This is a genomic window from Kribbella sp. NPDC055071 (assembly GCF_053608045.1).
In genome coordinates this window covers 293333-401971 of record NZ_JBSGUS010000003.1, presented here as the reverse complement: position 1 = coordinate 401971, position 108639 = coordinate 293333, and the positions used below count along the sequence as shown (strand labels likewise).

Here is a 108639-nt window from a genome sequence, read left to right as displayed (position 1 = left end):
CAACGCACCACCGTGACACTCAAAATCCTCCACAAACGACATGGCCGCCGCAACTCCTCAAATCGAGGTGTTGCGACGACCACGTGAACCCGCCGTCGGGAGGGGCCAGTTTCCTTTAGCGCAAGGTGTTGAAGGAATCGCCCCCCACCCCACCTTCTTTTCCTTCCTTCCTTCAGCTCAGCGCAAGGTGTTGAAGGAATCTCGGATGATGTCGAGGGCTTCTGCGGTTTCGTCTTCGGTCAGGGTCATCGGCGGGGCCATCCGTAGGACGTTGCCGTAGAGACCGCCCTTGCCGATCAGGAGGCCGCGGTTCTTGGTCTCCTGCTGGAGTTTGGCCGTCGTGGCCGGGTCGGGGCTGCGGTCGTCCGGCTTGACGATCTCCGCGGCCAGCATCAGGCCCTTGCCGCGAACGTCGCCCAGCTCAGGGAACTCCTCGGAGATGCCGCGCAGCCCGTCGGCCAGCTGGGCGCCGCGCTTGGCCGCGTTCGCCTGCAGGTCGTGATCGAGCAGATAGTCGATCGTTGCCTTCGCCGCACTGGTCGAGATCGGGTTCCCGCCGAACGTCGACAGCGAGTTCGCCTTGATGCTGTCCATCAGCTCAGGCTTGGCGACCACTCCCCCGATCGCGAACCCGTTGCCGAGCCCCTTCGCGAACGTCATCGCATCGGGGACGACGTCGTGCGCCTGGATCCCCCAGAAGTGTTCACCGGTCCGGCCCCACCCGGTCTGGACCTCGTCGGAGATGAGCAGGATCCCGAACTCGTCCAGCACCTCCTTGAAAGCGCCGTACAGACCGTCCGGCGGTGACGAGAACCCGCCGACACCCTGGATCGGCTCAGCGATCAAGCAGGCCACGTCACCGGCCGTGGTGGTCTCGATGACGTTGCGCAGGTCGTCGACGCAGACCTTGATGTAGTCGGCGTCGGGCAGGTCGCGGAACGGACTGCGGTACCGGTACGCGCCCTGCAGGTACTGCACGTTCACCGGGGAGAGGCTGCTCGCCGACCAGCCACGGTTGCCGGTGATCGCGACCGTGCCGAACGCGCGGCCGTGGTACGAGTTGCGCATGGCAAGAACCTGGTTGGACCGACGGTTCTGGGTGGCCAGCAGCAGGGCGGTCTCGTTCGCCTCGGTGCCGGAGTTGGCGAAGAAGACCTTCGCGTCCGGGATCCCGGACAGCTCGGCGATCTGCTCGGCCAGCTCGATCTGCTTGCGGATCAGGTACACCGTCGAGGTGTGCGCGATCCCGGTCCCGAGCTGCTCGCGCACCGCCTCGGAGATCTCCGCGATGTCATACCCGATCGCGTTGGTCAGGATGCCGGCGAAAAAGTCGAGATAACTGTTGCCCTCACCATCGGTGACCCGTCGGCCGGACCCCTGCACGATCTCGATCGGCTCCTCGTAGTACAACGCGAGCCAGTCCGGCATGACGGCCTTGTGACGCTCCCAGAGCTCCGCATGTGTCATGTCCAACCTTTACCTCACCTGATAGTGCACGTCTATCGCAGTTAGGGTGCTCTGCGTGACAATGCCGAGCGTTCCGCATGTGGATATCGAGTCGCTGGAGCACTTCGACCGGCTGCTGGCCGCGGGGGCCACTGCGATGGCGGGGTGGCGGGTTCAGTCGGTGGATCTGACCCGGCGGACCGCTGAGATCATCGGGCTGAAGCCGATGGGCTCCTTGTTCCTGGGCTGTGTGCTGGAGGACAAGGCTGACGCCTGGATCCGCGACGGGGGCGGACTGGTGTTCCCCGCCATTCCGGAGCTGCCGTTCGACGCGTACCGCGGACGCCTGTACGACGCCGACGAGCTGTACGCCGGTCTGGAGCACGGGTACGACGCCACCCCGGACGCCCGCATCTACGCCTGGTCCCGCCAGCAGGACGAAAAGGGCGACACCAGCCGCACCCTGGCCGCGGCCTTGCACGACCACGCCATCGCAGACGCCCTGTCCGAGCTACCGAACGGCAGGCCATGGGTGGGGGTGATGGGCGGCCACGGCGTGCGGCGTGGCAGCGACGACTACCGGTCCGCCGTACTGCTAGGCCGTGCACTCGCCCGCGCGAACCGCATGGTGGTGACCGGCGGCGGTCCAGGCGCCATGGAGGCCGCCAACCTGGGTGCGTCGCTGGCGTCGTACGACGACACCGTGGTCGACCAGGCTCTAGCCGCGTTAGCCGCCGTACCGTCGTTCCGGCCGTCTATCGGCGACTGGGCCGCGGCCGGTCTCGCCGTACGCTCGCAGTACCCCGGTGACGGCGGCCTGTCGATTCCGACCTGGTTCTACGGTCACGAGCCGCCGAACGTGTTCGCGGGCGCCATCGCGAAGTACTTCTCCAACGCACAGCGCGAGGACGTCCTGCTCGGCCAGGCACGCGGCGGCATCATCTACCTGGCCGGCGCCGCCGGAACTGTGCAGGAGGTCTTCCAAGCCGTCACGCCGAACTACTACGGCGACGCGGTCACCCAGATCCCGCTCATCCTCGTCGGCGTGGAGCACTGGACGGTTAGCCTGCCGGTCTGGCCTCTACTCCAATCCCTCGCCGCTGAGCGCCACCTGCAACTCCACCTGGTCGACACCATCGACGAGGCCGCTTCACTCGTCAGTTGACGCGCTGCGGCTTGAACTGCATCGGCGGATCGGCGTACGCGTCCTGCGACTCCACAAGCTGCAACTCGCGCTCCCCCGACGCATGGGTGCGTGTGAGCAGTTCGAACACGCTGGACGTCGTACGCGCGAGTGCCTCCGCCAGATCGCCCGCACGCCGGTAGTGCGCTGTAAAGAGCGCAGCCGTCACGTCGCCCGAGCCGTTCGCCTTCATCGGGATGTACGGCGTCTGGATCAGCCACGCACCGCTGTCGTCCACGGCCAGCATCTCGATCGTCCCGTCCTCCCGGTCCGGTCGCTCGACGCTCGTGACGAGCACCGTCCGCGGTCCCGTCGTACGCACGAGCTCAACAGAAGCCAGCGTGGACTCCAGCGTGTCCGGCTCAGTGTTGGTCAGGAAGCCCAGCTCGAACTGGTTCGGCGTGATGATGTCGGCCGCCGGAACCACCCGGTCACGCAGCAGCACCGGAATCTCCGGAGCGACGAAGCAACCGGACTTCGCGTTGCCCATCACCGGGTCACACGAGTACACCGCAGCAGGATTCGCTGCCTTCACCCGCTGCACCGCATCGAGGATCACATCCCCGATCCCCACCCCGCCCTGGTAACCGGACAGCACCACGTCGATCTGCGGAAAAACCCCACGCTCCTCGATCCCCAGCAGCACCTCACGCACATCCTCCGGGCTGATCATCGGCCCCCGCCACGCGCCGTACCCGGTGTGGTTCGAGAAGTTCACCGTATACACCGGCAACACCTCAACCCCGATCCGCTGCAACGGAAACACAGCAGCCGAGTTCCCCACATGCCCCAAAGCCACCGCCGACTGAACCGAAAGAATCTTCACCCCCCGATCATCCCATCCACCCGCTTCGTCAACTTCACGTCCTCTTCCTCGAAGCCGAGGCGCTGGTAGAAGGCACGGGCGTTGGTGTTGGCGGCACCGGTGTCGAGGGTGATCGTCGTCAAGCCCAACTGCTTGGCGTGTTCCGAAACCGCGTCGATCAACCCACGCCCAACGCCATGCCCCTCGTAGTGGGTGGAGACTGCGAGCTCACCGACGTACAGCTCGGGCTGCCCGGACCAGTGCCTGCGTTCCGCACCGGAAACGAAGCCTGCGACCACACCGTCAACTTCCGCGACGTAGACGAACCGGTCTGGCTCATCGGCTCGGTCCACGGCCTGCAGAACCCAATCCGACACAGCTACGGCCACCCCGTCGGTCGGCCGCCAGGGAGCAACCCCCTCAGCCAGCCGCGACGCCAGGTCGAGGACTGCTCGCCGGTCCCGCTCCGCATACCGCCGTACCGTGTGACGCATGACAACCAGTCTGCCGCGATGACAGGCTCGAAGGTCAGCTGGGAGACCGGTTCAGCCGGCGGTGAGCCAGGCCTCGGCCTTGTCGAGGAAGGTGTCCACCTCTTCGACGTCGTAGCCCTCGGTCAAGCGGACCGGGGTGAACTGGACGCGCCGGATCTCGCGGATCGTCACCGGACGGGTCACCGGCTGCCCGTTGACGGTGGCCAGGAGCCGGTCGATGAACTCGTCGACCTCGTACGGCGCATACCCCTCGCGCAGCCGGACCGGTGTGAACTGCGGGTTGGGCAAAGTCGTGGCGGGCCTCGCCACCTGCCGATTCGGCAACGAGCGCTCGGCCTCCATCAGGAACTCGTCGACCTCTTCGATCGGATAGCCCGGGCCGAGGAGAGGCGTCCGGAACACGGCGTTGCGGAGCTCGTCGACAGTGACCGCCGAGGTCGCCCGGCGCTCGACCGTCGCGATGATGCGGTCGACGAGGGCGTCGACCTGCCCGCAGTCGTACCGCTGCCCGAGCCGCCGGACGCGGAACTCGGGCTTCACCATCACTTGGAGGCGGCAGCGAGTTGGCCGCAGGCGCCGTCGATTTCCTGGCCGCGGGTGTCGCGGACGGTGGTGGGAATGCCGCCGGCCTCGAGGCGACGGACGAACTCGCGTTCGTCGGCCGGGTCGGAGGCGGTCCACTTCGAGCCGGGGGTCGGGTTCAGGGGGATCAGGTTCACGTGGACCCAGCCCCAGTCGCCCCGGGCGCGCAGCTTCTCGGCCAGCAGGTCCGCGCGCCAGGCGTGGTCGTTGATGTCGCGGATCATCGCGTACTCGATCGACACGCGGCGCTTCGTCTGCTGCGCGTACCCCCAGGCTGCGTCGAGGACCTCGTCGACCTTCCAGCGGTTGTTGATCGGCACGAGCTCGTCGCGCAGTTCGTCGTCCGGCGCGTGTAGCGACAGCGCCAGCGTGACCGGGATGCCCTCGGTCGCGAGCTGGTTGATCCGCGGCACCAGGCCGACCGTCGACACGGTCACCCCGCGCGCCGAGATCCCCAGGCCCTCAGGCGACGGATCGGTGAACCGCCGAACCGCGCCGATGACGGCCTTGTAGTTGGCCATCGGCTCGCCCATGCCCATGAACACGATGTTGCTGACCCGCCCGGGACCGCCCGCGATCTCGCCGCGCGACAGCGCCCGCGCACCGTCCACAACCTGCTCGACGATCTCCGCCGTGGTCATGTTGCGCGTCAACCCGGCCTGACCGGTCGCGCAGAACGGACACGCCATCCCACACCCGGCCTGGCTCGAGACACACATCGTGGTGCGGTCGGTGTAGCGCATCAGCACCGACTCGACCAACGAACCGTCGAGCAGCTTCCACAGCGTCTTACGGGTCTGCCCGTTGTCGCACTCCAGGTCCCGAACCCGGGTCAGCAGCGGCGGCATCAGCTCAGCCACCAGCTTGTCCCGGGTCGCGGCCGGCAGATCGGTCATCTCCGCGGGGTCCGAGACCAGCCGGGAGAAGTAGTGGTTCGACAGCTGCTTGGCGCGGAACGCGGGCTCCCCCAGCGCGGTAACCGCCGTACGGCGCTCCTCCCCGGTGAGGTCGGCCAGGTGCCGCGGCGGCTTTTTGGCGCGACGTGGCTCATCGAAGACAAGGGGAAGGGAGGTAGTCATAACCGACCCATTGTCGCAAGCCGGAGCAACGGTTCACAAATTCACATCCACGACGTGCCGAGGATCACTCCTCGACGTACTTCCGCAAGGCCTCGCGAACGTCGTCCGCGTTCGGGACCGCCTGCACCGTCTGCCCATCTGTGACACTCGCGGTCCCGGGACACTTCGTGGTCGAGATGTCGAGTTCGGCGATCCGCCGGCGACTACGCACGTCGTACAGCGTCACGTGGTCCACCGTCGGCCGCAACCGAAGGTCAACGGCTTTGGGGACGTTGTAGTGACACATGGTCGCGCCCGCGTCCTTCACCGTCAGCTCATCGAAACAGGCAACCGCCTGGACGACCTCCGGCGCCGGAGTCCACACCGGGTCGTTGGGGAAGGTCGGAGCCCTGTCCCCGAAGGTCAGGATGGGATGCGGTGCCGGTCCGTCGTACGGCGGCGCATCGGGCCGCGCTATGCGACGACCAGGCTCGCACAACTTCGCCAGGCTGGGCTTCGAGGCATCCGACTCCTGTGGAGCAAAGGCGGCGTAGTAGACGACTATCCCGGCCACTGCGATCGCCACGACCGCAATGAACGCCCGGTACACGATCTTTCCCCCACCTGTCATCGGCACAGCATGTCAACTGACAAGGCCATCCGGCCTACGACTCCTTGCGGTCGGAGTGGCCGAGCTTGCGATCCGGCGCGATCCGGTCCCGGACCAGTTGCTTCAACGTCGGGATCTCCGCGAACCCACCTTCGCCCTTGCGCGACCACAACGTCTCCCCGTCGAGCCGCACCTCGAACACCCCACCCGTCCCCGGAATCAGCGCCACCTCCCCCAACTCCTGTGGGAATGTGGTCAGCAGCTCCTGCGCCGTCCACGCCGCCCTGAGCAACCACCGACACTGCGTGCAGTACTCAATCTCCAACCGCGGCTCTCTCATCACCCACCCAGTATCCCGAGCCCACCCGCACCCCCGAGCCCGCCCGCACCCCCGCGGACAACCTCCCGCCCGAGCCGACTTTGTGCACCAGGTCCGTACGCCGAAGCAGTCGCGGTACGGATCTGGTGCACAAAGTGCCCGTCGGTGCTCAGGCGGAGTAGCCCTTCGGCGGGATCAGGGTGGCGAGCTGGTTGAAGGTCAGCCAGTACGTCGCGGTCGGGGCGAAGCCGGCCGGGTCCGCGATCAGGACGGTCATGTCGCTGGAGTCGTACCCGATCACTGTGAAGTAGTGGTAGATCGTGTAGTTCGGGTAGCCCGGCGGGTGGTTGTTGGCCGGGGCAACGAGGTTGGCGACGATCGGGTAGTTGTTGTCGATGTCGAGCACGACGTCGCGCCAGAGCAGGTCACGCTGTGCCTGGGTGGGCGGATCGTTCGGCATCTCCTTGGTCTCGTACCAGCCGGTGCCGACGTGGTTGTTGAGCACCCGGGTGACCTGACCGATCCAGTCGGTGCCGTTCGTGGTGGTCGGGAGCTCGTTCGCCAACTGTTGCTGGCTCGGCGGCGAAACCCTGGCCGACAAGGCGATCCGGGTCGCCGCGGGTCCACACCAGTAGCCGGTCTGCTGGTACTGGAACTGGATGTTCAGCGTCCTGAGGGTTTGGGTCGAGTAGCCCAGGGTCGGTACGGCCTTACCGATGGCAACCGTTTCAGCAGTGGGACTCGCAGTGGCCGTGGCCGCGGTGGAGGCGATCGGCAGCGCCGCGGCGGCGATCAGGGCCAGACCGCTGAGCGCGGCCTTCAACTTCGTCGTGGTGCTCGGATGACTCGTCATGTCAGCTCCTCAGCCTCACTGGACGACCGGGGCGGGCCGTCCTTGTTTGATGCTGACACACTCACCACAACTTGTGTGGAAAAATCACCAACCCTTTCGATTCAGGTCGAAAGGGTCGGTTCGATGATCTCCCGCACCAGCCACCGCACGGCCCGCTCCGGGTACGGCCGGGGTAGCGACAAGACGATGTGATCGAACCCCAGGTCCACGGCCCGGCCGACGATGGCCCGTGTGGCCGCCGGGTCGTCGTACGAAACGATCTGCTGTAGCGACCGGCTGATCGTGCTCGGGTCGCGGCCGATCCGCGCGCACTCCGCATCCAGTCGCCGGATGCGATCGGTCAGGACGTCGAAGTCGTTGTGTGGCAGCCCAGCGATGTTCCAGATGTCGGCGTACTCGGCGATCAGACGCATCATCCGGTTGCCCCAGCCGCCGATCAGGAGCGGCGGGACCTGGATCGGCTTGGGCTCGTTCCGGTTCTGCTCGAGCCGGTAGTACCGCCCGTGGAAGTCGAAGACGTCCTGGGTCCACATCCGCCGAAGGATCTCGATGGTCTCGCGGAGCCGATCCACACCCTCGCCCGGATCGACGAGCGTCAGTCCGTACGCCGCGTACTCCGCGATCGCCGGGTTCGGTCCGGGGATGCCGCTCAGGCCGGCCGGTTGATAGGTACCGCCCGCGCCGAGACCCATGATCAGCCGACCGCCCGAGATCACGTCCACCGTGCTGGCGATCTTGCCGAGCACGGCCGGCGGGCGGATGCGGTTGCTGGTCACCAGCAGACCCAACCGCAGCCGGGTCGTCTGCGCGGCGAGCGCCGTGAGCAGCGTCCAGCCCTCGTAGATCTCGCCGTTCTTGGGGCCGGCGAGCGGCAGGAAATGGTCCCACAGCCAGGCGTCGCGGATCAGCGGGACCTCGTCCGCCTCGAGCCAGACGCGCTGGATCTCGGCGTACGGGACGTGCATCGGAGTGGTCTTCAGACCGAAGGTGGGGTGCATAATCGTCAGCCTAACTGATGATCAGCTCTCCTGACGATCAGCAGGGCGGTAGATTTAACCCCATGGCGTCGTCGGACCGGCTCGGATATCTGCTCAAACACGTTCTGGCCCGGCTCACGGAGGCGCAGACGAAGGCTCTGGCTCCGCACGGGCTGAACGGTCGCGACCTGGCCGTCCTGTCCGCCGTCGCATCCGGCGAGCCCCTCTCCCAGCTCGAGGTCGCGGCCCGCCTCCGCGTGGACCGAACGTCGATTGGTGACCTCCTGGACGGCCTGGAGGACCGTGGGCTGGTCGAGCGCCGACGCAGCCCGGAGGACCGCCGCCGCAACGTCGTGGTCCTCACTCCACACGGCGAATCCACCTTCGCCGCGGCGGAGCGCATTCGGTTAGAGCTCGAACGCGAGTTCCTCGCCCCCCTGCGCGACGGCGACCGCTTCCGCTCCGACCTCCGCGACCTCCTCGGGGAATGAGGGCTGTGGAGCGGCCGTTGGACTCTGCATCATGGGTGCATTGGCTGGGGTTCCGTTGTCCGTCCTGGATCGGTCGCGGACTCGAGTAGGTGAGACCGAGGCTGAGACGCTGCGTGCGACCGTTGAGCTGGCTCAGCGGGTCGAGGAGCTCGGGTACAAGCGGTTCTGGGTGTCAGAACACCACAGCGTGCCGGGAGTGGTCGGATCTGCCCCGACTGTGCTGGCTGCGGCCGTAGCGGCACGGACCGACCACATCCGCGTCGGCACCGGCGGTGTGATGCTGCCGAACCACCGGCCTCTCGTGGTGGCCGAGCAGTTCGGAGTGTTGGAGTCGCTGTACCCAGGCCGGATCGACATGGGCCTCGGACGCTCAGTGGGCTTCACGAATGGGATCCGTCGCGCCCTGGGCGTCGAGAAGGATGCAGCTGAGGACTTCGCCGCTCAGGTCGAGGAGTTGCTCGGCTATCTGGCCGGCACTCAGCAGAACCAGGTCCACGCCCGTCCTGGTGAGGGTCTGCGGATTCCGCCGTTCATCTTGGCCGTTGGGGAAGGTGCATTGCTGGCTGCGTCGCTGGGACTGCCGCTGGTCATCGCCGGCATCCGCGGCGAGTCGGACTTGGTGCAGTTGCTGGATCGCTACCGGCAGTCGTTCCGCCCATCCGCGTGGAGTCCGCGGCCGTACGTCGTACTCGCGGTGACTGCTGCGGTTGCGCCGACCACCGAGGAGGCACGCCAACTGCTGTTGCCGGAGGCATGGGCCAGTGCGTACTCGCGAACCCGTGGTGTCTTCCCGCCTTTGGAGCCCTCGCTGCCATCAGAGCTCAGCGCCAAGGAACGGGAGATCTTCGAGCAGTCGCTGCGCGGTCAGATCTTCGGCACGCCGGCCGAGGTCGATGCGGCGCTCGGCGGACTGGTGTCACGTACCGCCGCCGACGAAGTGCTGATCACCACGAACACCTACGACCGCAAAGACCTGCACGCGTCGTACGCCGCTCTCGCGGAGCTGACATCACCTGCTGATGCGTTCCTCTAACCGCTTGCGAACATCAGGCCACTCGTCCGCCAGGATCGAGAAGACCACGGTGTCGCGGAACGAGCCGTCGGCCTGCAGCATGTGCCGCCGCAGCACGCCCTCACGCGTCGCACCGAGCTTCGCGATCGCCGCCTGAGACCTGGTGTTCTTCAGACCGGTCTGAATCTTCACCCGTCCGAATCCGCACGTCTCGAACGCGTGCTCGAGCAGCAACAACTTGGTCGCCGGATTCACCGCGGTCCCCCACACGGACGGCGTGTAGCCGGTCCAGCCCAGGTGGATCCGCTCGTTACGGACATCGACGTCGCCGAGACTCGACGTACCGACGACCGTGCCCGCCGTTCCAAGGGGGCCATCGGCAACCAAGCGGACGACGTACGCGAACCGGCCGTCCGACGACGGGATCCACTGCGCCCGCATCTGGCCGGCACTCTCCGGCGCAGCCCCGCCACCAAAGCCCCCGGCATACACCTGCTCGCTACCGATTGCGGTGTACAACTCGTCGATGTCGCTATCCTGCAAGCGATCCAGCCGTACGACGTCGCCCACCAGCGCACGTCCGTCCGGCGCGACCGTCATGCCGTCACCCCTTCACCAGAAGATGCAGCACCAGCCAGACCGCGGGCGCCGTCGCCAGCAGCGAGTCCAGCCGGTCCATCACGCCACCGTGGCCCGGCAGCAGGTTCGACATGTCCTTGATCCCGAGGTCGCGCTTGATCATCGACTCACCGAGATCGCCGACCGTCGCAGTCAGGACCGCGATCGCACCGACGATCGCACCGACCCACCAGTTGCCGTCGAGCAGCCACACCACCGAACCGATACCGGCCCCGATGCACGCGATCGCCGAACCGGTGAAGCCCTCCCAGGACTTCTTCGGGCTGATCGTCGGCGCCATCGGATGCTTGCCGAACAGCACACCGGCCACGTAGCCACCGACGTCACTCGCGACGGTGACCAGGAAGAACGTCATCACCCGGCCTGGTCCGTCGGCATCCGGCTGCGCGAGCAGGATCGCGAACCCGGCCAGCAACGGCACATAGCCGATCAGGAACACCCCGGCACTCGCGTCCCGGACGAACCCGATCGATCCGCCCGGCATCCGCCAGAAGATCGTCGCCAGCACGGTGATCGCGAGCGCGACCAGCAGCGCCATCGGGCCACCGAAGTACGCCGCAGCGAGCATCGCGGCCGTACCGGCGAACAACGGGATCCGCGGGATCACCGCTCCACCGGTGCGCAGCGCCTTGATCATTTCGTCGACCGCGACGAGCACGGCCGCCAGCACGAGGACGACGAACAGCCATTTCTGCCAGTACAGCGATCCGAGGATCAGCGCGCCGAGACCGACACCGACCGCGATCGCCGCGGGCAAGTTCCGCCCGGCGCGGCTCGGAGTGGGACTGGGCGCGGGCGTGCTCTCGACGCCCATCACACCTCGAGCAGTTCGGCTTCCTTGTGCTTGAGCAGGTCGTCGATGGAGTCGACATACTTCTTCGTCAACCCGTCGAGCCGCTTCTCAGCACTCTTGCCCTCGTCCTCGCCCGCGTCGCCGTCCTTGACGGTCTTGTGCACCTGGTCCATCGCGTGCCGGCGGATGTTGCGGACCGAGACCTTGGCGTCCTCGCCCTTGGTCTTGGCGAGCTTGATGTACTCCTTGCGCCGCTCCTCGGTCAGCTGCGGCATGACCACGCGGATCACGGAGCCGTCGTTGCCCGGGTTCACGCCCAGGTCGGAGTCGCGGATCGCCTTCTCGATCGCGGCCATCGCGCTCTTGTCGTACGGCGAGATCAGCACGGTCCGGGGCTCCGGGACCTGGAAACCGGCCAGCTGCTGCAGCGGCGTCGGGCTGCCGTAGTAGTCGGCCACGATGCCCGCGAACATCTGCGGGTGGGCGCGGCCGGTGCGGATCGCGGCGAAGTCGTCCTTCGCGACCTCCACGGCCTTCGCCATCTTCTGCTCGGCTTCGCGGAGAGCTTCGTCGATCACGACATTCCTCGCTTCCTCTGGGCCCACCCCTCGGCGCGGCCACACTGCAAACACTACGGACGCAGGTTTACCAAATAGCGGACATCCACCCGTGTCCAACGATCCTAGTGGTACGCCGGTCGACGCCGTACCGGGGTCCTACTGACCGCCCGGGGAGACAACGGTGCCGATCTTCTCGCCATGGATGACCCGGGCGATGTTGCCTTCCTCGAGGCCGAAGATCACGATCGGCAGCGCGTTGTCGCGCGCCAGGCTGATCGCGGTGGCGTCGGCCACCCGTAGGCCGCGGGCCAGGAAGTCGTCGTACGACAGCTGGTCGAACTTCACCGCGTCCGGGTTCTTCTTCGGGTCGGAGTCGTAGACCCCGTCGACGCCCTGCTTGCCCATCAGCAGCGCCTCGGCGCCGATCTCCAGCGCGCGCTGGGCGGCGACGGTGTCGGTGGAGAAGTACGGCATGCCGGAACCGGCGCCGAAGATGACCACGCGGCCCTTCTCCAGATGCCGCTCGGCCTTGCGCGGAATGTACGGCTCGGCGACCTGGCCCATCGTGATCGCGGTCTGCACCCGCGTCTCGATGCCGAGCTTCTCCAGGAAGTCCTGCAGCGCCAGGCAGTTCATCACGGTGCCGAGCATGCCCATGTAGTCGGCGCGGTTGCGCTCCATCCCGCGCTGCTGCAACTCGGCGCCGCGGAAGAAGTTGCCGCCGCCGACCACGACGGCGACCTGGACACCGGCCCGGGCCACCTCGGCGATCTGCTTGGCGATCGAGTTCACCACGTCGGGGTCAACGCCGAGCTTGCCGCCGCCGAACACCTCACCCGACAGCTTGAGCAGCACCCGGTGATAGGCCGGCGGATGCGGCGAAGAGGCCGGATTCGTCTCGGTACCCAGGGCTTCCGTCACGATTCCGGCCTCCTCGTCGTTACTTCTTGTCAGTCTCGCGTCCTGCGATCAGGCGCCGACCTCGAAGCGGGCGAACCGCTTCACGGTCACTCCGGCCTCGTCGAGTACGGCCTTCACGGACTTCTTGCTCTCCTGGACCGACGACTGCTCGAGCAGGACGACGTCCTTGAAGAAGCCGTTCACCCGGCCCTCGACGATCTTCGGCAGCGCCTGCTCCGGCTTGCCCTCTTCGCGGGCGGTCGCCTCGGCGATGCGCTTCTCGTTCTCGACCGTCTCGGCCGGGACCTCGTCGCGGGTGGTGTACAGCGGGCGCATCGCGGCGGCCTGCATGGCGGCGCCACGGGCGGCCTCGACGTTGTCACCCTCGAACTCGACCAGGACGCCGACCTGGGCCGGCAGGTCCGCGGCACGCTTGTGCATGTACGCGGTGACCTTGCCGTCGAAGACGGCGACCTTGCCCAGCTCGAGCTTCTCGCCGATGACCGCGGCCAGGGCCTCGATGTTCTCGGCGACGGACTTGCCGTCGGACAGCTTCTCGTTCAGCAGACCCTCGACGTCGCCGACCTTGCTGGCGGCGGCGTGCGCGACGATGTCGGCCGCGAGCTGCTGGAACTGCTCGTTCTTGGCGACGAAGTCGGTCTCGCAGTTCAGCTGGACCAGCGCGTTCTCCGCGGCGGCGACCAGACCGTTGGTGGCCGACCGCTCGGCGCCACGCTTGGCCGCCTTGGCCGCGCCGTGGATGCGCAGCTCCTCGATCGCCTTCTCGAAGTCGCCGTCGGTGGTCTCGAGGGCCTTCTTCGCATCCATCATGCCCGCGCCGGTGGCGTCGCGGAGCTTCTTCACGTCAGCGGCGGTGTAGTTCGCCATTCCTCGTTCTCTCGTCTTGTCGGTGCGGCTGGATGGGCAGGCTGTGCCTGGCCGGGGTGGCGCGGCACGGGGTGCCGCCCGGGATGAACCGGGCGGCAGCCGTGACTGTCAGGCCTCGTCGGCCTTCGGGGTCTCCTCGGTCGCGGCCTCGGCCTTGACCTCAGGGGTCGCCTCAGCAGCGGCCTCGGGAGTCTCCTCGGCAGCGGCCTCGGGGGTCGCGTCAGGAGTCGCCTCCGGGGTGGCCTCGACCACCGTGGCGTCGGTCGCCACCGGCTCGGTCAGCACGTCCGTCGCCGGCTCGGCGGCGGCGGCCTCGGCGGCCGGCGCAGCGTCGGCAGGCTTGGCCTCAGGAGTGCCGTTCTGGCTCTCGAGCAGCTCGCGCTCCCAGGCAGCCATCGGCTCCTCGGCACCCAGCTCCTCGCCGGCCGCGGCCGCACCCTGGCCACCGCGCGACATCAGACCGTCGGCGACGGCGTCCGCGACGACCCGCGTGAGCAGGCCGACCGAGCGGATCGCGTCGTCGTTGCCCGGGATCGGGAAGTCGACCTCGTCCGGGTCGCAGTTGGTGTCCAGGATGCCGATGATCGGCAGCTTCAGCTTGCGCGCCTCGTCGACGGCGAGGTGCTCCTTCTTGGTGTCCACGATCCACACGGCGGCCGGAACCCGGGCCATGTCGCGGATACCGCCGAGGGTCTTGAGCAGCTTGTCGTGCTCGCGCCGCTTCTGCAGCAGCTCCTTCTTGGTGACACCGGAGCCGGCCACGTCGTCGAAGTCGATCAGCTCCAGCTCCTTGAGCCGCTGGAGCCGCTTGTTGACGGTCTGGAAGTTGGTGAGCATGCCGCCCAGCCAGCGCTGGTTCACGTACGGCATGCCGACCCGGGTCGCCTGCTCGGCGATCGCTTCCTGGGCCTGCTTCTTCGTCCCGACGAACAGGATCGCTCCGCCCGACGCGACCGTGCCACGAACGAACTCGTAGGCGCGGTCGATGTAGGACAGCGACTGCTGCAGGTCGATGATGTAGATGCCGTTGCGCTCGGTCAGGATGTAGCGCTTCATCTTCGGGTTCCAGCGGCGGGTCTGGTGTCCGAAGTGCACGCCGCTCTCGAGCAGCTGCTTCATGGTCACGACGGCCATGAGGGTGTTCCTCCTGTCGCGCCCGGATGCTTGCTCGGGCGCTGTTCTCGGTTGTCTGCGGTGCACCGGGGTTGGTCCACCACTCCTGATGCCCGTCGGCGCACCGCCACCCGAGGTGTCCCGGGACCGTTGGCGATGCGCTGTTGTGCGGGCATGCGTAGTCGTCCCACTCGCATGGGACGCCACCGGAAGTGTACGGGACCAGCCCTGCCGAATGCGAACCGGAGGCCGGTTGTCCACAGGCCCCGAAGTCATCGTCCGAAACCAGGCCCGACGACGGCATGTTCTAGGCATGAACGTCCTTCTCGCGACCCTCGCCCTGACCCTCCCGTCCTCCGATGCCGGCACCTGGCCGCTCCAGCCTCGCCCCGAGGTTGTCCGCGGCTTCGAGCTCCCCGCGAAACCATGGCTCCCCGGACACCGCGGCGTCGACCTCGCCGGTGCTCCCGGCCAACCCGTTCTGGCCGCGACCGCCGGCACGATCACGTACGCCGGTGCCCTCGCAGGCCGCGGCGTGGTCACCGTCGCCACCGGCCCACGCCGTACGACGTATGAGCCCGTGGTCCCTACAGTCACCGTCGGTACGGCGGTGACTGTAGGCAGCGTGATCGGCCACTTGTCGGCCGCCGGCTCCCACTGCAGACCCCGCACCTGCCTGCATTGGGGTCTCGTTCAGGGACGCCAGTACCTGAATCCACTCACCCTGATCCCCAACCGTCCCATCCGCCTACTCCCCCTCAGCACGGCCTCACCACCACCCAACACCCAACTCACAGCCCCGCCACCACCGGGCGCCCAACTCACAGCCTCGCGACCATCGGACGTCCAGCTCATCGCCCCGCCCCCACCGCACGCCCAGCTCATCGCCCCACCACCGGAGGCCCAACTGATCGCCTCGCCGCCACCCGGCGCCCAACTCACAGCCTCGCCGGTAGCGGGCGTGGGACCTTCGCCGCCAAGCCCGCGCGCCGAGGCGCCCCGATCGGCCGCCACCGAGCGAACAGCCGCGGCGATCGTCGGCGCCACAGCAGCCCTGACGATGGCCGGCGGCCTACTCATCAGACGCCACTAGCTGCCGCGTCCCTGCCAGGCAGCTAGCTGCCGGGGACGCGCGCCTGCCAGGCATCTTCGTCGCGGGAGCGGCGTTCGACACCGGCCGGCAGCTTGTCCTTGGCGAGGTCGACCAAGGTGGTGTGCTCGAGGACGTCCCGCAGGCTGGCACGGGCAGCGATCCACACCCGCTGGAGAACCACGGCTCGTTCGTTGTAGGCCACGCTCTCGGGCCGCACTCCGGAGATGCTCACGATCGGACCGTCGACCGCGCGCATCACGTCGGCCACGGAGATGTCGTTCGGGTCGCCGGCCAGCCGCCAGCCTCCGGACTGACCGCGCTGACTGACCAGGACGCCGGCACGGCGGAGGTCGGCGAGGATGCCCTGCAGGAAGCCGTGCGGAATGCCTTGCGCGCGACTGAGTTCCTCGGCCGAAACGACCGAGGGGTCATTGGCCACCCATCGCTGGGTGATCTCGATCAGCGCTCGCAACGCATAGTCAGACTTCGCCGAAACCCGCATGATCCGCAGTCTGCCGCATCCGCCGACCACCGCGCCGCATCCACACCCCCACCCGCCCACAGATCAGGCACACAGATCCACCAGCCACCCCACCGGGAACCAGGCACATGGATGCACCCAGCCACACTCTCCCGGGAATCAGGCGCGTGGATGGGCCTGTTCGTAGGCTTTGCGGAGGCGGTCGGTCGAGACGTGGGTGTAGATCTGCGTCGTCGCCAGGGACGCATGCCCGAGCAGCTCCTGGACGCTGCGCAGATCGGCTCCGCCTTCGAGCAGGTGCGTGGCGGCTGTGTGCCGCAGGCCGTGCGGCGACAGATCCGGCGCGTCGACGACTCCGATCCGCTCGTGGACGAGCCGTCGTACCGCGCGCTGATCGATCCGGCCACCGCGGGCTCCGAGGAACACGGCAGGCCCACTCCCCGGCCGGACCAGTTGCGGGCGAGCCTCATCCAGCCACCGACCCAGCGTCTCGGCGGCGGGGACGCCGTACGGCACCGCTCGTTCCTTGCGGCCCTTCCCGAACACGCGAACGACGCGACGAGACAAGTCGATGTCGTCGATGTCGAGGGCGCAGAGTTCACCGACCCGGATACCCGTCGCGTAGAGGAGTTCCATGATCGCGAGATCACGCAGCCCGACCGGGCTGCCGTCATCGGCAGCCACGGCGGCCGCATCGAGCACCGCACGCGTGTCGGCCTCGCCGAGGACGCCAGGCAGGCTCTTGTGCGGCCGCGGGCTCACCAGCAGCGCACCCGGATCCGAGCCGATCCGGCCGGTCCGTTGCGCCCACGCGGTGAAGACCCGCGCGGCCGTTGCCCGCCGCGACATCGTGCTCCGCGCCTTGCCGAGGCTCTGCTGCTTGGCCAGCCAGGACCGTAGCCCGCGAATATCCAGATCCTCGAGATCATCGTGACCAAGAAGAATCAAATGATCGAGTAAATCCGCGACATCGCCAAGGTAGGCTCTCACCGAGTGAGTGCTGAGGTCTCTTTCCGCCGTCAGATGCCGTTCGTAGTCAGCCAGTAACGCAGCGAATCCTTCCGGCCAGGAAGGGCTCGCACTGACATCGTCCGGCGTCATCCTTCGACGATGCGGGAGCCGGCCCGGCATCGCAAGCCACCGCGCGGTGGCCGAGGAGAGGAGGGTCTGGTCGATAACCCGACGGTCGACTACTGTTCGGCCCGATTGCCCTAGTAGCAACGGAGGCACCCCTGACCATGGCCCCCTCAGCGAACGGACAGACCGTAGGCCGGCGATTGCCGGTCGAGTCGGCGTTCACTCGAGTCGAGGACGCACGACACCGTCTGCCGCGCCTGTTCAATCGTCGCGACCTGGTTGTACTCGGCCTGGGCGTGATGATCGGGTCCGGTATTTTCAGCATCAGCGGCAACCAGGCGGCCAAGGTCGCCGGGCCGGCCGTGATTCTCTCGTTCGTGATCGCGGCGATCGTGTGTGTGCTGGCCGCGGCCTGCTACGCCGAGCTGTCGTCGACGATCCCGGTGTCGGGTAGCGCGTACACCTTCAGCTACGTGACCTTCGGCGAGATGTGGGCCTGGCTGGTCGGCTGGGCACTCGTGCTCGAGCTCGTGACCGCCGCCGCCATCGTCGCCCGGGTCTGGTCGGCATACTTCCTGGCCACCTTGGACGGGTTCGGTGTGACCTTGCCCACCGGCGTGGCCAAGTACTTCGGTCCGGACGCGTCGATCAACCTTGCCGCCCCGGTGCTGCTGCTGATCCTGACCGCGATGATCGTCACCGGTACCAAGCTCTCGGCCCGCGTCCTGACGATCGTGGTGATCGCCAAGGTCGCCGTGATCCTGCTGGTCGTGGTCGTCGGCGCCACCCACATCAACATGGACAACTACCACCCGTTCGTCCCGATGGCGCGCGCCGCACCGGCGACAGCCAGTCCAACGTTGCTGGGCTGGATACTCGACTCCTCGTTCGGATCGTTCGGCATGATGGGCATCTTCACGGCCGCCAGCTCGATCGTGTTCGCCTACATCGGGTTCGACCTCATCGCGACCGCGTCCGAGGACGCGCGTAACCCGCGGAAGACGGTTCCGCAGGGCATGTTGCTCGGCGTCGGCGCCGTCACGATCCTCTACATCGCGATGGCCGTGGTCCTGGTCGGAATGCGCCCGTACGGTCAGCTGGGCGGCAGCGCACCTGTCTCGGAGGCTTTGTCCTCGGTCGGTGTCGGCTGGGCTGCAAATGTGGTCAATTTGGGCGCATTACTCGCGTTGATGACCGTCGTCATGGTGGTTCTGATAGCCCAGAGCCGCGTCCTGTTCAACATGGGCCGTGACGGTTTGCTGCCGAAGAGCCTCGGCCGGGTCAGCCGGGTGTACTCCTCTCCCGCCCGCGCCGCGGCCGTCGCCGGCGCCGCCGCGCTGCTCCTGACGCTCTATCCCAAGGTGCTGGAGCTGGAGGAGCTGCTGGTCATCGGCGCCCTGTTCTGCTTCGCGTTCTGTGCGGTCGGCGTACTCACGCTGCGCCGGTCGGAGCCCAACCTCGAGCGCGGCTTCCGGGTCCCGATGGTGCCCCTGGTACCGCTGCTCTCGCTAGGCGCGACGCTGTGGCTGATGCTCAACCTGAAGACGAGCACTTGGACGAAGTTCGGCGTCTGGATGGTCATCGGCATCGCCATCTACGGCCTGTACGGGCGTTGGCACAGCCGCCTTGCCAACGAGGACAGCTGGGACTTCGACATCGGCGACACCGACCCCGGGACCGGCGGTCTGCAGGCGATCCACCCCGACCCGGAGACCCGCTCGAACGAACTGCGTGCGATCCGCACCCCACCAGAACAGCAACAACAGAAACCCCCACGCGGCAAACACATGCGCAACTGACCGCCTGCTCGCTCCAAGGGCAAGTAACGCGGGTGCAAGCTCGGTGATACGTGCACCGCGAAGACTGTGAACGCGAAGGCTGTGGACTGCCGTGTCCCCGGCCAACCGCGCTCACCGGAGGGGTGCACGATGACTGCCGGGCTGACCTTCACGCCGTACCACCACAGCCTGGCCGAGCTGGTGATCCCACCACACACCGGCGAATTCGGCGTGGTCACCTCCAACGGCAGCGACCTCAAACAAAACCACGAGATCGGAATCTACGGTTCACCCCGCTGGCAACTGAGCATCTCCCTCGACGACGACTGGAACCTGAACACCCTCCCAACCGGCAAACTCCTCCAAGCCATCACCGGGACCCCACAGCCACTCGACACCCCGCACACACCGCACCCGCCCGGCGAACCGCCCTCCGCCGACAGCCAGGCCCCACACGCACTCGACACCCCCAGCACGCCGGACACGCCGGACACGCCGGACACGCCGAGCGAACTGCTCTCCGCGGTCCGCCCGACCCCGCAGGCACTCGACACGCCGCACACACCGGGCACGCCCCGCGAACTGCTCTCCGCCGACGGCCCGACCCCGCAGGCACTCGACACGCCGCACACACCGGGCACGCCCCGCGAACTGCTCTCCGCCGACGGCCCGACCCCGCAGGCACTGGGCACGCCGGACGCGCCGGAGTCGCTGGAGACGCCGGAGACGCTGGGGACTGAACGGTCGCTCAGCGCGGGAGGCAACGCTTCGGAGGGGCTGGAGTGGGAGTACATGACGTGGGCAGAAGGCAGCCGGGCCGAGGACGGTTTCGGGGTGCTGTGCGCGCTCCCGGCCGGTAGGTACTTCGTGGTGCGATCGGAGCTGAGTCCGCAGCGAGCAGCGCAGGTGCGACTCGGCAACGAACGTCTCCAACCACCTGACAATGTCCTGTCGATCCTGGACCAACCTCCGCGATCAGCAGCGGCAATCGGAGCACACCCAGACGGGCCACCGAATCTGGCCCAACCCCTCGTCGGCCTAGCGATCCTGAACTCCACAGGCTCCAGCAACACCCCCACCCTCCTCTTCTTCGCCCCAACCGACCGCTCCGCCGCGGGCGTCCGCCGCTACTCTGCCTCCGGCTCCGCGCCTAGGAAGCAACAGTCGGGCGACGTGAACCTGCCGCAGACACCCGTCAGTCAGCTGACCCAGCACCCACCGGTGCCCGAGCATCGCGCGGCGGCCGTCTCCCAGCCTGTCGGTGATCTGGTCCTGGTAGTTCCAGTAACCGGCGAACTCGTCATCGACACCATGACCCGCTTCACCGGCGAGAGCCCGACCGAGGATCAGCGGACCTGGAGCAAGACCGACGCGGAGAAGTTCGCCGTTCTGCTGAAAGGCAGCCCGCCTACCCGCACGATCAAGGTCGGACGGTAAGCGGCCCCGCGCGGCCAGAGCCACGGCGGCAAGGCTGCGGCCAGAGCCACGCCGACACGACTGCGGCCGGAGCCGCGGAGGCCAAGCTGCGGCCAGAGCCGCGGAGGTAAGACTGCGGCCAGGGTGCTTGGGCGCAACCCGCAGGCAGGCGGATGAGTCCGCGGGCCGAGTGCGGTTACGTACCGACGAGCCGGCGCAGGAACCGGCGGGCGCACAAGCGGGTACGGCGCGAGACGCGCTGGACGCGAACCGCTGGGCGCGCAACCGGGTACGGCGCGGGATACGCCCGGGCGCACAAGCGGGTACGGCGCGGGAAGCGCTGGACGCGCAAGATATGTACGGCGAACCGCCAGGAGCGCAACCGGGTACGGCGCGCGAAGCGCTGGGCGCGCAAGCGGGCACGGCGCCCGAAGCGCTGGGCGGTACGGCGCGGGAAGTGGCGGGGCGCGCAAGCGGGTACGGCGCGGGATGCGGCGGGACGCGCGAGCGGGTGCGGCGGTGTTGGGTGGGCGATGGTGCTGGTGGTCGGAGGCTTACGTTGGTGGGGCGTCGTCTGTTGGGGTGGTGGGGGGTAGTCGCCAGCCGGAGTTGTCGGGCTGGATGAGGCCTAGGTTGGCTAGGTTGTCCAGGCAGGTCTGGGTGGTGATGAGGTCCAAGCCTGCGGTTGTGGCGATCCGGGTGGCTGGTGCGGATTGCATGCGGGGAACGGCGTCTAAGGTGCGGCGGAGGTCGTGGTCCAGCTCGTCGACCAGGGTCCTTGACGTCTGTGGGTACGGCGTCATTTGGCTGCCCAGCGGGGAGATGGCCTCGATGATCTCGGGGACGTTGGTGACCAGCAGTGCATCGCGCTCACGGACGAGCAGATGGGTGCCCGCCGACATCTGCGAGGTGATCGGGCCTGGCACAGCAAGGACCGCGCGCCCGCATTGCGCTGCCCATCCAGCGCTGTTGAGGGCACCACTACGGATGGCGGCCTCAACCACGACCGTGCCCAGCGTGCCGGCCGCGATCAACCGATTGCGCGCCAGAAACCGCAACTTCGTCGGCGAACATCCTGGCGGCAGCTCGCTCACCACGAGTCCCTCCTCGACGATCCGACTGAACAGCGCCGAATTCTGCCGCGGGTAACTGACATCCGCGCCGCACGCCAGCACCGCAATCGTCACCCCCGACCCCGCGAGCGCACCTCGGTGAGCCGCGGCGTCGATCCCGTAGGCGCCTCCCGAGACGACGGTCACCCCGTTTTCCGCCAGGCCCGCGGACAGCTCGGCCGCCACATGGTCGCCGTACGACGAACTCGAGCGGGCGCCGACGATCGCGACAGAACGTGTGAGCGACTGCCGGAGATTCGCGGGACCGCGGACCCAGAGCCCGAATGGGACTCCGGCTCGGCGAGTCAGCTGACCGGCCTCCGCGAGTACCTCAACCTGCTCGGGCCACTCGTCATCGTCGGGAATCACGAACCGCACTCCCGCTGCGGCCGCGCGCTCGAGGTCCCGCTCCGGCTCGGCCGTGGCCAGCCGCGTCAACCACCGCTCAACTCCGGGAGCGCGCTGTTGCAGCCTGTCCCAGATCTCCAACGCGCTCAGCCCGTCGAACGCCTTCAGCGCGGCCAGGTCCCCAGGCTCCACCACCCGCGACAACCCGGCCCGGGCCAATCTCTCCTGATCGGCACCGCCACTGACTGTCCCAACTGTCGAGCCTCCCGGCCCGTCCGAACCACTGCGACCCGACGTCTCCTCCAGTTGGCCCGCGCCACCGCCGGCCAGCCCGGCCGCCGAACCTCCTGGCCGACCTGCCCCACTCCGGCCGGACGTGTCCAACAGTTGCTGATCGGTCGTTTGGTCGGGGTCCGGTCCGGCGTTGCAGTGGGGGCTCATGCGGAGATTCCTTTGAGAGGACGGGCGTCGGACAGCTCGGTCAGCGGCTCGCCGGTGCGGAGCTGGAACGCTTCGTGAGTGAGGTCGATCGTGGGCCGGTCGAGGCCCTCCAGATCGGCGAGGGTCCACGCCAGGCGAACGACGCGGTCGAGGCCGCGGGCGGTGATGCGGCCGGTGGAGTAGAGGTCTTCGAGGAGTTTGTTGCTGCGAGCATCGAGTGGATGCTCGCGACGCATCACCGGACCGGGGACCTCGCTGTTGAGGATCCACTGGGTCGCGCGGTAGCGGTGTCGCTGCCGCTCGCGAGCCGCTTTGACCCGGGCGGCGACGACTGCTGTCGTCTCCGGTCTCGTGGCGTCGCTGAAGCCGCGCGCGGCCGGAAGGATCTGACGCTGGATGTCGATCCGGTCCTTGATCGGACCGCTGATCCGTTGGCGGTACCGCGCGAGGACATGGGGTGTGCAGCTGCAGCCGTCCTGGTTCGTGCCGGACATCCCGCAGGGGCAGGGGTTGGCGGCGAGGACCATCATGAAGCGGGCCGGGAACTTGGCCATCGCCGCCGATCGATGCATCTCGACCATGCCCGACTCGAGCGGCTGGCGCAGCGTGTCGAGCGTCATCGGATGCATCTCCGGCGCCTCGTCGATGAACAGGATGCCGCGGTGTGCGCAGCTGATCGCGCCCGGCCGCGGCACCCCCGTGCCGCCGCCGACCAGGCTCGCGATCGACGCCGTGTGGTGCGGCGCGATGAACGGTGGACGGGTGACGAGCTCCGCGTCGCCGGTGAGCAATCCGGCCAGCGAATGCACGGCCGACACCTCCAGCGAGTCGTCGGTGCTGAGGTCAGGCATCAGACCCGCGAGCCGCTCGGCGAGCATCGTCTTCCCGGAGCCAGGCGGACCGTGCAAGAACAGGTGATGAGCTCCGGCCGCCGCGGCCTCGATCGCCCGCCGGCCTTCGCGTTGACCGATGACATCGTTGAGATCCACCTCAGGAACCCGGGTCAGCGACTCCGACAGCAACCGTGGCTCGGCGCGTGGCGGCGCTTCGTCCGGAATCTCGACCCCGCGCAACAGCGCGAGCACCTGTCGCAATGACCGCACCCCGAACACCTCGATGCCGGGGACCAAGCGAGCCTCACTCGCGTTCAATTCTGGTACGACGATGCGCTCGAAGCTCGCGCGGGCGACAGCCAACGTCATCGCGAGCGCGCCACGCACCTCGCGGATCCGGCCGTCGAGTCCGAGCTCGCCGATGATTGCGGTCTGCTGGAGCCGCTCGCGGTCGACCACGCCAGCGGCCGTGAGTAGCGAAACGGCGATGGCGACGTCGTAGTGCGAGCCGTGCTTCGGGAGCGTTGCCGGCGAGAGGCCGATGGTGACCTTGCGATCCGGGAAACGCTCCCCGCTGTTGACCACGGCGGCGCGGACACGCTCGCGCGCCTCGGACAACGAGGCGTCCGGCAGACCGATCAAGGTCGTCTTCGGCAAGCCCTGCGCGATGTCCGCCTCGACTTCGACCAGATGGCCCTCCAGCCCGACCAGGGCGACCGACCACGTTCGTGCGAGCGACATCAGGCCGCCCCCCGCACATGGTCGAGGCTCGGCGGAGTGTGCCGGTCGAAGAGGACGGCGATGATGTCGATCCGAATCGCCGCCGGCCGGACCTCGTGGGTCTGCAACCAACGACCGGCGAGCTTCCGGAGCGTGGTCAGCTTCCGGTAGGTGATCGATTCGAGCGGGCTTCCGTAGTTGAGGCCCCGACGCGTCTTCACCTCGCAGATGACAAGCGTGTCGCCTTCCCGCGCGACGATGTCGATCTCGCCGAGCTCGCAGCGCCAGTTGCGCTCGAGCACGACGAAACCGTTGGTGCTGAGATACCTCGCGGCAAGATCTTCGCCGTACCGCCCGACAACGTTTCTGGTCCCCATCGTTGACCACCTCCAGCACAGAACATGCCGGGATCAGGCCGAGATGTCGGACCTTACTTTTCTGCTTGTGGACAACCTGCCGGTCAGCGGCCGAAGTCGGAGTCTTTGGGGACTTCCAGGTCGGACTTGGCCAGTTCTTCGATGTTGACGTCGCGGAAGGTGACGACCTTGGCGTTCTTGACGAAGCGGGCGGAGCGGTAGACGTCCCAGACCCACGCGTCGGCCATGGTCACCTCGAAGTAGACGTCGCCGCCTTCGGTGCGGACCTTGAGGTCGACCGCGTTGCACAGGTAGAAGCGCCGTTCGGTCTCCACGACGTACTTGAAGATTCCGACGACGTCCTTGTACTCCCGATAGAGCTGCAGCTCCATATCGGTCTCGTACTTCTCAAGGTCGTCGGCACTCATTGGCTCGCTCGCTCGCTCACTGGCTGGCTCTCCACTCCGGTGGGACTGGTGACATTCTGTCCCATATCGGGCCGCAGACTGCGGCGGACATTCTCGAACCGCCGTCGATGTTGTGGACACGGGCCGTATTCGTCCAGCGCCGCTTGGTGTTCGGGTGTGCAGTAGCCCTTGTGGATCGCGAACCCGTACTGCGGGTAGACGTGATCCCAGTGCTCCATCACCCGGTCGCGTGTCACCTTGGCGATCACGGAGGCCGCGGCGATGCAGGCCGCCACGCGGTCACCCTTCCAGATCGCGAGGCCGGGTACGTCGAGGCCGTCGACTCCGAAGCCGTCCGTGAGCACGTACGACGGACGCACGTCGAGCCGGAACAAGGCCCGCCGGAGGGCTTGGACGTTCGCCACGTGCATGCCGAGGCGGTCGCACTCGGCGGCCTCGATCGAGACGACCGACCAGGCGAGGGCGCGGTTGCGGATCTCCTCGTAGCAGCGGTCGCGGGCCTTGGCGGTCAGGAGCTTGGAGTCCGCCAGCTCGGGGATCTGCCCACGCTTACCGTCCGGCAGAATCACCGCGGCAGCCACCAAAGGCCCGGCACAGGGTCCCCGACCGGCCTCGTCGACACCCGCGATCGGGTCCAGCCCGACACGACGCAGCGCACGCTCGTACCCATACAGCCCGGCATCCCGCCTGACCGTGCTCCCCCGCGGCAAAGCACTCATAGCGCCTCCCCCATCACACAACCCACCCTGAACAGAACAGCCGGGAGCGACGCGCTGGGGGCGGTGGCTGGGGACGGCGTTGTCACCCGACCGGCCGGGGGCAGGAGGAGGCGGTGTGAGCCTGGCCTCGCTGCGGGGCGGAGGCTGGTTGGTGGGACCGCTGGGTGAGCGGCTGTGACGGGCACCGGGGGTCGCTCACTTGGGGGGTGGGGTGAGGGAGATCGAGGGTTTGTCGGGTGGGGGGCCGGCGGCGGGGACGGATTTGAAGGTGTCGGGGACGCCTAGTTTGGCCCAGCGACCTGCCGGCCAGACGATCATGATGGCGCGGCCGGTGACCTTGTCCATCGGGACGAAGGCCGCATCACCTGGATTGCCGCCGCTCGCGTCGGTGTCCTGCAGGTGGACGCGGGAGTCCCCGGAGGCGGAGCGATGGTCCCCCATCACGAAGATCCGGCCGGCCGGGACAGTGACCTGGAACTCCATCTGCGACGGGGCATCGCCTGGATACAGGTAGCTGGTCTCGTCGAGCGGCTGGCCGTTCACCAGGAGCCGGCCCTTGGAGTCACAGCAGGCGACCTTGTCGCCCGGCATCCCGATCAGACGCTTGATCAGGTGCCCGTGGCTCGAGTCCGGCAGCAGACCGACGACCTCGAAGAACCGGCCGATCGAACCCCGCTTCTGACCGCTCTCCTCCGGACCGAGCCAGCCACCCGGATCCTCGAAGACGACGACGTCGCCGCGCTTCACATCCGTGAGCTTCTCGACCACGACCCGATCACCGACCAGCAGCGTGTTCTCCATCGACTCACTCGGGATGATGAACATCTGCCCGACGAACGCCCGCAGGATCGACGAGACGATCAGGGCACCGACAACGATCAACACGAACTCGCGGGTCGCTGCCGCGAAGCCCGAGCGGTGGGCGGGTTTTGGGTCCGTCTTGGTCGGCGTATCGGTCACTTCTTCAGCCCCGGCTTCTTGAAGGTTTCCGGAGGACGCAGCATCGTCATCCGGTCAGACGGCCAGATTACGCAACAGGCCCGGCCAACCACGTTCTTCACCGGGACGAATCCGCCTCCGGGGCCGCCCATATGGGCACGGGAGTCGGCAGATTGCGCCCGGTTGTCCCCCATCACCCACAGATCACCGGGAGGTACGACGACGCTGAACGGCACCTCGGACGGCTTCGCATCCTTGAGCAGGTACTCGCGTTCGTCCAGGGCGATCCCGTTCACCGTGACCTGGCCGGCCTTGTTGCAGCACACGACCTTGTCGCCGGCCACGCCGATGACCCGCTTGACCAGATGCCCCTCGCCGCTACGCGGCAGGATGCCGACGAACTCACCGATCCGGCGGAACGGCCCGGGCTCGGCCTGCGGCTCGTCCAGCCAGTTGGCCGGGTCCTTGAAGACGATGATGTCGCCACGGTCGACGTCACGGTGCAGATAGCTGATCTTCTCGGCCAGGATCCGGTCGTCCTTGGTCAGCGTGTCGTACATCGACTCCGACGGGACGTAGAAGGCCTCCGCGACGAAGAGCCGCAGCACCACCGTGATGACGAGTGCGAGCACCGTCACGGTGGTCATCTCCACGAGCAGGCTGAGCAGCGGATTCCGCTGCTTCAGCCGGCGGTGACGTCCTTTGCTGCGACGTGCCCTCCGCGATGCCGGCTGAGGGCGAGCGCGAGTCGCAGTGCTCGGCGCCATAGGTGACCGTCGTCGCTATAAAGCGCTCAGGAGGCCGGGACGTCCCGCTTCTCCTTGATCTTGGCTGCCTTACCGCGCAGCTCGCGCAGGTAGTACAGCTTGGCGCGGCGCACGTCGCCGCGGGTCACGACCTCGACCTTGTCGACGATCGGGGTGTGCAGCGGGAAGGTCCGCTCGACACCGACACCGAAGCTGACCTTGCGGACCGTGAAGGTCTCCTGCAGGCCGCCACCCTGGCGACGGATCACGACGCCCTTGAACACCTGCACGCGGGAGCGGTTGCCTTCGACGACCTTGACGTGCACGTTGACCGTGTCGCCGGGGCGGAACGAGGGGATGTCGTCACGCTTGCTCGCGTTGTCGAGCTCATTCAGGATGTTGCTCATCAGGGTGTCTCTTCCTCGCGCGTGCCACAGGTCACCCACGAATGTCGGTGGTGATGAAGTCATCGCAAGCCGTGCACATTTGCACAGCTCATCGCGTGCTGCGTATCGGTGGTCACCCCCTGTGGCAGGAGCACCGAAGGGCAGCAACGAGCAATCTTGCCACACGGCCCTAGCGGAACCGAAATCAGCGCCGCCTGCGACGCTTGGTGAGCAGGACCAACTCGATCTTCGCTGTCTGTTGTCTGCGACCTGTCTCACGGTAACCGGCCTTCTGATATAGCCCGAGGTTGCGGTCACTCTCCGCACCGGTGTCCAGCTGGTACGACGTGACCTCGGCCGGCGCGAGCTGTTCCGCCACCCGCAGCAGCCGGGCGCCCAGCCCGCGGCCCTGCCAGTCCGGTGCGACGACCAGCCGCTCGATGTGCCCTACCGGGCCGTCCACGGTCAGCTGGACCGACCCGACGATTCTGGTACCCGCCACGGCCTTGAGCGTGCCACCGCGCTTCAGACGGGCTACGACGGCGTCCACACCCTCGGTCAGCGGCGGGATGCTGAAGTCGTCGTAGATGAGCCCCTCCGACAGGAACGACGCCAACTGCAGCGTGTGGATCTCTCCCGCGTCGGCCTCCGTTGCGGGGAGCACGCGGACCTCCGACGACGCCGTATCGCCCTTCGACGCGACCACATCACCCCACGCCGCAAGCAAATCCGGCCGACGCTCGCCAGTACGGCGTACCGACTCCTCATGACGCCAGTCCGCGATCAGACGGTGGTTTCCGGACAGGAGCACCTCAGGGACGTCGTGGCCACGCCAGCTCGGGGGTTTCGTGTAGACCGGGTACTCGAGAAGGCCGTCGCCGGAGTGGGACTCCTCGGCCAGCGACTCCGGGTTGCCGATCACGCCAGGCAGGAGACGTGCCACCGCCTCGACCATCACGAGTACGGCGACCTCACCGCCGTTCAGGACGTAGTCGCCGATGGAGACCTCGTCGACGCGCATGCGCTCGCCTGCGTACGCCGCCACCCGCGCGTCGATCCCCTCATAGCGGCCACACGCAAAAGCGAGCCATGGCTCGGCCGCAAGCTCGTAGGCGAGCTCCTGGGTGAAGGGGCGGCCAGCCGGAGTCGGCACGATCAGACGGGGCTGCGTAGCGCCATCCACGGGTGCGATGGCGTCGAGGGCCTCACCCCAAGACTCTGGCTTCATCACCATGCCCGCGCCACCGCCGTACGGGGTGTCGTCGACGGTCCGGTGCCGGTCGTGGGTCCACTCGCGCAGATCGTGCAGGTGGACGTCCAGGAGACCGCTCTTGGCCGCCTTCCCGACCAGGGAGACGTCCAGCGCGGCCAGGTACTCCGGGAAGATCGTGACGACGTCCAGTCTCATCAGTTCGAGTCCGGCTCGGTGGGGGCGACCTCCGCGCCCTCGGGATCCAGCAGACCGGGCCGATCGGCGACGACGACGTACTGCTTCTCGACGTTGATCTCCGGGACCAGCTGCTCGACCAGTGGCACGAGCACCGCGTTGCCTGCGGGCCGGCGGATCTCCAGGAGGTCCTGCGACGGCAGGTGTACGACGTCGATGACCTCGCCCGCCTCGACCCCGTCGGACGTGCGGACGGCGAGGCCGATCAGCTCGCGGTCGTAGTACTCCTCCGGGTCCTCGGGACGCTCGTCCTCGTCGATCTCGGCCTGTACGACGAGGTTGCGCAACTGCTCGGCAGCGGTCCGGTCCGGGAAGCCGGCGAACTTCACCAGCAGCCGGCCACTGTGCCACCGGCTCGCCTCGACGGTCAGCGTCCGCGGCACCTTCGACTCCGTCACCACGGTCGCACCGTCCGCGAACCGCCGGTCCGGCTCGTCCGTGCGGACGTCGATCCCGACCTCGCCCTTGATCCCATGCGCCCGGCCGATCCGCCCGACAGTCACCAACACCCGCACAAACCCTTCTCTACACACACGACGATTGACCTGAGGATAAGTCGAAGGGCCGCGCCCGGGTGGGTGCGGCCCTTCGGTACTGCTTTCGGGGTACTGCTCGAGTCAGCGGCGCGGGCGCCGGTTGAGCTCGTCGACGAAGTCGATGCGCAACGAGGACTCGGAACTGATCGCGCCGACGACGGTACGAATCGCGGTGGCGGTCCGGCCGTTACGGCCGATCACCTTGCCGATGTCGTCGGGGTGCACGTGCACCTCGAGGGTGCGGCCGCGCCGCAGGTTCCGGGAGCGGACGCTGACGTCCTCGGGGTTGTCCACGATGCCACGGACCAGGTGCTCGAGCGCCTCGGTCTCCATCATGGTCAGGCCTTGGCGTCGTCGGCGGCAGGCGCAGCCTCGGCGTCAGCCGCAGGCGCGTCAGCCGCAGGGGCCTCGTCCTTGGCAGCCTCAGCCTTCGGCGCGTCGTCCTTCTTCGCGTCGTCCTTCTTCTCGGCCGTCTTCTTCGCCGCGGTCTTCTTGGCGGTGACGGCCTCGGTCTTCAGCGTGCCGTGCGCCTCGGCGAGGGCCTCGTTGAAGATCTCCTGCTTGTCGCGCTTCGGCTCCTTGACCCGCAGCGGCGCCGGGGCGTCCAGGCCCTTGAACTTCTGCCAGTCGCCGGAGGCCTTGAAGATGGCCTCGACGGCCTCGGTCGGCTGCGCGCCGACGCCCAGCCAGTACTGCGCCCGGTCCGACTCGACGTGGATGAACGACGGCTCGGTCTTCGGGTTGTACTTGCCGATCTCCTCGATCGCGCGACCGTCCCGCTTGGTGCGGGCGTCCATCACGACGATGCGGTAGTGCGGCGCACGCTTCTTGCCGATGCGCTTCAAACGGATCTTGACTGCCACGTTTGCGGGAACTCCCTCGAATACATGTCTTGGGTGAGCAGCACAGCGTCGTGGGGACAACGGGTGACAACTCGAATGGGCCGACCAGGAAGTGGAGTTAGAGGGCTGCACTGAGCCTGGACGGACTCAGCAGGCCATTCTGCCAGATGGTTGGCATGCCGACCAATTCGGTGTCAAATCCGGTACGCGGCGAGGTCGGGGAGCTCGGCGGCGTACGAGTCGAGGAGTTTCCCCGCGGCGGTGACCGAGTCGATCAGCGGATGCCAGGCGAAGGCGCGCAACGCGGCGTCCCGGGAGCCGGTACGCGCGGCCTCGATGGTCGAACGCTCGACCGCCTTGACCGCGCAGACCAGGCCGGCCTGGTGGTCGGTGAGCTGAGACACGGTGACAGGCAGGGCGCCGTTCGCATCGACGGTGCAGGGGATCTCCACCACGGCGTCGTCGTCCAGATGCCTCAACACACCCCGGTTGCGAACGTTCAGGATCAGGGACGCCCGCTCGTTGTGGGCGATCGCCCGCATCAGCGACAGCGCGACCTGCTCGTACCCACCGGCCGCCATGTCGCGTTCGTCGCGCTCCCCGGCGTCCGCGACCTCACGGCTCTCCACCATGTACGTCGATTCACGCTCGGCGCGCGTCTTCTGCCACAACTCCAGTGCCTGGTCGGGGTGCTCGGCCGTCTCCGCGTAGAAGGCGGACTGCTGCTCCAACAGGAACGTCCCCCGCGTCTGCTTCACAGCCTGTACGGCGGCCAACGTCTCGCGCGCGAAGTAGTAATAGTGCAAGTACTCATTCGGAATCGATCCCAGCGAGCGCAGCCACTCCACACCGAACAGCCGCCCCTCCTCGAACGACGCCAGCGCCTCATCCGACTGCAACACCTCTGGCAGCCGGTCCACGCCACCCGACCGCAGACCCCGCAGCCAGCCGAGGTGGTTCAGTCCCGCGTAGTCGTAGAACGCAGTAGCGGGATCCACACCGATCGCAAGCGCCGCACGGCGACCCAGACCCGAGGGTGAGTCGCAGATGCCGATCACGCGGTCGCCCAGGTACGGGATCATCGCCTCCGTCACCATCCCGGCCGGGTTGGTGAAGTTGATGACCCACGCCTCCGGTGCGATCGCAGCGACCCGCTGAGCAATCGCAGTGGCGACAGGGATGGTCCGCAGGCCATAGGCGATCCCACCGGCCCCCACAGTCTCCTGACCGAGTACGCCGAGGTCCAAGGCGACCCGCTCGTCGACAGTCCGGCCTTGGAGTCCGCCAACGCGGATGGCGGAGAAGATGAAGTCTGCGCCGCGCAGAGCCTCGTCCAGGTTGGTCGTCTCGGTCACCACAGGTGCGGAGAGGTCCCCTGCCGCTTGCTGGCGGAGCACTGCGGCGATCGACGACAGGCGGGTCTTGTCCGTGTCGTAGAGGGTGACTTCGGTGATGCGGCCGGGACCGTGGTCGCCGAGGAGCGCGTGGTAGACGAGCGGCACCCGGAACCCGCCCCCGCCAAGAATGGTCAGCCTCACGTCAGAACCACCTCTACGCCCGCTTCCGTCAGTTGGGCCCGGGTCGCCTCGTCGGCGCCGGGCTCGGTCACCACCATGGTCAGCTCGGCCGGCTCACAGACCCGGGCGACGCCGTGCCCGGGGAACTTCGTCGCGTCCGCGACAAGCACCACCCGGTCGGCCGCCTTGATCATCGCTCGCTTCACCGGCACCTCGATCATCGTGCTGTCCATCACGCGTCCGTCCGGCCGCACTCCGCTCGTCCCGAGAAACAGCCAGTCGACGTGGATCTGCCGCAGGCTCTCCTCGGTCAGATACCCCACCAACGACCGGTAGCTGCGCCGAACGAACCCACCCAGCACGATCAGCTCGATCTGGTCGTCGTTCTGCAGCTCCTCCAGTACGGCGAGGTTGCTCGTCACCACCGTCATCGAGCGGCCATGCAAATGCTGCGCGACCCGCAGTGCCGTGGTCCCGATGTCGAGGAGCACGGACTCGCCGTCGCTCACCAGTCCGGCGGCCAGGCGGGCGATCCGGTCCTTCTCCTCGGCATGTACGGCGTTCACGTCGGCGAACGGCTCGTCACCGCCATCCACGGCGAGGGCACCGCCGTACACCCGGGTCAGCCGGCCTTCGGTGTGCAACTGCTCGAGGTCGCGGCGGATCGTCGCTTCGCTCACCCCGAGCCGGGCAGCCAGCATTTTGACGCCCCCGGCCCCATCGACCCGGAGCGCACGCACGATCTCGTCCTGTCGCTGCTTCGGCAACACGCCCAGAACCGTATCACGCAAACTCCTTCATTTTCAGTCAAAGTTATGATCAGGTATTGCGGAAGCTGCGCAAGAGTTCCAAGATTCATGCACGAGTTTGATCAAAGCTGCAGGAGCGTGGGACAGCTCATGGAAGAGCTTGACGTGGTTGTGTCCGGTCTGGTCTTTCAGGACCTGGTGCTCGGCCTGCCCGGTCCGCCGCGCCCTGGCACCGAGGTGTGGGCCACGGAGTCGCACGAGAGCCCTGGCGGCATCGCCAACTTCGCCGTCGCGCTGGCTCGCCTAGGCCTGCGCACCGGCATGGCCGCGGCCTTCGGCGCGGACAGCGACGGCGACCGGGTCTGGGAGCGGCTGACCCACGAAGGCATCGATCTGACTCTCTCCCGCAAGCTCGCCGGCTGGCGGACCCCGCTGACCGTGGCCCTCGCCTATGACGGCGATCGGGCCCTGGTCACCCGGGGCACCCCTCCCCTGCTGTCGGCCGACGAGCTGATCACCGCACCGCCGGCTGCCCGAGCCGTCGCCGCCCACATCGGTCCCTGGCCGAACGAGTGGCTGGCGAAAGCGAAGGCGGCCGGCAGTGTGGTGTTCGCTGACGTCGGCTGGGACCCCTCGGAACGGTGGGACCCCGCAGTGCTCGACCAACTCGAGCACTGCGATGTATTTCTGCCGAATGCCGAAGAGGCGATGAGCTACACCCGGACCGACAGTCCCGAGCAGGCGCTGGAGCGTTTGGCCGAGCTGGTGCCTCAAGTGGTCGTGTCGAACGGCGCGCAGGGCGCCCTGGCGATCGACGCGGGATCCGGCCAGCGAATCGTCGTACCGGCGTACCAAGTCCCGGCGGCGGACACCACCGGGGCGGGTGATGTGTTCGCCGCCGGCTTCATCGCAGCCACGGTGTGGGAGCTGCCGTTCGAGCAGCGGGTGCGGTTCGCCGCCCTCACCGCAGCACTGTCGGTCATGCGGCTCGGTGGGGCGGACGCCGCGCCACGCTGGGCGGATCTGGCCGCCTGGCAGCAGTCCCACCCCGAAGACCGCTACCTCGATGCGCTGATCAGCGCACACTCAGGAAGGTAAGAACCATGGACTTGTCACGTCGGACGCTGCTGGCCGGGGGCCTCGCAACCGTGCTCGGTGGCACCGTCGTCGGGTGTTCCTCGAGCATGGACACCGGCTCGACCAAGAAGAACGCGACCGGCAACCTCGCGCTGTGGTGCTGGCCGGGCGGCCTGGGCAAGTCCGTCCTCGACGACACGATCGCGCACTTCCCGGACCAGCACATCAAGTACTCCGAGATCGGCGGCGACTTCAAGCAGAAGCTGCTGACCACGTTCAGCGGCGGTACGTCGATCCCCGACATCACCGGGATCAAGGGCGAGGACATCGCCTCCCTGCTGCCGCAGGCCACCCGCTTCGTGGACCTGAAGACGATCGGCGCCGACGACGCGTTCCTCGGTCAGTACCTGGACTGGAAGGTGAAGCAGGCCACCACGCTGGACGGCAAGGTGCTCGGCATCCCGATCGACATCGGCCCGACCGCGCTGTTCTACCGCGAGGACATCTTCGCCGCCGGCGGGCTGCCGAGCGACCCCCAGCAGGTGGCCGACCAGCTGAAGACCTGGGACGACTTCATCGCCGCCGGTGTCGAGCTGCGCGCGAAGAACCCGAAGGCCCCGATCGTCGCCGACGCGGTCGACATGTACGGCACGATCGTCAACCAGGGCACCGCGCGCTACATCGACAAGGACAACAAGTTCATCGGCGACCAGGACCACATCCGCAAGGCGTGGGACACCGCGGTCAAGGCGATGACGGCGAAGGTCGACGGCAAGACACTGGGCGGTTCGAACGACTGGAACGCCGGTCTCGACCAGGGCACCGTGCCCACGGTCGTCGGCGCGGCGTGGGTCGCCCTGGACATCAAGGCGGCCGCGAAGACCAGCGTCGGCAAGTGGCGGGTCGCGCCCACCCCGAGTGGCCCGGCGAACTTCGGTGGCTCGTTCCTGGCCGTGACCAAGAACGCCGCGGACCCGAAGACGGCGTTCGAAGTGATCAAGTACATGCTCAGCGCGGACAACGAGGCCAAGGCGTTCGCCGACGCGCAGATCTTCCCGGCCACGCCGGCCGCCTACGACAAGCCGCAGCTGAAGGCAGCCGACCCGTTCTTCGGCGGCCAGGTGCCGATCGAGGTGTTCGGGCCGGCGGCCAAGGACATCCCGATCGCCTACGAGGCTCCGCTCGACGCAGCCATCGCCGGACCGTTCACCGACGAGCTGAAGCTGGTACAGGTCGGCAAGAAGACGTCCGACGCGGCCTGGGCCGAGGCCGTCGCGAAGGCCAAGCAGATCGGCAAACGTCAGGGCGTGCAGTGACGCTGACCGCGACCGCGTCGACGAAGGCGCCTCGTACGACGAGTCCGAGGCGCCGGCGCAGCATCTGGTCGTACTGGCGGTACTACCTGGCGCTGTCGCCGTTTTACGTACTTTTCCTGGTCTTCGGGCTCTACCCGATGGCGTCCACGATCCTGCTCGCGTTCCAGAAGTGGGACGGTTTCAACCCGCGGCAGACCGTCGGCCTGCAGAACTTCTCGTTCCTGATCCAGGACAGCACGTTCTGGCTGGCGCTGAAGAACACCATCGAGCTGTTCTTCATGTCCACGGTCCCGACGCTCGCGATCGCGCTCCTGCTGGCCGTGATGCTGAACTCGGCCGTCCGGTTCTCGAGTGTCTACCGGATCGCGTACTTCATCCCGAACATCACCTCGCTGGTCGCCGCGGCGATCTTCTTCGCGGCGGTGTTCAGCACGAACTTCGGCCTCATCAACGCCGGCCTGCGGTCGCTCGGCATCCCGACCCAGGACTGGCTGGGGCAACCGTTGGGGATCAAGGTCGCGATCTCCACGATGATCGTGTGGCAATGGGCCGGGTACAACACGATCATCTACCTGGCCGGCCTGCAGGCGATCCCGCGCGAACAGTACGAGGCTGCGAAGGTGGACGGGGCCGGCGCCGTCCGGACGTTCTTCTCGATCACCCTGCCGCAGCTGCGTCCGGTGGTCCTGTTCACCGTGGTCACCTCGACGATCGGCGGTCTGCAGACCTTCACCGAGCCGCAGGTGATGGTCGGCAACAGCGGTGGTGTCGGGCAGAGCGGTCTGACCATCGTCATGTACTTCTACAGCCAGGCGTTCCTCAACAACGACTACGGGTACGCCGCGGCCATTGCCATGAGCATCTTCTTCCTCGTGCTGCTCTTCACCGCGATCAACTGGAAGCTCGTCGGCGGAAGGGGCAAGCAATGAGGTGGCGCTGGAGAGGCGTCGTACTGCACGTCGTCCTCGCGCTCGCCGGGATCGCCAGCCTGTTCCCGTTCTACTGGACCCTGGTGATGGCGACGAACACGACCGCCGACATCTACCGGTTCCCGCCGAAGTTCACGTTCGGATCGCAGTTCGACGACAACGTCCGCGAGGTGCTCCACAACGTCGCGTTCTTCCAGTCGATGGGCAACACGCTCGTGGTGGCCATTTCGACCACGCTGCTGGTGCTGTTCTTCGATTCGCTGGCCGCGTTCACGTTCGCGAAAATGCGGTTCCCCGGGCGGAACGCGTTGTTCGTCATCCTGCTGGCGACGATGCTGCTGCCGGCGCAGCTGGGGGCGATTCCCCAGTTCCAGACGATGGCGGCGTTCGGCTGGGTCGGATCGCTGAAGGCTCTGATCATCCCGGCGGCGGCCAACGCGTTCGGCATCTTCTGGCTGCGGCAGTACTTCCAGAGTTCGATCCACGACGAGCTGGTCGAGGCGGCGACGCTCGACGGGTGCGGATTCCTCGGTGTCTACCGGCACGTGGCGCTGCCGTCGGCCCGGCCGGCGCTCGCCTTCCTGGGCATCTTCACCTTCGTCGGGTCGTGGAACGACTACTTCTGGCCGCTGGTCGTGCTGACCAATCCCGACCACCTGACGCTGCAGGTCGCGCTGTCCAGCCTGAACCGGTCGCACGGCGTCGACTACAGCATGCTGATGACCGGAGCGCTGATGGCGATGGTCCCCCTCATCATCGTGTTCCTGGTCTTCGCGCGGCAGTTCATGAAGGGCGCAACGGAGGGAGCGGTTCGCGGGTAAGCTGCCGGAACCCAGAGCAGCAGCGGTACGTCGAAGGGGCGTCATGGTAGGCAAGCGGGGGCGCGTGATCGGACGGATCGCACCCGGGATCGTCGGTGAGGTGATGCTGCCGGTGCGGGGTGCCACCGAAGCCTTCTACGCTTACCCAGCGACCGACGAGGTGATCGAGGTAGGGACCCAGATAGTCGTCGTCGACTACGACCCGCCCCGGACCGTCTACGTCGCTCGCGCCATCTAACTCGTCGTTCCCTGGAGGGGAAATGCTCTGGACGTACGTGATCGTCGCCGCTGTGGCGGTGGTCGTCCTTCTCATCCTGTTCCGGACGGTCTGGCGGGTGGCAGAGCCGAACGAGGCGCTGATCATCTCCGGCCTCGGCGCACACTCGAGCCAGGAGCAGGTCAACGAGACCCTTGGCTTCAAGATCGTCGTCGGCCGCGGCACCGCGGTCCTGCCCGGCTTCCAGACCGTACGGCGGTTGCCGCTGGACATCCGCGCGACACCGTTGACGGTGACCTGCGTGTCGAGCCAGGGCATCCCGCTGCACATCAAGGGCGTGACGGCGTACAAGGTCGGTGACGACTACGGCTCGATCGCGAACGCGGCCCGGCGCTTCCTGGAGCAGAGCGACGAGCAGGTGATGAGCACGATCCACGAGTTGTTCGCGGGTCACTTGCGCGCGATCGTCGGTTCGACCACGGTCGAGGAGATGCTGCACGACCGCGAGACGCTGACCACGAACATCCGCGGCTCATTGGCCGGCGACATGGAGAAGCTCGGCCTGGTCGTCGATTCGCTGCAGATCCAGGAGATCGACGACGAGTCGGGCTACATCCGCAACCTGGGCCGGCCGCAGGCCGCGGCGGTCGAGGCGGCGGCACGGATCGCGCAGGCCGAGCGGGACCGCGAGGCCACCGAGCGCGAGCAGGTCGCCGCGGCCGCGAAGGCCGCCGCGATCCGGCAGAGCGAGATCGCCAAGGCCGGGTATCAGGCCGAGGTCGACCAGGCCACGTCGAAGTCGTTCCAGGCCGGACCGCTGGCGGCCGCGCTGGCCAAGCAGGAGGTTGTGGTCGCCGAGACGGAGACCGCGAAGCTGAATGCGTCCCTGGCCGAGAAGCAGCTCGAGTCGTCGGTGCTGAAGCCGGCCGACGCCGAGGCGTACAAGCAGCGCACGCTGGCGCAGGCTGCGCGTGACGCCCAGATCGCGGCCGCGGAAGCGAACGCCCGCGAGGTCCAGCTGCGCGGTGAGGCCCAGTCGAAGGCGACCGAGCTGAACGGTAAGGCCGAGGCGGCCGCGGTCCAGGCGAAGGCGATGGCCGAGGCGGCCGGTATCAAGGCCCGTGCCGAGGCGCTGGCCACCAACACCGAGGCGGTCGTGGCGCAGCAACTCGCCGAGGCCTACCCGGAGATCGTCAAGGCCGCGGCGAGCTCGTTCGAGAAGGTCGGCAACATGGTCGTGCTGAACGGTGCCCAGGGCATCGAGGACACCCTGGTGAAGACCATCACGATGGGCGGCTCCGGCTTCGCCCTGGCCAAGCAGCTGATCGACTCGCTCTCCACTCCGAAGGACAGCGCCGCCAACGCAGCCAAGAACGGCGCCGCGCCGGCCCTGGCGTCGGCGCCGGACGAATCGGCCTGACCTGAGCTCGGCCTGACCAGATCGAGGTGTCCCGGATCCCTTGTTGCGCGGGGGATCCGGGACATCTCTTCGTTAGGCGGTCTGCAGGGTCAGGCCGTACGCCTGCAGGATCTCGTTGACCGGCTGGAACCACGTCTCCCCGCCGCTGCTGCAGTTGCCCCAGCCGCCGGACGTGACGCCCTGCGCCTGGTCACCGGTGATGAACGACCCACCGGAATCGCCACCCTCGGCGCAGACGTTGGTCTTGGTCGCGCCGTAGAACAGTGCGCCGTTGCCGTAGTTCACGGTCTCGTTCTTGGCCAGGATCGTGCCGCAGTGCCAGTGCGACGTCGAGCCACTGCGGCAGACCGACGAGCCGATCGGCGCCTCCCACGAGCCGCGGACCAGTGAGTCGCTGACCTGACCCCACCCGAGTACGACGGGAACGGTCCACCAGCCATAACCGACCGAGACCCAGGCGTAGTCGTTACCGGGGAACGACCAGCCCTGGAACCAGCCCTGGTCCGAACCGTCCCAGCCACGCACCAGTCCGCTCCGGCCGCAGTGCCCGGCGGTGACATAACCGCCGTACACGGAGAAGCCGATCGAGCAGCGGATGTTGTCGACGTAGTACGGGTCGCCGCCAACGGTGCCGGCCGCGAACGTCCGCGGCGCCTGTGCCGTGACCTCTCGAACCGTCACCGCACCGGCCTTGGCGACCTTGGCCACGAACGCGTCGACGGCCTGGGATCGCTTACCTGCTTGGACATTGATCACGACGCTGCCCGTGCGGGGATCGGCAGACCAGCCGCTGACCGCATCCGGTACGGACTTGCCGGCCAGCTTGTCGACCGCTGCCTTGCGCTTGTCCAGTGCGGCAGCCGGCTCGGGTACGGCGGTGGTCTGAGCGCCAGTCGCCCGTACGGCGGCCGCGTGGCCGGTGCCGACCAGTCCGATCACCAGCTCGTGGCTGGTCGGGTCGAGCCATGCGCCGCCGAAGTCAACGCCGGCTGCTTTCTGAGCGGCAGGCAGGAGCTTGGCGGCCGACGTCTCGGCCGTGAGGCGTTCCCGCATCTGCTGCTCGGTCAGACCGAAGTCTCGCTGCATCGCAGTGGCCTGGCCGGGGACTGTGATCGGCTTCGGCGGTGGCTGCGTCGCTATGGCCTGACTGGGGACGGACACCGCACTCACCGCAAGCACGGCGGCTAGTAGGACTTTCATGGGGACTCTCCTTCACCTAGGGGCGGTTCGGTGGGTGAGAGCGCTCTCAACATGAGAGGGTGGCCTACGTTGTCAGAGCCGTCAAGGGCTCACAGACCAAGGTGCGCGAGTACGGCGAGCACCCGGCGGTGACCGGAATCGGTCGGGGGCAGGTCGAGCTTGAGGAAGACGTTGCCGACGTGCTTGTGCACTGCGCCTTCGGAGATCACCAGTTTGTCGGCGATCGAGGTGTTGCCCAGGCCTTCGGCCATCAGTGCGAGCACCTCGCGTTCACGGGGTGTCAGCCGGTCCAGCGGGCTGCTGCGCTTGACCATCAGCTGGCTGACGACCTCCGGGTCGAGCACGGTCCCGCCGCCGGCAACTCGCCGTACCGCCTCGAGGAACTCGTCGACCCGGGACACCCGGTCCTTCAGCAGGTATCCGACGCCTTCACTGCCCGCCGCGAGCAGCTCGGCCGCGTAGACCTCCTCGACGTACTGCGAGAACACGAGCACCGGAAGCCCGGGCCGGATCCGGCGAGCCTCGATCGCGGCGCGCAAGCCCTCGTCGGTGAAGGTCGGCGGGAGCCGTACGTCGACCACCGCGATGTCCACCTCGTACGCCGCCATCGCCTGGGCGAACTCGTCCGCGTCGGTGGCCACCGCGGCGACCTCGAAGCCGGAGTTGTTCAGCAGCAGGCTCAGGCCTTCGGCGAGGATCGGGTTGTCCTCGAGGATCATCACCCGCACGGAAGGATCACCTCGACGGTGGTCGGTCCGCCGATCGGGCTCTGCAGCTCCAGGTGACCGTCGATCGCCTGCACCCGGTTGAGCACGCCTCGCAGTCCACTCCCCCGGCCCAGCAGATCGGAGTCCTCGTTGATGCGCGCTCCGCCGATCCCGTCGTCGGTGACGGCCAGGTAGAGCTCCGGTCCACGCCGTTCCAGCTGTAGCTGGACCGTGCCGGCGGCGGAGTGCTTGGTGATGTTGGTGAGCGACTCCGCGACAACGAAGTACGCAGCGGCCTCGACAGCGGCCGGGACCTGCCCGAGCTCGCCCAAGCGCAGGTCCACCGGCAGCGGGCAGCGGGCGGCGAGTGCGGAGACCGCACCGGCCAGACCGCGGTCAGCCAGGATCGGTGGGTACATGGTCCGCAGCACGCCGCGAAGCTCGCTCATTGCCTGCTCTGCACCGTCCCGGGCGTCATCCAGCAGTTTGGCTGCCTTCTCCGGATCCGTCGCCATGGTCTGCTTGGCAACGCCGATCCGCATCGCCAGCGAGACCAGCTGCGCCTGCGTCCCGTCGTGCAGGTCGCGTTCGATCCGGCGTAACTCTGCGCCGTGGGAGTCCACCGCACCGGCCCGGCTCTTCGTGAGCTCCTCGACCCGCTCCTCGAGCCGGACCGTCTCCAGCTGCGCTTGACTCGGCGCGAGCAGCTTGAGCACGGCCTTTGCGTGCCCACGGGCTGCCGCCGGAGCTACCCAGCCCAGGCAGACCAGACCGATCAGAATCTGTAGCGGACCGAGTGTGAACGCGTCGAACCAGCTGTTGACGCTGAAACCCACCAGCGAGAACTCACCCGGCTGGAGCGGCCACAACACCATGCTGAGCAGCGCGGCCGGAATCGCGACGACGGAGACCACCGCGATCGCCAGCTCGGGGATCATCACGAGCGGACCGAGCAGACACCACAGGCTGCGCGTGAACGACTTGTCCCGAACCAACGTGACGACGTCGCCCGGCCTGCGCGGCGTGGCGGGCGGCAGCGGTTCCGCTTGCGGTATGCCGAGGTACTTCGCCGCCCGGTAACGCTCGCTGTTCGCCAGCCGAACCAGGCCGGCCGTGGCGCCCGGGATCAGCCAGGCGAAGATCAGGCTGACCGGTAGCGCCGCGAGCAGCACTACCGACTTGAAGTAGCGAATGAACAGGTATCCGCCGGCTGGTCCACCCCGGGACAGGATCTTGGTCAACATGCCTCAATCCTCCGGTCGCAGGACGCCTGAGTCGGTACAGCAGGCTCTACTCTTCGCTGGGGTGCCCACTGGATCGTACCGAGCGTCCGGCGTACCTAGCGTGCTATTGCATGACGAAGAGCTCGCCTGTAGTCAGGTGCATTCGGGGACGCCGGGGAGCTTGGCGTTCGGATTGTCGATGTAGATGTTGGTCATGTAGCCGCCCTGGTCGCGCAGCTTCGACCACCAGTTGTTGGTCGTGCCTTCGGCGGTCACGGGGTCGCCCTGGACCTGGCAGGTGACGAACACCTGCGTGGGGCCGGGCAGCTCGGTGATGATCGACGCGGTCAGCTTCGGCGCCGAGCGGACCCGGACTCCGCTGCCGTAGGTGGTGAAGTTGTACTCCGGCGGGTTCGGGTCGCCGCCGTTGACCATCTGCATGTAGTAGTCCCAGTTCCAGTTCGGACCTGGGTCGGTGTGAGTCTGGTTCGGCATCTCGACGTGGCCCTTGATGTGGGCCCGGTCCTTCGGGATACCGCGGCGGTCGGCGATGTTGCGGGTCAGCGCGGCCGACGAGCGGTACATCGCGTCGGTGAACCAGGACGGCTGGTCGACGAAGCCCTCGTGCTCGATGCCGATCGTGTAGCCGTTCTCGGTTCCGACGTGCCAGGCGGTGTCCTTCTCGGCCACCATCTGCGTGACCTGGCCGTCGCTGGAGCGGATCACGTAGTGCGCGCTGACCTGCGCGGCCGGGTCCTTGAACCAGCTGATCGTGCCGGCGTACGAGCCTTGGGTCACGTGGATGACGATCGTCGTGATCGCCTTGGTGCGGCCGACGCGGTAATTGCAGGTACAGGCCGGGTTCCAGATCGCGCCCGGGTAGTCGACCGCCGCGACGGAGGACGGCGTCCGGGTGCCGAGCGGGGCGACCTTGGCGTAGGCGCCGCGCTCCGGCACGACCGCCTTCGGCGCCGTAAGGACGCCGGCGGCACGGACTCCGGTACCGATGATCCGGTAGACCTCGTCGGTGTACAGGCGAGCGGTCGGGGCGTCGGCGGAGTGCGAGTACTTCGCGACGACGCCGTACCACTTAGCGAGGTCGGATCGGTCGGTCAGCCTGGCGGCGTCGGCGTACGCGTCCAGGACGGCCGCGGCGCCGAGGATGTTCGACGCGTTGTCCTTCGAGAGTTGTGCGATCGGCAGGCCGGTCAGTTTGGTTGCCTCTGACAACGTTGCGTTCTGGTTGTTGCTGACCAGGTGCATGACGCCGTAGCCGTTGGCCTGGCTCGGCTCGCCGTTGTGACCCTCGAGATGCGACTCGGCGAACCCGATGCCGACGAGCACTTCACGCGGTACGTCGTACTTCGCGGCGGCGGTCTGGAACGCGGACGCGAGATCCGGCCGACCGGCGGGCTGGGACGGCTCGGCCGCGGTGCTCGGCAGCGCGGTGAACGCGAGGGCGCCGGCGATCAGGAACGCGGACAGCGTGGGTATGCGGGCGGTTCTACCCATGACGGATCCTTTCGGATGCGGTCCACCGAGGGGCGTCGGTGGTCCCGAGCGTCACGGTAAGGCAAGATCTTCCGGTCATGCCAGTTTTTGAGTGAATTTTTTCCCGTCACCGTGCGAAAACGACGCGACCACGCAGTGCGATCAGGCGCGGGTGCGTCAGTACGGCGAGATTCGCGCGCGGGTCCTCGTCGTACACGACCAGGTCGGCCGGATCGCCCGGCCGCAGTTCACTGGGAGCGCCGAGCCACTCGCGCGCACCCCACGAGCCGGCCTTGAGAGCTTCCTCCCCGGACATCCCGATCCCGGTCAGGGCCTGGATCTCCTGCGCCACCAGGCCGTGCCCGAGCACCCCGCCCGCGTCGGTGCCGGCATACACGGGTACGCCGGCGTCGTACGCGTCACGCAGTCGGTCCAGCCGACGGGCATAGAGGTCGAGCATGTGTGCCGAGTACTTCGGGAACTTGGCGGCGGCCTGTTCGGCGTACTGCGGGAAGTTCTCGAGCTGGATGATGGTCGGTACGACGGCCACCCCGTGCTCGGCCATGTGGTCGAGCATGTCCGGGAGGACGCCGGTGGCGTGCTCGATGCAGTCGATGCCGGCGGCAAGCAGGTCCGGAAGCGCGTGCTCGCCGAAGACATGGGCGGTGACCCGGGCGCCGAGCTCGTGGGCGCGGGCGATCGCCGCGCTCAGCGCCTCGGCCGGCCAGCACGGGGTCAGGTCGCCGGCGTCGCGGTCGATCCAGTCCCCGACCAGCTTGACCCAGCCATCACCACGGCGCGCCTCCTGGTCGACGTACGCGACCAGCTCGTCGGGCTCGATCTCCCAACCGTAGTTGCGGATGTACCGCTTCGAACGGGCGATGTGCCGGCCGGCCCGGATGATCTTCGGGAGATCCTCGCGGTCGTCGATCCAGCGCGTGTCCGCGGCCGAACCGGCGTCGCGGACCAGCAGCGCGCCGGCCTCACGGTCGGCGATCGCCTGCTCCTCCTGCGTCTCCACGTCAACGGCACCGTGATCGTCGACCCCGATGTGGCAGTGCGCATCCACCAGGCCAGGCACGATCCAGCCCCCGGTATGCACGGTGCTGACCTCACCAGTGGTGGGCCGGTCGACGACCAACCCACCACTGAGATAGACCTCGTGCCGCTCCCCACCCGGCAACACCGTCCCCACCAGCCTGAGTACACCGGAAGCGCTCATACCCCCGACCGTATCCCGCCCCACGGTCGCGCTCCTCCTCGAACCGCGCCCTGTCCCACCCCCCACCGCAGTTGCCTGGCTGACCCACGAATTTGGCTGGGCCACCCAGGAAATCGGGGGTTACTCACCCTGGTTACGGGTCACAAACCCCCGATTTGCCTGGTCTACCAGGCAAATCGGGAGGGAGTCAGACGGGGTGAACGGTGGAGCGGGTTAGCCGTGTGAGCCGCCGCCTGGAGTGCACGTCGGTGTGCCCGGGTCGTTGCTGGGGCACGGTGTGCCGCTCGGAGTCTCCGTCGGCGTCGGCGTCGGGGTCGGAGTGGGCGTCGGAGTCGGCGTCGGCGTGGGGGTCTTGGTCGGCGTGGTCGTCGGCCGTTGGGTCGGACGCGTCGGCGGCCGGTGCGTCGGATCGGTCCCCGGCGGGGTGTCGATCGGATCCGGCAGCGTCACCGCACCGCTCGGAGTCGTCGGCCGGCTCGACGGCACCGGCGTGGTGACCGCCTGAACCGGCGGCGTGGCCGGGTCGTCCGGGATGGTCGGCACCGCGCGCGGATCAACCTTGCGCTCGGCGTTGCCGATCGACCGCGGGATCGACAGGTTGCCCTTCTCGTTCGGAATCAGGACAGCGTTCTTGCTGTAGACCCGCATCCACTTGAGCACGGTGGCGACGAAGTCCTTGGAGTGCTGGTACCGCAGCAGGGACTCGACCAGGTCGCGCGGCTGCTTCAGGTTGTCGCCCTCGGCGCACAGGACCACGGCGACCGTGGTGACCGCGTCGTACACGTTGTTCGGATTGCGGTAGCCGTCGCCGTTGCCGTCGGCCCCGAACTCGTCCCACACCTGCGGGATGATCTGCATCGGACCGACCGCACGGTCCCAGGTCAGGTCGGTGTCGTACCGCCCCTTGTCGGTGTCGGTGATGCGGCCGTTGCCGCCGCGGCCGTTCAGCACCGGGCCGAGGATCTTGCCGCGGGTGGTGCCGGCCACGTCGACCCGGCCGCCGCTGGCGTGGTCGGACTCGACCTTGCCGATCCCGGCCAGCAGGGGCCAGGTCAGTCCACAGTTCGGCCGGACGACGGCGAGATTCGCGGTGGCGCGGCGGTAGGCGGGAAAGACTCCGCGCGGGATGCCGTTGACGGCCCCCGCGCGCCCGGGCCGCACGACGGACCTTCCGTCGGTCGCACCCTGGACGGGCACGTCGGCGCGAGCGGGCTTGTCAGATCCGAGCCGGCCGTCCACCCCTGGACGCTGCGGCACGATCATCGTCAGTTCGTCGAACTCACCGCTGTTCAGCCCGGCTCCAGGCGATGGAGCGACCGGGCTGTCCGCCGCGAGTTGACCGGAGGCACCGGTCCCACCCGCCGCGACTGTCACGACGGCCCCGACCAGGAGCGGGGCTGTGCACAGTGAAGCGATGATTATTTTGACCCGACGGTTACCACTACGGGTTAGGCGCATAGTCCCCTCAACGATCCATACGCCAGAAAGTTACATCAAGACGACGCAAAGTTACCTGACCCGCCAACACCACTGAAAACGGGCACCCATCAGGCGTAAATCGGCGCAGGAGAAGGCGCGAGGACGCGGGTAGCCTGCCCCGTTACCCGAGGCTGAAACGCAGTTGCGACAGTTCGTTCAGGTACCGGGCTGCTGGTTCAGTTGCCGGGCTGCGGTGCCTGCTCCGGGCCGTTGGCCGACTTGGGCGGCGTCGGCGTGTCACAGGTCGGCGTGGTGGGGTCGTCCGCAGCCGCGTCGGCTGTAGTGCCGCCCGCCGGGGCAACCGGCGTCGTGGCCGGCGTGTCCGTCGGAGCAGGCGTGGGGGTCGGGGTGGGCGTCGGCGTACAGGTCGGCGGCTCCGGCGTCCCCGGCGAGTTGGTCGGCGGAGTGGTGGGCGGGGTCGTCGGGTGGGTCGACGGCGGCGGCGTGTACGGCGGAGTCGGGGTCGGCGTCTGGTGCGGACGCGTCGGCTTCGTCGTGGGCAGGGTCGGCATCGTCGTGACCGGCGTCGACGTACCAGGCTTGCTCGGCGTCGGCGTGGACGTCGTCGGGACCGGGGTGGTCGGCAGGACCGTCGGCGTCGGCGTCGGCGTGGGAGTCGTAGCCTCGCGGGTCGGGTCGGTCGGGTTGTCGACGTTGCCCGCATCGGTCGGGTTGGTGATCGTGCCCGTGGTGTCCGGAATCGTCACCGTCTGCTTGCTGTAGGACTGCATCCACCGCAGCACGGTCGACACGTAGTCCATCGAGTGGTTGTAGCGCAGCACCGCCTGGACCAGGCCTTGCGCGTCACCCAGGTTCGACCCGCCGGCGCAGAGGTAGTCCCCCGCCGCCCTGGCCGCGTCGAACACGTTGTGCGGGTCCTTGACGCCGTCACCGTTGCCATCCGCACCGAACGACGTCCAGGTGCCCGGGATGAACTGCATCGGCCCGACGGCACGGTCCCAGCTGGTGTTCCCGTCGTACACGCCGTGGTCGGTGTCGGCGATCGCTGCCATGCCCGCGGATCCGTCGAGCACCGGGCCGAGGATGTGGCCGCGGGTGTTCCCGTTCGCGTCGACCTTGCCGCCGCTGGCGTGCGCGGACTCGACCTTGCCGATACCGGCGAGCAACGGCCAGGTCAGATGGCAGCCCGGCATCGAGGCCGCGAGGTCGTTGGCCGCCTTCTGGTACGCCGCAAGCACCGTGCCGGGGATGCCGGACGCGTCACCGGTGATACCGGGGATGGGCTGCACAGTGCCGTCCGTCGTACCGGTGATCGGCACCTGGACGGTGGACTTGCCCTGCGACGGCAGACTGCCGTCGACACCCGGCTCGGACGGGACGTTGTTCGCCAGGTCGTCGAACACTGCGTCCTGGCGTGGAGCGGCCAGCGCGTGCGCGTCGACGATGAACGTGTTGGACGTGACGCCGCCGACCACGAAAACGGCGACCATCGCGGTGGGAGGCGCCAAGCAGACCCAGGTGGCGGTCAGCTTGCCCCGCCACGTGTCCAGGTTCTTGAACTGCTGCCTCATCCGAACCGTCCTTCGACGCATTCCGCAGTGTGTGTTCCGGGCGTACGGACGATCTTAGCCGCGACGAGGTCGTGGGCAACCGATAACGGTGCGCCACTTCATGCAGTCACCAGGTACCTAAGGGGCAATCCACTCCCCTGTCACTGCGGGTTCACGAGGCGTGCTGCCCGAACGGGCAGCCGGGTCTACTTGCCGCCGCCGAGCATCTTCTTCAGGTCGTCCGGAAGCTCGAAGTCGCCACCCTGCCCACCGCCGAACGCGGCCGGGAGCTGGCCCGGCAGCGGCGCCTCCGACTCGGGGCTGCCCTGGTTCGCCCGCTTGGCCGGGTTGCCCGAGCCGCGCTTCTTCCCCTTCTTCGCCTGCTGCTTGGCCTTCCGCGCGCCGCCCGCACCGGCGCCGGGCATCCCCGGCATACCGGGCATCCCCGGCATGCCCTTGCCGGACGCCATCGCGGACATCATCTTCCGGGCCTCGAAGAACCGGTCGACCAGACCGCTCACGGTCGAGACCTCGGTCCCGGAACCCTTCGCGATCCGGGCCCGGCGGGAGCCGTTGAGGATGTGCGGATCGGCCCGCTCGGCCGGCGTCATCGAGTGGATGACCGCCTCGATCCGGTCGATCTCGCGCTCGTCGAAGTTCTCCAGCTGGTCCTTGAACTGGTTCGCACCGGGCAGCATGCCGAAGATCTTGGTCAGCGGGCCCATCTTGCGCACCGACTGCATCTGGGCGAGGAAGTCGTCCAGGGTGAAGTCCTTGCCACCCTTCTTCTGCAGCTTGGCCGCGGTCTTGGCGGCCTCCTCCGCGTCGAAGGAGCGCTCGGCGCTCTCGATCAGGCTCATCACGTCGCCCATGCCGAGGATGCGCGACGCCATCCGGTCGGGGTGGAAGACGTCGAAGTCCTCGAGCTTCTCGCCGTTGCTGGCGAACATCACCTGGCGGCCGGTGACCTGCGCGACCGACAGGGCGGCGCCACCGCGGGCGTCACCGTCGAGCTTGGTCAGTACGACGCCGTCGAAGCCGACACCGTCGAGGAACGCCTGCGCGGTGTTGACCGCGTCCTGACCGATCATCGCGTCGACCACGAACAGCGTCTCGTCCGGGTTGACCGCGTCACGGATGTCGGCGGCCTGCTTCATCAGCACCTCGTCGACGCCCAGCCGGCCGGCCGTGTCGACGATGACCACGCTGTACTGCTTGGACCGCGCCTCGTCCATCGCCTTGCGGGCGACGTCGACCGGATCGCCGACGCCGTTGCCCGGCTCGGGCGCGAAGACCGGCACGCCGGCGCGCTCTCCGACGACCTGGAGCTGGGTCACCGCGTTCGGCCGCTGGAGGTCGGCGGCGACCAGCATCGGGGTCTGGTGCTTGGTGTCCTTCAGCCACTTGGCCAGCTTCCCGGCCAGGGTGGTCTTACCAGCACCCTGCAGACCGGCGAGCATGATCACCGTCGGCGGGCGCTTGGCGATCCGTAGCTCGCGGGTCTCGCCGCCGAGGATGGTGACGAGCTCCTCGTTGACGATCTTGATGACCTGCTGGGCCGGATTCAGCCCGCCCCGGACCTCGGCGCCGCCGGCCCGCTCGCGGACCGACTTGATGAACTCGCGCACCACCGGCAGGGCGACATCGGCCTCCAGCAACGCGATCCGGATCTCCCGGGTGGTCGCGTCGATGTCGGCATCGGTCAGCTTGCCCTTGCCCCGCAACCCCTTGAACGCACTGGACAGCCGATCGGAAAGCGTGTCGAACACGAGAAACAGCCCATTCCCTCAGAAGCCATGAACTCCCCGAGTCTACCGTCCGCTGCCACCCGGACCCCGCTGTGGATAACTCGAACCCCGTGGCGCGTTTTGCCGCTAGCGTTGCGACCAGTGCCGGACGAGATCGGGAGGACCCATGGCGTTGGACGTCGGACAGTTCAACCAGGCGTACCTGCGGGCGCAAGACGCCGTACGGCGCGACCCCGGAGCTGACCTGACCGGGGTGCAGGACGCTCTGCGCGCGCTCGTGCCTGCCGACGCGTCCGAGCACGACCGGACCTGGACCACGGCCCTGATCGAGGAGCTGGCCGAGCCAGCCGAGCCCGAGCGGCAATGGAGCGCCTTGTACGACGAAGCCGGCCGCATCCACGCCGATGCGTACCGGATGACCGGCTCACGGTCCGAGCGGATCTCCGCCCTCGCCGACGCCCGCCGGCGGATCTGGGCCGTCGCGGATCGAGCCGACCAGGACGAGGCGCCGCACATCCGCGCGATGACCATGACCCTGGAACATCTCGAGCAGGAGCTGCGCGACTCGGACTGGCCGGTGGACTCCAGCGAAGGTGACGGCTAGCTCGTGAACGACTTGGTCCCCCGCGACTCCCCGACGTACGGCGAGTTCGCGCGCCTGCATCGGTTGGCGCGGAGCCTGCGCCCAACCGGTCCCGACCGGTGGAACGGCGATCTCTACACCAGCTCTGCCGAGAACGCGTGGGGTGGCTTCGACCCACGCACGGGCGCGATCCAACTCTCCGACACCACTGTCCTGCCCTATCTGACCCGCGAGACGATTCCGCAGGCGTCCGCGGCCCAGTCGCAGGCACTGGCGAGCGTTCTGCACGCGTCGACCCGGGCGAGTATCGCGATGGACGATCCGGCCGCGCGCAACGCCGTACGGTCCGACCATTCGCTCAGCCTGCATGCCGGCATCGCGGAGCTTCGCACGCGCGACGACTTCAAGCTCTTCACCCGGCAGGCCGGGTACCGCGAGCTCCAACTGCCGCCGGAGCGCTACGAAGGCGCCTACAAAGCTGCCGCCAGTCTGGTGGAACAGGCCTCCGGCGTACGACGGGATCGGGTGTCGCTCGTCAACGAGCTCAACCAGGGTCCGGTCTCGGCCCACTTCGATCGCCTGGCGCACGGCGTCGTTCAGAACCGTTTGTGGGACGTCGTTCCGCATCATCAGGACCATCAGCAGGCGGCACTGGCGGCGATTCAGCAGCCGATGATTCACGAGGCATGGCCTTGGTTGGTCGAGCAGCCGAGCGAGGTCGGTCAGCGCGTCGGGGACGAGATCCGGAGCGGGGTGAACGCGAAGGTCGACCAGATCCGTCGGCACTACCAGCGTGACGCGCGCACGCCGTTCGAGAGCGAAGGTGCGGAGCGAGAGGTTCGCCCGGACGGGAATCAGCGTCCCGCTCCGTCCACAGCTCAGGAGAACCCCGGGACGCGGTTCCTCGGAGCCCAACCATCGGCCGCAGGTGCCGTCGAGTCGCCGCCCGTGCTGGGCGACGGATCTCGTCGCCGCGATGCCGGGGCGGGACGTGCACCCGGGAAGACGGCACACACCACGCATCCAGCCAATCGGCCGCGTGGTGTTTGACAGTGGTCGGGGCGGCCAGGAGGATCTAACCAATAGATTCCGATCTAGTGGTTAGGGGTGGGGCGTGGGCAAGCGCCGCGTAGTGCTGGATGGGCCTTCCAACTTGGGGTTACGACCGCCGGTCGAGGGCGCCGTGCCAGGGTGTTACAAGTTGGCGGGTGCGCTGCGGGATCTGGGCTTCGTGGGGCGGATCGGCGCCGAGGACGCGGGGTGCGTGACGCCGCCTCGGTACGACCGGGCCGGATGGAAGCCTGGGGACGGGGTGTTCAACGCGGCCGCGATGGCGTCGTACTCGGTGAAGCTCGCGGATCGGATCGGGGAGCTGATCGGCGCCGGGAAGTTCGTCGTGCTGCTGGGTGGAGAGTGCAGCAACCTGCTCGGGCCGGCGTTGGCGTTGAAGCGGCTCGGACGGTACGGCGTCGTGTATCTCGACGGCCACTCGGACTTCCGCACTGTCGACAACGCGCCGTACGTAGGAGCAGCGGGCGGCGAGGCACTCGCGCTGGTGACCGGGCGCGGCCAGCCCGATCTCACCGACCTCGAAGGCCGCGGGCCGTACGTCCGAGACAGCGACGCGGCGCTGCTGGGGATCAGAGCGGACGACGAGTACGTCGCGGACGTCCGGACGGCCGGGATCCCGGTCTGGCCCGCGACGGACGTCGCCGCGGATCCGGCGAAGGCAGCCGACGGCGTGCTCGATCACCTGCACGAGACCGAGTTCTGGGTGCACCTCGACGTCGACATCCTCGACGCCGCGATCATGCCCGCGGTCGACAGCCCCGACCCGGGCGGGATCGACCACGCCCAACTTCGGGCCCTTCTCCGTCCGTTGCTCGCGGCACCGACCTGCGTCGGGATCGACATTGGCATCTTTGATCCCGATCTCGACCCCGACGGCGTCTACGCGGCCGAGCTCACCGACACCCTGGTCGCATCACTCAACTGACGAGGCCCAGACCAGGTTCTGGCCGTGGGGCTCGATCCGCCCGAGCACTCGGCGTACGCCGCCCGGCCAGGTCTCCAACTCGACCAGGAACTCGTGCGGCGGCTCAGCCGTCGGCTCGAACCTCAGCCGCGCCAACGGCGTCGACTCGTCGGCCTGCTCCCCCAGCTCGGCCATCCGCTCATCCACGGCCGCGCGGTCGTCGACAGTCAGGTACTGCCACATGATCGAGTGCCACAACACGGTCACGTGTCCCTGCGAGAGCTCCAGCCCGCGCACGAAGGAGACCGCGTCCTCACGGTGTACGTCCGCCGGCACCTGCCGCGCGACCTCCACAGCAGCCCGTAGCCGTTCCAGCCGCTCGGACATGTCGGCCCACACGTACGACGTCAACGTGCGAGCGCCCTCCGTGGACAGCGGGTTCACCGGCGCAATATCGGACCCGACCCGCTCTGCGACCCGGAGGGCGACCGGCTCCAGCTTGCGCCCCGACCACGCGTCCTCGATGACCACCGGGCTGTCGGCAGCGCCGTACGACTCACCATCCGCGACATACCGGAAGTGATCCGCCCGGAGGTTCAGCCCAGCGCTCGCGCCGATCTCGAACAACCGCACCGGCAGCGACACGTCCTGCACCAGCTGCAGCAAACCGCCGTAGAGCGCGGCTGACCGCCGCACCTCGTTGGTCTGCGGTGGCTGGGTCAGCAGGGCCCGCACCTCGGCAGACCGGGACTGCAGCACCTGCTCGAACGCCTCCCACCCGAGCACAGGGTCCCACTCCCCACCGACACTCGGATAGAACTGCGCAAGCTCGGGCACCTGCCCCGCCAGCACCAAGCCGTGGACGGCGCCCAGCAGCCGCAACCCGATCACGGACCCCGGTGGTGGGTCCTCGTATCCCGCGAGTACCTCGGTGGCCACTCCGCCGACCTCGTAGTTGTCCACGAGTCGCCGGAGGAGCTCGGCGTACATCGGGGACCCAAGGTTCTCGCACCGGACGGCCTGACGCTGGAGAGACCCAATGAGCAGCACGGTGTTGAGACTAGGCCAACCGATCCAGGACCGATTTGGCCGTTGTGCGCGCGTCCTCTTCTTCGAGGGGCGAGCCATGGCGATCCGTCAGGTAGAAGACGTCGACGCACTCGGCGCCCAGCGTGCTGACGTGTGCGGACCGGACATCCGCGCCGGTAGAGGCTATGGCCGCAGTGACGTCGTACAGCAGTCCTGGCCGGTCATGCGCACGCACTTGCAGCACCGTGGCCGTTTCGGACGCCTCCGGCAACAGATCCACCCGGCTGGCGACTCGGCCGCGTGCTGCGGACGAGTCACGCGCGGCCAAGCGTCGTACCAGGTCAGCGGGATCGCGCAGCGCGACGGCCAGGCGGTCACGCAGCCGGATTGGGTCGGGTGGCGATCCAGCCACGGTCCACTGCGAAATCCCCAATCCATCAACGGATGTGAGCACGGCAGCCCGCACTGCGAGTCGCTCCACCGCCAGCACGGCGGCAACCGTCGAGAACGTGCCCACTTGGTCCGGTACGGCGACGTTGATCCGGAGATCACCGTGATGGTCGGTCACCGTCAGGCCTAGCCGGCCAACGCCCACCACCTGATGCAGCACAGGCACAGGAATCGGCGGGGCGTCGGTCCACATCCCCTCGCCGCCCCCGGAGAGCTCGCCACGGACGCGCCGACACAACTCACCCACCAGCCGCATCCGCCACGGCGATGACGCCGCCGGACCGGCCGCCCGCGCATCGGCGTACGTGAGCGCCTCCAGCAGGTCCAGCGTCTCCGTGTCCCGGACGATCCCCACCACCAGGTCGACCGTCATCGGGTCGTCCAGATCGCGCCGAGTGGCGACCTGCGCAAGCATGAGGTGCTGCCGGACCAACCGCGTGATGATCTCCGCATCCGCGGCGGAGAATCCGATCCGCCGAGCGACGGTCCCAGCGATGACCGCACCGGTGACACTGTGGTCGCCGGGAACCGCCTTGCCGAGATCGTGCACCAGTGCGGCGACCAGCAGCAGGTCAGGCCGCCGTACGTCGCGCACCATCTTCGAAGCCTCGACACACGTCTCCAGCAAGTGCCGGTCAACGGTGAAGCGATGAATCGCGGACTGCGGCGGCCGGAACCGCACTGTGTCCCACTCGGGCAGGATCCGGGTGATGTAGCCGGCCTGGTCCAACGCCTCCCACACTTCAAGCAGTCCGTTGCCCGCACCCAGCAGGGCGCACAGCAACCGCAGGGCCTCACCCGGCCAGGGCTGAGGCAGGTCTGCGGCCGAAGAAGCCAGCCGCGCACACACTGCAGGCGAGAGAACGAGCTCACGATCCGCAGCGACCGCGGCAGCACGCAGTCCGAGCACGGCGTCCCGCTCGGGGCGAGCGTCGGGCATCAGCACGACCTCACCCTCGTGCTGACCGACGCCCTCGTCGAGGGCTACCAGCGTCGGCCCACCGGTCCGCTGCCCCCGCCGCCTCGACCGCGGCGGCTTGTTCATCAGGCTCTCCACCCGCCGCCAGGACACATCGGACAGATGCGCCAGCGTCCGGCCGGTCGAGTACACGTGCCGCAGCAACTCCTCCCGACCGGAGAACCCGAGACCCGCAGCGACCTCACCGGCAACGTCGGCGACCAGTCTGTCCGTAGAGCGACCCGCGACCGTGTGCAACTCGTCCCGCACGTTCAGCAGATCGAGCCGTGCCCGCTCCAGCACCGGATGCGGTACGTCGATCAACCACGACGCCACCAACGCACGCAGTACGACGGCGTCCCGCAGACCGCCGTACGCCTCCTTCAAATCCGGCTCGGCCAGGTGCGCGAGCTCTCCCACGCTCGAAGCGCGGTCCCGGCACGCCTGGGCCAATCCAGGTAGCCGAGAGCGCGCGGTACGACGCCAGTCCGCCATCAGCACGGACCGCAGTTGCAAGGTCAGATTGGAGTCGCCGGCCACGTGACGCGCGTCCAGCAACCCAAGGGCCACCCGGACGTCGTCGGCTGCGGCTTGGCGCGCCTCGGCCAGCGTCCGGACGCTGTGATCCAGCTTGGTCCGCGAGTCCCACAGCGGATACCAGATCTGTGCTGCAAGCTCGTCCACCCGTGGGTACCCCTCGGCGTGCACGAGCATCACGTCGAGATCGCTGTACGGCGACAGCTCCTCCCGGCCGTAGCCGCCGACCGCGACCAGCGCGACGCCCTCGGTGGGTACACCGAGGGCGTCACAGGCCTTGGAGAGGAGCAGGTACAGCAGCGCGTCGGCCTCCTCGGCACGCGCGCGCCGCTGTGCTGCCCGATCGACCATCTAGAGGGCGTCTCCGTCCAGTTCTCCGGTCCGCACCCGGACGATGCTCTCGACCGGTGTCACCCAGACCTTGCCGTCACCGATCTTGCCGGTCTGCGCGGCCTTGACGATCACGTCCACCACGTCCGCGCCGTCACCGTCCTCCACGACGACCTCGAGCCGGACCTTCGGAACCAGGTCCACCTCGTACTCCGCGCCGCGATAGACCTCGGTGTGGCCCTTCTGCCGGCCGTAACCGCTCGCCTCGGTGACCGTCATGCCGGTGACGCCGAACGTCTCCAGTGCGGCCCGGACGTCCTCCAGCTTGTGCGGCTTGACCACCGCGGTGATCAGCTTCATGCCTTGACACCTTCCTTCTCCGAGGCCTCAGTGGTGCCATTCTCCGTCTCGGCCGGAGCCGGGCGGGACAGCGCGCCGCGCAGACCGGCCGAACCGAGGTAGTCGTACGCCGTCTCCGCGTGCTCGACCTGGTCGACACCGGTGACCTCGTCGTCCTCCTTGAGCCGGAAGCCGATCGTCTTGTCGATGACCTTGCCCAGGATGAACGCGACGGTGAAGGAGTACAGACCGACGACCACGTTGGCCAGCGCCTGCCGGCCCAGTTGCGTGACGCCACCACCGTAGAACAGGCCGTCCACGGCCGACGGGGCCGCCGCCGTACCGAGCAGGCCGATCGCCAGCGAGCCGAACAGGCCGCCGACGAAGTGCACGCCGACCACGTCGAGCGAGTCGTCGAAGCCCAGCCGGTACTTCAGCGACACCGCGCCGCAGCAGATGGCGCCGGCCGCCAGGCCGAGGATGAGAGCACCGATCGGCGAGACCGCGCCACAGGACGGGGTGATCGCGACCAGACCGGCGACCGCACCGGACGCGAGTCCGAGCGTGGTGGCCTTGCCGTGCACGATCCGCTCGACGATCAGCCAGCCGATCACGGCCGCGGCGGTGGCGGCCTGCGTGTTCACGAAGGTGACGGCGGCGGTGGTGCCGGCGCTCAGCGCGGAGCCCGCGTTGAACCCGAACCAGCCGAACCACAGCAGTCCGGCGCCGAGCAGGACCAGCGGCAGGCTGTGCGGCCGCATCGGGTCCCGCTTCCAGCCGACGCGCTTGCCGAGCACGATCGCCAGTGCGAGCGCGGCGGCGCCGGCGTTCAGGTGGACCGCCGTACCGCCGGCGAAGTCGACTGCCTTCAGCTTGTCGCCGATCCAGCCGCCGTTGCCGTCGTCGAGGAACCAGACCGAGTGCGCGACCGGGAAGTACACCAGCAGGGTCCAGCCGACCACGAACGCGATCCAGCCGCGGAACGTGGCCCGGTCGGCGATCGCACCCGAGATCAGCGCGGGGGTGATGATCGCGAACATCAACTGGAAGGCGACGAAAGCGAGCGTGGGCGTCGTCCCGCTCACCGCCTCCGGTGCGAGCAGGCCCTTCAGGCCCACCTCGGAGAAGTCACCGATCACGTGGCCGGTGTCGCCGGCGAACGTCAAGGAGTAGCCGACCACCACCCACAGAATCGTGACGACGGCGATGGTGATGAAGCTCATCATCATCATGTTCAGCACGCTCTTCATGCGCACCATGCCGCCGTAGAAGAAAGCCAGTCCCGGTGTCATCAGCATCACCAGGGCGGCACTGGCCAAGACCCAGGCGGTATCGCCGGCGTTGATCTCCATCAACGTCATCCCTTCCATCGAACGGGGTGGCCGGCGTCCTCAATCGGGAGAACTCCACAACGCCGGGGAGCCCGCGCGCAGCCACAGGGACACCGTGTCGGCGCGCGGTTTCAGCCGATCGGTCGATTTGTTTCAGGCATGTGACAAAGCGGGCACTGAGGTGACATCGAGGTGACATCGGCCAGACCGGACCTCGGTATGGCACTCTGGCCTGGACCGCACGGGCCCGCAGCCGCGCCACTGCACCCGTCCGACACGTGGGGACACCAGAAATGGAGACGAATCAGGGAGTAAGGCCGCGCCGTGGCAGGCCGCGCGACCCGGATGCCGAACCAAGGATCCGCAGGTACGCCGTGCAACTGCTGCTGGAGCGTGGATTCGACGGAATGACGGTGGACGACGTCGCCGAAGCCGCTGGGGTGGGCAAGGCGACGATCTACCGCCGTTGGGCCAGCAAGGAACTGCTCGCGAACGACGCGATGGCGGATCTGTTCGCCATCGAGATACCGGACACCGACACGGGCTCGATCGCGGGTGACCTGCGCCTGGTCTACCGCTACGCGCTGTCGTTCGTCCACAGTGAGAGGGGATTGGCAGTCATCCGGCTGGCGGTGTCGGAGGCGAACCGGGACGCCCGGTCCGCCGCGATCTACCGCGAGGTCCTGGAGCGCCGCATCGCGCTGACCAAGGACGCGCTCGACCGGGCCCGCGCCCGGGGCGAACGGGTCCGCAGCACGGCAGATCCGGTGCTGATGGTCGAGTGGCTCGCCGGAGTGTTCGTGATTCGTGCGCTGACCGGTCAGCCGATGCCGCCGCGGGAGGACGCGGACCACCTGGCCGACCTCACGTTGCGAGCGATCATGGAGGATCTAGGGCCGGACACCGGGTCCCACGGCCACTCCGTCTACGGCCAGCTCGGTGACTCGCCGTACTCTGCCTGAGGGCAGGTCCCAGGCTAGGACCCAGCCTCGGACCTGCACCAGGACGGTGCCGTCGTCGTACCACCCGAGGACGGCGCAGCAGCCCGCCTCCCGCAGGGTGTTGGGATCGGCCGGCGCAGTCGCCCGAGAGGTGTCGGGCTGTCCCAGCACGAGCAGGCGGCTGGGGCGAGTCCGGACCGTTGAGATGGCTGCCACCACCTGTGGCTGCTCGGGGACCTTGGTCGGCACTTGGGGCAGGTCATTGGCGATGAACAGCCGGGCCGCCGTGACAGCCGAGGTGGAGGTCTGACCCACCCACTCCTGGACCGGCAACTGGAGATTGTTGGTCGGGTTCCACTGCCCGTCGTCCATGTACCGCAGCACAGCCCCGGCCTCGAGCCGGAACGGCGCAGTGATCGCCTCGGAGTCGTTCGCACCGGTAACTCGCGTTAGTGGCTGCTCGCCGTCGCCGCCCTCACCCACGAGCACGCGGTAGGCCACACCAGGTCCGCTGACCAGGACCCGTTGCGAATCGCTGAGCCAGGACACGCTCCGGATATCTCTGCTGGGCAAGGCGTAATGGGTGACCTCGGCCGTCGCCGAGTCCACTGTGACCAACTGACCCGGCTGTGGGAAGGCAACGAGCCGGCCGTTCGGTGAGACGGCCCCTGAGCTCAAGGGCATCCCAGTGGCGATCGGGGCCAAGTCGACCGGCGCCATCGCCCAGGTGGAGTCGTTACCGACCAAGAGTGGGCGGAAGGTGTCGCCCTGCCTGCCCAGCACCACAGCAGCGATCAGGTCGATCGGGTGCTGCTCGAGCTGCTGCACCTGGTCGGGCAACTGGAGCCGATCACCCAACGGGGTGTGGAGCTTCTCCAGGAACCGCTCGCTACCGCTGGGCGGAGCCATCCAGTAGTCGATCCCCCCGATCTGCCCGGACGGATCGAGATCGTCCGAAGGGGTGGTGGGTACGGGCGGCGGCGTCGGCTCAGCCTTGTTGCCGTAGCCGACGCCTACCCCGATGGCCGCGACCACCGCCACGAACACCACGAGGGCGATGCCGATCAGGATGCTACGGCGAGTACGCCGTCGGGTCGCCAAGCCTTCAGCCCAGGCTGCATCGGCCAGGTCAGGCTCTGACAGGCCGACGGCTGCGCGGTAGAGCAGCGGCTGGACGTCCTCGCGCCTCACCGCGTCTCCCCCGAACCCGCGTCACGCCAGTCCCCTGCACCGAGCGCCGTCCGAAAGTTACTGAAGGCGGTCAGTCCGTGTCCGTGCACGGCCGGCTGCGACAGGCTGAGGATTTCGGCCACCTCGAACTCGGTGAGCTCCTCGAGGTGCAGCAGCACGAGCACAGTGCGCTGCACGGGCGTCAGGCCGGCGAGTGCGCGCTTGACCGGGTCGTCCTCGTCCGGGAACGCCTTCACTCGGCTCCAGCGCGCCAAGGCCGGCTGGTAGAGCAAACCCTGGACGAAGATGTCCGGGTCGTCCAGCTTTCCCCAGCGCAGCGAGAGCCGGGTGAAGGCATGCAGAAGTACCTCCTCGGCTCGCTCGAGATCGCCGTACACGAGGTACGCCGTCCGGAGCCATCTACCCTGCCGCGCATCGACGTACGAGGCGAAGTCCGGGTCGACGGTTTCGCGCACCTAGCCTCCTGCCCCCACCCTCGCTCCCTCCCCTATTCAACTCCTCAACTACTCCGCACTGCTACAGCCAAACGAATCTCTTCGGTGATCAGGTCCATGTTGAGACCTCCGGCGGCCATCAACCCTGCCGCCGCGGACGGCATCACCTGCGCCTTCGGATCGGTCAGGTTGCCGGCCGCGAAGACTCCGGGCACGTTCGTGGCGCCCATCCCGTCGACCGGTACGACGGTGCCGATCAGAACCCCGTTGACCTCGAGAACCGACGTCTCCACGCCGAGGTCGGCCAGGAAGCCGGCCCGAGCCCGCAGGGTGGTCTGGACCGCAAGAGCCTGCCGCGGAATCACCGTACCGCTTTCCAGCCGCACTCCGGTGAGCTTGTCGTCCTCCACCTCGACCTGCGCGACTTTCCCTTGTACTACAGAGATTCCGCGCGCTGCGAGCTCCTCCCACTGCTCATCCGTCGGATCCGGCGCAGTGTGCAAGAAGAGCGTCACGTCGTCACTCAACTGCCGGAACAGCTGCACCTGATGCAGTGCCATCGAACTGGTCGCCAGTACGCCGATGGCCTGGTCCCGGACCTCCCACCCATGGCAGTACGGGCAGTGCAGCACGTCCTTTCCCCACCGCTCGGCCAAGCCGGCCACGTCCGGCAGTTCGTCGACCAGCCCGGTCGTCACCAACAGCCGCCTGCCCTGGTACGTCGTACCGTCCGCAAGCTCGACCGTGAATCCATCCTCTTGGCGGGCCGTGGTCACGGTGCCGGTGACGAACTCACCGCCGTACCCGATCACTTCCTGGCGACCGAGCGCGTACAGCTCCTCAGGGGGCACACCGTCGCGGGTCAGATAGTTGTGCACACCGTCCGCGGGCGCGTTGCGCGGCGTACCGTCGTCGATCACCAGCACGGAGCGGCGCGAGCGGACCAGCGCCAGCGCCCCACTGAGCCCGGCGGCTCCCCCGCCGATCACGATCACGTCGTACTTCGTCATGTCCGAGTCCTCTCTGTTGAGTCGAGGATTCGGGATGTATGTCGTTTTTGACAAACATTTTTGCCAGAATGGCAAGGTGGACACACTCGATGAGGTGCTCGAAGCAGTCGGCCCACGGCTGCGCTCACTGCGGTCCGAACGCGGTACGACCCTGGCCCAGCTGTCCGAGCAGACAGGGATCTCGGTGAGCACCCTGTCGCGGCTGGAGTCCGGACAGCGACGTCCGACGCTGGAGTTGCTGCTACCACTGGCGCGGGCGCACCAGGTCCAGCTCGACGAGCTGGTGGACGCACCGCCGACAGGTGACCCGCGGATCTACCAGAAGCCGATCAACCGCCACGGCACGGTGCACATCCCGCTGAGCCGACGACCGGGTGGGCTGCAGGCGTTCAAGCAGATCCTGCCGGAGGGTTACCCCGGCAACGACGTCAAGCAGAAGACGCACGAGGGCTACGACTGGATCTATGTGCTGTCGGGGCGGATCCGGCTCCGGCTCGGCGACGAGGACTTCATCCTCAAGGAAGGTGAAGTGGCGGAGTTCGACACCCGCGTGCCGCACTGGTTCGGCAACCCCGGTCCGGGGCCGACGGAGGCACTCTGCATGTACGGTCCCCAGGGCGAGCGCATGCACGTCAGAGCACGCACCCGGTAGCGGTTACGCTTCGCCGGTCTCTGTGTGACTGAGGAGGAGCTGGTTGTGAGCATCGCGTTGTTCACCCTGGGCGGCACCATCGCCATGGCAGGCGCTCGCCGACTGACTGGCGAGGACCTCACTGCCGGCGTCCCCGGTCTGGCCCAGCTCGGCCAGACAGTCGAGATCCAGGACGTCGAGGCGGTGTCGAGCTCCAACCTGACCGCCGCAAAGATGCTGGAGGTCGTCGACGCCGCGTCGAAGGCCGTGTCAGCCGGCGCCACTGGCGTTGTGGTCACGCAGGGAACGGACACGCTCGAAGAGACGGCCTTCCTGGTCGACCAGGTCTGGCCGCACTCACAACCGTTCGTTCTCACCGGTGCGATGCGCAACCCCACTCTCGCCGGCCCGGACGGACCTGCGAACCTCCTGGCGGCCATCCGCGTGGCCACGTCCCCTACGGCTCGTGACCTCGGCGCGCTTGTGGTGTTCAAGGACGAGATCCACGCGGCCCGGTGGGTGCGTAAGACGCACAGCACTAGTACGTCGACGTTCGTATCGCCCAACGCCGGTCCGATCGGTCACGTGGTCGAGGACCGCGTCAGTGTGCTGACGCGACCGTTGCGGCTCGACGGCGTACAAGGGAGTGCCGAGCCCGCAGACCTGGAGGCGACCCGGGTCGCGCTCTACACGGTCACGATGGACGACGACGGCCTGCTGCTGCAGGGTTTGGCGGACACACACCAGGGCCTGGTCGTGGCCGGCTTCGGCGTCGGTCATGTGCCGGTGCCGCTTGTCCCTGTGCTCGCCGACCTGGCTGCGACCATGCCGGTGGTGCTGACCTCGCGGACCGGTGCCGGCTCGATCGCACGCGCCACCTACAACTCCCCGGGATCCGAATTCGACCTGTTGCAACGCGGACTGATCGACGGCGGCTTCCTCGACCCGTACAAGGCGCGGGTCCTGCTTCGGTTGCTCTTGGCAACAGATGACGACATTCCGGCCGCATTTGCCCAGTATGCCTAGCTGAGGACCTGGGCGGCCTTCTTGGTGAGGTAGTCGCGTTCGGGCAGGCTCGTGGTCCGTCGGGCCGCCTCGCGGAAGTGGTGGGCGGCAAGCTCGTGGTCGCCGCGCAGCTCGTACAGGTGGCCACGGACGGCGTCCAGCCGGTGGTGCCCGGCCAGCTCTTTGTCCAGAGGCTCGAGGAGCTTCAGTCCGGCGTCCGGACCGTTCACCATGGCCGCCGCGATGGCGCGGTTGAGCTTCACCATCGGGTTGCCGGACAGGTCCTCGAGTATGCCGTACAGCGCGAGGATCTGCGGCCAGTCGGTGTCCTCCGCACGATCCACTTCGTCATGCAGTGCAGCGATAGCGGCTTGGAGCTGGTACTCGCCGAGTGGCGGCGTACCGAATGCTTCGACCGCGAGGGCGACGCCTTCGGTGATGTAGTCCCGGTTCCACCGGCTGCGGTCTTGCTCTGCGAGCGGAATGAGCTCTCCGGCGCTGCCAGTGCGTGCTGGCCGACGAGCATCGTTCAGCAGCATCAGCGCGAGCAGTCCGGTCATCTGGCCGTCTTCCGGCCGCAGTGCGTGCACAGCGCGAGTCAAACGGATCGCCTCGCCGGACAGATCGCTGCGCTGCAGTTCCGGACCGCTGGTGCTCGTGTAGCCCTCGTTGAACATCAGATAGAGCACATGCAGCACATTGCGCAGCCGCTCGTCGCTGGTGTCGAGCTCGAAGGCCGCTCCCTTGAGCTTCTGCTTCGCCCGGCTGATCCGCTGCGCCATCGTTGCCTCAGGCACCAGATACGCGGTCGCGATCTCCGCCGTGGTCAAGCCGCCGACCGCCCGCAGCGTCAGTGCGATCGCGGAAGCCGGGGTGAGCTCCGGATGACAGCACAGGAACAGCAACCGCAGCGTATCGTCCTGCTCCTCGACCTCCTCAGGCGGCAGGTCCCGCAGCGCGGCCTTCTCCTCCCGGCGTCGCCGGGCCTGCTCCTGCCGCACCTCGTCGATCAGCCGCCGCGACGCCGCCTGGATCAACCATGCCTTCGGGTGCTCCGGCGTACCAGTCTTCGGCCAGGTGGTCGCGGCAGCAAGCAAAGCCTCCTGTACGGCGTCCTCCGCGGCGGCGAAGTCGCCCGACCACCGGACGACGGCGCCCAGGACCTGCGGCGTCAGCTCACGCAGCAGGTCCTCCAGCGCCGGACCGGTGCCGTCAGTAGTCGCGGAGATCGGCATCCGACTCCATCACCCGGCGGACCTCGATCGGCTGCTCCAAGGGCACACCGCCCGGGCCGGGCGCGCAGGACTGCCAGGCGGCGATCTCCAGTGCCCGCTCCTCCGACTCGACGTCGACCATCGTGTAGCCGGCCAGGACCTCCTTGCCTTCGGCAAACGGCCCGTCGGTCACCACCGGCGCCGTGGCGTCGGCAGCGCGCACAACCTTGGCGTGCTTCGGCCAGGTCAGCCCGTTGACCTCCACCAACTCACCACTCTGCCGCAGCCGGTCGATGCCATCGCTGAGGTGCTGCAGGTGGGCCTTCATGTCTTGCTCGTCCCACTCCAGCATCGGCGTGTCGGTCTTGCCGCCGTCATTGCTCATGAGCAACAGGAACTTGGTCATGGTCGTCTCCTTCGCTGGGCCGTTTACCCGAGGACGAGGCTGTGGCCAGATTCTCTACATCGGCTCTGTGGATCAGTCCAGCAGGGCGTCGACGAACTGCTCGGCGTCGAACGGCGCCAGGTCGTCCGGACCTTCACCGAGACCGACCAGCTTCACCGGTACGCCGAGCTCGCGCTGGACCGCGATGACGATGCCGCCCTTCGCCGTACCGTCGAGCTTGGTCAGCACCAGGCCGGTGACGTCGATGACCTCGGCGAACACGCGCGCCTGGGTCAGACCGTTCTGGCCGGTGGTGGCGTCGATCACGAGCAGCACCTCGTCCACCGTGGCGGACTTCTCGATCACCCGCTTCACTTTGCCGAGCTCGTCCATCAGACCGGTCTTGGTGTGCAGGCGCCCGGCGGTGTCGACGAGTACGACGTCCGCCTCCTCCTCGATGCCCTGCTTGACCGAGTCGAACGCGATGCTGGCCGGGTCGCCGCCCTCGGGACCACGCACGGTCCGCACACCGACCCGCTCACCCCACGTCTGCAGCTGGTCGGCAGCCGCGGCCCGGAACGTGTCGGCCGCGCCGAGTACGACGTGCTTGTCCTCGGCGACGAGTACGCGCGCCAGCTTGCCGACCGTGGTCGTCTTACCGGTGCCGTTGACACCGACGACGAGCACGACGGCGGGCTGGGTCTCCTTGCGGGTCACTTTGAGCGTGCGGTCCATGGACGGGTTGACCAGGGCGATCAGCTCCTCGCGGAGAATCTCCCGAGCCTGGTCACCGCCCACACCCTCCACCCGCATCCGGGTGCGCAGCTTCTCCACCAGCTCCTGCGTGGGCGCCACGCCGACGTCTGCGGTGATGAGCGTGGTCTCGATGTCCTCCCACGCCTCCTCGTCGAGCTTGTCGCGCGAGAGCAGCGCGAGCAGACCCTTGCCGAGCGACCCCTGCGAACGCGCCAGCCGCGCGCGCAGGCGGACCAGACGGCCCTGCGCGGACTCAGGCTTGTCGAGCGTCGCGGCCGGGGCCTCCGGCAGCTCCGCGTCCTCCAGCGTGCGGGTCGGCGTGTCACGCGGCTCTTCGGCGTCGTCGCCGACCTGCGGCTCCGCTACTTCCTGGGCTGTCTCGAGCGGCGCCGGTTTGGCGGCCTGCGGGAGCTCAGCCTTCCGGCGGTGGGTGACGACGAGTCCGGTGGTACCGGCGACCACGACGACGGCGATCACCACGATGATGGCGATCAGGGCCTGGTCGGTGAGCAGAGTGACGAGCTGTGGGGTCAACACGGTTCCCCATCTTGGCAGACGCCCGGACCGGCGGGCGTATTCGTCACGTCAGGCACACCAGCTGTCGCGGTACGTGATCCGGCACCAGCTCGGGTCGGTGGGTGAGCAGGACGACCGTACGGCGGTCAGCCGCGGCGAACAGGTCCGCGAGCAGGGCACGGCCGGTCTCCTCGTCCAGGTGCTCGGTCGGCTCGTCCAGGACGAGCACGTCGCGGTCAGCGAGCAGGAGGCGCGCGAAGGCGAGTCGCTGGCGCTCACCGCCGGACAGTCGCGCACCGTGCTCGCCGACCATCGTGTCGAGGCCGTCCGGCAGGCTCTCGACGAAGACCCCGAGCCGGGCTCGGTAGAGCGCCTTCCACAGCTTCAGGTCGCTCGCGCCGGGTTTGGCGAGCAGGAGGTTCTCTCGGATGCTCGTGTCGAAGACGTGACTCTCTTGGGTGAGCAGGCCGACCACTGATCGGACCTGATCGCCTTCGAGGGTGGTGAGGTCGACGCCGTCCAGTAGTACCTGTCCGGCGCGCGGTTCGAGGAATCTCAGCAGGACTGCGGCCAGGGTGCTCTTGCCTGAACCGCTGGGGCCGGTGACGACTACGCGACTGCCGGCGGGCATGTTCAGGCTCACTCCGTCGAGTACGTCGGTGTCGTCGTACCCGACTCGCAGGAGGTTGATGGCGAGGTCGCGGCCGGGTGGGAGCGGTTGTGGGGTGCTCGGCTCGGTCACTGGGGGTTGGGTGTCGATGAGCTCTTGGACTCTGGTGAGTGAGGCACGAACTCGGATAGCTAGTTGGGCTGCGGCTGGGATGCCGCCGAGAACGTCGGCCAGCGCGAGTGGGGTCAGGACGAGTACGGCGAAGATGGGGCCGGTGATGGTCGCCGTACTGCCGAGGACGAGGGCTGCGGTGCTGGCTCCGCCGATGCAGAGGACGAGGAGGGCGCTGCCGAGACCGGCGCTCCAGGCTGAACGTCGTTCGGCTGCGGCGAGTCGGGCGTCGTTCGCGCTGAAGTCCTTGAGCACGGTGTCGACGGCGTTGAAGGCGACGATGTCGGCGGCGGTCAGGAGGGTTTCGGTCGTGGTTGCTGCGACGGCTCCGCGGGCTGCTGCGATGTTCTGCTCGGCATGGTGTGCGGTCTTGGCCGTTAGCCACGGTACGAGCGTGCAGGCGATCAGGACGGCCAGTGCGACGGCGGCGCCGGCTGTTGGGAGCAGGATGGCGAGCAGGCCGACGGTCGCGGCGGCCGTCACTGCGGCTACCGCAACCGGCAGGACCACTCGCAGCCAGAGGTCGAGCACCGCGTCCACATCCAGGACCAGCCGCGCCAGGAGGTCCCCCTTCCGCTGCGACGTCAACCCGCCCGGCGCCAGTCGCTCCAACCTGCCGGTGATGCGAGCCCGCGTCTCCCCCAATACCCGGTACGCCGCGTCGTGTCCGACCAGCCGCTCCACATACCGAAATGCACCCCGCCCCACCCCAAAGGCCCGCACCGCCACAATCGGCACCATCAACAACAGTACTGGTGGCTGAGCGGCCGCTGCGGTAATCAGCCAGGCCGACGTAGCCAGCAACGCCACCGCACAACCAGCCGCCCCGATCCCCAGCCCCAGGGCAAGCAAAAGCCGAACCCACACCCGCCCCTCCGGCCACACAAGCTCCCGTGACACGCGAGGGGCAGGTCGTAGCGCAGCTCGCTCGTCGATGGCTGGGGTGACACGGTCCTGCCGTCCACCGGACTCCCCCGACACGCGAACGGCAGGTCGCTGCGGAGGCTGCTGCTCGGGGGCGGCGGGTGGGGCGAGATGGTCCTGCAGACCGTTGGGCTCCTGTGGTTTGTGGTTCATGCGTTCACCAGCGCTTGGGCTTGTACTGGGACTGATCTGTCTGCCGCGGTTATCAGGGCTGGGCGGTGGGCTATCAGGAGGATGGTTCTGGGGGTGGCTCGGAGGGTGGTGATGAGGGTGGCTTCGGCCTGGGGGTCCAGGCCGGCGGTTGGTTCGTCCAGGAGGAGGACCGGTGCATTGGTGATCAGGGCTCGGGCCAGGGCTACTCGGCGTTGTTGGCCGCCTGATAGGAGTTGACCTTGTTCGCCCACTGGTTTGTCCAGGTCTAGTTCTGCGGCGCCGGCTGTGATGAGGGCTAGGCGGACTTCGTCGTCGGAGGCGGCGGGGCGGCCGACGCGGACGTTGTCTGCGACGGTGCCTAGGCGAAGGCCGGGCCGTTGTGGCACCCAGGCGAACTGTTGTCTCCAGACCGCCGGGTCGAACTCGTCGGCCGCACTGCCACCAGCAACGACCACCCCGCGCTCAGGCTCCACAAAGCCCAGCAAAACCGCCAACACCGTGGACTTGCCGGCACCGCTCGGCCCAGTGAGCGCAACGACCTCACCAGGATGCAGCTCCAGGTCAAAGCCCTCCAGCGCCGCCTCATCACGACCCGGATAGCGAACGGTCACGTCGTACAGATAGATCGGAGTGACCCGCAGATCCGGCACATCGGTGCGATCACCACGAACAGGCAGCGGAGTCTCCAGCACCCGGAACACCTCTTCACTCGCCGCCACCCCGTCCGCACTGGCGTGGAACTGCAGACCGACCTGACGCAATGGGAGATACGCCTCCGGCGCAAGGATCAACACCACCAGCGCCGTCTCCAGCCCGAGCTTCCCGTCGACCAGCCTGAGCCCAACCCCGACCGCCACCAGCGCCACCGAGATGCTCGCCAGCAACTCCAACGCGAACGACGACAGGAACGCCAGCCGCAGACTCCCCATCGATGCAACCCGATGCTGATCGGTAACCCGTCGTACGGCGGACTCCTGCGCCTTCGCACGACCAAACAGCTTCAGCGTCGGCAGTCCGGAGACCACGTCCGCGAAGTGATGCGCCAGTACGCCGAGTGCCCGCTGACGACGCCGACTACGCGCCTGCGTCGCCCAACCGATCAACGCCATGAAGACCGGGATCAACGGAAGCGTCACAACCACAGTCCCCGCAGCGATCAAGTCACCCGTCGCCATCCAGCCGATCACCCCAGCCGGCACAGTCGCAGCGAGCACGAGCTGCGGCAGGTACCGAGCGAAGTACGGGTCCAAGTCGTCAAGTCCCTTGGTGAGCAGCGTTGTGAGCGCACTACTCCGTTCACCACTCAGCCATACCGGTCCGAGCTTCAGCGAGTGCTCGAGCACCTGCCGGCGCAGCGTCGACTTCACAGCAGCCGCAGCGCGCTGCGCCACCACCTCCTGCGCCCACACCAGCAACGCCCGCCCCAGTACCACCGCCGAGAGTCCCCAAGCCACACCGGTCACCGCACCATGCCGCAACACCACTCCGGCAATCCCATGCGCCAACAGCACCGCCTGCACCACGATGAGCACCCCACTCGCCACACCGATCAGCACAGACGCACCCAGGAACACCCGAGCCCCCCGGGCCCGCCGCACCAACCGCGGATCCAGCGGCTTCACGACCCCGACCCCGAAGGCACTGGCCCCGAAGACACAGGGACCGGCTCAACCGTGACTCGCTTGCGGAACACCCAGTACGTCCACCCCTGATACAGCACCACCAACGGCAGGAAGATCGCGGTGATGATCGTCAACACCTTCAACGTGTACGGCGTTGACGCCGCGTCAACTGTTGTCAATGTTGATCCAGGATCAAGTGTTGACGGCATCACGTCCGGGAACAGCGCGGCGAACAACGACACCACGGCGAGCCCAACGGCAACCGCCGTACCGGCGAACGCCCACCCCTCCCGTCGCAGCACGTTCGCCACCAGACCGCCAGCGAACGCGACAACCGCCGCAACCGCCACCACGATCGAGCCGATGTCGCCACGCAACGCCTGTGCCCACCACAAGAACCCAACCGCCAACACCGCGGCCACCACCCCGGCCCGCGAAGCCAACCGGTTCGCCCGCCGCCGAAGGTCCTCAGTAGTCCGCAGCGCCAAGAAGATCGCCCCATGCGTCACAAACACCGCAGCAAACGTCAGCCCACCAAGCAATGCGAACGGACTGAGCAGATCACCCAGACTGCCGACATAGTCGTACGACGAGTCCAGCGGCACCCCCCGGACCAGATTGGCGAAGGTGATCCCCCACAACACCGCCGGTACGACGGAACCGATCGTGATCAGCGTGTCCATCCGCCCACGCCACGGCAGGTCGTCGCGCTTACCGCGGTACTCCAACGCGACCCCGCGCAGGATCAACGCCACCAGAATCGCGAACAACGGCAGGTAGAACCCGCTGAACAGCGTTGCGTACCACTCCGGGAACGCCGCGAACGTCATCGCGCCGGCCACGATCAACCACACCTCGTTGCCGTCCCAGACCGGCCCGATCGTGGTGACGACCGCCCGCCGCTCCGGCTCGTCCCGGCCGAGCACCCGCAGCAGCATCCCGACCCCGAAGTCGAACCCCTCGAGCACGAAGTACCCGGTCCACAGCCCCGCGATGGCGAGGAACCAAACCGTTGTGAGTTCCATCAACCCCAACCCCTCAGTAGGCGAACGACAGCGGCTTCTCGGCCGGCGAGTCGTCCGCGGGTTCGTCGGCCGAAGGCCCGTCCGTCCCGGCCAGCCCACCCCGGACGGTCTTCAACATCAGCTTGGTCTCGACCACAGCCAGTACGCCGTAGAGCACGGTGAAGCCCACCAACGAGGTGAGGATCTCGCCGCTCGTCGTCCCCGGCGAGACACCCGATGCCGTTGGCAACAACCCGAACACCAGCCACGGCTGCCGCCCGGTCTCGGTGAAGATCCAGCCGAAGCAGTTCGCCACCAGCGGCAACAGCGGCAGCGGCGCCGCCAGCCAGATCAGCCACCGCGTCGGTGCCCGACCGCGGCGGGTTGCCCACAGCAACCACACCGCGATCGCCGCGGACGCCATCCCGACCCCGATCATCAGCCGGAAGGTCCAGTACGTCAGCGGGATGTTCGGCTTGTACGAACCCGGACCGTAGAGCTGCTCGTAGGCCTGCTGCAGCGAGTTGATCCCCTTCACCTCGCCGTCGAAATGACCGGTGGCCAGAAACGACAGCAGGTAAGGGACTTTGATCGAGAAGATCTCCTTCGACCCGTCCAGCGTGCCGATGGTGAAGACCGAGAACGACGCCGGCTTCTCGCTCTCGTACAACGCCTCGGCCGCGGCCATCTTCATCGGTTGCACCTCGGTCATCACCTTGCCCTGCTGGTCCCCACTCAGAGCAACCCCGGCGCCTGCCGCGATCACGATCACCGCGCCGAGGCGAAGCGCCGTCCGGAACACCTCGCGATCGACGGCAGGACGGCGGACGAGATGCCAGAGCGCGACGCCCGCGACGAACGCGCCGCCGACCATGAAGGCGGCGAAGATCGTGTGTGGGTAGGTGACCAGGACGACCTTGTTGGTCAGGACCGCCCAGAGGTCGGTCAGCTCGGCGCGACCGCGGTCGGCGTTGTAGCGGAAGCCGACCGGGTTCTGCATCCAGGAGTTGGCCGCGAGGATGAAGTACGCCGACAGCTGCGTGCCGAGCACCACCATCCAGATGCAGCCCAGATGCACCAGCCGAGGCAGCCGCTCCCAGCCGAACATCCACAAGCCGATGAACGTCGACTCGAGGAAGAACGCGAGCAGTCCCTCGAGCGCCAGCGGGGCGCCGAAGACGTCGCCGACGAAGCGCGAATAGTCGCTCCAGTTCATCCCGAACTGGAACTCCTGCACGATGCCCGTGACCACGCCCATCGCGATGTTGATCAGGAACAACTTCCCGTAGAACTTGGTCAGCCGCAGGTACTTCTCCTTGCCGGTGCGGTACCACGCGGTCTGCAGACCGGCGGTGATCGCGACCAGCGAGATCGTCACCGGAACGAAGAAGAAGTGGTAAACGGTGGTGATCGCGAACTGCCAGCGGGACAGATCCAGGGTGTCCACAGCGAGGCCTCCGAGCCATCTACGACGTTACGTAGTAGATGCTAGCCGGGATCTACTACGTTGTGTAGTTATACTGGTCACGTGGCTGGTGAGGAGCAGGTCGGGGCGGCGGGGCGGGGAAGGCATCAAGCGCAGCAACCGCGCCCTCTGGGTGATCTGGAGCGGCTGGTGATGGAGCAGCTCTGGGCGACGTCGGACGCGCTGACCGTGCGCGAGGTGCACGAGCGGCTGGCGGGCACCCGCGAGCTTGCCTACACCACCGTGATGACGGTGCTGGACCGGCTGGCCAAGAAGAAGCTGACCGAGCGCGAGCGAGATGGCAAAGCTTGGCGCTACCGGGCCGCCGCACCGCGCGAAGAGCTCGCCGCAGACCTGATGCGCGACGCCCTGGACCGAGCCGGCGACCGCCGCGAGGCCCTGGTCCGTTTCGTCGGCCAGGTGACCGACGAAGAGGCCGCCCTCCTCCGCGAAGCCCTCAGCCGCCTGGAGAACGACGGGCAACTGGAGAACGACGGTGATGCCTCCGGGCGGCAGAAGGATGGACGCGGGTGATCACCCCGGTCCTGCTCGCGGTTCTGGCGCTGGTCCTGACCGGTCCGGCGCCCGCACTGCTTGCCCGCTCCACCTGGCCGTACCGGATCCCCCGCGCGGCCGTAGCCCTCTGGCAAGCAATCTCCCTCGCCGCCGTCCTCGCTGCACTAGGCGCCGGCATCGCACTCTCCTACTCCACCGCAGGTGAACCAGGCGAGCCCCGCTTCGATCCGTCCTCACCCAGAGACCTGCTAGCCGCGGTCATCCTGGCCCTGACCGCACTGGTGGCAGTCCGACTCGCATGGGCCGCTGGACGAGTGGCAGTCGGCACCCGGGCCCGCCGCAAACGCCACCGCGACCTGGTCGACGTCCTCGCCACACCGGATGGCCTCATCCCCGGCCTGCGCGTTCTGGCCGAGAAGACCCCGCTCGCCTACTGCCTACCGGCCCTCCGCGGCGCCCGCGTGGTCGTATCCGTCGGCGCCCTCGACCGGCTCGAGGACAACGAGCTCAAGGCCGTCCTGGCGCACGAGCAAGCACACCTGCGCGCACGTCACGACCTGGTACTGGAAGCGTTCACCTCACTGCACGCAGCGTTCCCACGCTGGGTCCGCAGCGACGTAGCGCTCGAGCAAGCCCGCACCCTGGTCGAGCTGCTAGCGGACGACGACGCTCGCCGCCGCAACGGCCCGAAGCCACTGGCCCGTGCTCTGGTCGCTCTAGCCGGCTCACCCGCCCCAGAGGCCGGATTGGCCGCAGCCAAGTCGTCCACCGTGCTCCGAGTCCAAAGACTCGCGGACCGAGAGCCGAACCATCCCCTCCTCGCAGCCAGCACCTACGCCGCCGCAGTGCTGCTCCTGGTGGTCCCGACCATCACCGTCGCGGTCCCAGTCATCAAAGCCCTCGTCCACGCTGTCGACTAACACGCTCAGCCGAAGTGTTTTCCCTCACCTCGGGCGACGGCCAGCAGCACAAGGCCGGCCAGAACCAGCAGAACAACCATGGTGACGACGAATGTCAGCACATCTCTCCCCGAGAATCCCCAGCAATTTCACTGACAAGACGAACTCAGCGCCGCAAAAGTTCCCCGAACGCCTTCGCTACTTCGCCGACCTGCCACTCCAGCGTCGTCGGCGTCGTCACGAACTCCACCCACGACCACCCCGGTACGTCGGCCGCCTGCCACGGACCGGAGATGGCTTCGCGCGTGGCCTCCATCCGTTCGACCGCGGTCAGCTCGATCACCTCGGCGGCACGCGGCGCATAGACCCGGAACGAGTTGGTGTGCGGCGGCTCCGGAAAGACGCGGAATCCCTCGCCCTGCAAGGCCTTCGCGAGCTCGACCGCCCGCTCGTACAGGTCGTCCATGACCGGCAGGACGGTCCGCAGCCCGTCGCGCGCGGAGACGGCGTACGGAAAGAGCGAGTAGAGGTTGCCGCCGAGCCGCCGCTGCCATCGCCGTACCTCGGCGATCACGTCCTCCGGCCCGGCGAGTGCCGCACCGCTCACTCCGCCTAGCACCTTGTAGAACGACACGTACACCGACGAGGCGAGCGATGCGATCTCGGCCAGGCTGTGACCCAGGTACGGCGTGCTCTCCCACAGACGTGCCCCATCGAGGTGCAGCGGTACGCCGCGCTCGGCACACGACTCGGCGAACACCACCAACTCGTCCCATGACGGCAGGACGAACCCTGCATCGCGTAAGGGCAGCTCCAGCGTCACTGCGGCCAGCTTGCCGGGAATCGCAGCCAGCTCATCCGGGCGCGGCTGGCGTGGCTCGGACGTGAGCCTCTCGATGCGGAGGTGGTGCACTTCCTCCAGTGCGTTCAGCTCGTGCATCAGCAGGTGCGAGAGCCCGTGGACCGCGACCCGGCTGGTGCCGGCGCGATCGGCGTACACCCGCAGGACGCTCTGCTGGGCCATGATGCCGGTCGGCATGAACACCGCGGCCGGCTTGCCGAGCAGCTCGGCTACCTCTCGCTCCAGCGTCTCGACCTCACCGCCGCTGCCATAGCCATCGGACTGCTCGTCGGTTGCGACGTCGGCCAACTGCCGCAACCTATCGGACACGGATACCTTGCGGCCGTGCATCCAGCGGTCACAGTTGTCGGCCGCAGCCTTACGCCGGGCCTTGAGGTCATCGGAAGGTGTAGTCGCCACGAGTCCATCCTCTCGTGCGCTGCAACTCAGTTAGCCCCAGGTCAGATGGTCGCGGTCACCACATGCGTGCCTTGGACGGTCTTGATCTCCACCGACTGAACCTGGTCGAGTGGAACCAGGACTCCGCCGCCGAATGTGCTGCCCTCGCGCGCAGCCTTGTCCGAGACGATCCAGCTACCCGCACTCCAGGCTTTACCGGCCTTGTCGGTGACGTACATCTCGCACTGGTCCCCAGCCTTCAGACCCTTGACGTTGACGCGGATCCAGCTCCAGCCGGCCCGTGGCTCCACAGTCGTCGCCATCGTCGCCCCGCTGGCCGCATCGGTCGCGGTCACCTGCTTGGAGCCGGCCACCGGTGCATTCGCATCCGGAACGGTCTGCCTGCCCAGTACGACGCCACCGCCGAGCGCACCCGCGATCACCACAAGCGCAGCGGCGACCATCAGCCAGCGAGAGCGCTTCTTGACCGGCGCCGGAACAGCAACCGGCTCGGGACTCAGCTCACGCACCTCGCGCAGCGTGCGCTGCAGCAAAAGGTCGCCGCCCTCGGGCGGGCCGTCCAGGAAGGCCTCGGGCGGCACTTCGCCGAGGAACTCCTTCAGCTCCGCCAGCTCGTCCAGCTCCGCGCGGCACTCCGCACAGGTGGCCAGGTGCTCGTCGACCTCCTGAACCTCGGCAGGCTCCAGCGCGCCAAGCGCGTAGGCGCCCAGTTGCGTGCGGTCATGATCAGTCATCGGGCTACCTCCGCTCCTTGTCCGGCCAACACCGCGCGCAGAGCTCGGAGGGCGTAATACGATCTCGACTTCACGGTACCGGGCGGAACGCCCAGTTCCTTCGCGGCTTCGGCCACCGACCGGCCGCGGTAGTACAGCTGCACCAGCACCTCGCGATGCTCCGGTGACACCTTGTCCAACGCATCCATCACAACCATCGTGTTCACGACCGACTCGGAGTGATCACCCTCCACCGGCGGCCGCTCCTCCACATCGGCGACCTCGGCCGGCCGCGCCGCACGAGCCCTGGCCCGGTCGGTGACGATGTTGCGCGCCACCGTCAGCAGCCAGCCCCGCACCGACCCCTTGCCGGTGGTCAGGTCACCGGCATGCTTCCACGCCCGGACCAGCGTCTCTTGTACGACGTCCTCCGCCGCTGCACGGTCGCCGGTCAGACGGGTCGCGTACGCCAACAGGCTGCGCCCGTGTTCGGCGTACAGGGTGCGGATCAGCGTCTCGGCGTCGTCCGGCCCCGGGTAGTCACCCACCGTCCGTACGATAGGGGATTCCCCGCCTTTGGCAATGGCGGGGCCCCACCGCGGCAGTGTTTCAGTAACCGTTGCCATTGCCGTTGTCGCCTGCCGACGGTTGGGCGGTGATCTTCTTGCCATCCGCGCCCACGACCCACCACGTGCCGCCGACCGCCTGGCCCTTGGCGTCACCGGCCTGGCTGTCGTTGGCGAACAGGTAGATCGGCAGACCGCCGATCGCCAGCTGCTTAGTGCCGTCGGAGCGAGTGACCGTGCTGACCAGCGACGCGTCGATTCCATCCAGCTGGGGGGTACCGTCGCCGGCCGGAACCGCCGGCCACATGGCCAGGCAGCCGCCCTCGCAGTTCGACTTGCCGGAGGTGTCCTTGTCGAACACGTACACCGTCCGGCCGTTGCCGTCGACAACGACCTTGCCGAAGCCGCCGACGTCGGCCGTCGCCAAGTTGGTGCCGGCGGCCGCCTGGCTGGTGGATGTCCCCGGGCTGGAGGGTGAGCTCGAGCCGGAGTCATTACTTCCACCGCACGCCGTCAGCCCGGCCAGGCCGAGCGCCACCACACCAACCACACTTGCAGCACGCCTCACGGCCAGTCGCTTCATGACGTTCCTCCATCGGGGGTCTCCGGTTCGACACCCAGCACACGTACGCGGGCCCGGACCGGTTCAACCGAAGGCGCTACTGTCATTGGCCATGAGCGATGAGATTCCCGCGGCCGTGCAGCGCGCGCTGACCGCGATCGACGCGCAGGACAACGCCGCGTTCGTCGCGGCCTTCGCCGCCGACGGATTCGTCGACGACTGGGGCCGCGAGTTCCGCGGTCACGACCGGATCCGCTCCTGGAGCGAGAACGAGCTGATCGGCAAGCGGGCCACGTTCACCGGCACCGAGGTCTCCACGCCGGGCAACCCGTTGACGATCCTGACCCAGGTCGGCGGTGATGGCTTCAACGGCCCGTCCCACTTCACCTTCGACGTCCAGGGCGACCAGCTCGCCTCGATGACCATCACCGCCTGACCGGCAAACCCCTGGTCAGTCAGGAGCCCGTCGTCAGGACCATCCGGAAGCGGGCCGCGCCGGACAGCATCCGTGCGTACGCCGCGGCCGCATCCGCCAGCGGCACCCGCTCGACCATCGGCCGGACATCGTTGCCCAGGGCAAAGGTGAGGTTCTCCTCGTTCTCGCTCGGGGTCCCGGTGAGCGAGCCCTCGATCGAGCGGCCGCTGAAGATCAGCGACCCGGTCGTCACCTCGATCGGGTCGTTGGCCGCGCCAACGACGATCAGCTTCCCGCGCAGGCCGAGACCGTCGACCAGCGGCGTCATCGACGCACCGCTGGCCGCAGTCGCCACGATCACCCGGGCACCACCGAGCTCCTGCAGCGCCTTCACCGGATCCCCCGCCGCGCTGTCGATGTAGGCGATCGCTCCGAGCTTGAGAGCCAGCTCACGCTTCTCCTCGCCCCGCGCGATCGCAACCACGTGGAACCCGAGCTTGGCGGCGTACTGGATCGCGAGGTGCCCAAGACCGCCGATCCCCTGCACCGCAACGACGTCACCCGGTCGCGCCGCACCCTTGTGCAGCGCGTTGAAGACCGTGATCCCCGCGCACAACAGCGGCGCCGCCTCGGCCGCATCCCATTCTTCCGGTACGGCGACGAGTCCACTCGCCGGCGCGGTCAGGTACTCGGCGTACCCACCGTCGATGGTGTCGCCGGTGACGGGCTGGTTCGAGCAGTAGACGAAGTCACCGCGACGGCAGCTCGCACACACTCCACACGGGCCGGCCAGGTAGCCGACACCGACCCGCTGGCCGACGGTCCAGGTGGTGACCCCGTCACCGATCGCATCGATCCGGCCGACCACCTCGTGGCCGGGGACGATCGCCGTACCCGCCGGATGGTTCCCGAAGAGGTTGTGCACGCCGACGACGTCGCTGTGGCAGACGCCGCAGGCCTCGACGGCGATTCGGACCTGGTCGCGGGCCGGGGCGGTCAGCTCGCGCTCAACCAGAGTGAACGTGCCGTCCTCGGTGGACTCGATCGCACGGTAGGTGGTCATGGACAGCTCCTTAAGACGGTCGGTCATCTTGCACGGGTCAAACGAAAGCCGCCCGGTTGGCCGGGCGGCTTCGGGTCAGGTCAGGAGGGCGTCGAAGGTCACGCTGAAGAAGATCTCGAAGGCGTCGTCGTTCTTGTCCGCGCGCATCTTCAGCACAGTGCCTTCCCAGGCGTTGGTCAGGTAGTGCGCGGTCTTCTCCGGGTCGAGCGAGGCGCGGATGTCCCCCGCCGCCTGCCCCTCGGCGATCGCCTTCGCGAGCAGGTCCGACCAGAAGTCGAGGCTGTCCCTCACGCGCATCCGCAGCGGCTCACTGTGGTCGACGACCTCGGCACTGAAGTTGCCGAACAGGCATCCCCGCGCGAAGTCGGACAACTCCCCCCGAAGAAACTCGAAGTGCCGGCGAATCCGCTCCAACGGCGGGATCGACCGGTCCGCGAGATCCATCAGCCGCAGCGACTCGCCGTACCGCTCGAGAGCAGCCGTGGCGAGCACTTCCTTGCTCTCGAAGTGGTTGTAGAACGACCCCTTCGGAGCCCCGGCCCGATCGGTGATGTCCTTCACCCCGGCCGCGTTGAACCCCTTCTCCCGGAACAGGTCCACCCCCGCCCCCAAAATCTCTTCCCGCAAACTCTTCCGCGCCATACCCTCAATATGACCGGTCGTCTCAGGCTACACAAGGTCTCACACTGCTTTGACCACCAGAAACTTTCCAAGCCCCTTGAAGTCAGCCGAATTACGCGTGTACAGCGGAAGATCCCGACTCGAGGCGATCGCCGCGATCATCAGATCCATCTTCCGAGGTCGCGGATCTCTCCCGGCCGCGATCGTCAGCGCGACCAAGGTGCCGTAGCGGGCCGCGGCATCGCCGTCGAACGGGAGCGGTTCGAACTCGGCGACAGCCGCACCGAGCTTCTCGGTGCGTGCAGCCCGGATGGCCGGGTCTTTGGCCATTCCGATGCCTTGATGCAGCGCGGCAAGGGTAACGGCGGTCAGCTCCGGGTACGCCGGCAATTCATCGGAATCGATCACATCGAGGTCGATGTACGTGCAGGTATCCAGAACTCCGGAGGGCACCGACTCACCCACGGCTGCGCTCCCACGGATCGTCGTCGTCGCCCAGCCTGTCCTCGGTTCCGAAGAACTCGTCCGCCTCCTGGCGCATCAACGCATAGTCGACCCGAGGGAGTCGACGGTGCCGCTCGACCAGCTCTTGAGCGCTCAGTCGGCGCCTCACCTGCAGCGGCCGCAGCTCTGCCACCTCGGTGCCGTTCCGAGTGATGTGGTACGTCTCTCCCGCCTCGACGGCATCCATCACCGCCGCGGAGTGATTGCGGAACTCCCGCTGCGTAATAACCTTCATGACAGCGAGTGTAGCGCGATGAGACACACGGGGCTACACCGGTTCGGGTTCGCGGATTCTTTGGGAGATTACGGCGGAGACGCCGTCGCCGCGCATGGTGACGCCGTAGAGGGCGTCGGCTACCTCCATGGTGCGTTTCTGGTGGGTGATGACGAGGAGCTGGCTGTTCTCGCGGAGTTCTTCGTAGATCTCCAGGAGGCGGCCGAGGTTGGTGTCGTCCAGGGCGGCCTCGACCTCGTCCAGGATGTAGAAGGGCGAGGGGCGGGCCTTGAACAGGGCTACCAGGAAGGCGACGGCCACGAGGGAGCGCTCGCCACCGGACAGCAGCGAGAGGCGCTTGACCTTCTTGCCCGGCGGGCGGGCCTCGACGTCGATGCCGGTGCCGAGCATGTCGTCGGGGTCGGTCAGCACGAGCCGGCCCTCGCCACCGGGGAACAACCGGCTGAACACGTGCTGGAAGGCGATCTCGACGTCGCGGTAGGCCTCGGTGAAGACCTGCTCGACCCGGTCGTCGACCTCCTTGACGATGTCCATCAGGTCGCGCCGGGACTTGCGCAGGTCCTCGAGCTGCTCGGAGAGGAACTTGTGCCGCTCCTCCATCGCCTCGAACTCTTCCAGCGCGAGCGGGTTGATCCGGCCCAGCTGGCCGAGAGCGCGCTCAGCCTGCTTGAGCCGCTTTTCGACCTTGGTCCGATTGAACGGCTCGCCCTCGAGCTCCAGCGTCTCGTCCTCGGAAGGCAACGGCGGCACCAGCTTGTCCGGCCCGTACTCGCTGACCAGCGCGTCGACCTCGATCCCGAGCTCGCCGAGCGCCTTCTCGTACAGCTGCTCCAGGCGCATCTTCTGCTCGGCCCGCGCCAGCGCGTCCCGGTGCACGGTGTTGGTCAGTTGCTCCAGATCGGAGCTCAGGCTGCGCGTTGCGGATCGGGCCTGTGCCAGCGCCTTCTCACGGTCGGCCCGCTGCGCCTGAATCGCCGACCGCTCGGACGCGGCCAGCTGCAGTGAGGACTCCAGCCGAGCCAGCACGTGACCGGCGGCCAAGTGGACAGCCTGGGCCGCCTCGGCCTGCCGGGCGCGACGTGCGGCCCGTGCGATCGCCCGCGCCCGCGCCTCGCGCTCCTGCCGTGCCGCGCGCTCCAGCGAGTCGGCCCGTCCGGACAGCGCCCGGGCACGCTCCTCGGTGGTCCGCAGCGCGAGCCGCGCCTCCATCTCGGTCGCCCGGCCGGCCTTGGCCGCCTCCGCGAGTCGGTCGCGCTCGGACGTGTCCGGCTCGTCGCCGTCCTCGTCGAACTGCTCGGCGTCGGTGAGACGCTCCTCCAGCTCAGCCAGACCGGACAGGTTCTTGTCACGCTCCGCTTCGGCCGCCGCGATCGCCTCGGCCATCCGCTGCGCCTCACCGCGGGACGCCTTCGCCAGCGATCCGAAGTGCGCCAACTGCTCGGCAACGGCCGCCATCGCCGCGTCCGACTCGTGCAGCCGGGCCAGCGTGATCTCGACGGACTCCTTCTGCCGGGCCCGCTCGTCTTCCAGACCGGCCAGCTCGAACCGCAGTCGCTCGCTGCGCGCGGTCGCCTCGATCAGCTTCTCCGCGGCCTCGTCCACCGCGGACTGCACCTCGATCAGGCTGGGCGCCGCGTCCGAACCGCCGTACGCGAAATGCGCTCCCAGTACGTCGCCCGCGCGCGTCGTACAGGTGACATCGGGCAGATTCCGTACGAGCGATCGCGCGGCCGGTACATCGTCGACCACAGCCACCTTGCGCAGGAGCCGCCGCAGCGCGGGCCGCAGTGTCTCCGGGCAGTCCACAACATCGACCGCGTACGACGCTCCGTACGGCAACGCCGGCCACAGCGTGTAGTCCTCGGCCGGTGCGTCACCCAGCAGCATCCCGGCCCGGCCGAGATCGTGCTCCTTCAAGTGCCCAACAGCCTGCAGTGCGGCGTCGGTGTGCGTCACCGCCACCGCGTCAGCGGCCTCACCAAGCGCAGCCGCGATGGCCGTCTCGTACCCGGACCGCACGCTCAGCAGCGCGGCCACAGAGCCCATCAGGCCGTTGACCTGCTCGGAGGCGGCCAGCAGGGCGCCGGCGCCGTCCTTGCGGTTCAGGCCGAGCTCCAGGGCTTCCTTCCGCGCGGCCAGGCCGGTGCGCTCGCGCTCGGCGTCGCGCTCCTCGGCCCGCAGCTTCGCGAGCCGCTCGTCCATCTCGTCGAGAACCGCTTGCGCGCCCTCGAACTGGTCGTCGAGACCCTTCTCCCCGGCATCCAGCCCGGCGACCTGCGTCTCCAGCGCGGTGAAGTCGTGCTGCGCCTTCGCAGCGCGCGCCTCGGCCTCGCTGCGGTTGCTGGCAAGCCGGCCGATCTCGGACTCGGCGGCCGACGCGCGGCTCTTCAACGCGTTCACCTGGCCGGTCAGCCGGGCCAGGCCCTCACGCCGGTCGGCGGCGGCCCGGATCAGCGCGGAGATCCGGCGCTCCTCCTCGGACTCCTGCGCCTCCAGTTGCTGGCGACGCTCGACAGCCTCGGCGAGCAGCTCGGAGTGTGCCTCGACCTCGGCCTCGATCTGCGCCTCGGTCTCGCGGACCCGGGCCGCCTCCAGCTCGAGCTCGTCCGGATCCCGTCCGGCGCGCGGGCCGTCCTCGGCCTCGTCGTTCAGCGAACGGATCCGGTCGGCCGCGATCCGCGCCGTACCTTTGATCTTCTCGCCGAAGCCGGACAGCTGGTACCAGGTGTCCTGGGCGGCCTGCAGAGCCGGTGCGTCCTCGCGGAGCGCGTCCTCGAGCTCCGCCTCCAGCTCGCGGGCCTCGCGCAGCTGGGCCTCGGTCTCGCTCCGCCGCTGCGTCAGCGCGGCCTCGTCCCGCAGCTCGGCCTCGAGCGCGGACTGCGCCTGGACGATGTCGTCGGCGAGCAACCGGGCCCGGCCGTCGCGAACCTCGGCCTGGATCGTCACCGCCCGGCGCGCCACCTCCGCCTGGCGCCCGAGCGGCTTGAGCTGGCGACGGATCTCCTGGATCAGGTCACCGAGCCGGTGCAGGTTGCCCTCGGTGGCCTCCAGCTTCCGGATCGCCTTTTCCTTGCGTTTGCGGTGTTTCAGGACGCCGGCCGCCTCTTCGACGAACCCACGGCGGCCTTCCGGCGTCGCGCGCAGGATCGAGTCGAGCTGGCCCTGGCCGACGATGACGTGCATCTCGCGGCCGATCCCGGAGTCGCTGAGCAGCTCCTGGACGTCGAGGAGCCGGCAGTTCTGGCCGTTGATCTGGTAGTCCGAACCGCCGTTGCGGAACATGGTCCGGCTGATCGTCACCTCGGCGTACTCGATCGGCAGCGCGCCGTCGGTGTTGTCGATGGTGAGCACCACCTCGGCGCGGCCCAGCGGGGCGCGACCGGAGGTGCCGGCGAAGATGACGTCTTCCATCTTGCCGCCACGCAGCGATTTGGCGCCCTGCTCACCCATCACCCAGGCGAGGGCGTCGACGACGTTGGACTTCCCGGAGCCGTTCGGGCCGACGATGCAGGTGATCCCCGGCTCGAAGTTCATCGTCGTGGCCGACGCGAACGACTTGAAGCCTCGGAGCGTCATGCTCTTGAGGTACAAAGCGAAGCTCTCCAACCCGTGAAAGGACAGACGATACCTGAGGAACCGTCGTAACCACTTGTGACGCTGTCGCTACCCGGGGAAGTAGTTCCGTCCTGCAGTCTACAAACACCTGCCCGCGAACTCGCGGAGGCCAGCCGATTCAGGGTCGAATCGGGGTGGAAAACAGCGGCCGGCGAAAGAGCTGGGAGCACAACATTCGGTGAACACACAACCGGCGGGGGCCCGGACGGGGGCCACCGCCGTGGGTAGTGCGGACGGTAGAGAAGAAACTCTAGTTGTCGCGGTTCGAGCGGCTGCGGTCGGTCAGACCGAAGCAGGAGTGCGCAGTGCCTCGTCCACGGTGAGCAACCGGCCCTCATGGACCTGTGCGACGAGGTGGTCGTTCTCTGCCTGTAGACGCATCACGTGCGCCTCCAGATCGGCGACACGCCGGTTGAGCAGACGAACCTGCTCGAGCATGCGCGGGTCAGTGCCTCCAAGGTGCCCTAGAAGAGCCTTGGCCATTGTGCTGTCCTCCGGAAGGGTTCTGGCCGGGTGCGCCCCTGGGTCTGGTCACGATGCGGAGCGCCGAAAAAGTGTGCCGTCTTTCAGGGTGTCACCGGCAGAGCCGACGGTCAACCTGGGCCACGTTTATTAACAATACCTCGCTCACCAGCGAACCTGGCGCGGAACCGGCTGGCATTTCGGGCACCGGTACGACGAACGGTTCATGAACGGCTCCCGACGGATCGGCCGGCCGTCGCGCGGACACGGCGATCCCTCCTGCCCGTAGACGTTCAGGCCGCGCTCGAAATAGCCCGATTCCCCGTTCACGTTGACGTACAGGGCATCGAAGCTGGTCCCGCCGACATCCAGCGCGGCGGCCATCACCTCGTGGGCGTGACGCAGGATCTCCCTTATTTGTAAGGGTTTCAGCGTTTCGGTGGCCCGGGCGTAGTGCAGCTTGGCCCGCCACAACGTCTCGTCGGCGTAGATGTTGCCGATCCCGCTGATCACGGTCTGATCCAGCAGCGCCCGCTTCAGGCCGGTCCTGCGGCGTCGGATCGCGGCGACGAACGTCGCCGGATCGAACAAAGGATCGAACGGGTCCCTGGCGATGTGCGCGATCTCCGGCGGCAGCTCGGCGCCGCCTTCGGAGTAGGACAGACCACCGAACATCCGCTGGTCCACAAACCGGACCTCTCCGCCGTCGTCGGCGAACCGGAACCGGACCCGCAGGTGTGCCTCGTCCGGCGCGCCGACCGGCTGGACCCGGAACTGGCCGCTCATCCCGAGGTGCGTCAGGACGGCGTCGCCCGACTCCAGCGGCAGCCACAGGTACTTTCCGCGCCGGGCCGGCTCCGTGAACACCTGCCCTTTGAGCCGCGCGACGAAATCGTCCGGCCCGGCGGCGTGACGCCGTACCGGGCGGGGGTGCAGCACCTCGACCGCGTCGATGGTCCGGCCGGTGGTGAACTCCGCCAGACCCCGCCGTACGACCTCGACTTCGGGAAGCTCAGGCACAGGACACCTAGGGCTGCTGGGACGGGTCCGTGCTGTCGGGGTGCGCCGCGCGCAGGGCCTTCCAGGCGGTCTCGGCGGCCTGCTGCTCGGCTTCCTTCTTGCTGCGGCCGATGCCGTGACCGTAGGTGTCGGCCCCGATCCGGACCCGCGCCTCGAAGGTCTTGGCGTGGTCCGGCCCGGACTCGGCGATCACGTACTCCGGTACGCCGACGCCGAGCTGGGCCACCAACTCCTGCAGAGAGGTCTTCCAGTCCAGGCCGGCACCGAGTCGCGCCGACGACTCCATCAGGTCGTCGAACAGCGTGTGCACGACCAGTCCGGCGGTCTCGAAGCCGCGGTCCAGGTAGACGGCGCCGATCAGTGCCTCGACGCAGTCGGCCAGGATCGACGACTTGTCGCGGCCGCCGGTGGCCTCTTCGCCGCGGCCCAGCCGCAGGTACTTGCCCAGCTTGAGATCGCGAGCGACCCCGGCCAGGGCACGCATGTTGACCACGGCGGCGCGCAGCTTGGCCAACCGGCCTTCGGAAAGGTCCGGATGGTTACGGAACAGCGACTCCGTGACGATGACGCCGAGCACGGAGTCCCCGAGGAACTCCAGCCGCTCGTTGGTCGGCAGCCCACCGTTCTCGTACGCGTACGAGCGGTGGGTGAAGGCGTGCTCCAGTAGTTCGTCAGCCAGCGATACGCCGAGCCGGTGGTTCAGCTCGGCGTAGAGCCCCGTTTCGTTGGCAGAGTTCACTGGGAGGGCGGCCGTTTAGCTCTCGACGACCTGACGACGCTCGCCCTTGGCGCCGTACTGGCCGCAGGTCGGGCAAACGGTGTGCTGCAGGTGCTTCGCGCGGCAGGCGGGGTTCACGCAGGTCACCAGCGACGGGGCAGTGGTCTTCCACTGGGCCCGGCGGCTGCGGGTGTTGCTGCGCGACATCTTCCGCTTCGGAACGGCCACGGTTATGACTCCTCGGTTCGGCCGGGGGCTGGTTGACCCGGCCGGCTAGCTGGTATGCGGTTGGTACTGCGGTCTTGTTCAGTTGTCCTGCGGTCGTTCGTCGCCCTTGACCAGGCCACCGAGGGCGGCCCACCGCGGGTCGATACCGTCCTCGTGCTTGTGGCCGGGCTCGTCGTCCAGCCGCACCCCGCACTCGGGGCACAAGCCTGCACAGTCGTCCGTACACAACGGCTGGAACGGTAGCGCGAGCACCACCTGGTCCCTCAACACCGGCTCGAGGTCGATCAGATCGCCCTCCATCCGGCTGGCCTCGTCCGGCTCGGCTTCGCTTTCGGGGTAGACGTACAGCTCCTGGATGTCGGCGAGGAACTCGTCCTCGATGTCGACCAGGCACCGCGCGCACTCCCCGACCAGTCGGCCGCGGGCCGTTCCGGTGACGAGAACCCCTTCGACGACCGATTCCAGCCGTAGGTCGAACTGAATCGGATCGCCCTCAGGGACGCCGATCACGTCGATCCCGAGCTCCGCCGGTGCCGCTGCCGTGAAAGTGACCTCGCGTTCGGACCCGGCGCGGCGTGACAGCTCGTGCGTATCGATCACGAGAGGGGACCGCGGGTCCAAGACGCTCAGGACGAACCTTTCAGGCGTGGGCAGGCAAGAACTCGGTCTCGTCGAGACCGGTGATCTACATTACCAACTCCGCGGCCAGTCGCCCAATTCGGGGTCATCTTAGAACTTTTCCCGTAACCGCGCGTGAACACGCGGTGGCACGAAACCGGTCACGTCGCCGCCGAGCTTGGCGATCTCCTTGACCAGGCTCGAGGAGATGTAAGCGTTCTCCGGCGCGGTCGGCAGGAACACGGTGTCGACGCCGGAGAGTTTCCGGTTCATCTGCGCCATCTGCAGCTCGTAGTCGTAGTCGCCACCCGACCGCAGGCCCTTCACGATGACGCCGGCACCTTCGGCCCGGCAGTAGTCGACCAGCAAACCGTCGAACGTGCCCACAGTGACGTTGGAGTGATCCGCGGCGATCTCGGTCAGCATCGCGATCCGCTCCTCGGGGCTGAACAACCGCTGCTTGGACTGGTTCACCCCGGTCGCGACGATCACCTCGTCGAAGGCGGCGGCCGCGCGGGCGATGACGTCCAGATGCCCGTTCGTCGGCGGGTCGAACGTCCCCGGAAAGACGGCTTTAGCCATGCCGGTGACCGTACCAAAGCCGGGCCTCGCCGTACTTGCGATCGCGCAGCGCGGCGAAACCGTCCGGCCACTCCCACGGCTCCCGCTTGCCACGCTCGACCACGACGACGGCGTCCTCGGCCAACCACTCGTTCTTGACCAACGCGATCAGTACGTCCTGCAGCTCCTCGGTCTCCAGCTTGTACGGCGGGTCCGCGTAGACCAGATCGAATACCACCGGCGGGTCCCCCTGCACGACCTGCTGCACTGGTCTGGTCAGGAGAGTCGCGTTCGGCAGGCCGACCACCCGGATGTTGGCCGCGATCACCTCGGCTGCCTTCCGATCCGACTCCACCAGCACCACCCGCACGGCTCCTCGCGAGAGGGCTTCGAGCCCGATGGCGCCAGATCCGGCGTACAGGTCGAGCACGGCCAGCCCGCTGAAGCTGCCCAACTCGGACTCCAGCGACGAGAACAGGGCCTCTCGGACCCGGTCCGCGGTCGGGCGTGTCCCGCTTCCCGGTGGTACGGCGATCCGCCGCCCGCCCGCCGACCCACCGATGATCCGGCTCACGTCTTCTCCAGGTATTCGGTCGACTCGGACTCGAGCGCGTTCCGCACGAACGACCGCAGCGTCGGGTACCCGGCCAGCTCCGCGTCCACGGAAACGATCGAGTTCGCCACGTGTCGTGCGGTGAAGATGATGTCCTCGTCCCGCAACACACTGAGCAGCTTCAGACTGCTCCGGCGGCCAGACTGCGCCACACCCAGTACGTCGCCCTCGCGGCGGGTCTCCAGGTCGATCCGGGACAGCTCGAACCCGTCCGTCGTGGACGCCACCGCGTCCAGCCGCCCGTACGACTTCGATCCCGGCCAGAGATCGGTCACCAGCAGGCACAACCCCGGCACCCGGCCACGCCCGACCCGGCCGCGCAGCTGATGCAGCTGGGAGATGCCGAACCGGTCCGCGTCCATGATCACCATCGTCGAGGCATTCGGTACGTCGACGCCGACCTCGATCACCGTGGTCGCGATCAGTACGTCGACCTCCCCGGCCGCGAACCGCGTCATCACCGCGTCCTTCTCCTCGGCCGGCAGCCGGCCGTGCAGGATCTCGACGCGCAGGTCAGGCAGGATCTCGTGGAGCGCATCGGCGACCTGCAGCACCGAGATCGGCGGCCGCGCCTGCTTCTTCGCGCTCCCCGATTCCTCGTCGCCGGCGGCGAACTCGCCTTCCTCGTCGGCCGCGTTCTTCACGTCGTCCCCGATCCGCGGGCAGACGACGTACGCCTGATGGCCCTTGCCGACCTCCTCGCGGACCCGTGTCCAGGCTCGCTGCAGCCACTCCGGCTTCTGCTGCGCCGGGACCACCGACGACTGGATCGGCGACCGTCCGGCCGGCAGTTCGGTCAGCGTCGAGACCGCGAGATCGCCGAAGACCGTCATCGCCACGGTCCGCGGGATCGGTGTCGCGGTCATCACCAGCACGTGCGGGGTGTTCTCCCCCGACTTCTGGCTGAGCGCGGCCCGCTGCTCGACGCCGAACCGGTGCTGCTCGTCGACAACCACGAGCCCGAGATCCGCGAACTGGACCTTGTCCTCGAGCAACGCATGCGTCCCGACCACGATCCCGGCGGCTCCGCTGGCCGCGTCCAACATCGCCGTACGACGCGAAGCCGCGTTCAGCGATCCGGTCAGCAGGCCGACCCGAGTGGCGCGGTCGGCACCGCCGAGCATGCCCTGCTCGGCCAGGTCACCGAGCATCTTGGTCAGGGTCTTGTGGTGCTGGGTCGCGAGCACCTCGGTCGGCGCGAGCAGGACCGCCTGGCCGCCGTTGTCGACCACGGACAGCATCGCCCGCAACGCGACCACGGTCTTGCCGGAGCCGACCTCACCCTGCAGCAACCGGTGCATCGGGTGCGGGCGGGCAAGATCGGCGAAGACCTCCTCGCCGACCTCCGACTGCCCCTCGGTCAGCGTGAACGGCAGCCGCTGGTCGAACTCGTCGAGCAGACCACCCTTCGTCCGCGGCCGAGGCACGGCGTTCAGCGCGTCGGTGACCGCGCGGCGCTGGGCCAGGATCGTCTGCATCACCAGCGCTTCCTCGAACCGGAACCGTTGCTGCGCGTCGCGGATGTCCTTCTCGGTGTCCGGCAGATGCACCAGCTGCAAGGCCTCGCGCAGCCCGAGCAGCTTCTCCTTGCGCAGGATCAGCTCCGGGATCGGGTCGTCGAGCTCCTCGTCCAGGTTGTCCAGGACGATCTTCACCGAGCGCTCGATCGTTGCTGTCGGCAACTTCGCGGTCGCCGGGTAGAGCGGCCGGAACGGGCGGGCCCGACGTTCGATCTCGGCCTCGGACAGGTCCTCGTCGTCGAGGATCTCGGTGCCCGGGCTCTTCAGCTGCATGATGTCGCGGAACATCGTCACCTCGCCCCAGAACAGGGCGGCCGTCCCCGGCGTCAGCTTGGTCGCGAGCCAGGGCTGGTTGAAGAACGCCAGCTCCAGATCGCGCTGCCCGTCGGTGACGACGACCTTGGTGAGCGTCTTGCGCCGGGTCCATTTCTGGACGTCGGCCAGCGGGATCTCGGCCTTGGTGTCCAGCGACCGCACGGTCACCTTCTTCACCCGGCCGTTCACCGTCGCCTGATCGCCGACCTCGAGCTCGTCGAACGGCGTCAGCTCACCCTTCTTCAGGTAGCGCCGGGGGTAGTGGCGCAGCAGCTCACCGACGGTCTCGATCCCGAGAACATCGGCGAACGACTTGGCCGTTTTCGCCCCGAGGAAGTCTCGAAGCTTGCGGTCCATGTCAGTCTTCATTCGACCCCGATCAACAACGGGTACCTGTCCTGCCCTCCGTCGTACACCACGACATCGACATCTTTGCGGTCTCGCCGTACGTGCCGCTCCAAAGCCTCGGCCAGCGCCGGCTCCGCACCCTGGCCGGTGACGATCGTCAGCAGCTCACCACCACCGCCGAGCAGCCGGTCCACCACGCCGACGGCGGCTGTCTCCAAGTCTTCGGTGATCAGCGCGAAGTCGCCGTCCACCACGCCGAGCGCGTCCCCGATCCGGCACCGGCCGGCCATCGTCCACGCGTCCTTGACCGCGATCGTGACGGCGCCGTGCCGGGTCTGCCCGGCCGCGGCGGACAGGTGGACGACGTCGTCGTCGAAGCTGCGTTCCGGGTCGTGTACGGCCATCGCCGCCAGGCCCTGGACCTGGGCGCGGGTCGGAATCACGGCCACCCGGATCCCGTCCTGCCGGGCTGCGGTCGCGGCGGCCTCGGCGACTGCGATGGAGTCCTTGTCGTTGGGCAGGATCACGATCTCGGGTGCCTTCGACCGCTCGATCGCCTGCAGGATCTCGCCGGTCGAGCATCGACGGCCCGGACCGCCTCTGATGACGTGGGCGCCCGCCTCGGCGAAGAGGTCGGCGAGCCCGTCACCGGCGACCACGGCGATCACCGCCCGGCTCGGGACCGGCTCGTGCTGATGGGCCTGATCGGCGAAATGGGTGACCTTGATCCGGTGCGGCCGGCCGATGTCGATGCCTTGCTCGACGGCAGCGCCGACGTCGTCGGTGTGTACGTGGACGTTCCACAGGCCGTCGCCGCCGACCACGACGACCGAATCGCCCAGACCCGCGAGGGTCTGCCGGAAGTCGCCGATCTTGTCGTCCGGCGCGTCCAGCAGATACATCACCTCGTACGCCGGTCCCTCGAGACGCTCGGCCGTGTCACCCTGCGGTTCGACCCGCGCGGGTACGTCGACGCGCACGATCTTGCCCGTCAGCACCGACTCCATCGCGCCGAGGATCACCACCAGGCCCGCTCCCCCGGCATCCACCACTCCGGCGCGTCGCAGGACGTCAAGCTGCTCGGTGGTCCTGGTGAGCGCCTGGCGCGCCGACGCGACGGCCGCCAGACACACGTCGGCCAGGCTCTTTCTGTCGTTCGCAGCCGTCATCGCGCCGGTCGCGGCGGCCCGGGCGACGGTCAGCATGGTGCCCTCGACCGGTTGCGCGACGGCGCCGTACGCGGCATCCGCCGCGAACCTCAGCGCGTCCGCGAACGCAACCGGCTCACTCATCCGAGGATCCGCGAGTACGCCGTCGTCCTGTTCGCGCGGGAGGTTCTCGGCGAGGCGGAGGCCGCAAGCGCGGACGAGCTGCGAGGTGATCACGCCGGAGTTGCCCCGGGCGCCGAGCAGCGCGCCGCGCCCGAACGCCTGAACCGCCTCCGCGAACGTGAGCTCGCCGCGCGGGAGCGCGTCGCAGGCGGCCTCCCAGGTCAGGTAGAGGTTGGTCCCGGTGTCGCCGTCCGGCACCGGGTACACATTCAGCTCGTCGATCTCGGTCCGCGCCCGCCCCAACTCGACCAGCGCGGTCCGAGCCCAGGCCCGCAGCACCTCGACCGTCAGTTCCTCCACGCCCGGAAGGCTAACCGGTCCCGCTAGGGTTCGGGGGTGAGCGTGTTGTTCTCGGTCGCGGCCGACAGCTATGAGTGGGCCGGGCGGGAGATCCGTGGGGTCTTCGGCCGGGACGTGCGGATCGAGCGGATCAGCGGGGATCTCGGGCGGGTCAGCGGGCCTTCTGTGCAGGAGCTGGCGGCGGCGTGTGATGCCGGCCGGATCATGTTCGTCCGGCACCTGACCACCGAGATCGGGAGCTTCGAGGACCTGCCACCCGACTACGAACTCGCCGACCTGATCCTGGCCGAACTGCCCGACTACCCCAAGGCACTCGCCGTCCAGGCCTGGACCGACAGCGCGGCCACGGGCGGGACCTACTACCACCGGATCGAGCACGCGCTCACCGAGCGTGGAGTGGCCGTGACCCGCTCCGGCCAGGAGTACGTCGTCTCCTGCTTCGTCGGGCGGCGAGCCGTCCTGCTGGGCGTGAACCGGCGCGCGGACAGCCTGTCGGACTGGCCGGGCGGGCGGATGCGGTTGGCGCGCGGCGAGGAGCGGGTCTCGCGGTCGGAGTTCAAGCTCGAGGAGGCGATCGCGACCTTCGGGCTGGAGTTGCCGGCCGGCGGCAAGGCCGTGGACCTGGGCGCATCGCCGGGTGGCTGGACGCGGATCCTGCGGCAGCACGGGCAGGAGGTGTGGTCGGTGGATCCGGGCTACCTGGATCCACGGCTGCTCGGCGACCGCCGGATCCATCACGAGGCGACGACGGCCGGGCGCTTCTTCGCGGCGAACCGGGTCCGGTTCGACGTCGCCGTGAACGACATGCGGATGGACCAGGTGATGAGCGCCCGGATGATGCTCGACGCGGCGACCCACCTCCGCCGCGGTGCGCTCGCGATCGTCACCCTCAAGGGTGGCGGCAAGAACCCGCTCGACGGCGCCCGCCGCGGTCTGGACGTGCTCCGGCAGCGGTACGACGTCCTGCACGCCCGCCAGCTCCACCACAACCGCAACGAGATCACGGTCATCGGCAAACACGAATAGGCGCCCGGGGTGAAACCCGGGCGCCTATGTCAGGCCCTACACGGAAAAGGTAAGCCAGGTAACTAGCCGACTACGCGCTGGACCTTGCCGGCCTTGATGCAGGACGTGCAGACCTTCATGCGGGTCGGGGTGCCCTTGATGAGCGCCCGGACCGGCTGGATGTTGGGGTTGAACCGCCGAGGCGTACGAGCCTTGACCCGGCGGATCATCGCACCCTTACCCAGGCGGGCAACGCTGTTGCCGAACGTCGGCTGCTTGCCGCAGACATCGCACTTCTTAGACATGATTCTCCGTGTTCAGGGTCGTGACACCGACAGACCATGTTACATGCGCGCCGACGCACGACCAATTCGCTCGATTACGCCGTGAGGTAGGCCACTTCCTCGTCCGTCAGCTGCACCGACAGACCCGGCGTCGAGGTCCGCGTCTCACTGAGGTGCCGCGGCCCGATCAACGGGAACACAGGATACGGCCGGTGCAGCAGCCACGCCAAAGCGATCGCCGTCGGCTCGACTCCCTTGGCCGCCGCCAGCTCCCGCGCCCGGTCCAGCCGGCGGAAGTTCTCGTCGGAGTAGAAGCACCGCACGAGCTCCTCGTCGGACCGATCCTCCGGCTTCGCCCGTCCGGTGAAGAACCCGCGCGCCTGGCTCGACCACGGGAACAGCGCGACCTGCCGCTGCTCCAGCCACGCCTGCGACTCGTCGTCGGATACGTGCCGGCAGCCGGCCCACGGTACGTCGTACGCCCGGGCCAGGCTCAGGTGGTTGCTCAGGAGCGTGAACGGCTGCTTGCCCTGTGCTTCGGCGTACGCGTTGGCCGCATCGAACCGCTCGAGCGACCAGTTGGATCCGCCGTACGCCTTCACCCGGCCGGCCTTGAAGTGCTCGTGCAGTACGTCGACGAACTCCGAGACCGGGATCTCCTCGTTGTCGCGATGCATGAGGTAGAGGTCGACGTGGTCGGTCTGCAGCCGTTCGAGGCTCTCGTTGAGCTGGCGGGTGATCGACTCGGGGTCGCAGTGCGGTGTGTGCGCACCCTTGCCGATGACAACGATCTCGTCGCGGTTGCCGCGTGAGGTGTGCCACTGGCCGAGCAGCTTCTCGCCGCGTCCACCGCCGTAGATGTAGGCCGTGTCGAACGTCGTACCACCGCGCTCCACGAAGTCGTCGAAGATCGCGGCCGCGTGGCTGAGCGTCTGCTGGTTGTCGACGCCCATGACGAGCCGCGAGACCTGCTTGTCCAGACCGGGCACCGTGCCGTACGTCATCGGTGCGTCGTCGCGGCGCTTCAGCGGCCGGCCGGTGGCGGTCGGGATGATCGCGTCGTCGCGCTCGCTCGCGTACTGCTGCCCGATCGCCGCACGCCACGCGTCCTGGACGGTCAGGTTGCCGAGGGTGTCGGCCCAGCTCATCTCCGGGGCCTGCCGCTGCGCGATCGCCGCGGCGACCGCCTCGGCCTCGGCCGCGTAGATGAGGGCGGGGTCCGCGGAGATGTCCCGCGGCTCCTCCCCCACCTTGTGCAGGGTGACGTGCGTCGGCTTGCCGTCGCCGCCGAACCACGGGTCCTCGACAACCAGGTAGCCCTCGCTGCCGAAGATGCGGACCTGGTTCTGGTCGCTCAGCCGTACGCCTGTGCTGACCTGCGCGGTCACGCCCGCATCGAAGAACAGCGTCGCAACCGTCCACTCGTCGACACCGGTCTCGCCGACGTGACCGACCGCGGTCACCGCCGCCGGGTCGGCGAACGGCTGCCCGGTCGCGGCGCCGACGATCAGCCGGGCGTACGACACCGGGTAGCCGCCGACGTCGAGGATCCCGCCGCCGGCCAGCTCGTCGGCGAAGATCCGCGACTCCGGCCGGAACCCGGCGGCGAACGCAAAGGTGGCCTGGATCTGATGCACCGTGCCGATCTCGCCGTCGCGGACCAGTTGGGCGACCAACTTGGTCTGCGGGAGGCACCGGTACATGTACGCCTCCATCAGGAAGACGTCGTTGCGGACCGCGGCCTCGATGATCGCCTCGGCCCAGGCCCTGTTGATCGCGAGCGGCTTCTCGCACAGCACGTGCTTGCCGGCCTCGGCGGCCTTGATCGCCCACTCGGGGTGCATCGGGTGCGGGGTTGCGACGTACACCGCGTCCACGGTGTCGTCGGCCAGGAGGTCGTCGTACGAACCGTGGCGGTTGGCGATGTCGTACTTGTCCGCGAAGGCGTTCGCCGAGTCGATCGACCGGCTGCCGACGGCGACGACCGTGTTGGTCGGCGACGTCGGCACCTGGCTCGCGAAACGCGAGGCGATGTTGCCGGTCCCGAGGATGCCCCAGCGGAGTTGTGTGTCAGTCAAGAGGTGTCCCGTTCAGTTGTGGGTCAGAACTTCATGGCGCCGGCGGCCAGGTCGGCGATGAAGGAACGCGCGCCGATCAGGAAGACGCCGATCAGGGGGATGACGCTCATCAGCGCACCGGCCATCACCATCGAGTAGTCGGTGCCGTAGATGCCGTTGAGCTGGTCCAGTGCGACCTGCAGGGTGAGACGGTTCGGGTCGGTCATCACGATCAGCGGCCAGAGGTAATCGTTCCAGACGTTGATGAACGTGAAGATCCCCAGGAAGGCCAGGCCGGGCCGCAGCACCGGCAGGCCGACGGTGACGTACTGCCGGAAGAACCCGGCCCCGTCGACCTTGGCGGCCGAGATGAGCTCGTCCGGGATCGCGCCGCGGGCGTACTGACGCATCCAGAAGATACCGAACGCGTTCGCGGCCCCGGGCACGATGAGCGCCTTCAACGATCCGATCCAGCCGAACTCGGCGAGCGTGACGAACTGCGGCACCAGCGACAACTGGGCCGGGATCATGAAGGTTGCCAACAGCAACCCGAAGAGCACGTTGCGTCCCGGGAAGTCGTACTTGGCGAAGGCGAACGCGGCCAGCGAGTCGAAGAACAGCACCAGGACGGTCACGCTGAGCGAGGCGATCAGCGTGAGCAGCATCGAGCCGAAGAAGTCGACGTTGTCGAGCACCTTGCCCATGTTCTCGAACAGATGCGATCCGATCCAGAGCTTCGGTGGGTAGGCGAAGATGTCCGGCGTGGTGTTGGAGGCCATCACCACCATCCAGTAGAACGGGAACAGCGAGACCACGACGCCGAGCATCAGTACGACGTGGCCGACGGCGGTGCGGATGCGCTCAATGGACATCAGCGGCCTCCTCAGCCTTCGCGGCCGGCCCGGCTTGTCGGGCCTTCTGTTCGGCGATCCTGCGCTGGGCCCGGCGAGCCGCCCGTTTGGTGATGCGTTCGTCATCGTTGCCGCCGATGAGGCGCCAGTTGATGATGCTGAACAAGACGATCAGGACGAACAACGCCCAGCCGACGGCCGCGCCGTACCCGAACTGGTTCTTGATGAACGCGCTCTGGTACAGGTACGAGACGATCGTGAGGCCGCCGTCGCCCGGTCCGCCGATGTTGCTGGTGTCACCGAACAGCACGCGGGACTCGGTGAAGATCTGCAGTCCGCCGATGGTCGAGGTGACCGCGGTGAACAGGATGACCGGCCGCATCATCGGCACGGTGATCCGCCAGAACGTCTGCCGCGACGAGGCGCCGTCGACCTTCGCGGCCTCGTACACGTCGGCCGAGATCGCCTGCAGGCCGGCCAGGTAGATGATCGCGTTGTAGCCGACCCAGCGCCAGGTGACGATCGTGGCGATCGCGATCTTGATGCCCCAGGGCTGGGTCAGCCATTCGACCTTGCCCAGCCCGATCGACTGCAGGAACGCGTTCAGCAGGCCGAAGTTGTTGCTGAAGATCGATCCGAAGACCAGGGTGATCGCGACCACCGAGGTCACGTTCGGGATGAAGTAGGCGATCCGGTAGAAGGTCCGCAGCCGGGTCGCGTTGTGCAGCGCGTTCGCGATCACCAGGGCGAGCAGGAGCATCGGTACGGTCGAGAGCACCCAGATGATCAGCGTATTGCCGATCGCCTTCCAGAAGGTGGGATCGGAGAGCAGGTAGTGGTACTGCTCGAGCCCGACCCACTTCATCTGGCCGATCCCGTCCCAGGAGTGGAACGAGATCCAGATCGAGAAGAACACCGGGAACGCGCCGAAAACGGCGAACAGGATGAAGAACGGCGCGACCGCGACGTACTGCGGGAAGGCCTGCCGGTACTTGTTCGGCGGCCGCTCGGAGGCCTCGGTCGTGCTGACGGTCGCGGAGATCGCGTTGCTGACAGCCATGTCAGATCGCCCCCGCTCGGGTCAGTTCGCGCTCGATCTGGTGTTGCGCGTCCGTCCAGGCCTGGTCCGGGTTCTTGCCGGCCGTCTCGACGTTCACGAGCTCGGCGCTGATCGGATCACCGATGATCGAGTCGTACGGCGAGAAGTACGCGCCCGGGTACTTCTTCGCCGACTCCGCGAACACGTCGACGATCTTCTGGCCACCGAAGAACGGATCGGGCGCCGCCAACCGGGAATCGGTGTAGCTGGCCGGGGTCGACGGGAACAGCACGGGATCGAGGAAGGCCTCGGCCTGGTTCTTCGACGACTCCAGCCAGCTGATGAACGCGAACGCCGCCTCGGGGTTCTTGCAGTACTTCGTGATCGCCAGGAAGGACCCACCACGGTTGCCGGCGCCACCAGGAGCCGCAGTCACCCGCCAGAGTCCCTTCGTCTTCGGTGCCGCGTTCTTCGGCCCGAGCTGGGCCCACCAGACCGCGGCGTTGAACGCGACCAGCTTGCCGTTCGTCACCACCGCGTCCGCGTCGGTCGAGCCGTTCTGCGCGTTGGCCGACAGCCCTTCCTTGACGACGCGAACGGACAGATCGAACGCCTCCCGGACATGGTCCTGATCGCCGATGTACTTCCCGTCCTCGGTCATGTACCGCTTCGGCGCCTGGGCCATCCGGTAGCTGAAGATGCTGGTGATGTTGTCGGTGATCGACGACCCCGGGACGCCCTGCTTCACCTTCTTGCCGAGCTCGATGTACGTGTCCCAGTCCGGTGCCAGCTCCGCGACGGCCGCGGGATCGACGTCGATCCCGGCCTTGGTGAAGATGTCGGTGCGATAGAACAACGCGGTCGGACCGGTGTCCATCGGGTAGGCCATCATCTTGTCGTCCGGCGTGATCCCGAGCTTCCATTTCCAGGGCAGGAAGTCCTTCTGCAGCTCCTTGGCGCCGAGCTGGTTGAGGTCGTGGAACTGGTCGGCGTTCGGGAAGTACGTCGCCACGTCGTCGTTGATCGCGACGATGTCCGGGACGAGCGATTTGCCGGCCAGGGCGGTCAGCACCTTCGTCTTGTAGTTGGATCCGATCCGGGTCATCGACAGGTGCATGGCGTCGTACCCGGGGATCGCCTTCTCCGCCTGGCCGATCAGTCCGTCGTTCACCGAGCCGACCCAGGTCCACATGCTGAGCTGGTCGGATCTGCCGAGTGAGCTACGGGACCCGCAGCCGGTGAGACCCGCGGCCGCCGCGGCGGCGCCTGCCGCGAGGAAGTTCCTTCTGCTCAAGGTCATACGCCTCACCTGGCGCTTTCTGTTGGTTTTCGCCGGAAGGTGTCCACATATGTTTACGTAGCCATCAGGAAAGCGCATCCCAACTGAACCGGTCAAGGGGGCGGCTCCGGGTTGGTTCAAATGACAGGATGAGGGCATGGTCTCCGCCGTACTCTTCGACGCCGATGGCGTCCTCCAGCGCCCGACAACCGACTGGTGGCCGAGGCTGCACGCCCTCGCCCCCGAGAACCCCGAGGCGTTCGTCGCCGAGCTGATGGCGGCCGAGCGGCCCACCCTGGTCGGGAAGGGCAGCTTCCCGGAGGTCGTGGCCGACCTGCTGCGCCAGTGGGGCTCGCCGGCCTCGGTCGAGGAGGCGCTCGAGCCGTGGTCCTGGTTCGAGTCCGTGCCCGAGGTGGTCGCGCTGATCGGTCGGCTGCGGGCGGGCGGCATCGGCTGCCATCTGGCCACCAACCAGATGGCGTACCGGCGCGGGCTGATGGTCGAGCGCGGGTACGGCGACTGGTTCGACCAGACCTTCTACTCGTGCGACGTGGGCCTGGCCAAGCCGGACCCGGCGTACTTCCGCCACATCCTCAGCACGCTGGACCTGCCCGCACCCTCAGTCCTCTTCATCGACGACAACGAAGCCAACGTAGCCTCCGCCGCGGGCGTCGGCCTACACGCCGAGCTCTTCGACCTGTCGATGGGCGTCCCGGCACTGGTGGAGCTACTAGAGCGTTACGAGCTGCCGCTTTCGGACTGAACTCTGTCACGCGGGTGGGACGGTGACCGGGACGGTGTAGATCTGGCCTGAGCGGGGGCCGGTGCGGAGGCGGGTGAGGTTGTTGGTGATGGAGTCGGTGGCGTGCCAGATCGACGTGAGGAGGTAGAGGGTTGGTTGGCCGTCGGGGTTGCCCAGGGTGATGGAGAACGGGGCACGGTTCTCGGGCAGGTCGATGCGGTCGAGGATCTCGCCGGTGGGGGCGAGCCGGACGACGGCTTCATCGCCGGTCTGGACCCAGATGGCGCCCTCGGCATCGGCGACGATTCCGTCCGGACCGAGGCCGTCGGCGAGCACGCGGCGGTTCGCCAGGCCGCCGTCGGGTTCGAGGTCGAAGGCGGTCAGGCGGCCGGCGAACGACTCCGCGATGACCAGCGTCCGGCCGTCCGGCATGATCACCATCCCGTTCGGGAAGTCGATCTCGCCCGCGACCTCGCGCAGCGAGCCGTCCGGCGCGAGCAGCTTGATCCAGCCGGGCTCGGGCGCTCCACCACCGGCGAAGTCGAAATCGGCGCCGTTCAGATAGATGTTGCCCTGGGCATCGACCACGATCTCGTTGGCGCCCTGCTCGGACAGCACGGTGATCGATCCGTCCGGCTCGTACCGCCGTACCTTGTCGCCCGTCGTCAGCAGGCGCCCGTCCGGCGACCACTCGATCGACCAGCCCATCGGCTTCTCCACGGGTACGTCGAAGCGCTCGACCTCACCTTTGGCGTCGACGGCCACCACTTGCTGCTCGATCCAGTTGCAGAACCAGAGTCGCCCGTCGTGCCACCGCCCCGACTCCGGCATCGCGAGCCCGTCCAGCAAGACCTTCAGCATCACAGCCACCTCGTTCGTGTTGGGTTGTTGCCCCCTACACGAACGACCTCGGCCTAGATCGACAGCTTTCGCCCGAGCGCTTCGGCGGCGGCCAGCACGTTCACATAGTCGCGCACGTGCGCGATCTGCCCGGCGCGTGCGGTGAGGACCATCAGGTTCGGCAGGGTGAACGGGCCGGCCGCTTCGCTGGCCCCGATGGCGTCCTGCTCGACGACGATGGTCGCCGGGTCGCCGGTGTCGTGGATGGCGATCGTCCGGTAGCGCTCGTACCGGAATCTGGCGGTGCGCCACATCTCCGCGGTCCACCGGACGATCTCGTCCCGTCCGGCCACCCGGGCCGGCACACCAGGCCGGTTGAACGGGAACTCCATCACCGCATCGACCGCGAGCAGCTCCCGCAAGTCGTCGACCGACTGATCGATCGCCGTCTGCCGGAACCGCTCCAACACCTCCCGCGGCCCCGAGACGTCCCGGCCGAGGGCGGCGCGACGCTGGGTGGTCTTGCGGTACCGGATCCGCCAGCCCTCAGGCTCGCGCGTGACGGTGTCGTCGTACACAACACTGCCGGTCCGGCCGTCGGCCCGGACGCCGATGCCCTTCGAGCGGACGCGCGCCGAGTCGGTGGTGAGCGGGGTGATCACGATGTTGGTGACGTGATGGCCGACCGGGTTCGCGTCGCCGAGGGTCAGCGCCGCCGCGCGGATTGCGGCCGGCCCGCGCAAGGCGCCGTAGCCGAAGGCAGCAACGTCGTAGGCGACGTCGGGTGTGAACAACTCGTCCAGTCGATCGAGCTCGCCGTCGTCGGCCAGGTGTCCGTGCAGGTTGATCAGATCGATGATCTCGGCGCGGTCTTGTTCGGTCAGCACGTCATCCTCCGATAAGATGAGACACAGTCCGGTTAGCCGGGACGGTACCGGACCATATCCCCGGTTAGCAAGGGAGTCACTGTGCGGGCAGACGCGCGGCGCAACTACGAGCAGCTGCTCGAGCAGGCGCGGCAGGCGTTCGCGGAGTCCGGCACCGACGCCTCACTCGACGAGATCGCCCGGCGGGCCGGCGTCGCCAGCGGGACGCTGTATCGCCACTTCCCCACCCGCCTCGACCTCATCGAGGCCGTCCTGTCCAGTCAGCTCGAGGAGCTCGCCGAGCTCGGCCAGGGCCTGCTCGCGGCCGATGACGAGTACGGCGCCCTGGAGACTTGGTTGCGGGCGACCCTGACCCACGGGCTGACGTACCGCGGCCTGTCCGCCGCGTTGATGGCTGCCGCAGTCGACCAGGACGATAACGCGGTAAGGAACTGGCACACCCAGCTGATCGCGGTCGGCGCCGACCTGCTCCGGCGGGCCCAGAGCGCCGGAGCCGTCGTGACCACCGTGGAGCCGGTTGACGTGCTGAAGCTGGTCAGTGCGATCGCCTGGGCCAGCCAGGACGGACCGGACAGCGCGGCTCAGGCTGAGCGATTGTTCGCGGTGGTCATGAGCGGGCTCCGGCCGTCAGGCGCCGGCTGAGGGCGAAGAGTACGGCGAGAAGCGGCAACGTGATGAGGTACGCCGTACGGATCTCGACCACCCGTGCGACCAACGCGAGCGCGGCCGGCGCAACGAGGATCGCCGTACCGGACGCCAGCGCGCCGATGGCCGCCAAGCGGGCGGGACTCAGGCCAGGGGTCGCGACGAGGGCGGCGAGGGTCACTGGGTAGAGGGGTGCGACTCCGAGGCCGGCGACGACCAGGCCGAGAGCGACTACCGCAGGCGAGTCGAACAGGCTGACCAGCAACGTGCCGACCACCGCGAGTGCACCGGACGGTACGACGGGAGACCACGAGCGGATCCGCAGTGGGCCGATCGCCCGCCCAACCGCCATCCCGATCGGAAACGCACTGCCGAGCAGTGCAGCCGTCGCGGTCGGCAGTCCGGCCGCAACCAGCCGGGCGACAGCCCACACGACGAAACAGAACTCCACCGCGACCGACAGCACGACCCTGAGCCACCCCACCCCAACATCCAGCGCGATCCTCCGACCCACCGGCGGCCGCCATCTCCGCCCAAGCCCAACAGCAGGTGCCGAATCGATCAACATCAAGGGAGGACTGTCGGGAGTCGGCTCGCTGGAGGTGGCGCGGCCCGCCGAGGTGGTGAGGGTTGGCTGGACGCGGCGGGTGAGGGCGGCGAGCAGCAGAAGTGGCGGTACGGCGGCCAACATGGCGATGCGGCCGGTCGGGCCGAGACTGTCCAGGCCTCCGATGGCCAGCGGCGCGAGGACGCCGACGCCGCTGCCGACCGCGTTGACGCGGCTGAGGCGCGCGGCCGCCGTTGGGCCGTTCAGCATCAGCGGAGCGACCAGAACCAGGAGTGCACCACCAAAGCCGGCCAGGAGCCCGCCGCCGATGACGGTGAGGTACGTCGGGGCCACCGCCAGCAGGACCGCGCCGACCGCGGAGACGATCGAGCCGAACGCAAGCACCGATCCCATCGGCCAGGCCCGCAACATCCGCGGGCCGATCACGGCGACGATCAGCAGCCCGACCGCGAACCCGGACGGAAGGAGGGCCAGGCGGCCCGCCGGTTCGTTCAGGTCTCGCGCCAGGATCGCGACGCACGCACCGAGTCCGGCCAGCAGGTAGCTGAGCGACGAGATCGCGATCCCGATCCGCAGTTCGTCACCCCGCGCCCCGGCGCCCGCAGCTGTCTCCACAGCCGCGGTCACCCGTCCTCCTCGGCGCTCGCCGGTGGCTTCTGGACGGCGGTCATTCGCGGCCTGTGAAGATCCTGTCGAGGTGGTGAAGGTCGGGCAGCTCGAGATCGGCGCTGATGCCCTTGAGTCCGGCGGTCATCGCGCCGGCCGCCTCCCCCGCCGTCCGGCCGACCACGGTGTCCTCGACCACAAGGCACTGATCGGCACTGACACCGAGCAACTCCGCGGCCCGCCGGTACCCCTCCGGATCAGGCTTGCCGCGCGCGACGTCGTCGACGGTGACGAGGACGCGCGGTGAGATCCCCGCAGCCTCCAGCCGGACCTTCGCCAACTGCCCGGGCGCACTTGTATAAACCGCCCATGGCATCCGAATCCGATCAAGCGTCGCGATCAACTCGACCGCGCCCGGAGTCGCGACCACACCGTCGACGTCGTCGGACTCGATGGCGAGGATGCGCGCCCCCGCGGCGGCCTGCTCCGGCGGCGACAGCTCCGGCAGGAGGATCCCGATCGTGCGTACGGCGGGGCTCCCGTGCGCGATCGCGAGCACCTCGTCCACGCGCAGGCCGTACTCCGTCGCCCAGCGGCCCCAGCTGCGGTCGACCACCGCGTCGGAATCGACGAGCGTGCCGTCCATGTCGAACAGGACGGCCCGGACGGCGCCGATGTCGCGCAACTCCATCACCCCTCCAATTAACTCGTTCTCCGAGCATAAGGTAGAACCATGGTATGACTCCAGTGCGCCGTGGACAGTGGCAGACGGCTGCCGACGTACTGCACAGGGTGAGCCGCCGGCCGGGGATCACGCGGGCGGCAGTGGCGCGGGACCTGCGGCTGAGCACCAGCTCGGCCACGGAGGTGACCGCCCGGCTGCGCGACATCGGCCTGCTGACCGAGGCACCGGCTCCGAGTCAGGGGCGCGGACGTCCGACCACAGTGCTGCGGGCGCACCCGAAAGGACCTGTGCTGCTCGCACTGGAGCTGCGGCAAGGCAGCTGGCGCAGTGCGGTGGTCGCGCTCGACGGAACGTTCCTGGAGCAGCAGCAGCGACGCCACCGCAGTCGGCGGCCGGAGGTCGTGCTCGGCAACCTCAACAGGGCGACCGAGCAGGCGCAGCGGCAGTACGGCGATCGCTTGCGCGTTGTGAGCCTGGCCGCACCGGGCAGCATTCGGGACAGCCGGCTCATGCAGGCTCCGACGCTGGACTGGCCTGAGGTCGGGCTGGAATCAGTCGCCGCGGGCTCAGGACTCCCACTACTGGCCGAGAACGACGCAACCCTGAGCGGAGTCGCTGAAGCGCGCACAGGAGCCGCTGCGGGAGCCGGTACGGCGGTGCACCTGATCGTCGAGGTGGGTATCGGCGGGACGCTCATCATCGATGGCGCTCCGGCGCAGGGCGCATCGGGAGCGGCCGGTGAATACGGGCACATGCCGTTCGGCGACCGGAGGCGGCCGTGTCCTTGTGGTGCGCGGGGGTGCTGGGATCTGGAGATCGACGGACGTGCGCTGGCCAGGCATCTGGATGAGCCAGAGCCGGACGACCCCTACGGGTACGCCGAGGCGGTGTTACGTCGTACTGACCGAGCTGCGGCTCGTGCGATCACCAAGGTGGTGGCCGCGTTGGCCGCGGGTATTGCCGGGCTGGTGAACGCACACGACCCGGATGTGGTCACGCTGGGCGGGCTGGCGATTCCACTCCGAGCTGCGGCCGAGTCGACGTTCGAAGCGGCCTATCTCGACGGGCTGATGACGTTCCATCGGCCGGCTCCCCCGCCTGTACTGGCGGCTACTCATCAAACCGACGGTGCGCTGCGCGGTGCTGCGGCGCTCGGGCTGGACTATCTGACGGCCGAGCCCGCTATCGCCGCCTGGGCGGCAAGCCGCTAACCAGCAGCGGCATCAGATTCACCAGTGTCAGACTCAGCATCAGCGGCAACAGGTTCGGGTTTGGGCTTGGGGACGATCGGCGGCTCGACCTCGGCCAGGATCGCGGTGAGGTCGAGGCGGTGGTGCTGGATCTCGTGGGCCGTGTGCCGGATGATCCACCCCAGCGTGCGCGGCGCCCGGACCGGATAGTTGTACAGCCCCAACCGCCCCAGCTGCGGCGGCGTCAGCACCCGGGCCGCCGCACCGAACTCGCGGGCGAAACGCATCAGCGCGGCCGCGACCTCCATCGGGTCCTGATCCTCATACTTGAGCTGCTTCACCCGACCGGTCCGGTCCATCGGCGCGTACACCGGCCGGTCCTCGGCCAGGCACTGCGCGATCCGGAAACGCTGCACCTCGAGCACGTCGCGCACGTGGCACGCGTACTCGATCGCCGACCACACTTCCGGCTTGGGCCGCAACCGTACGACGCTCGGGTCCGGACCGGCCGCGGCCTTCGTGAGCGCCATGCTGCAGTCCGCCGCTTGCCGGATCAGCAGGGTCACTGTGCCCTGCAGGTCACCGGTGTCGTAGTTGAAGCCGCACTGCTCGCAGTACCCGTCGACCGGGGGCTGCTGCCCAATCGGCATGGTCAACTGCCACTCCCTCGAAATCTCCACGCATGATCGACCGGACCGATTCCACCACCGAGCGCGAACCCGGCCGCGATCGCTCCGGTCACGTACTCCTTCGCAGCACCCACAGCACTCGGTACGTCGTTCCCACGGGCCAGGTACGACGCTATGGCGCTGGCCAGCGTGCATCCGGTCCCATGGGTATGCCGATTGTCCGCCCGGACCGCACTGTACGACCGGCGCGCCCCTGGACCATGCAGCACGTCCACAGACGCCGTACCAACGTCGTGGCCACCCTTCACCAGCACCCACGAGGCGCCGGCATCCAGCAGCACCTTCGCCGCGAGCTCTCGGTCCTCCAACGTCTCCAGGTCGACTCCGGCCAGCGGCCCGAGCTCGGTGAGGTTCGGAGTCAGGACGGTGGCCAGCGGAACGATCTCCGTGCGTACGGCGTCCATGGCGTCAGCGGCCAGCAACGAGTCGCCATGCTTCGACACCGAGACCGGATCGACGACAACCGGCACCGACGGCGGCAGCGTCCGGAGTAGTGACGCAACCACGCGAACCATCGACGCGGACGCGAGCATGCCGGTCTTGACCGCGTCGACCCCGATGTCGTCGACCACACTGTGGAACTGGGCCCGGACCTGTTCCTCCGGGAGCTCCCACGCGCCCTGGACGCCGAGGCTGTTCTGCGCCGTGATCGCGGTCAGCACGCTCATCCCGTGCACGCCGTTGGCCAGCATCGTCTTCAGGTCCGCCTGGATCCCGGCGCCACCACCGGAGTCGGACCCGGCGATGGTCAGCACTCTGGGCAGCAGCATCTCAACTCCTGAAGTGGGCGTGGCCGGTCTCGGCAGCATAGGCCGCGCCGTCGACGGTCACCGTCCCGGCCGGGCGTTCCTCGTTGCCCTCGGCAACCGAACCGATGACGGTCCAGCCCTCGGGAACGTCGGCCGGCTCGAAGGTACCGACCAGCGCGTGGTCCTCGCCGCCGGTGAGCACGAACTTCAGCGGATCCGCACCGGTCGCGGCCGCGACCGCCTGCAGCGGCTCGGGCACGCTCAACGCCTGCGTGTGGACGTCGATGACGACCTGACTCGCGACCGCGATGTGCCCGAGGTCGGCGAGCAGGCCATCGCTGACATCACACAGCGAGGACGCTCCGGACAGGGCGGCGCGCGGGCCTTCGACGTACGGCGGTTGCGGCCGGCGATGCGCTTCGACCACGGCACGCGGTGATCGGAACCCACGAGCCAGCACGGCCCATCCCGCCTCGGCCCACCCCAACCGGCCGACGTACGCGACCTCGTCACCCGGACGTGCACCCGAGCGCACCACTGGCTGCCGTCCGTCCAGCGAACCGAACGCCGTCACGGACACAACGATCTTGTCCGACTGGACCGTGTCCCCACCGACGATCGCCGCGCCGACCAGCTCACACTCGTCGGTCAGACCCTGATACAGCTCCAGCACCCAGGCGGTCGGCAGCTCGGCCGGTCCGCCGAAGCCGATCACCAGCGAGGTCGGACGGGCTCCCATCGCGACGATGTCGGCCAGATTCTGCGCGGCCGCCTTACGGCCCACGTCGTACGCCGACGACCAGTCCTGGCGGAAATGCCGGCCCTCCACCAACAGATCGGTCGTGATCACCATCCGCCCGTCCGGCACCGCCACCACAGCCGCGTCGTCTCCAGGCCCGACCAGGACGTCCTCACTGGTGGACAGCCCCTTGGTGACGGCCTCGATCAGGCCGAACTCCCCCGTGCTCCCCAACGTCTCTGTCACGTCAGCAGACCTCCCATATCGCCACCGGGAGTCTAGGCGGTACCGTGACCGGGCAACGAGAGTACGCCCGGCGGGCTCGCAGTACAGTCGGCCGGAGCCAGCTGAGGACGACTGAGTGGAGAACGACGTGGTGGTCCAGGCCTACATCCTGATCCAGACCGAGGTCGGCAAGGCGGCCGATGTCGCAGCACAGATCGCCGAGGTGCAGGGCGTCACCCTCGCCGAGGACGTCACCGGTCCGTACGACGTGATCGTCCGTGCAGAGGCCCGTAACGTCGACGAGCTGGGCAAGCTGGTGGTTGCCCGGGTCCAGAACGTGCCAGGGATCACCCGGACCCTGACCTGCCCCGTCGTACACATCTGAGCGGACCCACGGAGTCCTGTCTTCCTTCGGCATGCCCAAATTCCTCCTCACCGCACTCGGCCTGATCCTGCTGGCAGGCTGCAGTCCCGGGCCGACACCCGTCCCTGTCCCCAGCCCGGCGCCCGAGGTCGCGTCCGCGTGCGGGGACCTGGTGAAGGCGCTGCCTGCGAAGGTGCTCGACGCCAAACGCCGTACGACGACGCCGGTCAGCCCTCTCACCAGCGCGTACGGCGATCCGCCGATCGAGGTCACGTGTGGGGTCAGACCCCCCGCCGGGATGGCCGAGGCGGAGTCGCAGTGCTTCGAGGTGAACGGCGTGGGCTGGTATGCCCAGCAGGCCAAGAACGGCGTGGTCTTCACCACGATCGGACGTGCGATCTACCTCGAGATCGCGGTCCCGTCCAAGTACGCGCCGGAGGCGAACGCGCTGACCGACGTGTCTGATGCCGTCCAGAAGTACAACAAGCTCATCACGCCCTGCATTTAAGAAGTCCTGTATCGAAGGCCCCGGCGGCGCGGCAGCAGTTCGGCGCGCAGCCGGGTGAGCGTGTCGCGGGCGGTGGCGCGGGCCTCCTCCGAACTGCCGCGGGTCGAGTAACGAGCCTCGCGGTACAGCTCGGCCAGCGTGTGCAGGTCTGCCTGCGAGACCTTGGAGACACCGAAGACACGCGCCGTGAACTCGGCCGCGGTCTCGGCGGGCCGACGCGCCACGTCGATCGCGGCGGCCGCCTGTTCCAGGGCGACCCAGCAGGCGATCACGGCGTCCGTCGGAGTGCCGGACTCGACCCGGACGAGCCCGGTCTCGACCGCCTCCACGAGGCGCTCGTCCCGGATCCGCTCGTCCCTCGCGATGGTGGTCTTGTCGCCGCGCTGCCGGATCCCGGCGAAGACCATCCAGAACACCAGCAGGGTGAAGAGAATCAGCACCATCAACAGCCCGATGGTGATCACCAGGTCGAGCCACCCAGGCTGGCCGGCGTCCACCGGGACCGGCGCCGGCGACCCCTGGCCGCGCGGCGTCGGCAGATCCATCGGGCGCGACGACCGATGCATCGGTCGAACGCTCCCGCTCGACGACGCCAGTACGACGAACGCCGCTACCGCCGCGCCCAACGCCAGGACGACAACGGCAATCCGGCGACCTCCCCCAGTCCGCCCCATGACGGCAGGGTAGGCCGCCGCGGGATCACCAGGTCACCGGCAGCGAGGTCACGCCGTACACGAGGGTGTTGTTCTTGTACTCGAGGTCCTCGAACGGGACGGCGAGTCGCAGGGTCGGGATCCTGGTGTACAGGCGGCTGAAGACTTCCTCGAGTTCGACCCGCGCGAGCTGCTGGCCGAGGCACTGATGCGGTCCGAATCCGAACGCGACGTGGGCGCTGTGCTTGCGGTTCAGATCGAGGCGATCGGGATCGGGGAAGATCCGCTCGTCCCGGTTCGCCGACGACAGCGCCGCGATCAGGAAGCCACCCGACTCGATCGTCGTCTCGCCGACCTGGACCTCGTCGGTCACGTGGCGGAACAGGCCGAACTGGACCACGGACAGGTACCGCAGCAGTTCCTCGACTGCGGCCGCGGCCAGCGTCGGGTCGGCCTGGAGCGCGGCGAGCTGCTCTGGGGTGCGAAGCAGGGCGAGCGTGCTGAGAGCAATCATGTTCGCGGTCGTCTCGTGGCCGGCGACCAGGAGCGAGATGCCGAGCGTCACCAGCTCGGGCAGGGTCAGGGCGTCGCCCTCCTCCTCGCCGCGGGTGATCAGCCGCGACAGGAGGTCGTCGTCCCGCTTCGCCTGCTTGGCCATCACCAGCCCGGCCATGTACTGGGTCAGCTCGTCGCTGACGCGCATCATCTCGTCGGGGTCGCCGTCGACCGTGACGAGCAGCGCACTCCGCTCCTGGAACTGGTCACGCTGCTCGTAGGGAACGCCGAGCAGCTCACAGATCACCAGCGACGGGATCGGCAGCGCGAACTCCTGCACCAGGTCGACCGGACCGCCCTTGGCCAGCATCGCGTCGAGCCGCTCCTCGATCATCGCGACGACCCGCGGCCTCATCGCCTCCATCCGCCTGACCGTGAACTCGCCGGTCAGCAGTCGTCGCAGCCGCTTATGCGCGTCGCCGTCGACGTGGATGATCGAGCCGGTCGGGACCTCGCCGTCCAGGACGGCGCCGGGGGTGACGTGGTCGGACGGCGCGGACCGCGAACTCAGCCGCCGATCGCGGAGCACCGTGCGGACGTCGTCGTACCGGCTGACGACGTACGCGTCGACGCCGGCGGGAGTGGAGACCTTCGCCGGGGCGTCGCTCTGCCGGAACGCCGCGTACTCGCTGGCCGGGTCGAACGGGCACCCGGAGGGACGGCTGACGGGGAAGCTCTCGGTCATGATGCCCTTCCGTAGACACTCGGATTCTGACGGTGACTACCATATGACTGTACCTGCCGATCGATGACTGCTTCCGGCGCGTCGCGAACGGGTACTCTGCCCGCGGAGGTGGAGATGGGACTGCGCGAGGTGAAGCGGGAGCGGACCCGCCGGTTGATCGCGGACAAGGCGTTCGAGCTGTTCACCGACCACGGCTTCGGCCGGACGACGGTTGAGCAGATCGCGGCGGCCGCCGAGGTCGGTCCGAGCACGCTGTACCGGTACTTTCCGACCAAGGAGACCCTGGTCCTCGAGTTCGTCGAGGACTGTCTGGACACTGCGGTCGGATGGTTCCGCGAGCAGCCTGAGCTGGACCTGCCCGACGGCCTGCAGGCGGTGATCGACCGGGTCCTGGAGCAACTGGAGGAAAATCCGGACCGGATCCGCGCGGTCTTCGAGCTGTCCCACCAGGCCGCCTCCGTGAGCGCCCACCTGAACGAGCTGATCTGGCGGTTCCGCAACGACCTGACCGACGAGCTGGTACGACGGTTGCCCGCGAGCGACCCGCGGGACGCCGAGTTCACCGCCGCCCTGGCTGCCGGAATCGCGATGAACATCATCGAGACGGTGGTTCGGGTCTGGGCCGAGGATCTGGACGGAACCGATGTCCGGGCACTGGCCCGGCGGGCGATGACCATGCTTCGGGGCGGCGGCATTCCGTTGCCGGCGGCGCCGCGTGACTGACCTCGATCCGTCGACCGTCGTCGTCCACGCGGGTCGGCCCGAGCGAGTGCCGAACGCGCCGGTCGGTGAGTCGCCGGTGTTCAGTTCGACCTACGTCGCGGGTGGGGATCGTGGGTACGGGCGCTTCGGCAACGACGCGTGGTCGGCGTTGGAGGAGACCCTCGGCGAGCTCGAGGGTGGTCGTGGACTGACCTTCGCCTCGGGCATGGCCGCGGTTGCCGCGATCGTCGACCTCATCCCGGTCGGCGGCCGGGTGGTCGCACCGCAGCACGCGTATTCCGGCGTACTGGCGCTCCTGGATCAGCAGGCCGAGCAGGGTCGGCTGACCGTGCATCGGGTCAATATCGCGGACACCGCCGCCGTCGTCCAGGCAGTCGAAGCAGCCGACCTGTTGTGGATCGAGTCGCCGACCAATCCGGCCATGGAGGTCGCCGACATCCCGGCGATCGCCGCCG

The 108639-nt window shown here is 68.1% G+C and carries 114 protein-coding genes (1 of these 114 running past the window's edge); 29 read left to right on the top strand and 85 right to left on the bottom strand.

The features are described 5' to 3' along the window. Positions 1 to 177: 177 nt before the first annotated feature. On the bottom strand, positions 178 to 1467 hold the full coding sequence (locus tag ACWF4Z_RS08595; RefSeq protein WP_452242325.1) for an aspartate aminotransferase family protein: 1290 nt from the start codon (positions 1465 to 1467) through the stop codon (positions 178 to 180). A 61-nt stretch (positions 1468 to 1528) separates the two neighbouring features. On the opposite strand from ACWF4Z_RS08595, the gene ACWF4Z_RS08590 reads away from it, so the two are divergent. Next, on the top strand, positions 1529 to 2611 hold the full coding sequence (locus tag ACWF4Z_RS08590; RefSeq protein WP_452242338.1) for an LOG family protein: 1083 nt from the start codon (positions 1529 to 1531) through the stop codon (positions 2609 to 2611). Here the strand turns inward: ACWF4Z_RS08590 and pdxY are convergent. From pdxY to ACWF4Z_RS08550, 8 genes are all read right to left on the bottom strand, one after another. Beyond that, positions 2604 to 3455: a pyridoxal kinase PdxY gene (gene pdxY, locus ACWF4Z_RS08585; protein WP_452242324.1), complete on the bottom strand. Its 852-nt coding sequence runs from the start codon at positions 3453 to 3455 to the stop codon at positions 2604 to 2606. The genes ACWF4Z_RS08590 and pdxY overlap by 8 nt on opposite strands. Continuing rightward, positions 3452 to 3928, bottom strand: coding sequence for an N-acetyltransferase family protein (locus tag ACWF4Z_RS08580; RefSeq protein WP_452242323.1), 477 nt, complete (start codon positions 3926 to 3928; stop codon positions 3452 to 3454). Before ACWF4Z_RS08580 ends, pdxY begins: the two co-directional genes overlap by 4 nt. A gap of 51 nt (positions 3929 to 3979) precedes the next feature. After that, entirely contained in the window at positions 3980 to 4471 is a 492-nt protein-coding gene (locus tag ACWF4Z_RS08575; protein WP_452242322.1) for a DivIVA domain-containing protein, read from the bottom strand. After that, the gene (rlmN, locus tag ACWF4Z_RS08570) at positions 4471 to 5589 is read right to left on the bottom strand and encodes a 23S rRNA (adenine(2503)-C(2))-methyltransferase RlmN (RefSeq protein WP_452242321.1); all 1119 of its coding nucleotides are present in this window, start codon (positions 5587 to 5589) and stop codon (positions 4471 to 4473) included. Before rlmN ends, ACWF4Z_RS08575 begins: the two co-directional genes overlap by 1 nt. A gap of 64 nt (positions 5590 to 5653) precedes the next feature. Beyond that, the gene (locus ACWF4Z_RS08565; RefSeq protein WP_452242320.1) at positions 5654 to 6199 is read right to left on the bottom strand and encodes a hypothetical protein; all 546 of its coding nucleotides are present in this window, start codon (positions 6197 to 6199) and stop codon (positions 5654 to 5656) included. A gap of 34 nt (positions 6200 to 6233) precedes the next feature. After that, a complete protein-coding gene (locus tag ACWF4Z_RS08560) occupies positions 6234 to 6518 on the bottom strand; it encodes a SelT/SelW/SelH family protein (RefSeq protein WP_452242337.1) in 285 nt (94 codons plus the stop codon). Between the two features lie 148 nt (positions 6519 to 6666). Next, positions 6667 to 7350, bottom strand: a complete 684-nt coding sequence (locus ACWF4Z_RS08555; protein ID WP_452242319.1) for a C39 family peptidase — start codon at positions 7348 to 7350, stop codon at positions 6667 to 6669. Positions 7351 to 7451: 101 nt separating this feature from the next. Next, positions 7452 to 8348, bottom strand: coding sequence for an LLM class flavin-dependent oxidoreductase (locus tag ACWF4Z_RS08550; protein ID WP_452242318.1), 897 nt, complete (start codon positions 8346 to 8348; stop codon positions 7452 to 7454). A 62-nt stretch (positions 8349 to 8410) separates the two neighbouring features. Between ACWF4Z_RS08550 and ACWF4Z_RS08545 the strand changes: the two genes are divergently transcribed. Continuing rightward, entirely contained in the window at positions 8411 to 8818 is a 408-nt protein-coding gene (locus ACWF4Z_RS08545) for a MarR family winged helix-turn-helix transcriptional regulator (RefSeq protein ID WP_452242317.1), read from the top strand. 31 nt (positions 8819 to 8849) lie between these two features. After that, positions 8850 to 9851, top strand: coding sequence for an LLM class flavin-dependent oxidoreductase (locus ACWF4Z_RS08540; protein WP_452242316.1), 1002 nt, complete (start codon positions 8850 to 8852; stop codon positions 9849 to 9851). Here ACWF4Z_RS08540 and ACWF4Z_RS08535 read toward each other — a convergent pair. The 6 genes from ACWF4Z_RS08535 to rpsB all read right to left on the bottom strand — a co-directional run bounded on the left by ACWF4Z_RS08535 (position 9828) and on the right by rpsB (position 14744). Next, positions 9828 to 10430 carry a GNAT family N-acetyltransferase gene (locus ACWF4Z_RS08535; RefSeq protein ID WP_452242315.1) on the bottom strand — a complete coding sequence of 201 codons (603 nt, stop codon included), beginning with the start codon at positions 10428 to 10430 and terminating at the stop codon, positions 9828 to 9830. The two genes, ACWF4Z_RS08540 and ACWF4Z_RS08535, sit on opposite strands and share 24 nt — an antisense overlap. 4 nt (positions 10431 to 10434) lie before the next feature. Next, on the bottom strand, positions 10435 to 11283 hold the full coding sequence (locus ACWF4Z_RS08530; RefSeq protein ID WP_452242314.1) for a phosphatidate cytidylyltransferase: 849 nt from the start codon (positions 11281 to 11283) through the stop codon (positions 10435 to 10437). Further along, on the bottom strand, positions 11283 to 11837 hold the full coding sequence (gene frr / locus ACWF4Z_RS08525; protein ID WP_452242336.1) for a ribosome recycling factor: 555 nt from the start codon (positions 11835 to 11837) through the stop codon (positions 11283 to 11285). The genes ACWF4Z_RS08530 and frr overlap by 1 nt, the downstream gene beginning before the upstream one ends. 141 nt (positions 11838 to 11978) lie before the next feature. Further along, positions 11979 to 12743 (bottom strand): UMP kinase, encoded by a 765-nt coding sequence (gene pyrH, locus ACWF4Z_RS08520; protein WP_452242313.1) that lies wholly within the window; start codon positions 12741 to 12743, stop codon positions 11979 to 11981. A gap of 48 nt (positions 12744 to 12791) precedes the next feature. Continuing rightward, entirely contained in the window at positions 12792 to 13610 is an 819-nt protein-coding gene (gene tsf / locus ACWF4Z_RS08515; protein ID WP_452242312.1) for a translation elongation factor Ts, read from the bottom strand. Between the two features lie 108 nt (positions 13611 to 13718). Next, positions 13719 to 14744: a 30S ribosomal protein S2 gene (gene rpsB / locus ACWF4Z_RS08510; protein WP_452242311.1), complete on the bottom strand. Its 1026-nt coding sequence runs from the start codon at positions 14742 to 14744 to the stop codon at positions 13719 to 13721. Between the two features lie 292 nt (positions 14745 to 15036). Here rpsB and ACWF4Z_RS08505 point away from each other — a divergent pair, with 292 nt between their 5' ends. Continuing rightward, positions 15037 to 15816 (top strand): peptidoglycan DD-metalloendopeptidase family protein, encoded by a 780-nt coding sequence (locus tag ACWF4Z_RS08505; RefSeq protein ID WP_452242310.1) that lies wholly within the window; start codon positions 15037 to 15039, stop codon positions 15814 to 15816. Positions 15817 to 15838: 22 nt separating this feature from the next. Here ACWF4Z_RS08505 and ACWF4Z_RS08500 read toward each other — a convergent pair whose 3' ends face one another. Continuing rightward, positions 15839 to 16318 carry an RrF2 family transcriptional regulator gene (locus tag ACWF4Z_RS08500; protein ID WP_452242309.1) on the bottom strand — a complete coding sequence of 160 codons (480 nt, stop codon included), beginning with the start codon at positions 16316 to 16318 and terminating at the stop codon, positions 15839 to 15841. Between the two features lie 138 nt (positions 16319 to 16456). Then, positions 16457 to 17398, bottom strand: a complete 942-nt coding sequence (locus ACWF4Z_RS08495) for a tyrosine recombinase XerC (RefSeq protein WP_452242308.1) — start codon at positions 17396 to 17398, stop codon at positions 16457 to 16459. A gap of 137 nt (positions 17399 to 17535) precedes the next feature. Between ACWF4Z_RS08495 and ACWF4Z_RS08490 the strand changes: the two genes are divergently transcribed. Together ACWF4Z_RS08490 and ACWF4Z_RS08485 are read left to right on the top strand one after the other, a co-directional pair. Beyond that, on the top strand, positions 17536 to 19173 hold the full coding sequence (locus tag ACWF4Z_RS08490) for an APC family permease (RefSeq protein ID WP_452242307.1): 1638 nt from the start codon (positions 17536 to 17538) through the stop codon (positions 19171 to 19173). A gap of 129 nt (positions 19174 to 19302) precedes the next feature. Then, complete coding sequence (locus ACWF4Z_RS08485) at positions 19303 to 20589, top strand: hypothetical protein (protein WP_452242306.1); 1287 nt, start codon at positions 19303 to 19305, stop codon at positions 20587 to 20589. Between the two features lie 533 nt (positions 20590 to 21122). On the opposite strand, the gene dprA is transcribed toward ACWF4Z_RS08485, so the two are convergent. The 14 genes from dprA to ACWF4Z_RS08415 form a co-directional block, all read right to left on the bottom strand. Next, on the bottom strand, positions 21123 to 22469 hold the full coding sequence (gene dprA, locus ACWF4Z_RS08480; protein ID WP_452242305.1) for a DNA-processing protein DprA: 1347 nt from the start codon (positions 22467 to 22469) through the stop codon (positions 21123 to 21125). Continuing rightward, positions 22466 to 24043, bottom strand: coding sequence for a YifB family Mg chelatase-like AAA ATPase (locus ACWF4Z_RS08475; protein WP_452242304.1), 1578 nt, complete (start codon positions 24041 to 24043; stop codon positions 22466 to 22468). The genes dprA and ACWF4Z_RS08475 overlap by 4 nt, the downstream gene beginning before the upstream one ends. Further along, on the bottom strand, positions 24043 to 24399 hold the full coding sequence (locus ACWF4Z_RS08470) for a YraN family protein (RefSeq protein ID WP_452242303.1): 357 nt from the start codon (positions 24397 to 24399) through the stop codon (positions 24043 to 24045). Before ACWF4Z_RS08470 ends, ACWF4Z_RS08475 begins: the two co-directional genes overlap by 1 nt. 83 nt (positions 24400 to 24482) lie before the next feature. Next, positions 24483 to 24806, bottom strand: coding sequence for a DUF2469 domain-containing protein (locus tag ACWF4Z_RS08465; protein WP_012922325.1), 324 nt, complete (start codon positions 24804 to 24806; stop codon positions 24483 to 24485). After that, complete coding sequence (locus ACWF4Z_RS08460; RefSeq protein ID WP_452242302.1) at positions 24803 to 25525, bottom strand: ribonuclease HII; 723 nt, start codon at positions 25523 to 25525, stop codon at positions 24803 to 24805. The genes ACWF4Z_RS08465 and ACWF4Z_RS08460 overlap by 4 nt, the downstream gene beginning before the upstream one ends. A gap of 195 nt (positions 25526 to 25720) precedes the next feature. Then, the gene (lepB, locus tag ACWF4Z_RS08455; RefSeq protein ID WP_452242301.1) at positions 25721 to 26485 is read right to left on the bottom strand and encodes a signal peptidase I; all 765 of its coding nucleotides are present in this window, start codon (positions 26483 to 26485) and stop codon (positions 25721 to 25723) included. Then, positions 26482 to 27111, bottom strand: a complete 630-nt coding sequence (gene lepB / locus ACWF4Z_RS08450; protein WP_452242300.1) for a signal peptidase I — start codon at positions 27109 to 27111, stop codon at positions 26482 to 26484. Before lepB (ACWF4Z_RS08450) ends, lepB (ACWF4Z_RS08455) begins: the two co-directional genes overlap by 4 nt. Before the next feature lie 146 nt (positions 27112 to 27257). After that, positions 27258 to 27617, bottom strand: a complete 360-nt coding sequence (rplS, locus tag ACWF4Z_RS08445; RefSeq protein WP_452242299.1) for a 50S ribosomal protein L19 — start codon at positions 27615 to 27617, stop codon at positions 27258 to 27260. A 184-nt stretch (positions 27618 to 27801) separates the two neighbouring features. Continuing rightward, positions 27802 to 29004 carry a tRNA (guanosine(37)-N1)-methyltransferase TrmD gene (gene trmD, locus ACWF4Z_RS08440; RefSeq protein WP_452242298.1) on the bottom strand — a complete coding sequence of 401 codons (1203 nt, stop codon included), beginning with the start codon at positions 29002 to 29004 and terminating at the stop codon, positions 27802 to 27804. Next, positions 29004 to 29552: a ribosome maturation factor RimM gene (gene rimM / locus ACWF4Z_RS08435; protein ID WP_452242297.1), complete on the bottom strand. Its 549-nt coding sequence runs from the start codon at positions 29550 to 29552 to the stop codon at positions 29004 to 29006. The genes trmD and rimM overlap by 1 nt, the downstream gene beginning before the upstream one ends. A gap of 108 nt (positions 29553 to 29660) precedes the next feature. After that, positions 29661 to 29912 carry an RNA-binding protein gene (locus ACWF4Z_RS08430; RefSeq protein ID WP_452242335.1) on the bottom strand — a complete coding sequence of 84 codons (252 nt, stop codon included), beginning with the start codon at positions 29910 to 29912 and terminating at the stop codon, positions 29661 to 29663. A 5-nt stretch (positions 29913 to 29917) separates the two neighbouring features. Continuing rightward, entirely contained in the window at positions 29918 to 30442 is a 525-nt protein-coding gene (gene rpsP / locus ACWF4Z_RS08425; protein ID WP_452242296.1) for a 30S ribosomal protein S16, read from the bottom strand. A gap of 173 nt (positions 30443 to 30615) precedes the next feature. Continuing rightward, a complete protein-coding gene (locus ACWF4Z_RS08420; protein WP_452242295.1) occupies positions 30616 to 31959 on the bottom strand; it encodes a 6-phospho-beta-glucosidase in 1344 nt (447 codons plus the stop codon). Next, positions 31956 to 32708 carry a DeoR/GlpR family DNA-binding transcription regulator gene (locus tag ACWF4Z_RS08415; protein ID WP_452242294.1) on the bottom strand — a complete coding sequence of 251 codons (753 nt, stop codon included), beginning with the start codon at positions 32706 to 32708 and terminating at the stop codon, positions 31956 to 31958. Before ACWF4Z_RS08415 ends, ACWF4Z_RS08420 begins: the two co-directional genes overlap by 4 nt. A 129-nt stretch (positions 32709 to 32837) precedes the next feature. Here ACWF4Z_RS08415 and ACWF4Z_RS08410 point away from each other — a divergent pair, with 129 nt between their 5' ends. From ACWF4Z_RS08410 to ACWF4Z_RS08385, 6 genes are read left to right on the top strand one after another with little or no spacing between them, the layout of a single operon-like run. Further along, positions 32838 to 33785 (top strand): carbohydrate kinase family protein, encoded by a 948-nt coding sequence (locus ACWF4Z_RS08410; protein WP_452242293.1) that lies wholly within the window; start codon positions 32838 to 32840, stop codon positions 33783 to 33785. Positions 33786 to 33790: 5 nt separating this feature from the next. Next, the gene (locus tag ACWF4Z_RS08405; RefSeq protein ID WP_452242292.1) at positions 33791 to 35080 is read left to right on the top strand and encodes an ABC transporter substrate-binding protein; all 1290 of its coding nucleotides are present in this window, start codon (positions 33791 to 33793) and stop codon (positions 35078 to 35080) included. Further along, positions 35077 to 36009, top strand: coding sequence for a carbohydrate ABC transporter permease (locus ACWF4Z_RS08400; RefSeq protein ID WP_452242291.1), 933 nt, complete (start codon positions 35077 to 35079; stop codon positions 36007 to 36009). Before ACWF4Z_RS08405 ends, ACWF4Z_RS08400 begins: the two co-directional genes overlap by 4 nt. After that, the gene (locus tag ACWF4Z_RS08395) at positions 36006 to 36830 is read left to right on the top strand and encodes a carbohydrate ABC transporter permease (RefSeq protein WP_452242290.1); all 825 of its coding nucleotides are present in this window, start codon (positions 36006 to 36008) and stop codon (positions 36828 to 36830) included. Before ACWF4Z_RS08400 ends, ACWF4Z_RS08395 begins: the two co-directional genes overlap by 4 nt. Before the next feature lie 43 nt (positions 36831 to 36873). Continuing rightward, the gene (locus ACWF4Z_RS08390) at positions 36874 to 37068 is read left to right on the top strand and encodes a hypothetical protein (protein ID WP_452242289.1); all 195 of its coding nucleotides are present in this window, start codon (positions 36874 to 36876) and stop codon (positions 37066 to 37068) included. A 22-nt stretch (positions 37069 to 37090) separates the two neighbouring features. Next, complete coding sequence (locus ACWF4Z_RS08385; protein WP_452242288.1) at positions 37091 to 38467, top strand: SPFH domain-containing protein; 1377 nt, start codon at positions 37091 to 37093, stop codon at positions 38465 to 38467. A 72-nt stretch (positions 38468 to 38539) separates the two neighbouring features. Here the strand turns inward: ACWF4Z_RS08385 and ACWF4Z_RS08380 are convergent, their stop codons facing one another. The 8 genes from ACWF4Z_RS08380 to ffh form a co-directional block, all read right to left on the bottom strand. Next, positions 38540 to 39667, bottom strand: coding sequence for a S1 family peptidase (locus ACWF4Z_RS08380; RefSeq protein WP_452242287.1), 1128 nt, complete (start codon positions 39665 to 39667; stop codon positions 38540 to 38542). Positions 39668 to 39756: 89 nt separating this feature from the next. Continuing rightward, positions 39757 to 40395 carry a LuxR C-terminal-related transcriptional regulator gene (locus tag ACWF4Z_RS08375; RefSeq protein ID WP_452242286.1) on the bottom strand — a complete coding sequence of 213 codons (639 nt, stop codon included), beginning with the start codon at positions 40393 to 40395 and terminating at the stop codon, positions 39757 to 39759. Continuing rightward, entirely contained in the window at positions 40386 to 41618 is a 1233-nt protein-coding gene (locus ACWF4Z_RS08370) for a histidine kinase (protein ID WP_452242285.1), read from the bottom strand. The genes ACWF4Z_RS08375 and ACWF4Z_RS08370 overlap by 10 nt, the downstream gene beginning before the upstream one ends. Before the next feature lie 132 nt (positions 41619 to 41750). Then, positions 41751 to 43109, bottom strand: a complete 1359-nt coding sequence (locus ACWF4Z_RS08365; protein WP_452242284.1) for an N-acetylmuramoyl-L-alanine amidase — start codon at positions 43107 to 43109, stop codon at positions 41751 to 41753. A 106-nt stretch (positions 43110 to 43215) separates the two neighbouring features. Further along, entirely contained in the window at positions 43216 to 44310 is a 1095-nt protein-coding gene (locus tag ACWF4Z_RS08360; protein WP_452242283.1) for an amidohydrolase family protein, read from the bottom strand. A gap of 213 nt (positions 44311 to 44523) precedes the next feature. After that, complete coding sequence (locus ACWF4Z_RS08355; protein WP_452242282.1) at positions 44524 to 45684, bottom strand: lytic transglycosylase domain-containing protein; 1161 nt, start codon at positions 45682 to 45684, stop codon at positions 44524 to 44526. 281 nt (positions 45685 to 45965) lie between these two features. Beyond that, a complete protein-coding gene (locus ACWF4Z_RS08350) occupies positions 45966 to 47321 on the bottom strand; it encodes a lytic transglycosylase domain-containing protein (protein ID WP_452242281.1) in 1356 nt (451 codons plus the stop codon). Positions 47322 to 47506: 185 nt separating this feature from the next. Further along, entirely contained in the window at positions 47507 to 49069 is a 1563-nt protein-coding gene (gene ffh, locus ACWF4Z_RS08345; protein WP_452242280.1) for a signal recognition particle protein, read from the bottom strand. A gap of 145 nt (positions 49070 to 49214) precedes the next feature. Here ffh and ACWF4Z_RS08340 point away from each other — a divergent pair, with 145 nt between their 5' ends. From ACWF4Z_RS08340 to ACWF4Z_RS08330, 3 genes are all read left to right on the top strand, one after another. Continuing rightward, positions 49215 to 49652 (top strand): hypothetical protein, encoded by a 438-nt coding sequence (locus tag ACWF4Z_RS08340; protein ID WP_452242279.1) that lies wholly within the window; start codon positions 49215 to 49217, stop codon positions 49650 to 49652. A gap of 3 nt (positions 49653 to 49655) precedes the next feature. After that, on the top strand, positions 49656 to 50681 hold the full coding sequence (locus tag ACWF4Z_RS08335; RefSeq protein ID WP_452242278.1) for a hypothetical protein: 1026 nt from the start codon (positions 49656 to 49658) through the stop codon (positions 50679 to 50681). Positions 50682 to 50832: 151 nt separating this feature from the next. Continuing rightward, positions 50833 to 51627 carry an arginase family protein gene (locus tag ACWF4Z_RS08330; RefSeq protein ID WP_452242277.1) on the top strand — a complete coding sequence of 265 codons (795 nt, stop codon included), beginning with the start codon at positions 50833 to 50835 and terminating at the stop codon, positions 51625 to 51627. Here ACWF4Z_RS08330 and ACWF4Z_RS08325 read toward each other — a convergent pair. Genes ACWF4Z_RS08325 through ACWF4Z_RS08310 form a run of 4 tightly spaced genes read right to left on the bottom strand, consistent with a single transcriptional unit; the run spans position 51616 to position 56610 of the window. Then, complete coding sequence (locus ACWF4Z_RS08325) at positions 51616 to 52656, bottom strand: DUF2332 domain-containing protein (protein WP_452242276.1); 1041 nt, start codon at positions 52654 to 52656, stop codon at positions 51616 to 51618. The two genes, ACWF4Z_RS08330 and ACWF4Z_RS08325, sit on opposite strands and share 12 nt — an antisense overlap. Before the next feature lie 10 nt (positions 52657 to 52666). Next, positions 52667 to 54931 (bottom strand): [protein-PII] uridylyltransferase, encoded by a 2265-nt coding sequence (locus ACWF4Z_RS08320; RefSeq protein ID WP_452242275.1) that lies wholly within the window; start codon positions 54929 to 54931, stop codon positions 52667 to 52669. Then, the gene (locus ACWF4Z_RS08315; protein ID WP_130387643.1) at positions 54932 to 55270 is read right to left on the bottom strand and encodes a P-II family nitrogen regulator; all 339 of its coding nucleotides are present in this window, start codon (positions 55268 to 55270) and stop codon (positions 54932 to 54934) included. Further along, entirely contained in the window at positions 55267 to 56610 is a 1344-nt protein-coding gene (locus ACWF4Z_RS08310; protein ID WP_452242274.1) for an ammonium transporter, read from the bottom strand. The genes ACWF4Z_RS08315 and ACWF4Z_RS08310 overlap by 4 nt, the downstream gene beginning before the upstream one ends. Before the next feature lie 263 nt (positions 56611 to 56873). On the opposite strand from ACWF4Z_RS08310, the gene ACWF4Z_RS08305 reads away from it, so the two are divergent. Then, positions 56874 to 57542, top strand: a complete 669-nt coding sequence (locus ACWF4Z_RS08305) for a TetR/AcrR family transcriptional regulator (RefSeq protein WP_452242273.1) — start codon at positions 56874 to 56876, stop codon at positions 57540 to 57542. On the opposite strand, the gene ACWF4Z_RS08300 is transcribed toward ACWF4Z_RS08305, so the two are convergent. The 3 genes from ACWF4Z_RS08300 to ACWF4Z_RS08290 are packed head-to-tail and all read right to left on the bottom strand — an operon-like array spanning position 57471 to position 60156. Continuing rightward, positions 57471 to 58712: a hypothetical protein gene (locus tag ACWF4Z_RS08300; RefSeq protein WP_452242272.1), complete on the bottom strand. Its 1242-nt coding sequence runs from the start codon at positions 58710 to 58712 to the stop codon at positions 57471 to 57473. The genes ACWF4Z_RS08305 and ACWF4Z_RS08300 overlap by 72 nt on opposite strands. After that, positions 58709 to 59167: a sigma factor-like helix-turn-helix DNA-binding protein gene (locus ACWF4Z_RS08295; protein ID WP_452242271.1), complete on the bottom strand. Its 459-nt coding sequence runs from the start codon at positions 59165 to 59167 to the stop codon at positions 58709 to 58711. Before ACWF4Z_RS08295 ends, ACWF4Z_RS08300 begins: the two co-directional genes overlap by 4 nt. 44 nt (positions 59168 to 59211) lie before the next feature. Continuing rightward, positions 59212 to 60156 (bottom strand): NAD(P)/FAD-dependent oxidoreductase, encoded by a 945-nt coding sequence (locus tag ACWF4Z_RS08290; protein ID WP_452242270.1) that lies wholly within the window; start codon positions 60154 to 60156, stop codon positions 59212 to 59214. A 76-nt stretch (positions 60157 to 60232) separates the two neighbouring features. On the opposite strand from ACWF4Z_RS08290, the gene ACWF4Z_RS08285 reads away from it, so the two are divergent. Together ACWF4Z_RS08285 and ACWF4Z_RS08280 are read left to right on the top strand one after the other, a co-directional pair. After that, on the top strand, positions 60233 to 60808 hold the full coding sequence (locus ACWF4Z_RS08285) for a helix-turn-helix domain-containing protein (protein ID WP_452242269.1): 576 nt from the start codon (positions 60233 to 60235) through the stop codon (positions 60806 to 60808). Positions 60809 to 60853: 45 nt separating this feature from the next. Then, complete coding sequence (locus tag ACWF4Z_RS08280) at positions 60854 to 61813, top strand: asparaginase (protein ID WP_452242268.1); 960 nt, start codon at positions 60854 to 60856, stop codon at positions 61811 to 61813. On the opposite strand, the gene ACWF4Z_RS08275 is transcribed toward ACWF4Z_RS08280, so the two are convergent. The 7 genes from ACWF4Z_RS08275 to ACWF4Z_RS08245 all read right to left on the bottom strand — a co-directional run bounded on the left by ACWF4Z_RS08275 (position 61810) and on the right by ACWF4Z_RS08245 (position 70594). Next, a complete protein-coding gene (locus ACWF4Z_RS08275; RefSeq protein WP_452242267.1) occupies positions 61810 to 63027 on the bottom strand; it encodes an RNA polymerase sigma factor in 1218 nt (405 codons plus the stop codon). The two genes, ACWF4Z_RS08280 and ACWF4Z_RS08275, sit on opposite strands and share 4 nt — an antisense overlap. Further along, positions 63005 to 63412, bottom strand: coding sequence for a YciI family protein (locus ACWF4Z_RS08270; RefSeq protein WP_452242266.1), 408 nt, complete (start codon positions 63410 to 63412; stop codon positions 63005 to 63007). Before ACWF4Z_RS08270 ends, ACWF4Z_RS08275 begins: the two co-directional genes overlap by 23 nt. A gap of 72 nt (positions 63413 to 63484) precedes the next feature. After that, positions 63485 to 64684 carry a signal recognition particle-docking protein FtsY gene (gene ftsY, locus ACWF4Z_RS08265; protein WP_452242265.1) on the bottom strand — a complete coding sequence of 400 codons (1200 nt, stop codon included), beginning with the start codon at positions 64682 to 64684 and terminating at the stop codon, positions 63485 to 63487. Between the two features lie 43 nt (positions 64685 to 64727). After that, positions 64728 to 66329, bottom strand: a complete 1602-nt coding sequence (gene cydC, locus ACWF4Z_RS08260; RefSeq protein ID WP_452242334.1) for a thiol reductant ABC exporter subunit CydC — start codon at positions 66327 to 66329, stop codon at positions 64728 to 64730. 188 nt (positions 66330 to 66517) lie between these two features. Beyond that, complete coding sequence (gene cydD / locus ACWF4Z_RS08255) at positions 66518 to 68143, bottom strand: thiol reductant ABC exporter subunit CydD (RefSeq protein WP_452242264.1); 1626 nt, start codon at positions 68141 to 68143, stop codon at positions 66518 to 66520. After that, entirely contained in the window at positions 68140 to 69168 is a 1029-nt protein-coding gene (cydB, locus tag ACWF4Z_RS08250; protein WP_452242263.1) for a cytochrome d ubiquinol oxidase subunit II, read from the bottom strand. Before cydB ends, cydD begins: the two co-directional genes overlap by 4 nt. Positions 69169 to 69181: 13 nt before the next feature. Continuing rightward, on the bottom strand, positions 69182 to 70594 hold the full coding sequence (locus ACWF4Z_RS08245; RefSeq protein WP_452242262.1) for a cytochrome ubiquinol oxidase subunit I: 1413 nt from the start codon (positions 70592 to 70594) through the stop codon (positions 69182 to 69184). 81 nt (positions 70595 to 70675) lie between these two features. On the opposite strand from ACWF4Z_RS08245, the gene ACWF4Z_RS08240 reads away from it, so the two are divergent. Continuing rightward, entirely contained in the window at positions 70676 to 71146 is a 471-nt protein-coding gene (locus tag ACWF4Z_RS08240) for a BlaI/MecI/CopY family transcriptional regulator (RefSeq protein WP_452242261.1), read from the top strand. Further along, the gene (locus ACWF4Z_RS08235; RefSeq protein ID WP_452242260.1) at positions 71143 to 72048 is read left to right on the top strand and encodes a M56 family metallopeptidase; all 906 of its coding nucleotides are present in this window, start codon (positions 71143 to 71145) and stop codon (positions 72046 to 72048) included. The genes ACWF4Z_RS08240 and ACWF4Z_RS08235 overlap by 4 nt, the downstream gene beginning before the upstream one ends. Before the next feature lie 145 nt (positions 72049 to 72193). On the opposite strand, the gene ACWF4Z_RS08230 is transcribed toward ACWF4Z_RS08235, so the two are convergent. The 4 genes from ACWF4Z_RS08230 to ACWF4Z_RS08215 form a co-directional block, all read right to left on the bottom strand. Continuing rightward, positions 72194 to 73288, bottom strand: a complete 1095-nt coding sequence (locus ACWF4Z_RS08230) for a threonine aldolase family protein (RefSeq protein ID WP_452242259.1) — start codon at positions 73286 to 73288, stop codon at positions 72194 to 72196. Between the two features lie 41 nt (positions 73289 to 73329). After that, entirely contained in the window at positions 73330 to 74022 is a 693-nt protein-coding gene (locus ACWF4Z_RS08225) for an anti-sigma factor family protein (RefSeq protein ID WP_452242258.1), read from the bottom strand. Beyond that, positions 74019 to 74549: a sigma-70 family RNA polymerase sigma factor gene (locus ACWF4Z_RS08220; RefSeq protein WP_452242257.1), complete on the bottom strand. Its 531-nt coding sequence runs from the start codon at positions 74547 to 74549 to the stop codon at positions 74019 to 74021. The genes ACWF4Z_RS08225 and ACWF4Z_RS08220 overlap by 4 nt, the downstream gene beginning before the upstream one ends. Positions 74550 to 74610: 61 nt before the next feature. Next, the gene (locus ACWF4Z_RS08215; protein WP_452242256.1) at positions 74611 to 75150 is read right to left on the bottom strand and encodes a COG4315 family predicted lipoprotein; all 540 of its coding nucleotides are present in this window, start codon (positions 75148 to 75150) and stop codon (positions 74611 to 74613) included. A 91-nt stretch (positions 75151 to 75241) separates the two neighbouring features. On the opposite strand from ACWF4Z_RS08215, the gene ACWF4Z_RS08210 reads away from it, so the two are divergent. Continuing rightward, positions 75242 to 75565, top strand: a complete 324-nt coding sequence (locus ACWF4Z_RS08210) for a nuclear transport factor 2 family protein (RefSeq protein WP_452242255.1) — start codon at positions 75242 to 75244, stop codon at positions 75563 to 75565. Positions 75566 to 75584: 19 nt separating this feature from the next. Here ACWF4Z_RS08210 and ACWF4Z_RS08205 read toward each other — a convergent pair whose 3' ends face one another. From ACWF4Z_RS08205 to ACWF4Z_RS08140, 14 genes are all read right to left on the bottom strand, one after another. Then, a complete protein-coding gene (locus ACWF4Z_RS08205; protein WP_452242254.1) occupies positions 75585 to 76607 on the bottom strand; it encodes an alcohol dehydrogenase catalytic domain-containing protein in 1023 nt (340 codons plus the stop codon). Positions 76608 to 76682: 75 nt separating this feature from the next. Next, positions 76683 to 77249: a TetR/AcrR family transcriptional regulator gene (locus ACWF4Z_RS08200; protein WP_452242253.1), complete on the bottom strand. Its 567-nt coding sequence runs from the start codon at positions 77247 to 77249 to the stop codon at positions 76683 to 76685. Between the two features lie 39 nt (positions 77250 to 77288). Further along, the gene (locus ACWF4Z_RS08195; protein ID WP_452242252.1) at positions 77289 to 77693 is read right to left on the bottom strand and encodes a VapC toxin family PIN domain ribonuclease; all 405 of its coding nucleotides are present in this window, start codon (positions 77691 to 77693) and stop codon (positions 77289 to 77291) included. Then, positions 77686 to 77967 (bottom strand): type II toxin-antitoxin system Phd/YefM family antitoxin, encoded by a 282-nt coding sequence (locus tag ACWF4Z_RS08190; protein ID WP_452242251.1) that lies wholly within the window; start codon positions 77965 to 77967, stop codon positions 77686 to 77688. Before ACWF4Z_RS08190 ends, ACWF4Z_RS08195 begins: the two co-directional genes overlap by 8 nt. 33 nt (positions 77968 to 78000) lie before the next feature. Then, the gene (gene smc / locus ACWF4Z_RS08185; RefSeq protein WP_452242333.1) at positions 78001 to 81558 is read right to left on the bottom strand and encodes a chromosome segregation protein SMC; all 3558 of its coding nucleotides are present in this window, start codon (positions 81556 to 81558) and stop codon (positions 78001 to 78003) included. A 306-nt stretch (positions 81559 to 81864) separates the two neighbouring features. Beyond that, entirely contained in the window at positions 81865 to 82020 is a 156-nt protein-coding gene (locus ACWF4Z_RS08180; protein WP_360152740.1) for a hypothetical protein, read from the bottom strand. A 189-nt stretch (positions 82021 to 82209) separates the two neighbouring features. After that, positions 82210 to 83064 carry a bifunctional DNA-formamidopyrimidine glycosylase/DNA-(apurinic or apyrimidinic site) lyase gene (mutM, locus tag ACWF4Z_RS08175; protein WP_452242250.1) on the bottom strand — a complete coding sequence of 285 codons (855 nt, stop codon included), beginning with the start codon at positions 83062 to 83064 and terminating at the stop codon, positions 82210 to 82212. Positions 83065 to 83071: 7 nt separating this feature from the next. Beyond that, positions 83072 to 83803: a ribonuclease III gene (gene rnc, locus ACWF4Z_RS08170; protein ID WP_452242249.1), complete on the bottom strand. Its 732-nt coding sequence runs from the start codon at positions 83801 to 83803 to the stop codon at positions 83072 to 83074. A gap of 15 nt (positions 83804 to 83818) precedes the next feature. Then, positions 83819 to 84010, bottom strand: a complete 192-nt coding sequence (gene rpmF / locus ACWF4Z_RS08165) for a 50S ribosomal protein L32 (RefSeq protein ID WP_077012766.1) — start codon at positions 84008 to 84010, stop codon at positions 83819 to 83821. 78 nt (positions 84011 to 84088) lie between these two features. Next, positions 84089 to 84610: a YceD family protein gene (locus ACWF4Z_RS08160; protein WP_452242248.1), complete on the bottom strand. Its 522-nt coding sequence runs from the start codon at positions 84608 to 84610 to the stop codon at positions 84089 to 84091. A gap of 129 nt (positions 84611 to 84739) precedes the next feature. Further along, the gene (gene coaD, locus ACWF4Z_RS08155) at positions 84740 to 85210 is read right to left on the bottom strand and encodes a pantetheine-phosphate adenylyltransferase (RefSeq protein ID WP_452242247.1); all 471 of its coding nucleotides are present in this window, start codon (positions 85208 to 85210) and stop codon (positions 84740 to 84742) included. Next, a complete protein-coding gene (gene rsmD / locus ACWF4Z_RS08150) occupies positions 85203 to 85763 on the bottom strand; it encodes a 16S rRNA (guanine(966)-N(2))-methyltransferase RsmD (protein WP_452242246.1) in 561 nt (186 codons plus the stop codon). Before rsmD ends, coaD begins: the two co-directional genes overlap by 8 nt. Further along, positions 85760 to 88006: an ATP-dependent DNA helicase RecG gene (gene recG, locus ACWF4Z_RS08145; RefSeq protein ID WP_452242245.1), complete on the bottom strand. Its 2247-nt coding sequence runs from the start codon at positions 88004 to 88006 to the stop codon at positions 85760 to 85762. Before recG ends, rsmD begins: the two co-directional genes overlap by 4 nt. Next, a complete protein-coding gene (locus ACWF4Z_RS08140) occupies positions 88003 to 89616 on the bottom strand; it encodes a DAK2 domain-containing protein (protein WP_452242244.1) in 1614 nt (537 codons plus the stop codon). The genes recG and ACWF4Z_RS08140 overlap by 4 nt, the downstream gene beginning before the upstream one ends. Before the next feature lie 36 nt (positions 89617 to 89652). Here ACWF4Z_RS08140 and ACWF4Z_RS08135 point away from each other — a divergent pair, with 36 nt between their 5' ends. Beyond that, entirely contained in the window at positions 89653 to 90642 is a 990-nt protein-coding gene (locus ACWF4Z_RS08135) for an SAM-dependent methyltransferase (protein WP_452242243.1), read from the top strand. A 62-nt stretch (positions 90643 to 90704) separates the two neighbouring features. On the opposite strand, the gene rpmB is transcribed toward ACWF4Z_RS08135, so the two are convergent. The 5 genes from rpmB to ACWF4Z_RS08110 form a co-directional block, all read right to left on the bottom strand. After that, positions 90705 to 90926: a 50S ribosomal protein L28 gene (rpmB, locus tag ACWF4Z_RS08130; protein ID WP_132153237.1), complete on the bottom strand. Its 222-nt coding sequence runs from the start codon at positions 90924 to 90926 to the stop codon at positions 90705 to 90707. 74 nt (positions 90927 to 91000) lie between these two features. After that, a complete protein-coding gene (locus ACWF4Z_RS08125) occupies positions 91001 to 92983 on the bottom strand; it encodes an aldo/keto reductase (protein ID WP_452242242.1) in 1983 nt (660 codons plus the stop codon). A gap of 23 nt (positions 92984 to 93006) precedes the next feature. Next, the gene (locus tag ACWF4Z_RS08120; RefSeq protein ID WP_452242241.1) at positions 93007 to 93834 is read right to left on the bottom strand and encodes a carbohydrate ABC transporter permease; all 828 of its coding nucleotides are present in this window, start codon (positions 93832 to 93834) and stop codon (positions 93007 to 93009) included. Further along, positions 93824 to 94873, bottom strand: a complete 1050-nt coding sequence (locus ACWF4Z_RS08115) for a carbohydrate ABC transporter permease (protein WP_452242240.1) — start codon at positions 94871 to 94873, stop codon at positions 93824 to 93826. Before ACWF4Z_RS08115 ends, ACWF4Z_RS08120 begins: the two co-directional genes overlap by 11 nt. 1 nt (position 94874) lies before the next feature. Then, the gene (locus ACWF4Z_RS08110; protein ID WP_452242239.1) at positions 94875 to 96152 is read right to left on the bottom strand and encodes an ABC transporter substrate-binding protein; all 1278 of its coding nucleotides are present in this window, start codon (positions 96150 to 96152) and stop codon (positions 94875 to 94877) included. 136 nt (positions 96153 to 96288) lie between these two features. Here ACWF4Z_RS08110 and ACWF4Z_RS08105 point away from each other — a divergent pair, with 136 nt between their 5' ends. Next, the gene (locus ACWF4Z_RS08105; protein ID WP_452242238.1) at positions 96289 to 96894 is read left to right on the top strand and encodes an HAD family hydrolase; all 606 of its coding nucleotides are present in this window, start codon (positions 96289 to 96291) and stop codon (positions 96892 to 96894) included. Between the two features lie 6 nt (positions 96895 to 96900). Here the strand turns inward: ACWF4Z_RS08105 and ACWF4Z_RS08100 are convergent, their stop codons facing one another. Together ACWF4Z_RS08100 and ACWF4Z_RS08095 are read right to left on the bottom strand one after the other, a co-directional pair. Continuing rightward, positions 96901 to 97734 carry an SMP-30/gluconolactonase/LRE family protein gene (locus ACWF4Z_RS08100; protein ID WP_452242237.1) on the bottom strand — a complete coding sequence of 278 codons (834 nt, stop codon included), beginning with the start codon at positions 97732 to 97734 and terminating at the stop codon, positions 96901 to 96903. Positions 97735 to 97787: 53 nt separating this feature from the next. Next, complete coding sequence (locus ACWF4Z_RS08095) at positions 97788 to 98600, bottom strand: nuclear transport factor 2 family protein (protein ID WP_452242236.1); 813 nt, start codon at positions 98598 to 98600, stop codon at positions 97788 to 97790. Between the two features lie 81 nt (positions 98601 to 98681). Between ACWF4Z_RS08095 and ACWF4Z_RS08090 the strand changes: the two genes are divergently transcribed. Beyond that, on the top strand, positions 98682 to 99242 hold the full coding sequence (locus ACWF4Z_RS08090) for a TetR/AcrR family transcriptional regulator (RefSeq protein ID WP_452242235.1): 561 nt from the start codon (positions 98682 to 98684) through the stop codon (positions 99240 to 99242). On the opposite strand, the gene ACWF4Z_RS08085 is transcribed toward ACWF4Z_RS08090, so the two are convergent. Both ACWF4Z_RS08085 and ACWF4Z_RS08080 read right to left on the bottom strand, forming a co-directional pair. After that, on the bottom strand, positions 99208 to 100440 hold the full coding sequence (locus tag ACWF4Z_RS08085) for an MFS transporter (protein ID WP_452242234.1): 1233 nt from the start codon (positions 100438 to 100440) through the stop codon (positions 99208 to 99210). The two genes, ACWF4Z_RS08090 and ACWF4Z_RS08085, sit on opposite strands and share 35 nt — an antisense overlap. A 40-nt stretch (positions 100441 to 100480) precedes the next feature. Continuing rightward, positions 100481 to 101110 (bottom strand): HAD-IA family hydrolase, encoded by a 630-nt coding sequence (locus ACWF4Z_RS08080; RefSeq protein WP_452242233.1) that lies wholly within the window; start codon positions 101108 to 101110, stop codon positions 100481 to 100483. Positions 101111 to 101157: 47 nt separating this feature from the next. Here ACWF4Z_RS08080 and ACWF4Z_RS08075 point away from each other — a divergent pair, with 47 nt between their 5' ends. Continuing rightward, positions 101158 to 102315, top strand: coding sequence for an ROK family transcriptional regulator (locus tag ACWF4Z_RS08075; protein WP_452242232.1), 1158 nt, complete (start codon positions 101158 to 101160; stop codon positions 102313 to 102315). Here ACWF4Z_RS08075 and ACWF4Z_RS08070 read toward each other — a convergent pair. From ACWF4Z_RS08070 to ACWF4Z_RS08060, 3 genes are read right to left on the bottom strand one after another with little or no spacing between them, the layout of a single operon-like run. Next, positions 102312 to 102944, bottom strand: a complete 633-nt coding sequence (locus ACWF4Z_RS08070) for a DinB family protein (RefSeq protein WP_452242332.1) — start codon at positions 102942 to 102944, stop codon at positions 102312 to 102314. The genes ACWF4Z_RS08075 and ACWF4Z_RS08070 overlap by 4 nt on opposite strands. A 2-nt stretch (positions 102945 to 102946) precedes the next feature. Continuing rightward, the gene (gene thiD, locus ACWF4Z_RS08065; protein ID WP_452242231.1) at positions 102947 to 103753 is read right to left on the bottom strand and encodes a bifunctional hydroxymethylpyrimidine kinase/phosphomethylpyrimidine kinase; all 807 of its coding nucleotides are present in this window, start codon (positions 103751 to 103753) and stop codon (positions 102947 to 102949) included. Between the two features lies 1 nt (position 103754). Next, a complete protein-coding gene (locus tag ACWF4Z_RS08060; protein ID WP_452242230.1) occupies positions 103755 to 104717 on the bottom strand; it encodes a thiamine-phosphate kinase in 963 nt (320 codons plus the stop codon). Between the two features lie 127 nt (positions 104718 to 104844). Between ACWF4Z_RS08060 and ACWF4Z_RS08055 the strand changes: the two genes are divergently transcribed. Beyond that, a complete protein-coding gene (locus ACWF4Z_RS08055; RefSeq protein ID WP_184806149.1) occupies positions 104845 to 105081 on the top strand; it encodes an Lrp/AsnC family transcriptional regulator in 237 nt (78 codons plus the stop codon). 31 nt (positions 105082 to 105112) lie between these two features. Beyond that, on the top strand, positions 105113 to 105568 hold the full coding sequence (locus ACWF4Z_RS08050) for a DUF3515 domain-containing protein (RefSeq protein ID WP_452242229.1): 456 nt from the start codon (positions 105113 to 105115) through the stop codon (positions 105566 to 105568). Here the strand turns inward: ACWF4Z_RS08050 and ACWF4Z_RS08045 are convergent. Both ACWF4Z_RS08045 and ACWF4Z_RS08040 read right to left on the bottom strand, forming a co-directional pair. After that, a complete protein-coding gene (locus tag ACWF4Z_RS08045) occupies positions 105565 to 106242 on the bottom strand; it encodes a DUF4129 domain-containing protein (protein WP_452242228.1) in 678 nt (225 codons plus the stop codon). The two genes, ACWF4Z_RS08050 and ACWF4Z_RS08045, sit on opposite strands and share 4 nt — an antisense overlap. A gap of 25 nt (positions 106243 to 106267) precedes the next feature. Continuing rightward, positions 106268 to 107461 carry a cytochrome P450 gene (locus tag ACWF4Z_RS08040; protein ID WP_452242227.1) on the bottom strand — a complete coding sequence of 398 codons (1194 nt, stop codon included), beginning with the start codon at positions 107459 to 107461 and terminating at the stop codon, positions 106268 to 106270. Between the two features lie 114 nt (positions 107462 to 107575). Between ACWF4Z_RS08040 and ACWF4Z_RS08035 the strand changes: the two genes are divergently transcribed. Together ACWF4Z_RS08035 and ACWF4Z_RS08030 are read left to right on the top strand one after the other, a co-directional pair. After that, the gene (locus ACWF4Z_RS08035; RefSeq protein ID WP_452242226.1) at positions 107576 to 108184 is read left to right on the top strand and encodes a TetR/AcrR family transcriptional regulator; all 609 of its coding nucleotides are present in this window, start codon (positions 107576 to 107578) and stop codon (positions 108182 to 108184) included. Further along, positions 108177 to 108639: the beginning of a trans-sulfuration enzyme family protein gene (locus ACWF4Z_RS08030; protein WP_452242225.1), read on the top strand. The gene runs 647 nt beyond the window's last position; only the first 463 of its 1110 coding nucleotides appear in the window; it begins with the start codon at positions 108177 to 108179; the stop codon falls past the right edge of the window. Before ACWF4Z_RS08035 ends, ACWF4Z_RS08030 begins: the two co-directional genes overlap by 8 nt.

What these genes read in the sequence shown, in the direction of transcription:
- ACWF4Z_RS08205 (WP_452242254.1), bottom strand. Translation starts at nt 76,607, where the DNA reads ATGACCACCTACCGTGCGATCGAGTCCACCGAGGACGGCACGTTCACT.
- ACWF4Z_RS08405 (WP_452242292.1), top strand. Translation starts at nt 33,791, where the DNA reads ATGGACTTGTCACGTCGGACGCTGCTGGCCGGGGGCCTCGCAACCGTG.
- cydB (WP_452242263.1), bottom strand. Translation starts at nt 69,168, where the DNA reads ATGGAACTCACAACGGTTTGGTTCCTCGCCATCGCGGGGCTGTGGACC.
- ACWF4Z_RS08410 (WP_452242293.1), top strand. Translation starts at nt 32,838, where the DNA reads ATGGAAGAGCTTGACGTGGTTGTGTCCGGTCTGGTCTTTCAGGACCTG.
- ACWF4Z_RS08180 (WP_360152740.1), bottom strand. Translation starts at nt 82,020, where the DNA reads ATGCTCGAGCAGGTTCGTCTGCTCAACCGGCGTGTCGCCGATCTGGAG.
- ACWF4Z_RS08465 (WP_012922325.1), bottom strand. Translation starts at nt 24,806, where the DNA reads ATGAGTGCCGACGACCTTGAGAAGTACGAGACCGATATGGAGCTGCAG.
- ACWF4Z_RS08320 (WP_452242275.1), bottom strand. Translation starts at nt 54,931, where the DNA reads ATGGTCGATCGGGCAGCACAGCGGCGCGCGCGTGCCGAGGAGGCCGAC.
- ACWF4Z_RS08225 (WP_452242258.1), bottom strand. Translation starts at nt 74,022, where the DNA reads ATGACTGATCATGACCGCACGCAACTGGGCGCCTACGCGCTTGGCGCG.
- ACWF4Z_RS08365 (WP_452242284.1), bottom strand. Translation starts at nt 43,109, where the DNA reads ATGGGTAGAACCGCCCGCATACCCACGCTGTCCGCGTTCCTGATCGCC.
- coaD (WP_452242247.1), bottom strand. Translation starts at nt 85,210, where the DNA reads ATGGCTAAAGCCGTCTTTCCGGGGACGTTCGACCCGCCGACGAACGGG.
- ACWF4Z_RS08045 (WP_452242228.1), bottom strand. Translation starts at nt 106,242, where the DNA reads ATGGGGCGGACTGGGGGAGGTCGCCGGATTGCCGTTGTCGTCCTGGCG.
- ACWF4Z_RS08120 (WP_452242241.1), bottom strand. Translation starts at nt 93,834, where the DNA reads ATGTCCATTGAGCGCATCCGCACCGCCGTCGGCCACGTCGTACTGATG.
- ACWF4Z_RS08070 (WP_452242332.1), bottom strand. Translation starts at nt 102,944, where the DNA reads ATGCCGATTGGGCAGCAGCCCCCGGTCGACGGGTACTGCGAGCAGTGC.
- ACWF4Z_RS08385 (WP_452242288.1), top strand. Translation starts at nt 37,091, where the DNA reads ATGCTCTGGACGTACGTGATCGTCGCCGCTGTGGCGGTGGTCGTCCTT.
- ACWF4Z_RS08545 (WP_452242317.1), top strand. Translation starts at nt 8,411, where the DNA reads ATGGCGTCGTCGGACCGGCTCGGATATCTGCTCAAACACGTTCTGGCC.
- ACWF4Z_RS08275 (WP_452242267.1), bottom strand. Translation starts at nt 63,027, where the DNA reads ATGCCGATCTCCGCGACTACTGACGGCACCGGTCCGGCGCTGGAGGAC.
- rpsB (WP_452242311.1), bottom strand. Translation starts at nt 14,744, where the DNA reads ATGGCCGTCGTGACCATGAAGCAGCTGCTCGAGAGCGGCGTGCACTTC.
- ACWF4Z_RS08470 (WP_452242303.1), bottom strand. Translation starts at nt 24,399, where the DNA reads ATGGGGACCAGAAACGTTGTCGGGCGGTACGGCGAAGATCTTGCCGCG.
- ACWF4Z_RS08270 (WP_452242266.1), bottom strand. Translation starts at nt 63,412, where the DNA reads ATGACCAAGTTCCTGTTGCTCATGAGCAATGACGGCGGCAAGACCGAC.
- ACWF4Z_RS08370 (WP_452242285.1), bottom strand. Translation starts at nt 41,618, where the DNA reads ATGTTGACCAAGATCCTGTCCCGGGGTGGACCAGCCGGCGGATACCTG.
- ACWF4Z_RS08040 (WP_452242227.1), bottom strand. Translation starts at nt 107,461, where the DNA reads ATGACCGAGAGCTTCCCCGTCAGCCGTCCCTCCGGGTGCCCGTTCGAC.
- ACWF4Z_RS08500 (WP_452242309.1), bottom strand. Translation starts at nt 16,318, where the DNA reads ATGCGGGTTTCGGCGAAGTCTGACTATGCGTTGCGAGCGCTGATCGAG.
- ACWF4Z_RS08200 (WP_452242253.1), bottom strand. Translation starts at nt 77,249, where the DNA reads ATGGCGCGGAAGAGTTTGCGGGAAGAGATTTTGGGGGCGGGGGTGGAC.
- ACWF4Z_RS08535 (WP_452242315.1), bottom strand. Translation starts at nt 10,430, where the DNA reads ATGACGGTCGCGCCGGACGGACGTGCGCTGGTGGGCGACGTCGTACGG.
- ACWF4Z_RS08575 (WP_452242322.1), bottom strand. Translation starts at nt 4,471, where the DNA reads ATGGTGAAGCCCGAGTTCCGCGTCCGGCGGCTCGGGCAGCGGTACGAC.
- rplS (WP_452242299.1), bottom strand. Translation starts at nt 27,617, where the DNA reads ATGAGCAACATCCTGAATGAGCTCGACAACGCGAGCAAGCGTGACGAC.
- ACWF4Z_RS08305 (WP_452242273.1), top strand. Translation starts at nt 56,874, where the DNA reads ATGGAGACGAATCAGGGAGTAAGGCCGCGCCGTGGCAGGCCGCGCGAC.
- ACWF4Z_RS08035 (WP_452242226.1), top strand. Translation starts at nt 107,576, where the DNA reads ATGGGACTGCGCGAGGTGAAGCGGGAGCGGACCCGCCGGTTGATCGCG.
- ACWF4Z_RS08190 (WP_452242251.1), bottom strand. Translation starts at nt 77,967, where the DNA reads ATGAAGGTTATTACGCAGCGGGAGTTCCGCAATCACTCCGCGGCGGTG.
- thiD (WP_452242231.1), bottom strand. Translation starts at nt 103,753, where the DNA reads ATGCTGCTGCCCAGAGTGCTGACCATCGCCGGGTCCGACTCCGGTGGT.
- ACWF4Z_RS08380 (WP_452242287.1), bottom strand. Translation starts at nt 39,667, where the DNA reads ATGAAAGTCCTACTAGCCGCCGTGCTTGCGGTGAGTGCGGTGTCCGTC.
- ACWF4Z_RS08360 (WP_452242283.1), bottom strand. Translation starts at nt 44,310, where the DNA reads ATGAGCGCTTCCGGTGTACTCAGGCTGGTGGGGACGGTGTTGCCGGGT.
- tsf (WP_452242312.1), bottom strand. Translation starts at nt 13,610, where the DNA reads ATGGCGAACTACACCGCCGCTGACGTGAAGAAGCTCCGCGACGCCACC.
- ACWF4Z_RS08100 (WP_452242237.1), bottom strand. Translation starts at nt 97,734, where the DNA reads ATGCTGAAGGTCTTGCTGGACGGGCTCGCGATGCCGGAGTCGGGGCGG.
- ACWF4Z_RS08460 (WP_452242302.1), bottom strand. Translation starts at nt 25,525, where the DNA reads ATGAGTGCTTTGCCGCGGGGGAGCACGGTCAGGCGGGATGCCGGGCTG.
- ACWF4Z_RS08390 (WP_452242289.1), top strand. Translation starts at nt 36,874, where the DNA reads ATGGTAGGCAAGCGGGGGCGCGTGATCGGACGGATCGCACCCGGGATC.
- ACWF4Z_RS08550 (WP_452242318.1), bottom strand. Translation starts at nt 8,348, where the DNA reads ATGCACCCCACCTTCGGTCTGAAGACCACTCCGATGCACGTCCCGTAC.
- ACWF4Z_RS08215 (WP_452242256.1), bottom strand. Translation starts at nt 75,150, where the DNA reads ATGAAGCGACTGGCCGTGAGGCGTGCTGCAAGTGTGGTTGGTGTGGTG.
- ACWF4Z_RS08050 (WP_452242229.1), top strand. Translation starts at nt 105,113, where the DNA reads ATGCCCAAATTCCTCCTCACCGCACTCGGCCTGATCCTGCTGGCAGGC.
- rlmN (WP_452242321.1), bottom strand. Translation starts at nt 5,589, where the DNA reads ATGACTACCTCCCTTCCCCTTGTCTTCGATGAGCCACGTCGCGCCAAA.
- ACWF4Z_RS08530 (WP_452242314.1), bottom strand. Translation starts at nt 11,283, where the DNA reads ATGGGCGTCGAGAGCACGCCCGCGCCCAGTCCCACTCCGAGCCGCGCC.
- dprA (WP_452242305.1), bottom strand. Translation starts at nt 22,469, where the DNA reads ATGAGCCCCCACTGCAACGCCGGACCGGACCCCGACCAAACGACCGAT.
- ACWF4Z_RS08505 (WP_452242310.1), top strand. Translation starts at nt 15,037, where the DNA reads ATGAACGTCCTTCTCGCGACCCTCGCCCTGACCCTCCCGTCCTCCGAT.
- ACWF4Z_RS08210 (WP_452242255.1), top strand. Translation starts at nt 75,242, where the DNA reads ATGAGCGATGAGATTCCCGCGGCCGTGCAGCGCGCGCTGACCGCGATC.
- ACWF4Z_RS08495 (WP_452242308.1), bottom strand. Translation starts at nt 17,398, where the DNA reads ATGACGCCGGACGATGTCAGTGCGAGCCCTTCCTGGCCGGAAGGATTC.
- ACWF4Z_RS08105 (WP_452242238.1), top strand. Translation starts at nt 96,289, where the DNA reads ATGGTCTCCGCCGTACTCTTCGACGCCGATGGCGTCCTCCAGCGCCCG.
- recG (WP_452242245.1), bottom strand. Translation starts at nt 88,006, where the DNA reads ATGAAGACTGACATGGACCGCAAGCTTCGAGACTTCCTCGGGGCGAAA.
- lepB (WP_452242300.1), bottom strand. Translation starts at nt 27,111, where the DNA reads ATGACCACCGTGACGGTGCTCGCACTCGTCATCACGGTGGTGCTGCGG.
- ACWF4Z_RS08315 (WP_130387643.1), bottom strand. Translation starts at nt 55,270, where the DNA reads ATGAAGCTGATCACCGCGGTGGTCAAGCCGCACAAGCTGGAGGACGTC.
- ACWF4Z_RS08075 (WP_452242232.1), top strand. Translation starts at nt 101,158, where the DNA reads ATGACTCCAGTGCGCCGTGGACAGTGGCAGACGGCTGCCGACGTACTG.
- ACWF4Z_RS08475 (WP_452242304.1), bottom strand. Translation starts at nt 24,043, where the DNA reads ATGTCGCTCGCACGAACGTGGTCGGTCGCCCTGGTCGGGCTGGAGGGC.
- ACWF4Z_RS08590 (WP_452242338.1), top strand. Translation starts at nt 1,529, where the DNA reads ATGCCGAGCGTTCCGCATGTGGATATCGAGTCGCTGGAGCACTTCGAC.
- trmD (WP_452242298.1), bottom strand. Translation starts at nt 29,004, where the DNA reads ATGAGACTGGACGTCGTCACGATCTTCCCGGAGTACCTGGCCGCGCTG.
- ACWF4Z_RS08565 (WP_452242320.1), bottom strand. Translation starts at nt 6,199, where the DNA reads ATGACAGGTGGGGGAAAGATCGTGTACCGGGCGTTCATTGCGGTCGTG.
- ACWF4Z_RS08340 (WP_452242279.1), top strand. Translation starts at nt 49,215, where the DNA reads ATGGCGTTGGACGTCGGACAGTTCAACCAGGCGTACCTGCGGGCGCAA.
- ACWF4Z_RS08490 (WP_452242307.1), top strand. Translation starts at nt 17,536, where the DNA reads ATGGCCCCCTCAGCGAACGGACAGACCGTAGGCCGGCGATTGCCGGTC.
- ACWF4Z_RS08560 (WP_452242337.1), bottom strand. Translation starts at nt 6,518, where the DNA reads ATGAGAGAGCCGCGGTTGGAGATTGAGTACTGCACGCAGTGTCGGTGG.
- ACWF4Z_RS08595 (WP_452242325.1), bottom strand. Translation starts at nt 1,467, where the DNA reads ATGACACATGCGGAGCTCTGGGAGCGTCACAAGGCCGTCATGCCGGAC.
- ACWF4Z_RS08555 (WP_452242319.1), bottom strand. Translation starts at nt 7,350, where the DNA reads ATGACGAGTCATCCGAGCACCACGACGAAGTTGAAGGCCGCGCTCAGC.
- ACWF4Z_RS08430 (WP_452242335.1), bottom strand. Translation starts at nt 29,912, where the DNA reads ATGGAGACCGAGGCGCTCGAGCACCTGGTCCGTGGCATCGTGGACAAC.
- ACWF4Z_RS08310 (WP_452242274.1), bottom strand. Translation starts at nt 56,610, where the DNA reads ATGACGTTGATGGAGATCAACGCCGGCGATACCGCCTGGGTCTTGGCC.
- rpmB (WP_132153237.1), bottom strand. Translation starts at nt 90,926, where the DNA reads ATGTCTAAGAAGTGCGATGTCTGCGGCAAGCAGCCGACGTTCGGCAAC.
- ACWF4Z_RS08350 (WP_452242281.1), bottom strand. Translation starts at nt 47,321, where the DNA reads ATGAGGCAGCAGTTCAAGAACCTGGACACGTGGCGGGGCAAGCTGACC.
- ACWF4Z_RS08110 (WP_452242239.1), bottom strand. Translation starts at nt 96,152, where the DNA reads ATGACCTTGAGCAGAAGGAACTTCCTCGCGGCAGGCGCCGCCGCGGCG.
- ACWF4Z_RS08080 (WP_452242233.1), bottom strand. Translation starts at nt 101,110, where the DNA reads ATGGAGTTGCGCGACATCGGCGCCGTCCGGGCCGTCCTGTTCGACATG.
- ACWF4Z_RS08290 (WP_452242270.1), bottom strand. Translation starts at nt 60,156, where the DNA reads ATGACGAAGTACGACGTGATCGTGATCGGCGGGGGAGCCGCCGGGCTC.
- ACWF4Z_RS08540 (WP_452242316.1), top strand. Translation starts at nt 8,850, where the DNA reads ATGGGTGCATTGGCTGGGGTTCCGTTGTCCGTCCTGGATCGGTCGCGG.
- ACWF4Z_RS08485 (WP_452242306.1), top strand. Translation starts at nt 19,303, where the DNA reads ATGACTGCCGGGCTGACCTTCACGCCGTACCACCACAGCCTGGCCGAG.
- ACWF4Z_RS08395 (WP_452242290.1), top strand. Translation starts at nt 36,006, where the DNA reads ATGAGGTGGCGCTGGAGAGGCGTCGTACTGCACGTCGTCCTCGCGCTC.
- ACWF4Z_RS08580 (WP_452242323.1), bottom strand. Translation starts at nt 3,928, where the DNA reads ATGCGTCACACGGTACGGCGGTATGCGGAGCGGGACCGGCGAGCAGTC.
- ACWF4Z_RS08115 (WP_452242240.1), bottom strand. Translation starts at nt 94,873, where the DNA reads ATGGCTGTCAGCAACGCGATCTCCGCGACCGTCAGCACGACCGAGGCC.